This window comes from Siphonobacter sp. BAB-5405, assembly GCF_002872335.1.
In the GTDB taxonomy this organism is placed as follows: domain Bacteria; phylum Bacteroidota; class Bacteroidia; order Cytophagales; family Spirosomataceae; genus Siphonobacter.
In genome coordinates this window covers 1-115,343 of record NZ_NJAG01000014.1, presented here as the reverse complement: position 1 = coordinate 115,343, position 115,343 = coordinate 1, and the positions used below count along the sequence as shown (strand labels likewise).

General features: G+C 48.0%; 87 protein-coding genes and 2 tRNA genes. 52 read left to right on the top strand and 37 right to left on the bottom strand.

What is annotated here, in order from left to right:
• Positions 1–59: 59 nt before the first annotated feature.
• Positions 60–1,289 carry an NADP-dependent isocitrate dehydrogenase gene (locus BWI97_RS13775; RefSeq protein WP_094816291.1) on the bottom strand — a complete coding sequence of 410 codons (1,230 nt, stop codon included), beginning with the start codon at positions 1,287–1,289 and terminating at the stop codon, positions 60–62.
• A 232-nt stretch (positions 1,290–1,521) separates the two neighbouring features.
• On the opposite strand from BWI97_RS13775, the gene ffh reads away from it, so the two are divergent.
• Positions 1,522–2,847 (top strand): signal recognition particle protein, encoded by a 1,326-nt coding sequence (gene ffh, locus BWI97_RS13770; RefSeq protein WP_102201379.1) that lies wholly within the window; start codon positions 1,522–1,524, stop codon positions 2,845–2,847.
• A gap of 158 nt (positions 2,848–3,005) precedes the next feature.
• On the opposite strand, the gene BWI97_RS13765 is transcribed toward ffh, so the two are convergent.
• Positions 3,006–3,413 carry a sterol desaturase family protein gene (locus BWI97_RS13765; RefSeq protein ID WP_094816461.1) on the bottom strand — a complete coding sequence of 136 codons (408 nt, stop codon included), beginning with the start codon at positions 3,411–3,413 and terminating at the stop codon, positions 3,006–3,008.
• Positions 3,414–3,626: 213 nt separating this feature from the next.
• Here BWI97_RS13765 and BWI97_RS13760 point away from each other — a divergent pair, with 213 nt between their 5' ends.
• Positions 3,627–4,331, top strand: a complete 705-nt coding sequence (locus tag BWI97_RS13760) for a helix-turn-helix domain-containing protein (RefSeq protein ID WP_233207847.1) — start codon at positions 3,627–3,629, stop codon at positions 4,329–4,331.
• Positions 4,332–4,476: 145 nt separating this feature from the next.
• Complete coding sequence (locus tag BWI97_RS13755; RefSeq protein WP_102201378.1) at positions 4,477–4,968, top strand: dihydrofolate reductase; 492 nt, start codon at positions 4,477–4,479, stop codon at positions 4,966–4,968.
• A 422-nt stretch (positions 4,969–5,390) separates the two neighbouring features.
• On the opposite strand, the gene secDF is transcribed toward BWI97_RS13755, so the two are convergent.
• From secDF to BWI97_RS13735, 4 genes are all read right to left on the bottom strand, one after another.
• Entirely contained in the window at positions 5,391–8,468 is a 3,078-nt protein-coding gene (gene secDF / locus BWI97_RS13750; RefSeq protein ID WP_102201377.1) for a protein translocase subunit SecDF, read from the bottom strand.
• Between the two features lie 112 nt (positions 8,469–8,580).
• A complete protein-coding gene (locus tag BWI97_RS13745; protein ID WP_104709439.1) occupies positions 8,581–8,937 on the bottom strand; it encodes a hypothetical protein in 357 nt (118 codons plus the stop codon).
• A 154-nt stretch (positions 8,938–9,091) separates the two neighbouring features.
• Positions 9,092–10,114 (bottom strand): acyltransferase, encoded by a 1,023-nt coding sequence (locus BWI97_RS13740; protein ID WP_102201376.1) that lies wholly within the window; start codon positions 10,112–10,114, stop codon positions 9,092–9,094.
• 79 nt (positions 10,115–10,193) lie between these two features.
• On the bottom strand, positions 10,194–11,108 hold the full coding sequence (locus BWI97_RS13735) for a hypothetical protein (protein WP_158242756.1): 915 nt from the start codon (positions 11,106–11,108) through the stop codon (positions 10,194–10,196).
• Between the two features lie 233 nt (positions 11,109–11,341).
• On the opposite strand from BWI97_RS13735, the gene nadC reads away from it, so the two are divergent.
• Positions 11,342–12,193, top strand: a complete 852-nt coding sequence (nadC, locus tag BWI97_RS13730) for a carboxylating nicotinate-nucleotide diphosphorylase (RefSeq protein WP_102201374.1) — start codon at positions 11,342–11,344, stop codon at positions 12,191–12,193.
• Positions 12,194–12,296: 103 nt separating this feature from the next.
• Positions 12,297–13,301 (top strand): quinolinate synthase NadA, encoded by a 1,005-nt coding sequence (gene nadA / locus BWI97_RS13725; protein ID WP_369826591.1) that lies wholly within the window; start codon positions 12,297–12,299, stop codon positions 13,299–13,301.
• Between the two features lie 116 nt (positions 13,302–13,417).
• Here nadA and BWI97_RS13720 read toward each other — a convergent pair whose 3' ends face one another.
• The 4 genes from BWI97_RS13720 to BWI97_RS13705 form a co-directional block, all read right to left on the bottom strand.
• Positions 13,418–14,386, bottom strand: coding sequence for a MoxR family ATPase (locus BWI97_RS13720; RefSeq protein ID WP_176454322.1), 969 nt, complete (start codon positions 14,384–14,386; stop codon positions 13,418–13,420).
• A 126-nt stretch (positions 14,387–14,512) separates the two neighbouring features.
• The gene (gene prmC / locus BWI97_RS13715) at positions 14,513–15,352 is read right to left on the bottom strand and encodes a peptide chain release factor N(5)-glutamine methyltransferase (protein ID WP_094816283.1); all 840 of its coding nucleotides are present in this window, start codon (positions 15,350–15,352) and stop codon (positions 14,513–14,515) included.
• A 5-nt stretch (positions 15,353–15,357) separates the two neighbouring features.
• Positions 15,358–15,594 carry a DUF4834 domain-containing protein gene (locus BWI97_RS13710; protein WP_141217590.1) on the bottom strand — a complete coding sequence of 79 codons (237 nt, stop codon included), beginning with the start codon at positions 15,592–15,594 and terminating at the stop codon, positions 15,358–15,360.
• A gap of 13 nt (positions 15,595–15,607) precedes the next feature.
• Complete coding sequence (locus BWI97_RS13705; RefSeq protein WP_094816281.1) at positions 15,608–16,240, bottom strand: NUDIX hydrolase N-terminal domain-containing protein; 633 nt, start codon at positions 16,238–16,240, stop codon at positions 15,608–15,610.
• A 147-nt stretch (positions 16,241–16,387) separates the two neighbouring features.
• On the opposite strand from BWI97_RS13705, the gene BWI97_RS13700 reads away from it, so the two are divergent.
• The 3 genes from BWI97_RS13700 to BWI97_RS13690 all read left to right on the top strand — a co-directional run bounded on the left by BWI97_RS13700 (position 16,388) and on the right by BWI97_RS13690 (position 19,818).
• The gene (locus BWI97_RS13700; protein WP_102201373.1) at positions 16,388–17,911 is read left to right on the top strand and encodes a capsule assembly Wzi family protein; all 1,524 of its coding nucleotides are present in this window, start codon (positions 16,388–16,390) and stop codon (positions 17,909–17,911) included.
• Between the two features lie 377 nt (positions 17,912–18,288).
• The gene (locus tag BWI97_RS13695; protein ID WP_094816279.1) at positions 18,289–19,035 is read left to right on the top strand and encodes a ferritin-like domain-containing protein; all 747 of its coding nucleotides are present in this window, start codon (positions 18,289–18,291) and stop codon (positions 19,033–19,035) included.
• A 24-nt stretch (positions 19,036–19,059) separates the two neighbouring features.
• Positions 19,060–19,818, top strand: a complete 759-nt coding sequence (locus BWI97_RS13690) for a ferritin-like domain-containing protein (protein WP_094816278.1) — start codon at positions 19,060–19,062, stop codon at positions 19,816–19,818.
• A gap of 126 nt (positions 19,819–19,944) precedes the next feature.
• On the opposite strand, the gene BWI97_RS13685 is transcribed toward BWI97_RS13690, so the two are convergent.
• Together BWI97_RS13685 and carB are read right to left on the bottom strand one after the other, a co-directional pair.
• Positions 19,945–20,805, bottom strand: a complete 861-nt coding sequence (locus BWI97_RS13685; RefSeq protein ID WP_094816277.1) for an alpha/beta fold hydrolase — start codon at positions 20,803–20,805, stop codon at positions 19,945–19,947.
• Positions 20,806–21,041: 236 nt separating this feature from the next.
• Positions 21,042–23,870 (bottom strand): carbamoyl-phosphate synthase large subunit, encoded by a 2,829-nt coding sequence (gene carB, locus BWI97_RS13680; RefSeq protein WP_102201372.1) that lies wholly within the window; start codon positions 23,868–23,870, stop codon positions 21,042–21,044.
• Positions 23,871–24,151: 281 nt separating this feature from the next.
• Here carB and BWI97_RS13675 point away from each other — a divergent pair, with 281 nt between their 5' ends.
• Together BWI97_RS13675 and BWI97_RS13670 are read left to right on the top strand one after the other, a co-directional pair.
• Positions 24,152–25,036: a hypothetical protein gene (locus tag BWI97_RS13675; protein WP_094816275.1), complete on the top strand. Its 885-nt coding sequence runs from the start codon at positions 24,152–24,154 to the stop codon at positions 25,034–25,036.
• Between the two features lie 46 nt (positions 25,037–25,082).
• Positions 25,083–26,546: a hypothetical protein gene (locus tag BWI97_RS13670; RefSeq protein ID WP_094816273.1), complete on the top strand. Its 1,464-nt coding sequence runs from the start codon at positions 25,083–25,085 to the stop codon at positions 26,544–26,546.
• Between the two features lie 52 nt (positions 26,547–26,598).
• Here the strand turns inward: BWI97_RS13670 and BWI97_RS13665 are convergent, their stop codons facing one another.
• The 3 genes from BWI97_RS13665 to BWI97_RS13655 form a co-directional block, all read right to left on the bottom strand.
• Positions 26,599–27,591, bottom strand: coding sequence for a hypothetical protein (locus BWI97_RS13665; RefSeq protein ID WP_102201371.1), 993 nt, complete (start codon positions 27,589–27,591; stop codon positions 26,599–26,601).
• A complete protein-coding gene (locus BWI97_RS13660; RefSeq protein ID WP_102201370.1) occupies positions 27,579–28,199 on the bottom strand; it encodes a hypothetical protein in 621 nt (206 codons plus the stop codon). The genes BWI97_RS13665 and BWI97_RS13660 overlap by 13 nt, the downstream gene beginning before the upstream one ends.
• A 170-nt stretch (positions 28,200–28,369) precedes the next feature.
• Positions 28,370–29,380: an NAD(P)H-dependent glycerol-3-phosphate dehydrogenase gene (locus BWI97_RS13655; protein ID WP_102201369.1), complete on the bottom strand. Its 1,011-nt coding sequence runs from the start codon at positions 29,378–29,380 to the stop codon at positions 28,370–28,372.
• A 312-nt stretch (positions 29,381–29,692) separates the two neighbouring features.
• Between BWI97_RS13655 and BWI97_RS13650 the strand changes: the two genes are divergently transcribed.
• From BWI97_RS13650 to BWI97_RS13640, 3 genes are all read left to right on the top strand, one after another.
• Complete coding sequence (locus BWI97_RS13650; RefSeq protein ID WP_102201368.1) at positions 29,693–31,816, top strand: SurA N-terminal domain-containing protein; 2,124 nt, start codon at positions 29,693–29,695, stop codon at positions 31,814–31,816.
• Positions 31,817–31,957: 141 nt separating this feature from the next.
• Positions 31,958–33,050, top strand: a protein-coding gene (gene prfB / locus BWI97_RS13645; protein WP_141217589.1) for a peptide chain release factor 2 whose coding sequence is annotated in 2 segments (ribosomal slippage) — positions 31,958–32,017 and positions 32,019–33,050 — 1,092 coding nt in all. Because the reading frame shifts where the segments join, the coding sequence is not laid out codon by codon here.
• A 92-nt stretch (positions 33,051–33,142) separates the two neighbouring features.
• Positions 33,143–33,925: an alpha/beta fold hydrolase gene (locus BWI97_RS13640; protein WP_102201366.1), complete on the top strand. Its 783-nt coding sequence runs from the start codon at positions 33,143–33,145 to the stop codon at positions 33,923–33,925.
• A gap of 449 nt (positions 33,926–34,374) precedes the next feature.
• Here BWI97_RS13640 and ruvB read toward each other — a convergent pair whose 3' ends face one another.
• The 3 genes from ruvB to BWI97_RS13625 all read right to left on the bottom strand — a co-directional run bounded on the left by ruvB (position 34,375) and on the right by BWI97_RS13625 (position 37,066).
• On the bottom strand, positions 34,375–35,400 hold the full coding sequence (gene ruvB, locus BWI97_RS13635) for a Holliday junction branch migration DNA helicase RuvB (protein ID WP_094816263.1): 1,026 nt from the start codon (positions 35,398–35,400) through the stop codon (positions 34,375–34,377).
• A 114-nt stretch (positions 35,401–35,514) separates the two neighbouring features.
• Complete coding sequence (locus BWI97_RS13630) at positions 35,515–36,033, bottom strand: HNH endonuclease (protein WP_094816261.1); 519 nt, start codon at positions 36,031–36,033, stop codon at positions 35,515–35,517.
• Between the two features lie 103 nt (positions 36,034–36,136).
• A complete protein-coding gene (locus BWI97_RS13625) occupies positions 36,137–37,066 on the bottom strand; it encodes an ATP-binding protein (RefSeq protein WP_158242755.1) in 930 nt (309 codons plus the stop codon).
• A gap of 386 nt (positions 37,067–37,452) precedes the next feature.
• On the opposite strand from BWI97_RS13625, the gene BWI97_RS13620 reads away from it, so the two are divergent.
• Positions 37,453–39,681: an ATP-binding protein gene (locus BWI97_RS13620; RefSeq protein WP_102201364.1), complete on the top strand. Its 2,229-nt coding sequence runs from the start codon at positions 37,453–37,455 to the stop codon at positions 39,679–39,681.
• A gap of 11 nt (positions 39,682–39,692) precedes the next feature.
• On the top strand, positions 39,693–40,115 hold the full coding sequence (locus tag BWI97_RS13615) for a response regulator (RefSeq protein ID WP_094816255.1): 423 nt from the start codon (positions 39,693–39,695) through the stop codon (positions 40,113–40,115).
• A 419-nt stretch (positions 40,116–40,534) separates the two neighbouring features.
• On the opposite strand, the gene BWI97_RS13610 is transcribed toward BWI97_RS13615, so the two are convergent.
• Positions 40,535–40,619, bottom strand: a tRNA-Leu gene (locus tag BWI97_RS13610).
• A 41-nt stretch (positions 40,620–40,660) separates the two neighbouring features.
• A tRNA-Gly gene (locus BWI97_RS13605) sits at positions 40,661–40,733 on the bottom strand.
• A gap of 328 nt (positions 40,734–41,061) precedes the next feature.
• On the opposite strand from BWI97_RS13605, the gene BWI97_RS13600 reads away from it, so the two are divergent.
• The 6 genes from BWI97_RS13600 to BWI97_RS13575 all read left to right on the top strand — a co-directional run bounded on the left by BWI97_RS13600 (position 41,062) and on the right by BWI97_RS13575 (position 47,957).
• On the top strand, positions 41,062–41,532 hold the full coding sequence (locus BWI97_RS13600; protein WP_141217588.1) for a DUF4293 domain-containing protein: 471 nt from the start codon (positions 41,062–41,064) through the stop codon (positions 41,530–41,532).
• Positions 41,533–41,735: 203 nt separating this feature from the next.
• The gene (locus BWI97_RS13595) at positions 41,736–44,054 is read left to right on the top strand and encodes a RecQ family ATP-dependent DNA helicase (protein WP_369826590.1); all 2,319 of its coding nucleotides are present in this window, start codon (positions 41,736–41,738) and stop codon (positions 44,052–44,054) included.
• 137 nt (positions 44,055–44,191) lie between these two features.
• On the top strand, positions 44,192–45,469 hold the full coding sequence (purD, locus tag BWI97_RS13590; protein ID WP_102201363.1) for a phosphoribosylamine--glycine ligase: 1,278 nt from the start codon (positions 44,192–44,194) through the stop codon (positions 45,467–45,469).
• An 89-nt stretch (positions 45,470–45,558) separates the two neighbouring features.
• Positions 45,559–46,752, top strand: a complete 1,194-nt coding sequence (locus tag BWI97_RS13585) for a regulatory iron-sulfur-containing complex subunit RicT (RefSeq protein WP_094816247.1) — start codon at positions 45,559–45,561, stop codon at positions 46,750–46,752.
• Positions 46,753–46,795: 43 nt separating this feature from the next.
• A complete protein-coding gene (locus tag BWI97_RS13580; protein ID WP_094816245.1) occupies positions 46,796–47,257 on the top strand; it encodes a gliding motility lipoprotein GldH in 462 nt (153 codons plus the stop codon).
• 76 nt (positions 47,258–47,333) lie between these two features.
• A complete protein-coding gene (locus BWI97_RS13575) occupies positions 47,334–47,957 on the top strand; it encodes an LON peptidase substrate-binding domain-containing protein (RefSeq protein WP_102201362.1) in 624 nt (207 codons plus the stop codon).
• On the opposite strand, the gene BWI97_RS13570 is transcribed toward BWI97_RS13575, so the two are convergent.
• A complete protein-coding gene (locus BWI97_RS13570; protein WP_094816241.1) occupies positions 47,929–49,131 on the bottom strand; it encodes an AI-2E family transporter in 1,203 nt (400 codons plus the stop codon). The genes BWI97_RS13575 and BWI97_RS13570 overlap by 29 nt on opposite strands.
• A 146-nt stretch (positions 49,132–49,277) precedes the next feature.
• Here BWI97_RS13570 and BWI97_RS13565 point away from each other — a divergent pair, with 146 nt between their 5' ends.
• The 8 genes from BWI97_RS13565 (at position 49,278) to ftsZ (ending at position 59,453) form a co-directional block, all read left to right on the top strand.
• Positions 49,278–50,084, top strand: coding sequence for a hypothetical protein (locus BWI97_RS13565; protein ID WP_102201361.1), 807 nt, complete (start codon positions 49,278–49,280; stop codon positions 50,082–50,084).
• 110 nt (positions 50,085–50,194) lie between these two features.
• Positions 50,195–50,995: a serine O-acetyltransferase EpsC gene (gene epsC / locus BWI97_RS13560; protein ID WP_141217586.1), complete on the top strand. Its 801-nt coding sequence runs from the start codon at positions 50,195–50,197 to the stop codon at positions 50,993–50,995.
• Positions 50,996–51,125: 130 nt separating this feature from the next.
• Complete coding sequence (locus BWI97_RS13555; RefSeq protein ID WP_094816237.1) at positions 51,126–52,355, top strand: FtsW/RodA/SpoVE family cell cycle protein; 1,230 nt, start codon at positions 51,126–51,128, stop codon at positions 52,353–52,355.
• A gap of 112 nt (positions 52,356–52,467) precedes the next feature.
• Positions 52,468–53,568 carry an undecaprenyldiphospho-muramoylpentapeptide beta-N-acetylglucosaminyltransferase gene (gene murG / locus BWI97_RS13550; protein WP_102201383.1) on the top strand — a complete coding sequence of 367 codons (1,101 nt, stop codon included), beginning with the start codon at positions 52,468–52,470 and terminating at the stop codon, positions 53,566–53,568.
• 119 nt (positions 53,569–53,687) lie between these two features.
• Complete coding sequence (gene murC / locus BWI97_RS13545) at positions 53,688–55,097, top strand: UDP-N-acetylmuramate--L-alanine ligase (RefSeq protein WP_102201360.1); 1,410 nt, start codon at positions 53,688–53,690, stop codon at positions 55,095–55,097.
• Positions 55,098–55,183: 86 nt separating this feature from the next.
• A complete protein-coding gene (locus tag BWI97_RS13540) occupies positions 55,184–55,990 on the top strand; it encodes a cell division protein FtsQ/DivIB (protein WP_094816231.1) in 807 nt (268 codons plus the stop codon).
• Positions 55,991–56,244: 254 nt separating this feature from the next.
• Complete coding sequence (gene ftsA / locus BWI97_RS13535) at positions 56,245–57,801, top strand: cell division protein FtsA (protein ID WP_094816229.1); 1,557 nt, start codon at positions 56,245–56,247, stop codon at positions 57,799–57,801.
• A gap of 134 nt (positions 57,802–57,935) precedes the next feature.
• A complete protein-coding gene (ftsZ, locus tag BWI97_RS13530) occupies positions 57,936–59,453 on the top strand; it encodes a cell division protein FtsZ (RefSeq protein WP_094816227.1) in 1,518 nt (505 codons plus the stop codon).
• 80 nt (positions 59,454–59,533) lie between these two features.
• Here the strand turns inward: ftsZ and BWI97_RS13525 are convergent, their stop codons facing one another.
• The 4 genes from BWI97_RS13525 to mutL form a co-directional block, all read right to left on the bottom strand.
• Positions 59,534–60,313, bottom strand: coding sequence for a porin family protein (locus BWI97_RS13525; protein WP_233207845.1), 780 nt, complete (start codon positions 60,311–60,313; stop codon positions 59,534–59,536).
• Positions 60,314–60,319: 6 nt separating this feature from the next.
• Positions 60,320–61,042 (bottom strand): bifunctional demethylmenaquinone methyltransferase/2-methoxy-6-polyprenyl-1,4-benzoquinol methylase UbiE, encoded by a 723-nt coding sequence (gene ubiE / locus BWI97_RS13520; protein WP_255402859.1) that lies wholly within the window; start codon positions 61,040–61,042, stop codon positions 60,320–60,322.
• Between the two features lie 210 nt (positions 61,043–61,252).
• Positions 61,253–61,789 (bottom strand): hypothetical protein, encoded by a 537-nt coding sequence (locus BWI97_RS13515; RefSeq protein ID WP_094816225.1) that lies wholly within the window; start codon positions 61,787–61,789, stop codon positions 61,253–61,255.
• A 181-nt stretch (positions 61,790–61,970) separates the two neighbouring features.
• On the bottom strand, positions 61,971–64,037 hold the full coding sequence (mutL, locus tag BWI97_RS13510) for a DNA mismatch repair endonuclease MutL (protein ID WP_102201359.1): 2,067 nt from the start codon (positions 64,035–64,037) through the stop codon (positions 61,971–61,973).
• 345 nt (positions 64,038–64,382) lie between these two features.
• Here mutL and BWI97_RS13505 point away from each other — a divergent pair, with 345 nt between their 5' ends.
• Together BWI97_RS13505 and BWI97_RS13500 are read left to right on the top strand one after the other, a co-directional pair.
• Positions 64,383–67,277, top strand: a complete 2,895-nt coding sequence (locus BWI97_RS13505) for a glycoside hydrolase family 3 N-terminal domain-containing protein (protein WP_158242754.1) — start codon at positions 64,383–64,385, stop codon at positions 67,275–67,277.
• 4 nt (positions 67,278–67,281) lie between these two features.
• Entirely contained in the window at positions 67,282–68,001 is a 720-nt protein-coding gene (locus BWI97_RS13500; RefSeq protein WP_102201357.1) for a phytanoyl-CoA dioxygenase family protein, read from the top strand.
• A gap of 58 nt (positions 68,002–68,059) precedes the next feature.
• Here BWI97_RS13500 and BWI97_RS13495 read toward each other — a convergent pair whose 3' ends face one another.
• Positions 68,060–71,698, bottom strand: a complete 3,639-nt coding sequence (locus BWI97_RS13495) for a DUF4450 domain-containing protein (RefSeq protein ID WP_158242753.1) — start codon at positions 71,696–71,698, stop codon at positions 68,060–68,062.
• A gap of 324 nt (positions 71,699–72,022) precedes the next feature.
• Here BWI97_RS13495 and BWI97_RS13490 point away from each other — a divergent pair, with 324 nt between their 5' ends.
• Complete coding sequence (locus BWI97_RS13490) at positions 72,023–72,448, top strand: hypothetical protein (RefSeq protein ID WP_233207844.1); 426 nt, start codon at positions 72,023–72,025, stop codon at positions 72,446–72,448.
• 57 nt (positions 72,449–72,505) lie between these two features.
• Here BWI97_RS13490 and tnpA read toward each other — a convergent pair whose 3' ends face one another.
• The 3 genes from tnpA to BWI97_RS13475 all read right to left on the bottom strand — a co-directional run bounded on the left by tnpA (position 72,506) and on the right by BWI97_RS13475 (position 76,818).
• Positions 72,506–72,952 (bottom strand): IS200/IS605 family transposase, encoded by a 447-nt coding sequence (gene tnpA / locus BWI97_RS13485; RefSeq protein WP_102201355.1) that lies wholly within the window; start codon positions 72,950–72,952, stop codon positions 72,506–72,508.
• A 275-nt stretch (positions 72,953–73,227) separates the two neighbouring features.
• Entirely contained in the window at positions 73,228–74,643 is a 1,416-nt protein-coding gene (locus tag BWI97_RS13480) for a glycoside hydrolase family 125 protein (RefSeq protein WP_102201354.1), read from the bottom strand.
• A 96-nt stretch (positions 74,644–74,739) separates the two neighbouring features.
• Complete coding sequence (locus tag BWI97_RS13475) at positions 74,740–76,818, bottom strand: alpha-L-fucosidase (RefSeq protein ID WP_102201353.1); 2,079 nt, start codon at positions 76,816–76,818, stop codon at positions 74,740–74,742.
• A 205-nt stretch (positions 76,819–77,023) separates the two neighbouring features.
• On the opposite strand from BWI97_RS13475, the gene uvrA reads away from it, so the two are divergent.
• Entirely contained in the window at positions 77,024–79,873 is a 2,850-nt protein-coding gene (gene uvrA, locus BWI97_RS13470) for an excinuclease ABC subunit UvrA (RefSeq protein ID WP_102201352.1), read from the top strand.
• Between the two features lie 123 nt (positions 79,874–79,996).
• Here the strand turns inward: uvrA and BWI97_RS13465 are convergent, their stop codons facing one another.
• On the bottom strand, positions 79,997–80,386 hold the full coding sequence (locus tag BWI97_RS13465; RefSeq protein WP_146010934.1) for a hypothetical protein: 390 nt from the start codon (positions 80,384–80,386) through the stop codon (positions 79,997–79,999).
• 578 nt (positions 80,387–80,964) lie between these two features.
• Between BWI97_RS13465 and BWI97_RS13460 the strand changes: the two genes are divergently transcribed.
• Entirely contained in the window at positions 80,965–81,753 is a 789-nt protein-coding gene (locus tag BWI97_RS13460) for an SDR family NAD(P)-dependent oxidoreductase (protein WP_158242752.1), read from the top strand.
• Between the two features lie 338 nt (positions 81,754–82,091).
• On the opposite strand, the gene BWI97_RS13455 is transcribed toward BWI97_RS13460, so the two are convergent.
• Together BWI97_RS13455 and BWI97_RS13450 are read right to left on the bottom strand one after the other, a co-directional pair.
• Positions 82,092–82,619 carry a YfiT family bacillithiol transferase gene (locus BWI97_RS13455; protein WP_094816202.1) on the bottom strand — a complete coding sequence of 176 codons (528 nt, stop codon included), beginning with the start codon at positions 82,617–82,619 and terminating at the stop codon, positions 82,092–82,094.
• Between the two features lie 168 nt (positions 82,620–82,787).
• Positions 82,788–83,018 (bottom strand): hypothetical protein, encoded by a 231-nt coding sequence (locus BWI97_RS13450; protein WP_094816200.1) that lies wholly within the window; start codon positions 83,016–83,018, stop codon positions 82,788–82,790.
• Between the two features lie 254 nt (positions 83,019–83,272).
• On the opposite strand from BWI97_RS13450, the gene BWI97_RS13445 reads away from it, so the two are divergent.
• The 4 genes from BWI97_RS13445 (at position 83,273) to BWI97_RS13430 (ending at position 90,318) form a co-directional block, all read left to right on the top strand.
• Entirely contained in the window at positions 83,273–84,877 is a 1,605-nt protein-coding gene (locus BWI97_RS13445; RefSeq protein ID WP_102201349.1) for a tetratricopeptide repeat protein, read from the top strand.
• 281 nt (positions 84,878–85,158) lie between these two features.
• A complete protein-coding gene (locus tag BWI97_RS13440) occupies positions 85,159–87,900 on the top strand; it encodes a TonB-dependent receptor (RefSeq protein WP_102201381.1) in 2,742 nt (913 codons plus the stop codon).
• Positions 87,901–87,938: 38 nt separating this feature from the next.
• A complete protein-coding gene (locus BWI97_RS13435; RefSeq protein ID WP_102201348.1) occupies positions 87,939–89,195 on the top strand; it encodes a right-handed parallel beta-helix repeat-containing protein in 1,257 nt (418 codons plus the stop codon).
• A 64-nt stretch (positions 89,196–89,259) separates the two neighbouring features.
• Positions 89,260–90,318, top strand: coding sequence for a phytase (locus BWI97_RS13430; protein WP_102201347.1), 1,059 nt, complete (start codon positions 89,260–89,262; stop codon positions 90,316–90,318).
• A 45-nt stretch (positions 90,319–90,363) separates the two neighbouring features.
• Here BWI97_RS13430 and BWI97_RS13425 read toward each other — a convergent pair whose 3' ends face one another.
• Positions 90,364–91,236 carry an aldose 1-epimerase family protein gene (locus BWI97_RS13425; protein ID WP_102201346.1) on the bottom strand — a complete coding sequence of 291 codons (873 nt, stop codon included), beginning with the start codon at positions 91,234–91,236 and terminating at the stop codon, positions 90,364–90,366.
• A 306-nt stretch (positions 91,237–91,542) separates the two neighbouring features.
• Here BWI97_RS13425 and BWI97_RS13420 point away from each other — a divergent pair, with 306 nt between their 5' ends.
• The 3 genes from BWI97_RS13420 (at position 91,543) to rpsG (ending at position 94,785) form a co-directional block, all read left to right on the top strand.
• On the top strand, positions 91,543–93,648 hold the full coding sequence (locus BWI97_RS13420) for a PQQ-binding-like beta-propeller repeat protein (protein WP_102201345.1): 2,106 nt from the start codon (positions 91,543–91,545) through the stop codon (positions 93,646–93,648).
• A 138-nt stretch (positions 93,649–93,786) separates the two neighbouring features.
• On the top strand, positions 93,787–94,200 hold the full coding sequence (gene rpsL, locus BWI97_RS13415) for a 30S ribosomal protein S12 (protein ID WP_094816445.1): 414 nt from the start codon (positions 93,787–93,789) through the stop codon (positions 94,198–94,200).
• A 117-nt stretch (positions 94,201–94,317) separates the two neighbouring features.
• Positions 94,318–94,785 (top strand): 30S ribosomal protein S7, encoded by a 468-nt coding sequence (gene rpsG / locus BWI97_RS13410; protein WP_102201344.1) that lies wholly within the window; start codon positions 94,318–94,320, stop codon positions 94,783–94,785.
• Between the two features lie 405 nt (positions 94,786–95,190).
• Here rpsG and gldJ read toward each other — a convergent pair whose 3' ends face one another.
• Positions 95,191–96,444 (bottom strand): gliding motility lipoprotein GldJ, encoded by a 1,254-nt coding sequence (gldJ, locus tag BWI97_RS13405; RefSeq protein WP_102201343.1) that lies wholly within the window; start codon positions 96,442–96,444, stop codon positions 95,191–95,193.
• A gap of 200 nt (positions 96,445–96,644) precedes the next feature.
• Positions 96,645–100,049 (bottom strand): transcription-repair coupling factor, encoded by a 3,405-nt coding sequence (mfd, locus tag BWI97_RS13400; RefSeq protein WP_102201342.1) that lies wholly within the window; start codon positions 100,047–100,049, stop codon positions 96,645–96,647.
• Between the two features lie 265 nt (positions 100,050–100,314).
• On the opposite strand from mfd, the gene pnuC reads away from it, so the two are divergent.
• The 3 genes from pnuC to BWI97_RS13385 all read left to right on the top strand — a co-directional run bounded on the left by pnuC (position 100,315) and on the right by BWI97_RS13385 (position 103,569).
• Positions 100,315–100,911, top strand: coding sequence for a nicotinamide riboside transporter PnuC (pnuC, locus tag BWI97_RS13395; RefSeq protein ID WP_094811106.1), 597 nt, complete (start codon positions 100,315–100,317; stop codon positions 100,909–100,911).
• 115 nt (positions 100,912–101,026) lie between these two features.
• Positions 101,027–101,443, top strand: a complete 417-nt coding sequence (gene ruvX, locus BWI97_RS13390) for a Holliday junction resolvase RuvX (protein WP_094811103.1) — start codon at positions 101,027–101,029, stop codon at positions 101,441–101,443.
• A gap of 296 nt (positions 101,444–101,739) precedes the next feature.
• Positions 101,740–103,569 (top strand): glycogen synthase, encoded by a 1,830-nt coding sequence (locus BWI97_RS13385; RefSeq protein WP_102201380.1) that lies wholly within the window; start codon positions 101,740–101,742, stop codon positions 103,567–103,569.
• A 73-nt stretch (positions 103,570–103,642) separates the two neighbouring features.
• Here the strand turns inward: BWI97_RS13385 and BWI97_RS13380 are convergent, their stop codons facing one another.
• Both BWI97_RS13380 and BWI97_RS13370 read right to left on the bottom strand, forming a co-directional pair.
• Positions 103,643–105,490 carry a beta-N-acetylhexosaminidase gene (locus BWI97_RS13380; protein WP_102201341.1) on the bottom strand — a complete coding sequence of 616 codons (1,848 nt, stop codon included), beginning with the start codon at positions 105,488–105,490 and terminating at the stop codon, positions 103,643–103,645.
• A gap of 207 nt (positions 105,491–105,697) precedes the next feature.
• Positions 105,698–106,741 carry a N(4)-(beta-N-acetylglucosaminyl)-L-asparaginase gene (locus tag BWI97_RS13370; protein WP_102201339.1) on the bottom strand — a complete coding sequence of 348 codons (1,044 nt, stop codon included), beginning with the start codon at positions 106,739–106,741 and terminating at the stop codon, positions 105,698–105,700.
• A gap of 343 nt (positions 106,742–107,084) precedes the next feature.
• Between BWI97_RS13370 and BWI97_RS13365 the strand changes: the two genes are divergently transcribed.
• The 8 genes from BWI97_RS13365 to BWI97_RS13330 all read left to right on the top strand — a co-directional run bounded on the left by BWI97_RS13365 (position 107,085) and on the right by BWI97_RS13330 (position 115,207).
• The gene (locus BWI97_RS13365; RefSeq protein WP_094811097.1) at positions 107,085–108,314 is read left to right on the top strand and encodes an ROK family transcriptional regulator; all 1,230 of its coding nucleotides are present in this window, start codon (positions 107,085–107,087) and stop codon (positions 108,312–108,314) included.
• Positions 108,315–108,404: 90 nt separating this feature from the next.
• Positions 108,405–109,817 (top strand): alpha-L-fucosidase, encoded by a 1,413-nt coding sequence (locus BWI97_RS13360; protein WP_102201338.1) that lies wholly within the window; start codon positions 108,405–108,407, stop codon positions 109,815–109,817.
• An 82-nt stretch (positions 109,818–109,899) separates the two neighbouring features.
• Complete coding sequence (locus BWI97_RS13355; protein WP_102201337.1) at positions 109,900–110,781, top strand: alpha/beta fold hydrolase; 882 nt, start codon at positions 109,900–109,902, stop codon at positions 110,779–110,781.
• A 67-nt stretch (positions 110,782–110,848) separates the two neighbouring features.
• Entirely contained in the window at positions 110,849–111,250 is a 402-nt protein-coding gene (locus BWI97_RS13350; RefSeq protein ID WP_146010933.1) for a hypothetical protein, read from the top strand.
• An 85-nt stretch (positions 111,251–111,335) separates the two neighbouring features.
• Complete coding sequence (locus BWI97_RS13345; protein WP_102201335.1) at positions 111,336–112,427, top strand: cytochrome-c peroxidase; 1,092 nt, start codon at positions 111,336–111,338, stop codon at positions 112,425–112,427.
• Between the two features lie 23 nt (positions 112,428–112,450).
• Positions 112,451–113,260: an MbnP family protein gene (locus BWI97_RS13340; protein WP_102201334.1), complete on the top strand. Its 810-nt coding sequence runs from the start codon at positions 112,451–112,453 to the stop codon at positions 113,258–113,260.
• Complete coding sequence (locus tag BWI97_RS13335; protein ID WP_102201333.1) at positions 113,253–114,281, top strand: cytochrome-c peroxidase; 1,029 nt, start codon at positions 113,253–113,255, stop codon at positions 114,279–114,281. The genes BWI97_RS13340 and BWI97_RS13335 overlap by 8 nt, the downstream gene beginning before the upstream one ends.
• 26 nt (positions 114,282–114,307) lie before the next feature.
• Complete coding sequence (locus BWI97_RS13330) at positions 114,308–115,207, top strand: hypothetical protein (RefSeq protein ID WP_102201332.1); 900 nt, start codon at positions 114,308–114,310, stop codon at positions 115,205–115,207.
• The last annotated feature ends 136 nt before the right edge of the window (positions 115,208–115,343 follow it).

The following is a 115,343-nucleotide window of genomic DNA, read 5'->3' as shown; positions in this document are numbered from 1 at the left end:
AGCAAAAAGGCACTTACCCTCGCGGATAAGTGCCTTTTTGCTTGGGTCAGTCCCAACGATTACTTCGCCAGTTTCGCCTGTAAGCCTTTGTCGAGCTCGTCCAGGAATTCTTCCGTGTACAGGTAATGCTCGCCGTGGTTTACTTTGTTACCGTGGATAGTGATGGCCAAATCCTTGGTCATTTTACCCGCTTCTACGGTTTCTACGCAAACTTCTTCCAGAGCCGTAGCAAAACGGATCAGTTCTTCGTTACCGTCGAGCTTACCACGGAAGGCCAGACCACGCGTCCAGGCGTAGATCGAAGCAATCGGGTTCGTTGACGTACGGTTTCCTTTCTGGTGTTCGCGGTAGTGACGCGTTACGGTACCGTGAGCCGCCTCAGCTTCCATCACGGAGCCATCGGGCGTCAGCAGTACAGAAGTCATCAGACCGAGTGAGCCAAAGCCCTGAGCAACGGTATCCGACTGAACGTCGCCGTCGTAGTTCTTACAAGCCCATACGTAGCTGCCACTCCATTTCAGAGCTGCGGCTACCATGTCATCGATCAGACGGTGCTCGTACGTAATACCGGCTTCTTTGAATTTCTCGGCAAATTCTGCATCGAAAACCGCCTGGAATACGTCACGGAAACGACCATCATATTTCTTCAGGATCGTGTTCTTCGTAGACAGGTATACGGGCCAGCCTTTTTGCAGACCTACCTGGAAGCAGGAACGGGCGAAACCAGCGATGGATTCATCGAGGTTGTACATACCCATGGCTACGCCAGCTCCGGGGAAGTTGAAAACATCGTATTCCTGTACCGTTCCGTCTTCACCTTCGAATTTCATCGTCAGTTTACCTTTACCAGGTACGATGAAATCCGTTGCCCGGTACTGATCACCGAACGCGTGACGGCCAACGATAATGGGAGACGTCCAGGTGGTTACCAGGCGAGGAACGTTCTGCATTACGATCGGCTCCCGGAATACCGTACCATCGAGGATGTTACGGATCGTTCCGTTGGGCGACTTCCACATTTGCTTGAGGTTGAATTCCTTCACGCGGTCCTCGTCGGGCGTAATCGTGGCACATTTGATACCAACACCGTATTGTTTAATGGCGTTAGCGGCATCTACCGTCACTTGATCATTCGTTTCGTCACGGTATTCGATACCTAAATCGTAGTATTTAATATCGACATCAACGTAGGGAAGAATCAGCTTTTCTTTGATAAACTTCCAGATGATTCGGGTCATTTCGTCCCCGTCGAGTTCGACGACTGGGTTCGCTACTTTAATTTTCTGCATGATTAGACGTCGGAAAGAGTCAGGTAATGAATTGAACCCCAAAGGTAAGCAGGACGGTGAAATCAAGCCAAAAAAAAACCATTTATGGGATTTTATCTATTCAAATAGTCGTTTGTGAATGGTACCTTTGCCAAAAAAATTCGAAGTCATACGCTGAATATGAATTTTTTGAAGGTTTAGCCAAAGCCTTTTCCAATCTACAGACCTTACGCTTTAGTATTCTTTACTAACCATGTTTGATAATTTACAGGACAAGCTCAATAAAGCCATCCGTACCCTCAAAGGGAGCGGAAAGATTACCGATGTCAACGTAGCTTCGACGGTGAAAGAAATTCGCCGGGCCCTTACTGATGCCGACGTTAACTTTAAAGTAGCCAAAGATATTACGGATCAGATCCGGGAGGAAGCCATCGGTCAGAAGATCATGATTGCGGTGGAGCCCGGCCAGATGCTGGTAAAAATTGTACACGACAAGCTGACCGAACTCATGGGTGGTCAGGCGGAAAGTGTCAACCTCAAAGGTTCTCCTGCGATCGTCCTGATTGCCGGTCTGCAAGGATCGGGTAAAACGACGTTTACGGGTAAACTGGCCCATAACATTAAGAAGCAAGGTCGGCAGGTGATTGTAGCCGCCTGTGACATCTATCGCCCGGCCGCTATTGCCCAGCTTCAAACCCTGGGTGAGCAGATCGGCGTTGAAGTTTACGCGGAACCTGATAATAAGAACGCCGTTGAAATTGCCCGCAACGCCGTTGAGTACGCGAAGAAAAACTCCAAGAACGTAGTCATCATTGATACCGCGGGTCGTCTGGCGATTGATGAGGCCATGATGCAGGAAGTAGAAAACGTGAAGAAGGCCATTGAGCCGACGGAAACGCTTTTCGTCGTGGATTCGATGACGGGTCAGGATGCAGTAAATACGGCCAAGACGTTCAACGATCGTCTGAACTTCGACGGAGTTGTACTGACCAAACTCGACGGGGATTCTCGCGGGGGTGCAGCCCTTTCGATTCGTCAGGTGGTGAGCAAGCCCATCAAGTACATGTCGACGGGTGAGAAAATGGAAGATCTCGACATTTTCTACCCCGATCGGATGGCCAGCCGGATTCTCGGCATGGGTGACGTGCTGTCGCTGGTAGAACGGGCTCAGCAAGCCTTCGACGAAGAAGAAGCGAACCGCATCAACAAACAGATTCGTCAAAACCAGTTCAACTTCGAGGATTTTTACTCGCAGCTTCAGCAAATCAAGAAGATGGGTAACATCAAGGATTTGATGGGCATGATTCCCGGCCTGGGCGGTGCGATTAAAGACGTAGACATTAGCAATGACTCGTTTAAACCCATCGAAGCCATCATCAGCTCCATGACGCTGAAAGAACGCAAGAATCCCGATCTGATCGACGGTTCACGTCGCCGCCGGATTGCTACCGGTTCGGGTACGAGCATTCAGCAGGTAAACAACCTGATGAAGCAGTTCGAGGAAATGCGGAAGATGATGAAAACAATGAACAAAGTACAAGACGGCAAAATCAAACTGCCGAATATGTTGAAGAAATAAGTTGCGTTTTCAATTTGCGGTTTTCTGTTTTCAGTTGTTTGGAATCCATGTTAAACTGTAATTACAAAGCTTGTTTCAGTTAAAAAGCGAGGGCCTTCCAGATTTTGGAAGGCCCTCGCTTTTTAACTGAAAACAGAAAACCGCAAACTGTAAACTATCTACATTTTCTCCTGCTCAAACTTCTTCGGAGCGTATAGAAAGCCGAAGGCCTGGGCACCTTGTTTGGTGTGTACTTTATGGTGGATATAATGGGCCCGCATGATGCGTTTCATGTAGCGGGAACGGGCTACGAATTTGATCTTGACTCGCCGGTGCACGATGATGTCGTGGAAGATGAAATAGAAAAGTCCGTATGCCGTTACGCCAATGCCTACCCACAATAAAAACCGCACGGAAGGCACTTCGCTACCGATTAGAATTAAAGAAATAGCTACCGTGGCAAACACTACGGCGAAATAATCGTTCTTCTCAAAAAAGCCAGCATGGGGATGATGATGGTCCTCGTGCCAGGACCATAACCAGCCGTGCATAACGTACTTATGCGTCGACCAGGCTACTGCTTCCATTAGTAAAAATGTCCCTATAACAATCAGGATATTCCAAACCCATTCCATTGGATAAAAGAGTGATGCTGTGAGTGGTAACGGCAAAATAGAGTAAAATGTTTGGAATTTTCCCGGAAGGAAAAGCATTTTATACGTATAAAAATAATTTCCTCTGAACCCTTTTTTCTTTTAGAGGATTGGTTAAATTTGGGAAACCCTCTAACTACGATGGTCATGAAGGATGGCTGGTCGGGAATGGCGGAAAAAACTGCCACCCGCAGTGTACGAGGCACGATGGATCTTCGAGCCTTGAAAGAACTGGTGAAGAAAGGAGAAAATGAGCGGCTGGAATTTAAGCTAAAAGCGAACCATCCTGAGAAGATTATCCGCGAGGTGGTGGCTTTTGCGAATACCCAGGGTGGCATTCTGTTAGTAGGCGTCGGTGATGATAAGTCGATACCGGGTTTGAAGTTCGCCGACGATGATGAATTCATTTTGTGCCGGGCCCTCGAAAAATATTGCTTTCCTGCAATTGAATATACCCTTGAACGTGTCTACGTAGAAAATGAACGCGAAGTGCTTGTGTTCCGCATTCCGCGTAGCCAGCAACGCCCTCACTACGTTAGCCTGGATCCAGCTCAGCAGGAAAAGAAGACGTACGTACGCGTTAATGATCGTTCCATTCAGGCCAGCAAAGAAGTACGGCAAATTTTGAAATGGGAGGATCGGGTGCAGGACGTGAAATTCAAATATGGTCACAAAGAAGAAGTACTGATGAAATACCTCGGTGATCATCCGGGCATTACAGTACAGCTTTTCTCGCAAATCGCTCATATTCCCATGTGGATGGCTTCCAAAACCTTGATTACGCTGACCTTAGCCAATGTACTACGGATTCGTCCCGATGAAAATGCGGATCAGTTCATTATGGCGGCGTAAGTACCAAAGGAACGTCAATGCATATATCATTTAAACTGCCGACTCTTGTGAGTCGGCAGTTTCATTTTAGAGCGAAAAATAACAAGTATAGAGACTCTTGTTATTTTTGGCGATCAATCGTCTTTTCCAGTAACCAACTGCCCACATGAAAATTACCCTCGTAGCCGCCATGGATGAGCATCGCCTCATCGGTAATCATGGAATTCTCCCCTGGCCTTTTTTACCCAACGATCACGCCCACGTAGAACGACTGATTGCGGGTAAGAAAACCATCATGGGCAGGAAAAGCTACGACACGCCGGACCGCATTTGGTCGAAAACCGGGAATATCGTTGTAACCAGCCAGCCCAATTATCAGGTTGATCCTGGGTTTCTGGTGATGAACAGTATTGACGAAGCTCTGGACTATTACAAAAATGAAGAAGAAGTAATGGTACTGGGCGGGGCTCAGATTTACTCGGAAACGCTTCCCAAAGCCCATGTGCTGGAACTTACTCTCATTCATGGCCAATTCAAAGGAGACGCGTATTTTCCTGAATTTAGCACGGATGTCTTTGACCTAATCCACCGTCAAGATCATCCGCAAGACGATAAACATTCCGTTGCCTACTCTTTTCTTACCTATCAGCGTAGATAAGTCAATAAAAATTTTGACTTTTTCTGTAAAATCAAAATACTATTTGCCTTTTCAATAAACTTACCTAATATTTACAATCAATTCATGTCATTTGAACCAATGATTTCATTTGGCATGGATACCAATTCCTTCCGGTACCGCCCGTAATGGCTTTCTTGCCGCATCGCTATTACGCCCAATAGAGTAGTAAGAATCCCTGCATACGTACACGCTATTGACAAGTTCCTATTTGTCAGAGCGAATGGTTTTGTCTCTAATCAACCCGAGCTAAACAACCGTATTACCCGATTACGATTTGTTCATGTAAAGCAAACAGGCCTACCGATGTTCGGCAGGCCTGTTTTATGCATAACTCGTAAGATAGTCAATCGTTGATTGGAAGCATGGCTTCTGTTACGGCTTAACTACCCACAAATCGCTTCTTAAAGTTTCGGCTTGATGATCCGATCTTTCTTCTCTTTTTTAGCTTTTTCAGCCGCAGCTTGTGGTTCTTCACCTTCGATCAGGAAATCTTCGGGTGAAGGAACTGCAAATTTATCCGCAGGCTTATTCACTTTAGCTACTTCCAGAGCTGCTCCTTTTTGCTCCTGATCTTTCGTCAGGAAGTCAACCACGATTGGCGTAGCTACGAACAGCGAAGAGTACGTACCTACGATGACCCCGATCAACATGGCGAACGAGAAACCACGAATCGTTTCACCGCCGAAGAAGAACAGTACGATCAGTACCAGCATCGTTGAAAGACCCGTTACGGCCGTACGGCTTAGCGTCGAGTTCAAGGCGTTGTTGATAATCGTCGGAATACTTTCGTTTTTCGGACTACCCTCCCGCAGGTATTCCCGAACGCGGTCAAAGACGACGACCGTATCGTTCATCGAATAACCCATGATCGTCAGCAAGGCACCTACGAAGGACTGATCTACATCGAGTGAGAAGGGCAGAATGCCGTTGAAAATCGAGAAGATAGCCAGGATAATCAGTACGTCGTGCGATACCGCCACCATTGCTCCGTAACCGAACGCCAGTTTCTTAAAGCGAAGCAGGATGTAACCAAACACAACCGCAATACCCGCCAGAATGGAGTACAGCGACGAGAAAATCATGTCATTCGCGATCGTAGGTCCTACTTTCGACGAACTCAGAATTTCAGCTTTACCGATTTTGCTCACGCCCTGAATAATCTTGTTCTGAGCTTCGCGATCGGCTTCTACCGTCGTTTGGTCTACCAGGTAATCCGTCGTGATTTGTACCTGATCACCACCGATACCGCTACCACCGTAGGTTTTTACTTCAGGTGAGCCGTCCAAAGGTCCTTCCAGAGCCGTACGAACATCGTCGGTACTGATGCTCTTGTCAAAACGTACAACGTAGGTACGACCACCTTTGAAATCAACGCCCAATCCGAATCCTTTGATTACTACCGAAAGGATACCGGCCGCAATGATTACAGAAGAAATGGTATAGTACAGACGACGTTTTGATACGAAATCGAAGTCCGAATCTTTGAACCAGTTTTTGGTCAGACCCGAAACAAAGTTGATTTTCCAGCCTTTTTCTACCCAGATATCCATCAACGCCCGGCTTACGAAGAATACCGCGAAGAGCGAAGTGAAGATACCGATAACCAGCGTTACGGCGAAGCCCAGGATCAGACCCGTTCCGAAGAACAACAGGATCAGACCAGACAGCAGCGTAGTAGCATTGGAGTCAATGATCGAAGAAGTCGCATTTTTGAAACCGTCACTCACGGCCAGCTTCATCGGCTTTCCTAGAGCTAACTCTTCCTTGATCCGTTCAAAGACCAGTACGTTCGCATCCACAGCCATACCAATTGAAAGTACGATACCGGCGATACCAGGCAAGGTCAATACTGAACCTAGCGACGCCATGATACCCATCAGGAAGAACAAGTTGATCAGCAGGGCGATGTCAGCAATGAAACCAGAGCGGTTATAGTACGCCAGCATAAACATCAGTACGACGAACAGACCTACTACTGAAGACAGAATACCCGCGTTCACGGCTTCTGAACCCAGCGTTGAACCTACGACGGCTTCTTCTACGATCGTCGTCGGAGCGGGCAGTTTACCTGCTTTCAGTACCGTGGCTAAATCTTTGCCTTCTTCAAGCGTAAAGTTTCCAGAGATACTAGAGTTACCATTCGGGATTTCACCGTTTACTACCGGAGCTGATTGTACATAACCATCCAGCAAAATGGCAATCCGGCGACCAATGTTAGAAGCCGTCAGGTTTTTCCATTTACGGGCACCTTCGGGATTCATTTGCATGGAAACGTCCACGCGACCGCTCTGATCGTAATCTTGTGAAGCGTTTATGATTACTGAACCATCCAGGGGAACTTCACCGTTCGGACCGCGTTTTACCGCGATCAAAGCCATGATGTCTTTGTTATTGATCGTACGAGGCTTGGCTTCGTAGGCAAAGTTCAGGTCTGAAGGCAGTAAAGTACGAACGTCGTTACGAGCCAGCAGAGCATTTACCCGAGGCGTATCTTTTACGGCTACACCCAGTCCATCCTGCATCGGGATGAACAGTTTCGTCAGAGCAGCACCTGCGTTAGCCGATTGCGTAGTGTCGCTTTTTGCAGCACCTGAATCTTTTTTCGTCAGAGCAGAAGCCAGACCACCGTTTGCTTTAGCCGCTGTATCTACGGAAGCTTGTTGCGTAGCGGGGCTTTTCAAAGCCGCACTTTGTTCCCGTTCTTCTTCGAGCAGAATGTTACCAATACCATCCAGAGCCGGAGCGTATTCCTGCAATTCGTATACTTCGCAGAATTCCAGTTTCGCAGAACCCGTCAACAGTTTACGTACCCGAGCCGGATCATCCACACCCGCTAATTCCACCTGAATACGGCCAGAGTTCGGGATACGCTGAATGTTCGGGTTCGATACGCCGAATTTATCCACCCGCTGCTGAATAACGCGGAACGCACGCTCTACGGCACCGTCTACTTCGGTTTTGATCATTTTCACCACATCCGCATCGGAAGTCTGGAAGTTGATCGTAGCCCGGTTCGTAGCGTTCGCAAAAACATCCGCCAGTTTCTTATCGGGATTCAGGCTTTTGAAGTTACGAGCAAAGGCATCGACAAAGTTCGACTGTGAGTTACCCTGCTCTTTCTGCGTAACAGCTAGAGCTTCCAGGAACTTGGGATCGCGGCTGTTACCGGCCAGCGATTTGATGATATCTACCGGAGATACTTCCAGAATCACGTGCATACCACCCTGAAGGTCAAGACCCAGGTTCAGTTCACGCTCGGTTACCTGCTGAAGCGTACTTCCCAGCCATACATCTTCTTTCCACAAAGAATCCGTATACCGTTGTTTTTTAGCTTTGTCTACTTCGCCCGTGCGGGGATCTGTAGCGTATTCGATCGCTTTTTTCTTGTAATCCTGCGATACGAACGTGAAAGAGAGGTAGTAGAGGCACAACGCGGCAAAAATCCCCGTTAGAGCCACTATAACACCACGATTTTGCATGGATAAATTGGCTTTGGGCTACGAGCACTTACGCCCGCAACCAGAGTAAATAAGAAAACAATTGGAAAAGGATACTATTGAAACTAGGGATTGAGAATCCGGATAAAAACGACTAGGGAGCGTTCGGTGAAATCACATGCTCAAAGAGCACTTCATGATAAGGAAGTCGGAATTGAGGAATTCCAACCGACGTAGGTTGCTGCTTGCTGACTTCGAAGCAGTACACCGAGGGCGGTAGCAGGTAAAAGTCCTGCGTAAATGAAAAATCGGCCACCGAGACCGTCGCCATCGGGGAGAGTGCCTGAACGGTTGCTTTGGGCGTACCAGAAGTCTGATCTGACTTTTCAGTAGGAGCTTTAGGCAAGGGCAATGCTTTCGCCGATACGCCTTTCACTGCTACCGAAGCAATCAGCAACACACTTGCCAGAAACAAGCTGAATAACCGTGCTATGGAACGTGGACTTTTCATTTGCGGGGACGAAAATAGCAATTTTTTTGGAAAGACAAACACTCTTCAACGGATTACTTGGGAAAATGTTTGCCTTTCCAGAAAAAAGAATAGCTCGCTCAGCCATAGACCTTATTTTATTTTCAGAAGAAAGGAAAGACTATCGCTCACTATCCTATGGTACTACTCTTCTGGCTAACGCTATGGCCGGTTTTTCAATGCACTGATAAAACAAGGCAGCGAAAGCGAGGCAAACACCCAGAATACTTAGTCCAGCTAGACTTTTCAGTACCGGGCCAGAGGCAGGATACGTTAGTGTAAACCAGTTACGAAGAATTTCCACACCCAGCGTCCAGTGAATCAGATACAGAGAATAAGATAGTTGTCCTAATCGGTACAAGCTCTTCAAGGGTATCTGATAATTAGGTAAAATGACTAGTACCGCTAGAGTAGATGCTAGTGCATAGGCTTTCCCGTGAATCATTGCGATAAGAGCGAGAACTATACCCATCTGTATAGCGAAAGAAGAGCAAGAGATTAAGCCCCTATATCGTTTAAAACTTAAGATACCCGCCATAAACACATCAAAGTAGAAGGGCAGAAATCGTTCGGTTCCCTCATACACAGCGAAACGTAGACAAGTTAACAAGACCAGCCATAGAGTGAGGGTATGAATTACTTTGTTTCCCCGTATAAAAGGGACAATCAGACCGATTAGGGTATAAAACTGAATTTCAATAAATAGAGTCCATGCTACGGGGTTAATCCAAGGACTGTCCAGAAAAACATTGCCGTAAACCGCATTTAGTAACAAATTTTTGGAATTCAATGACGGCGTTTCCTTAGCTGAAACGACTGAATAGATATATAAGCTGCCCATGGCTATTACCAACGAAGCGATATACGGAATCTGGATTCGGATGATCCGACGAATCCAGAAAACCGGATACGCTTTTAAGGAATAACTTTTCTTATCCAGTGAATACGTGATAATGAACCCTGAGATGACAAAAAACATGGGTACCCAAAATCGTCCCATTTCCTGAAAATAACGGAAGTAGCGTTGGTAAAAAACGTCCTGGCTATCAAAGTAATTCAGCGTGAAAAAGATATGTACTATACATATACCTAAGGAGGCAATTCCCCGTAACCATTCGATGGATTCTATTCGAGTAGCATTTCTACTAGTATTGCTCATTAAGGATAGATAGACGTCAGTTTAGGTTAAGACACAAGGCTCGTTTAACTGCAAATAAAGTTAACCTTTCCATGGGTCTCTATTTTACTGTCTTACTAACGGCATTTTTTACCCGAATACCCAGTTCATTTCGTACCCGTAGATCTTTGGCCCGAAGTCGGTCGCGTAAGGCCAACCATTCCCGATTACTAAGGCCATCGGCAATGAAAGAATGGGTTTTAAAATCCTTCCGAATCACTTTCAGAGCGGGAAAACCTTTTCCCTTGGATTCATAAGCCACTTCACGTAGTTCCTCTAAAAGAAATACTTTTTGATACCCAGGCCACAGACGGTTTTTAATAATGAGTTCCGTTTCAGATAGACCTATATAATGTAAACTAGATGTCACTACACGCCAAAGCAAAATGGCTATAAAACCACAACTAAGGAAATACATAGGTTCCCGGTTAATTGGGTTGAGTAGTGGTACAAAAAACATAACGTTTATGAAGAGGAAGAAATAAAAGGGCATAGCCTGCCATACACTCCCTTGATAATAGATGGCCTTACTTGTGCTGTATTCCAGGACAGTTACTTGAGGCAAAGTAATGCGTGCTTGGCCCTGCAGTACAATCTGTTCCAGAAAGAGCTTCATCAACCAGCTATTCTGGTACATGTGATCAAAAAAGACGCGTTTGACATTTCCCTTGAATAACATCTGTACGCCCTCGCCCGTAGCCCATAGAAGTTTGGAGTGATGCTTGCCCGTCAATTCCAGTCGTTCCATATCTTTCCAGTAAAAGACTTCGGTACCGTTATAGATTAGCTTTTCAGTATCCAGAACGATCCTCGGAGCCTGCTCCCAGAATGACCAGGATCCGTAGAAGGAAGTAATAATTAAACCGATCCCAAACAGCATCGAGAACTGTTCACCCGTATTCGTTTTTTGCAGCCCGTAGTGACTAAAAAAAGAGTAAGAAAAGGCAATGCCTGCACCTAAACAGAACAATACCATAGCTACGAGATTCCCCCAGAAATAAAGCCAGTGACGCTTGGATTGAACAGTTAATAAAGGTCTTTTGTTAATCATATGTTTTCCGAAAAATGGTTTGAATAGAGGCTTTCCAATATACGCAATCCCATCAACAGGACCAACCCTTCTGGTAGGTTGCGTGAAGCTAAGGACCATTCACCCGAGGAAAAGTATTATTTTCGCTTACTAAACCAGCCTCTGGGAAGCTCTTTTATATGTACGGACAAGACATTCACGAATTCATACGCCTGGCTTTGCAGGAAGACGTAGGCGACGGCGATCACACTTCCCTGGCGACCATTCCACCTTTTGCCATGGGCCGGGCCCGCTTATTAGTAAAAGACACGGGCATCCTCGCCGGGGTCGAAGTGGCACAACTTATTTTCGCCGAAGTAGACCCGGAATTGAAGGTAGAGGTATTGCTTCAGGATGGTACGGCTATTCAAAAAGGAGACATCGCTCTGACCGTTGAAGGTAGTTCGCAATCGATTCTGAAAGCGGAACGCCTGGTACTGAACTGCATGCAGCGAATGAGTGGCATTGCGACCTACACGCGTAGTCTGGCCGATCTGATTACTGACTTGCCCTGTAAGCTGCTGGATACGCGGAAAACCACGCCCAATTTCCGCATTTGCGAAAAATGGGCCACGCGGATCGGCGGAGCCGTTAATCACCGCTATGCTTTGTACGACATGATTCTCATTAAGGACAATCACGTGGATTATGCCGGTGGAATCGAAGCTGCTCTTACGAAAGCGAACGCGTATCTGAAAGAAACCGGCAGAGACCTGCAAATTGAGATTGAAGTACGCAATCTGGCGGAACTGGACGAAGTACTGCGGGTCGGTGAAACGCAGTCACTCCACCGCATCATGCTGGATAATTTTAGCTTTGATGACATGCGGGAAGCCGTTCGCCGCGTGAATAAAAAATACCCTACGGAAGCCTCGGGTGGCATCAATGAGCAAACCATCCGTACCTACGCCGAATGTGGCGTTGATTTCGTATCGGTGGGTGCCCTAACCCATCAGGTAAAGAGTTTAGACCTTAGTTTAAAGGCCTGGTAACAACGAGAAAATAAGTTGAGTTTGGTGTTTGGGGTTTAGCGTTTTGAGTAAATGATCTTTGATGCTAAACCCAAAACGCTAAACTCCAAACCCAAAGAAATGTATGCCTGCTGTATTCCCCATGAGCACTGAAGAGGAAGTCAAACGTATTGGCTATATCAGTCGCTCTGTACCCAAGAATGTTGATTTAAAGGCCGAGATTCTTCGCATGAAAAAGGAGAAGAATGCGGTTATTCTGGCTCACTATTACGTGGATGGCGAAATTCAGGATCTAGCCGATTTCGTAGGCGACAGTCTGGGTCTAGCTCAGGCTGCCGAACAGACCACGGCGGATATGATCGTTTTTTGCGGCGTTCACTTCATGGGCGAAACCGCTAAAATTCTGAATCCAAACAAGAAGGTAGTCATTCCGGATTTTAATGCAGGCTGTTCGCTGGCTGATTCGGCTCCCAAAGAAGATTTTGCGGCGTTCAAAGCTCAGCATCCGGAGGCAGTCGTGGTGAGCTATATCAATTGCACGGCGGACATCAAGGCGATGACGGACATTATCTGTACTTCGTCAAATGCCCTGAAAGTCGTGGAATCCATCCCCGCCGATCGCCAGATCATCTTCGCTCCCGATGCCAACCTGGGTCGTTTCGTAGCCAAGAAAACGGGTCGGGATCTGATTTTATGGGATGGAGCCTGTATCGTTCACATTGACATTTCGCGGGAAAAACTGGCCAAACTACGGACCGAACACCCGAATGCCTTACTGGTAGCCCACCCCGAATGTAAGGAAGATATTTTGATGGAGGCCGACTATGTGGGTAGTACTACGGGTCTGCTGGCGTATGTGCAAACGTCTCCAAACAAGGAATTCATCGTAGCAACGGAAGCCGGAATTATGCACAAAATGAAGCTGGCTAATCCGGATAAATTGATCATTCCGGCTCCGGCCAATGAACAGAATTTCTGTGCCTGCTCCGAATGTCCGTACATGAAAATGAATACCGTTGAAAAACTGTACAACTGCATGTACTACGAAATGCCGGAAATCCACGTGCCGGAAGAAACGCGGGTGAAAGCATTGAAAGCCGTAAAAGCAATGCTGGAAATTAGTAAGTAGATATTTAGTTACTAGTTGTTGGTTGATCGTTGTTAGGGTTACCGTTTGGGATTTTCAGAGTGAATTTGACTCCCAGTAAAAACCAGTAACTAACAACCATTAACCAACAACCCCATCTATCGTCCGATTGCTACGCGTCGTAAGATAGAATCGATTACCTGTAGACTGGTAATGCCGTCGGCTTCGGCTTCGTAGTTGAGCAGTACCCGGTGATTCAGGACGTCGGGGGCTATTTCCTTGATGTCTTCGGGTAATACGTAATCCCGTTCGTCAAAATACGCCAGTACCTTGGCCCCAAGGTTCAGGGCGATACTGGCCCTTGGCGAGGCTCCAAACTGAATATAGCGGGCCTCTTCCTTCAAGCCGTACGTCAGCGGACGGCGTGTCGCAAATACCAGCTCGATGATGTAGTGTTCGAGCGTTTCAGAAATGGCAATCTGATTGATTTCTTTCCGAATTTCAAAGATTTCGTCCCGATTCAGGATCGGTTTCACTTCGTACACGGCCTCCATATTCGTCATCCGACGCATGACCTCCAGCTCATCCACCTTGTCTAGATAATCCACGAAAACTTTCATCATGAACCGGTCTACCTGAGCTTCCGGCAAGGGATAGGTTCCCTCCTGCTCGACCGGGTTTTGCGTAGCCATCACAAAAAAAGGCTTATCGAGTGGAAACGTCTGGTCACCAATCGTGACCTGTTTTTCCTGCATGGCTTCCAGTAAAGCCGATTGTACCTTGGCTGGGGCCCGGTTTACCTCATCGGCCAGAATCAGGTTAGCGAAGACGGGTCCTTTCCGTACCCGGAAATCGTCCATCTTCCGGTCAAAAATCATGGTTCCGACTAAATCTGCGGGAAGCAGATCCGGCGTAAACTGAATTCGGTGAAAGTCCAGATCCAGTACTTTTGCCAGCGTATTGATCGTAAGGGTTTTTGCCAGACCCGGAACCCCTTCCAGTAAGACATGCCCTCCCGTAAACAAGCCAATCAGTAAACGATTGAGCAGCCGTTCCTGTCCAACGACGACTTTGCTCATTTCGGTAAACATCTGTTTGATTTTTCGGGCGTGCTGTAGATCAGCCATAATATGCATGTTACGGAAACCGAGCTAGTTGCTAGTTCCGGAAAAACAGTTTTTTGTTCATAAGTGGTTCGTTAGAACCGGGGATCGAAAATAGGGCGGAATCCGTAGAAGGACAATCTTCATTCATTATTTACGGGCCAGAATCATCCGATCCCGTCCCGAAAGATCCGTTCTGATCTCCACGTGGTCAAATCCAGCTTTACTAAATTCTGCCGCTGTCTCTGGCCCCAGAGCCTGATTGATTTCAACCGCACAAAAGCCATTTTCCAGCAAATGCGTGCTGGCGTACTGAGCAATGGCCCGGTAAAAAATCAGGGGATCGTGGTCCGCTACAAACAGGGCCAGATGAGGCTCGTGGTCCAGTACATGGGGAAGCATGGTGGCGGCTTCGGCCTGTTTCACGTACGGCGGATTGGATACGATGGCGGCGTATCGCTGAGAGGGCAGGTCCTGAAGAATCAGGGCATTTTTCTGAATAAACTCGACGGTTACCCCCAAACGCTGGGCATTGTTTCGGGCTACGGTCAACGCTTCCGCTGAAACATCCAGAGCCGTTACCCGGGCATCCGGGCGTTCGGCAGCCAGCGTGAGGGCAATGCAGCCGCTTCCGGTACCGATGTCCAGTACTAGTGGAGCATCTGCTGCTTTTAATTCCTGTAACACCCATTGTACCAGTTCTTCGGTTTCGGGTCTGGGGATGAGTACCGCCGGGGTTACTGCAAACGTACGGCCGTAAAAATCAGCTTCTCCCAACACGTACTGTACGGGTTCCTGATTTTTCAATCGTTCCAGGAGAGGCGTTACCTCAGCCACCTCTGCGGGCAAGGGAGTATTGAGGGCGACAGCCGTTCGATTAAGCCCATACCGGTTTTCCAACACCAGGTACGCAATGGCTTTGGCTTCGTTGGAATCGTATACGCTGGCAAGAGTTTCGGAAATGTGTCGGAAGAGTACTTGGGCAGTCATGATTTTTACTCCTTCACTTCCTCATAATCAATATAATCGCCTCCCTTGTAGCCTTCTTTCTGGGGTGGAGCATAATCTACATTTACTTTCCCTTCACGTTGACGACTTTGGGCTTTCTCCTGACGGAACTCCCGCTCTACCCGCGAGAACTGATCTTTTAAAAACAGACGAAATACCCAGCGAACGATTCGTGGAAAAATAAAGCCAATGGCCATTACAATCAATAATATCTTGAAGATCATAGGGTTCTAAAGCTTAATCACACAACACAGGAGCGTCCGGATTTGTTGCAAAGTTAAACAGCATTTCGAGTTGCGAGGCTGTTACCCGGTCCTCTGATAACGGAAGCTCGGGGATTTCCGTTCGATGCACCCAGCGAACCTGCCCAATATCGTGACCATCGGCAGTAATCTCACCCCCAACGGCTTCACAGCGAATGAAAAACTTGTACACGTACCAGGGTTGGGGTGGATGCGGGTGCTGCCGCTTATCAAGTACCGCCAGCAAACGTACCGGTCGCACCAGTAATCCGGTTTCTTCCTGGGTTTCCTTCACGGCTACTTCTGTAGGGGTATACCCGATGTCGGCCCAGCCACCCGGCAACGTCCAGCGAAGATTATCGATTTTCTCCTGAACCATCAGTACTTCATCCTCACCCCGAAAAATTACGGCCCGGATGTCTACTTTGGGCGTTGGGTATTCACCCGTACCGCTAGCAAACAAAGGAGCAATTTTTTCGACAGGTTCGTCCGTGAGCGTGTGAAGCAATTCTATGCTAATCGTTCGTATTTCTTCGAAACGCTCCAAGTCGTAGGCATTGGGTGAATACGTTAAGCCCGCCTGAGCGAGGGCATTTAATCGTTTGGCAATTTCCAGAAGCTGACTCATGAAGGTCGATCAGTCGATGAATCACAAAAATAGCGGCCACTTCCCAAAGACTTCACGTAAAATTTATAAACAACTCATCTACGATCCTGGTTTGTACTGTTACTTTTACCGCTCCTGTCCAGTACCACACCTGTTTGTCGCTAATTCATGCCTCTTTGCCGGCCTACGTTACGGTTTTCTTTCGGAGCTTACGGTCTGATCCTGCTGGTGTGGCTGCTTTCCAGTACGGCCTGGGGTCAGCTTGCCAAGCCCTATACCCTGCAAGCCGAAGCCAGCGGACTCGTATCTGGTGCAGAGCAATCTCCTTTCTGGCTCCGGGCGAATCAATACGGACTGATTCCACTCGAAGCACCAGCGGGCCTGGTTCGGGCAGGCCTTTCGGTTGACTTCGCTACTCCACTTCCCGATTCCATCCAACGCAATCGTCGAAAGCTGGATTGGGGCCTGGGCGTCGAAGGAGCACTGGTCAGTGGTACCCAACAAAAATTTGTACTACCCGAAGCCTACCTGAAGCTCCGTTACGGAAAGATAGAACTCTGGGGAGGGCGTCGCCGGGAATTCATTGGTATTACGGATACTACACTCACTTCAGGTTCCATTGCCTGGTCCAATAATGCTCTGCCCATTCCCAAAATTCAGATCGGTACGGCGGGATTTATTCCACTAAAGTTTCTTCGCAATTTCGTTGCCTTACGCGGTACGCTGGCTCATGGCTGGTTTAATGTTCCGTATATCCAGGGAGCTTATCTCCATTACAAATCCCTGCATGGCCGTTTTGGAAAGCCTTCGGGCCGGGTTGCGGTGTACGTGGGAATCAATCACATGGTTCAGTGGGGAGGTCATGCCGATTATCTGCGTTCGTCACCTTTCGCAGTAAACGGTCATCTGACTACCAATCCGGGAGATTTTATTCGTGGTATTCTATTAGGTCAGCTTTCCAGCGAACGTAATAATGACCGCTTTACGGGTTTTGACGGCGAAAATCGCGTGGGTAATCACTTAGGGAACTATGACTTTGCCGTATCGATAAAAGGCAATGGCCAGTCCTTCCTGTGGTACCATCAACATCTATTTGAAGACCTGTCGGGCCTTTTATTCCTGAATGGATTTGATGGTCTGCATGGCTTTAGCTGGTCACTTCCCACCAGTTCCCGGCGTGTAAAACTTAACAAACTCCTTTTTGAATATCTGACTACTACCAATCAGGCGGGTTCAACCTTCGACATCACGGCCCGGTTTCAGGGAGGCGATAATTACTTCAACCATTCCCAATACATACAGGGCTGGTCGTATTATGACCGGGCGATTGGAACACCCTTACTGCCCGTTCGTTCCGAATTATTGAATGGAACGCTAACGAACGTACAGTTTTTCTTCCCGAATAATCGGGTCAATGCTTTTCATTTAGCGGGTCAGGGAAGTTTATTCGAAAAACTTAATTTTCAGGCTCGTCTCACGTACAGTCTCAACAGAGGGACTTTCTCATTACCTTTTCCGCGTACGCTTCCTCAATTCTCCTCGTTACTGGCTGTTTCTACGCATCCGGACTGGCTAAAAGGCTTCTCAGTAGCGACGCGAATTGCCTATGACGCAGGTGATTTATATCCGTCCACATTTGGGGCTTTTCTGTCCGTATCAAAAACCTGGTCGGGAATAAAGCAAGGAAAATAATTCCCAGTCCCCTAAAATTAGCGGTACGCGTTGTGGATTGATGTTTGGTATGATATTTTGTAAGGTTTGTTACCGTTAGATTTTGCCCAATCCCTTTAACCTGTTTGTATGTTATTAGCCGCCCCTATTAACTTCTCTAGCATCTTTTCGGATGTAAATTCATTGTACCTGTTCGCAGCTAATCACTACTTTCTTTCCGATTTATAAAAATATTGACAAAAATCAATTTTCTTTAAAACCGTAATCTGTGCTTTCGCGTACGTATCAATAACATTATCATTTGTTAATATATTTGCTTTCTTTACCGCTTTCATTGCATTGATCCGTTTTTCAACCCAAGCTGAACTTATTTACTAATCCTTTTTCAATAATAATTTATGAATCCTTCTTCTATTACCTCTGCTCAACCGGAAGGAAATCCTTCGGAGCGTAAAGCAGCTGTGGGTCGTCGTACGTTCCTCAAGTCGGCGGGCTTCACTTCTGCGGCAGCTGTTGGCTTATTCGCAGCGGCCTGTACGGATCACAACGGTGAACCTCCTGCTGGTGTCTTTGATTTGGGCCAGGGTGATTTAGGGGCCCTGAACTATGCCTATGCTTTGGAACAGCTGGAAGCAGCTTTCTATACTAAAGTAGTTGCCAGTGAAGCAGTTATGGGAAGATTTACGATGCAAGAGCGTACCATCTTCACGGATCTCAAGCTTCACGAAACAGCTCACCGCGACTTCTTCAAACTGGCCATCACGGCAGCGGTAAACGGTGATACGTCAAAAGTGTTACCAACGCTCGAAGTAAACCTTCCAGACGATCTGTTTGCCACGAAAGAGAAAGTACTGACGCTGGCGAAGACGTTTGAAGACCTCGGGGTTGCTGCTTACAACGGAGCTGGTAAATACATCGAAAACGTTGATTACTTACTCTTAGCAGGGAAAATTGTGTCGGTTGAAGCTCGTCACGCTGCCATCATCAGCAATTTGATAGCTCCTAAAACTGCCGCTTTTGCCAGCGATATGGAAGTAGATCCAGCATCTGGACTGGACAAGGCATTACTGCCTTCGCAGGTTTTGAAAATCGTTACGGACGGTGGCTTCATCAAAACTGCTTTTACTGCTAAATATCTTCCTTAGTAAGTTCTCAAACTTTCGATTGCTATGAATCTATTCGATATCTTTTCGAACATTGAAAAAGTTGACGCAGAAGCTGCAGATCGCTTTTCTTTCTATAATCGTCGCCACGTACTGAAATTTGGAGCAAAAGCTACGGCTCTGGCCGCTCTGCCTACTTTTTTCAGTTCAGTAGTTAATAAGGCATACGCTGCTTTGCCTAACGCGACGGAAGTACTCAAGTATGCCTTGACGCTGGAATACCTCGAAGACGCTTTTTACAAAAAGGGTCTGGCTACATCAGGTCTTATTCCGAGTATGGACCGGGCTATTTTTGCTCAGATCAGCAAACATGAAGACGCTCACGTGAAATTGTTGCAGGGTGCATTGGCACAACTCAACGTTACGGTTGCGATGCCTACGTTTGACTTCGGTCCTGCCTTCGATAACTACCAGAATTTCCTGGTGTACTCGCAGTCGTTTGAAGATTTAGGCGTTCGGGCTTACAAAGGTCAGGCTGGCGTTCTTAAACAAACGGATTACCTGACGGTAGCACTGCAAATTCACTCAGTTGAAGCTCGTCACGCGGCTATGGTACGTGCCCTTCGCGGTGACAAAGGCTGGATTCAGGGAAATAGCAGCGGTAATGCAGTGAAAGAAGTATACGCTGGTGAAGAGGTAGTGAAACAGGCGGGTGTATACATTGGCGGCTTACCCGGTCAAACGGATAATTCTGCTTCCGAAGCTTTCGACGAACCGCTCGATGAAAAAGCAGTATTAGCCCTGGCTGGACTGTTTATCAAGTAATAAAAGTTGTCCTGAAAAACTCCGGCTGGATCATCTGGCCGGAGTTTTTTCGTTTTTATAAATTAGTAGCGTAAACGAAAAGGGGACTCATTTTCATGAGTCCCCTTTTTTGGTTGATTGGTTTCCTTACCAGGTTGTACCACTGGGCACCGTACTGGAAGTTACCACTGGAACGGCCAGGAAGTCGAGCAAATCCTGATTCAGGCGAGGCCACTCCGTGTAGAAGAATCCGTGCGGAGCTCCTTCGTACGGAATCAGCTGCGATCCGGAAATATTTTCGGCCAGCAGTTGGCCCGAAATTTCGTAGGGTACCACCTGATCGCTGGTACCGTGAATGATCAGAGTTGGTACCTGGATACTAGCCAGATCAGCCCGTAAGTCGGCCTGGCTAAAGGTCAGAATATTGTCAACGGTTGCTTTGGGTGAAGCCTGCATGGCCAGTCCGTGGAACCAATCAGCCAGTTTGCTACTGACCGGATTGTTCAACAGACTTACACCAAAGAATTTCTTCGAGAAGTCTTCGATAAAGGCTGCCCGATCCTGTAAGGAGTTTTCGATCATTTCATCGAACATACTCTTATCGATTCCATCCGGAAAATCATCCGTCTTCATCATATGAGGAGCCGCGGCTCCGAGCAGTACCAGTTTCGATACCCGGGCTCCCTGATAGCGGGACATGTAGCGGATGGCTTCGCCACCACCCTGAGAAAAGCCTACGATGGTAACATCCTGCAGATCCAGAGCTTCAAATACAGCGTTCAGATCATCCGCCAGCGTATCATAATCGTAACCTTCCCAGGGCTTGTCGGACATGCCAAAGCCCCGGCGGTCGATCAGAATACAGCGATAATGATTTCCTAACTGATTTACCTGATACTCAAACATTTTGTGGTTTAGCGGCCAGCCGTGCAGGAATACAACGGGCTGTCCTTGTCCCCAATCTTCGAAAAAGATTTGAACGTCGGGGGCGGTTTCTACATAAGGCATACAAGTGAGCGTTTTAACCGATCAGACGGTTGTGGATAAAAAGGTATCACTCTATTGTATTAAAATCCCGTACCCGATTGACTAAAGGTAACATTGTAGCCGAACGGCCCCATTCCTAATCAATTCCTGCGTTTATGTGCTAGGTTTTTCCTCTTAATACCTTATAAATCAATAGGTTTATACGTAAAAAGCCCCGCTCAAAAGTGAGCGGGGCTGGATAAGTACTTCTGTAAAATCTAGCGACTCAAATACAGATTCCGTTCGCTGTAGATCTGCTGGAATACTTCGTCTGTAAGATCTTCGATGAAATAGATGGCTTCACCCGTCGATTTCATTTCAGGTCCCAGCTCCTTGTTTACACCGGGGAATTTGTTGAAAGAGAATACCGGGATTTTAATCGCGTATCCGTTTTTCACGGGGTTGAAATTAAAGTCCGTTACCTTCTTGTCACCCAGCATTACCTTGGTTGCGTAGTTTACGTAAGGCTCCTGGTACGCCTTACAGATGAACGGTACCGTACGGGAAGCCCGGGGGTTTGCCTCGATTACGTATACTTTTTCATCCTTGATGGCGAACTGAATATTGAGCAGACCTTTCGTGCGTAGAGCTACGGCAATTTTCTTGGTATACTCTTCAATCTGCTGGAGTACGTTTTCGCTCAAATCGAAGATCGGCAGTACTGCGTGCGAATCACCCGAGTGAATACCAGCCGGTTCGATGTGCTCCATAATACCAATGATGTGCACATTTTCTCCGTCACAGATCGAATCCGATTCCGCTTCGATGGCATTCTCCAGGAAGTGATCGAGCAGGATTTTGTTACCTGGAATATCGCGTAGTGTATTTACGACGTGTTGCTCCAGTTCTTCTTCGTTGATGACAATCTTCATCGATTGTCCACCCAGTACGTAGCTTGGGCGAACCAGCAAGGGATAACCCAGCGTACGGGCTACTTCCACGGCGTGATCGGCCGTTTCAACCGTATCAAATTTGGGATAGGGTACACCCAGATCACGTAACAGGCTGGAGAAAGCTCCGCGATCTTCGGCTAAATCCAGAGCTTCATAGCTGGTACCGATGATTTTGATACCGTACTTGGACAATTTCTCGGCCAGTTTCAGAGCCGTCTGACCCCCCAGTTGTACGATCACACCTTCCGGTTTTTCGTGCTGAATGATGTCGTATACGTGCTCCCAGAATACGGGTTCGAAGTACAGTTTATCGGCAATATCCGGGTCCGTCGAAACCGTTTCAGGATTCGAGTTGATCATGATCGTTTCGTAACCCGCTTCTTTCGCAGCCAGTACGCCATGGACGCAGGAGTAGTCGAACTCGATACCCTGACCGATCCGGTTGGGTCCTGAGCCCAGAATGACTACTTTTTTCTTCGGCGTTACGATCGACTCATCATCCGAAGTTTCTGAACCACTGGTAAATGTCGAGTAGAAATATGGTGTTTTCGCTTCAAATTCAGCCGCACACGTATCGACGCATTTGAATACGCGTTTGATACCCAGATCGTTCCGCTTCTCGTATACCTGGCTTTCCAGGCAGTCGAGCATGTGAGCAATCTGACGGTCGGCAAAGCCTTTGACTTTGGCTTCTTCCAGTAAATCTTTCGTAATGGAGTCGAGCGTATGTTTTTCGATCTCCTTTTCCAGACGAACCAAATCCTCAACCTGATACAGGAACCAACGATCGATTTTGGTGAGTTGCTGGATTTTCTTGAAAGAAATACCCAGGCGGAAGGCGTCATAAATGTGGAAGAGACGGTTCCAGGAAGGATTCGCCAGTGATTGCAGGATGGCTTCCTGATCGGTCAGTTCCTTGCCATCCGCTCCCATGCCATTCCGCTTGATTTCCAGCGATTGACAGGCTTTTTGCAGAGCTTCCTGGAAGTTACGGCCGATACCCATGGCCTCTCCTACGGATTTCATCTGCAGCCCCAGACGACGGTCCGAACCTTTGAATTTGTCGAAGTTCCAGCGGGGTACCTTTACAATAACGTAGTCAATGGCAGGCTCGAAGAAGGCCGACGTGCTGCCCGTAACCGGGTTGATCAGCTCGTGCAGACGGTAGCCAATGGCCATTTTCGCCGCAATTTTCGCAATCGGGTAACCCGTAGCTTTGGAAGCCAGAGCCGACGAACGCGATACGCGGGGGTTGATTTCAATGGCGATGATATCGTCGTTCGCAGGGTTTACGGAGAACTGTACGTTACAGCCACCCGCGAACTTACCGATGCCATTCATCATCATGATGGCCATATCCCGCATTTTCTGGTACAGGGTATCGGGCAACGTCATGGCAGGAGCCACCGTTACCGAGTCGCCCGTATGTACGCCCATCGGATCGAAGTTTTCGATCGAACATACGATGATGAAGTTTCCATCACCGTCGCGTAACAACTCCAGCTCGTATTCTTTCCAGCCCACAATTGACTGCTCGACGAGTACTTCGTGTACGGGCGACGCGTGCAGACCACGGTTGAGCATTTCGTCAAAATCCTTCGGATCATTCACGAAGCCACCGCCTGTACCACCCAGCGTATAAGAGGGACGGATTACCAGCGGGAAACCTACTTCCTGAGCAATTTCTTTTCCTTCCAGGAAAGAGCGAGCCGTGCGGCCTTTACAAACGCCCACACCCAGTTCCAGCATTTTCAGCCGGAATTTTTCCCGATCCTCCGTCGTCTCGATGGCGTTGATATCCACACCGATAATCTCCACGCCGTACTTCTTCCAGATACCGGCTTTGTCGCAGTCGATAGCTAAATTTAACGCCGTCTGGCCTCCCATAGTCGGCAAAACGGCGTCAACCTTGTGTTTCTGAAGAATCTCGATAATGGACTTTCGTTCCAATGGCTTGAGATACACATGATCAGCACTGAGGGGGTCTGTCATGATCGTAGCCGGATTGGAGTTGATCAGAATAACCTCGATACCCTCTTCGCGGAGGGAGCGAGCCGCCTGGGAGCCAGAATAATCGAACTCGCAGGCCTGACCGATGACAATGGGGCCGGAGCCAATAATCAGAACGGATTTGATGTCGGGATTTTTGGGCATTGTTTCAGGTATCAGTTAGCAGTTCGCTGATTTTGTAAAGCCTGAATTTCAAGGTCTTACTAAAACAGACAAACGAATAACGATCAAGGTCCCGGAAAGGGCCGGGCAAAATTCGTGCAAAATTAGGGGATCGGAAGCAAACGAAAGAACTTGCACCCAAAATTTCTAAAAAGTTTCTTGATTGCCGGAGGCTTTGGAGGGAATACCCTTTCTTTGTGATAGGGACTTTACAAACTTTTTCCGGTAAGGTTCGTTCTCGTATTAACCAGTTGCAGTTCTTTATGCCTTCTCGCCTACCCGTAGATGTCGCTATTAATGTATACGGCAAACCTTATCAAACCGCAGTTACGCTTCTTTCCCTGCTAAAGCATTCAGGGCAATGGATTGATAAGATTTATTTCATTGAAGAACGGAAACAACCTCAAGGCACTGACTTTTCCTTTTTGTACCCGCTCTTAGGTGATAAACTCATTCGGTATCGGCCCTGGTTCTGGTTATGGACCAATCCATTCAAGAAAGAATGGCTCATGAAACTTCCCTTCATTCGGCGTGCCATCCGGTATCAGTACGCCTGGGAAAAGTCTGATAAGAAATTTCTGTTGGTTACGCATAATGATGTGCTCTATGAAAAAGATCTGGTGGGCGTTTATCTCTCCGAAATCGGCGATCACATTGGCGTAGGTAAAGTAGGACAATGCTGGAATTGCCCCGCCTATTTTGCGAACAAGTGTAACAGTGAAAAATACTGGGATTACCGGCCTTCAAAAGAGGAGGTGCAGGAATTAGTTCGTCAGCACCCCGGAGCCCGGACGGTCCATTTTGACTATGAAATGAATCGTCGTAGCTCCTGGCCTATTCCCGAATGTCGCCTGAATGAATACACGGCTCTGTTGAATCTGGACCTGGCCCGTCCACTCACGACGCCCCAGGGTCCGGCGACTGCTTTCGGAAATATTGACGGACTGGATACCGCTACTGGCTGGTTCTGGTCGATCAGTAATGCGGGGTATCGTGTCAAGCACGTAGACTTTGATCCGTACGCCACTCACGACTGGACGGGTGGTATGAACAGTGGCCATGCAGCCCTGTTTGATCATCAATTGTACGAAAAAGGCGAACTCATTGCGAAAGAGTACCTGATTCAGGAGTACGGCCTTGATCTGTAGTTTCACTTCTCACTATATAAAACGATTTATTCCTCGGAACCCGCTTATGAAGACTTTTTCCTATGTTAAAACCGCACTGGTTTTAGTAGTCGCCAGCGGCCTCTTAACCAGTTGTAGCGATCTGGGTTTTCTACTCTCGCCTAAGAAAAACAATGCTGTTGATGAACGCGGACGTGGCGATGGAACCGGAGGTGGGAATCCCAATCCTCCCGTTATAAAGCCCGCATCCATGGTATACCTTACCAGCGAAAGCATGAAAGTAGGGTTTAGTATGGACTACGGTGGAGCCATCACTTATCTGTCGCCTGCCAATAGCTCTACCAGCATAATTAATAACTTTGACCTGGGTCGTCAATTACAGTATGCGTATTATTCGTATCCCCTGGAAACGTACAAACCTAATGGTGTTTCTCCACATCCCGCTTGGGCAGGTATGGGCTGGGATCCAATTCAGACTGGAGACGTTTATGGCAATGGTTCCCGGGTGATCGAGCGACGGGTAGAAGGTAACAAACTTTACTTTAAAACCATTCCCATGCAATGGGCCTTCAATAATGTCCCCTGTGAGTGTACCGTCGAGACGTATGTTGAGCTAAAAGGGAATGTACTGGAAATGCGGAATGTATTACAAATGAATCGGACGGACAGCTATTCGCTCGTAAGCCGAGGTCAGGATATAGCAGGTGGATTTCTAACTTCCGATTTCACTCGTGGCAAGGCCTACTGGGGTTTAGCACCTTTTACTAACGCACCGCTAACTGACATTGACTTAGCATCACCACCCTTTACCAATGGTACGACCAACAGTATTGAAATGTACTTACCCGAAAACTGGACGTATATTTATAATGACAAGGGTGTTGGACTTGGTATGTGGGTTCCATCGGTTACTTATTTTTCTACGGAGATGATCGGTCGGCCTAATGTAGGTGATGAATTCAGTGGCAACACAGGAAGGATCGGAGCTCACATGAACGAGGTCTTAGATCGTAATCTTCGCTATGAGAGCAAATTTGCGTATATCTTAGGTACTGTCGAACAAACGCGTCAATACGCCACCGAGCATAAGAGCGAACAGATCAAGCCTGACTTTAACTTTGCTAAAGACCGACAACACTGGAATTATTTCAATGAGATCGTCGAAGCTCCTTTTAATGGAGAATGGAATATTGATTTAGATAATAGCTTGGCTAGTTTGTGGAGCCCTGATTTTGTATGGGATACCCGAAAAGATAAGAAACTATATATCCAGATGGCTTATGACGGTAGTGGAGAAAAAATGACAATCGTAGGATTTCGTCAAAATTCTTCTCGCTTAGTCGATTATACTCACCTAGAAACAACTCTTAAACTGATTCCGGATGGGCAGTATCATACCTATGAATTGAACGCAGGAGATATACCGGAATGGCAAGGTATGATTCGTAAAATCATTGTCAGCGTACCGAAAGAAAATCAGAAAGGGAAGCGACTAAAGATTAAAACTATTTCGACAAATAAACCTTCCTAATTAAAAAAGGCTTCCTCAGAGGAAGCCTTTTTTAATTGCCTCGGACATACCTTTAAGGCTTTGTCCATTTTTGAGCAAGCCACTTTATAGTATCCTTGCGGAATAGACCTAATTCGTAGGTTCCTGCGGGCATGGTTTCTACTAATACAATCGCTTTCCCACCTTGAGCGAATACATGGCCTGTCGTTGCAAAATTACCGAATGCATTAGAAGTGGCCCGGAAGGGTGCTAAAAAGGTATGATTTACTGAATCTTTTATGACCAGATACGTACTTGCTTCATTTAAATTTATTCCAGACGTTTCTGCTACAAAAGCTTCCGTTCCACTATACATCTGGCCTGGATAATACTGGTACCGTATCGAATCTGGGGATGTTATTTGAGTAGCCTTTTTCAGTCTATTCCGTAGTTCAGCAGGGAAACGATACATACCGTTTTTAATAAGCTCGGGATAAAATCGTTTTGTAATCTTATTGTCACTTTCGTATACACTCATAAATTTATCGTTTTCCTGCCAGTTCACGGCTTCAGCTTCCATAAAGTGTTTACGATACATCAGGGTAGGCCAGTATGTATACCAAACTAAAGCCGAATAGATTACCGTCATGATAACCAGAGAAGCTATCAGGTATTTTTTCCAATGATAATTAGCAATCAAAAAGACAACTAAAACATAAGCTCCAACCACTGCGTACGTAGCATAAATCTGATACCTACCGATAACGGATAGTCCCAGCCAGGAACGTGACAAGGAAACTAATCCAGCCGTGAAAATTAGAAAAGCCACTAAAGCCCAGACTGGAAAAACGTTCATCTGACGGGTCCGTACAAAATAGATAAGTGCTCCTACGGCAATACCAACAATGAATAAGCCAACCAGCATTGCTTTCCCAGTATTGGTAACGGAAATATTGGCTCCCAGAAAAACAAATACGTACTGAATTAATCTTACTGGATTAGCTAAACTTTCTCCGTAATGCGAAGGACTAGTTTGGTTAAAACCAATAAAGTAACTGGCGGCGGCAATGCCTATCAAAAAAGCCATATAGCTACTTCCTTTTTACGTTGCTGCATCAATAAGAGTAGTATCCCTGGAAACCAGACAAGCAAACCATTTCCACTGGTAAAAATCGCCAGAATAGCACTTATACAAGCAGTAATAAAACAGGACTTTTTATCAAATTGTAAAAGATGCAGGGACAGTAGCACCCAGAAAATAACCAGCGTATGCTGTACTACACAAATCAGCCAAAGACTATCTTCCCAATAGACGGGCTGAAATAACAGGAATGTTACAGGAACGAAAAACCAGAGAGATAAAGATGACCGTCTGATGTATCTGTAAAGAATATAAGCCGAGCCCAGTATGCTTAAGTTTCCTATCAATAGAACCGTTTTGACGTTGATTTCCCCCTGGATTAAATAAGTAAGTAGCATTAATAACCGGGGCACGACAATTCGGTGTTCGGCATGTACGGAGAAAGCATCCTTCCAGAAGTGTAGCCAGCTGACTTCCGGTAATTTATACGTGTATAGAAAATACATCAGGATCGAATCATCGGCCCAGGGTAGATTGACGGCTACCTGATTAATTACTATATAAAAAAAGACAATGGGAATACAGGCAATGAAGAAGGGTAAAGCTTTACGCATTGATTCGGCGGTTTCATTGAATTCATGATCCTTCTTTGTTAAGTAAACGAATTGTTAAAAGAAGGATCAAGAGGGGAAGAATAAGCAGACCCAAAAATACAGCGGAAGAGGCAAAATATATATTCTTTTTAGAACTATACTTTGCCTCTTCCGCTGTATTTTTTAAACTACTACCGCAGCAGATTTTTCAGAATTTCAATTTCAACGGCCGGAGATGAACGTTCATATAAAATGGAATAGACCGCATTCACGATAGGCATGTCTACTTCAAATTGGCGATTAATTTCGTAGATGGACTTAACGGCATAGTACCCTTCAGCCACCATATTCATTTCCATCTGGGCAGATTTAACACTGTATCCCCGACCAATCATGCTTCCAAACGTACGGTTTCGGCTGAATTGGGAATAGGAGGTTACCAACAAGTCTCCCAGATACGCCGAACCCATCAAATCACGATAGTACGGATAAATGACGTCCAGAAAACGCTTGATTTCCTGCATGGCATTCGAGACCAGCACGGCCTGAAAATTGTCACCATATCCAATACCATGACAGATTCCGCAGGCCAGAGCAATAATGTTTTTCATGACCGCACAGTATTCAACCCCGTACAAATCCGTTAACGGGTGCGTACTGACGAAACGGCAATTCATCAAATCCGCAAAAGTCGTAGCCCGCTGCAGATCGGGTGAGGCAATCGTTAGATAGGACTGCTTTTCCAGAGCTACTTCCTCGGCATGACAGGGACCGGCAATCACGCAGAACTGATCCTGCGAAACGCCGTACGTTTTTTCCAGCCAGTCGGTGACCAGCAGATTTTCACCCGGAATCATCCCCTTGATTGCCGAGACAACCGTTTTACCCGTAAAATCTTCCGGTTTTAATTCGGACAAAGCTTCTACTATAAAAGCAGCAGGTACGGCCAGAATAATGACTTCACTTCCTTTCACGGCGTCATGCAACCGCGTAAACGGTTTGACCCGTTTAGGGTGCAGTACTACGCCACTCAGATAGCGGGGATTGCTGTGAAATTTACGGATGTGTTGAGCGTCTTCGCGGTTACGCAACCACCAACGAATTTTTACTTCGTTTTCGGAAAGAATACGAATGATGGCGGTTGCCCAGCTCCCTCCGCCAATGACTGCCACAGACGTAGGCGTTTTACTAGCTTCGTTCAAGGTGTAAAATCAAAAAAGTTGCCTAGAAGGTAGCGAAGCCGCTGCTTTAGTTCAGGTCACTCCCCCCCTATTTCAGGTAAGGAATGACTTGATTTTTTACGCCTTTTCTACGCAACGCTTCTCAGAAATATCGTTTCGGTCGGGTGAAAATACAGCATGTATGTTGAATCTCTCCCATTCATTCCTGAAAAACCCGATGGGTCTCCGGCCTTACTTCGTAAATACAGGAATTAGTTTCCTGAAAAGCAGTCAGGATACGTTTGGGAATCACTAGAAAAAAACGTTAATTTGCGGTTCTAATAAAATGGTCGTATGGCTTTAGTTAACAAAATCAGAGAACGTTCAGGAATTGCAATTACCATTATTGCCATTGCCCTCATTCTATTTATTGTGGGCGGTGACCTCCTCGGATCGCGGGGACTTTTTGGTGGGAAAACTCAAAAAGTAGGCGAAATTGCCGGAAACAGTATTCTGGCCCAGGATTTCCAGAAAAAATTGGACCAGGCCCGCGTCGAGTACGAAGCTCAGTCAGGTCAGTCAGCCAATGATCAGGTGCTGGCCCAGCTCCGCGAGAAAGTCTGGAATGATCTGTTAATCGATTATGCGTACCAAAAAGAATTTGATGCCTTAGGACTGACGCTTTCCGATGAGGAAAAAACGGATATGTTCTTCGGTAAATATATTGACCCCGCTGTACGGCAGAGTTTCACGGATCCTCAAACGGGTATCTTCGACAAAAACCGCGTTCGTCAGCAACGGGAGCAAATCATGAAAATGCCCGCTGGTTCGATTCAGCAACTGGGCTGGCAGGCTTTCGTACGCGACATTCAGCGTCAACACCTGATGTCACGGTACGTGAACCTGATCCGTATGTCGAGCTATGTTACGACGGCCGAAGCGAAGAAAGATTACGAAGGACAAACGGCGAAAGTGGACGCTAAATACCTGTACGTACCCTTCTACTCCATTGCGGACTCTACCATTAAAGTGACCGATTCAGAGTTGAAAGATTATCTGAATGCTCACAAGGACGAATATAAAGGAGCCAATACGCGGAGCCTCGATTACGTAGCTTTCGGTGTTGTACCGTCAAAAGCAGATAGCGTAGCTTTGAAAAACACGCTGACTCAGCTGGCGAAAGATATGGCCAAGTCACCTAACGACTCGTCTTTCGCCCGGATGAACTCCGATGTACCGCATCCGTTGTACTGGAGCCTGCGTGACATGGACGATCAATTGAAAGAAGCCGTAAAAGGATTTTTCCCCGGTCAGATTGCCGGTCCTTTCCGTACCGATAATACGTATACCATTTATAAGTATACGGGTATGAAACGCGATTCGCTGTATACGGTTAAAGCTAGCCATATCCTGATTCGTCCTACGAATGAATCGGATTCAGCGAAAGCTTCTGCTCGGGTACGGGCTGAAAACATCCTGAAAGAACTGAAAGGTGGAGCGGATTTTGCCGCTATGGCTGCCCAGAATGGTTCAGATGGTACGGCTCAACGCGGTGGCGATCTGGGTTATTTCCAGAACAATGGCTCTATGGTGAAACCGTTTGAAACGGCCGTGTTCGGCTTCAACGGTACGGGTCTGCTTCCGAACGTAGTTGAAACGGATTTTGGTTACCACATCATCAAAGTAACTGAAGCGAAGAACAACATGCAGTACCGCATTGTAGCTGTTTCGAAACAACTCGGGCCCAGCCAGGCTACCCGCGACGAGGTATACCGCAAAGCAGATGCGTTTGCTGCTGCTAATAAGTCGCTCGAAGATATAGAAGCGGCTACGAAGAAAGATAAATCGCTGGTATTGTTGAAAGCAAACCGTATTCCCGAAGGATCGACGAACCTGAACATGATGCAGAATGCTCAACCCGTCGTTCGTTGGGCGTTTGACGACAAAACGGACGTAGGTGATGTATCGCAGGTATTCGAAGTAAACGACGCCTACATTGTAGCTGCTCTGACGGGCAAAACTTCGGAAGATGAAGTGAAAGTAGATGATTTCCGCGATGAGCTGACGGCCAAAGTGCGAAACGAACGCAAAGCCGAAGAAATCATGAAGAAACTCGGTGGACTGGCTGGTGCCGGTACGCTGGAGTCTATCGCTCAGAAATACGGAGCCGGTGCCCTGGTAGAATCAGCCAACGATCTGACCCTGACCAGCGGTCTGCTGACTTCAGCAGGTGCCGATCCTACGGCTCTGGGTAAAGCATTTGGTATGAAACCCGGTCAGAAATCGAAGCCTTTCAAAGGTGAGGGTGGTGTATTCATCATGGAAACCCTGAAGAAAACGCCTGCTCCGGCAATCGCTGATTACGCTCAGTACAAAAACACCGCATTACAGATGGAGCTGCAACGTTCCGGTTACTTCGTGAACGAAGCCATTCGCGATAACGCGAAGGTGAAAGATTACCGGGCGAAATTCTTCTAGGAACAACCTTACGGATTTTAAAGTTAATAATCCGTATGTCGGATAACGAAAACCCGGCTTAGGCCGGGTTTTCGCTTTTATAAGAAAAACGATTATCATCAACCATAGCTTTTCGTCGGCAACGACGAACTTCCTAAGCATATGACACAAGACAAGTTGAAAGACTTGAAGGCCAGCATAGAGGCCTTGAGGGGGTACCTTTGACTACGATGGCAAAAAGTACCAAATTGAAGAATTAGAACAGAAAACACTCGATCCAGAATTCTGGAATGATCGCGACCGGGCGGAGAAAATCCTGCGGGAGATTCGGGGCCTTAAATTCTGGACGGAAGGTTTCGACCAGCTCAATCAACACTTGGGCGATACGGAAACCATGATGGAATTTCAGGAACTCGGCGAAGCCAGCGAAGCAGACGTGGAAGCCGAAGCAGCGAAGCTGGAAGCGAAGCTGGCCGAAATTGAATTCCGTAAAATGATGTCCGATGAAGGCGACAATATGGACGCTGTACTGGAAATCAACGCCGGAGCCGGTGGTACCGAATCGCAGGATTGGGCGAATATGTTGCTTCGCATGTATACAATGTGGGCTCAGAAAAACGGATTCAAGATCAATGTTGTTAACGTAGCCGATGGCGATGTTGCGGGTGTTAAATCAGCTACGCTCGAAATTCTGGGTGAATATGCCTACGGCAATTTGAAGGCCGAAATTGGTGTGCACCGACTCGTACGGATTTCACCCTTTGATTCCAACGCCCGTCGCCATACTTCTTTTGCATCGGTATTTGCGTACCCGCTGGTAGACGACACCATTGAAATTGAAATCAATCCGGCGGACATTGACTGGGATACCTTCCGAAGTGGTGGAGCGGGTGGACAGAACGTGAACAAGGTGGAAACGGCCGTTCGCCTGAAACACAAACCTTCGGGGATTATCATCGAATGTCAGCAGGAACGTAGCCAGTTGCAGAATAAAGAAGTTGCCTTACGATTACTGAAATCGCGACTGTACCAGATGGAGCTGGAAAAACGTCTGGCTGCCAAAGCTGAATTGGATGCTACCAAACGTAAGATTGAATGGGGCAGTCAGATTCGTAGTTATGTACTGGACGATCGCCGGGTGAAAGATCACCGTACGGGTCACCAGACTTCCAATACCGACGCCGTTCTGGATGGGGAAATCAACGACTTCATCAAGGCGTATCTCATGTCGGACGTAAGTGAAGAACAGAGTTAATGAAAAGGGTACCGACAGGGTACCCTTTTTTATGCATTGATCATGCTCTTTTTTCGGGAGAATGCTTAGCGGCTTTTTTATAGCCATCCACTATGTCACTGATTACCTATCATCGCTGGGGAAATGGGCCTGAGGTCTTGATTGCTTTTCATGGGATTGGGCAAAGTCATCAGGCTTACCAAAGCTGGGCCGAACAGCTGGGTACGCTTTATACCCTTTATGCTTTTGATCTTCCCTATCATGGAGCTAATGCAAGAACTTCTTCCGAAGCTTTTTCCAAAGCGGAATGGCAGGCTCAGTTCAACGATTTTCTGGATGATCAGTCGATCGAAAATTTCAGTGTAGTCGGTTTTAGTATGGGGGGACGTTTTGCCCTGGCTACGCTGGAAGGATTTGCCGCTCGTATACGTCACGTATTTTTGCTGGCTCCGGATGGCATTCGTGAAAACCCTTATTATAGATTAGCGGTGCATAACCCATTAAGTCGTTTGATTTTCAAATACACGGTCTTCCATGTTTCCTGGCTCATGAAGCTGGCCGAATGGTTAGGGAAAGTCAAGCTGATTCATCCCAGTACCATGCGATTCGCTTTGTGGATGCTGGATTCTCCGGAAAAACGGACGCGGGTGTATCATTCATGGATTGCCTTTCGTCACTTGCGTTTCTCGCAGGCATCGCTTGTGAATCTGCTCAATCAGCACGCGATACCGGTTCAATTTTTCATGGGTACGTTTGACCGCATGATGCCTCCTCCACTCGTTAGCCCTTTGTGCAAACAAGTGCCAACGGCAAGTCGGGTTGTATTACGATGCGGGCACAACCACCTGATTCAACATACAGCCGAATACTTACAACGCAAAAAGCTCCAGGCCTAGCCTGAAGCTTTGTATATATGCAAACAGAGTAGTTAACTTAAGAAGCGACGTCCGTCTTGATTTGATGAATAACTTTTCCAAACGTAGTCTGAATTCCTTCAATAGCTCCCATCACTAGGCACAGCGGAATCAGAATTGGTGAAAAAACTACCCATTGTAAGAGGCGGTAATGATTGAGCTTTTTCATTCTTGTATTGGTAGTTTTAGGTGGTTTCGGTGGTAAAAGCGATGCTTTATGCCTATAAATTTACAAAAAAACTTTTAGAAATTACGAGTAAATAATCTTCGTATTATCTAATTTTTTATGAATTATAGACAAGATGATCAAATTTAACTATTTATTGAATAAAACAAAAATTTCTTGAATTAATTCAATACACATTACTTTTTTCTTTTCCTACCACTTTCTTAGCTCAATACAATCTGTTTCTCACCACTTTAAATTCCTGTTAGAATAACTCCCCCGCCCGGTATTTAGGAATAATACCTAAATGGCTGTATGATTTTTCAGTAGCTTCTCTTCCACGAGACGTGCGTTTCAGATACCCTTCCTGAATCAAAAAGGGCTCATATACCTCCTCAATCGTCTCCGCTTCTTCGCCTACGGCTGTCGCAATGGTTGACAAACCTACGGGCCCGCCTTTGAACTTCTCGATAATGGTACTCAAAATTCGGTTATCCATATCATCGAGCCCGTTATGGTCAACGTCGAGGGCCGACAAAGCCATTTCGGCGATGGCTACCGTAATGGTTCCCCCCCCTTTTACCTGGGCAAAATCCCGCGTTCGACGTAACAGGTTATTGGCAATCCGTGGCGTCCCCCGACTCCGCCGGGCTATTTCGAAGGCAGCCGTGTCTTCTACGGGTGTCTTCAGAATAGCACACGAACGCTTGATAATTGAGGTCAGTAGTTTCGCATCGTAATACTCCAGCCGGGCGTTGATCCCAAATCGAGCCCGTAATGGTGAAGTCAGCAAACCCGCCCGCGTTGTGGCTCCAATCAAAGTAAAGGGGTTGAGTCCAATCTGAACGGTACGGGCGTTAGGCCCGGAATCCAGTAAAATGTCAATTTTATAATCTTCCATCGCCGAATACAGGTATTCTTCGACAATGGGATTCAGCCGGTGAATCTCATCAATAAACAGTACGTCGTGGGGCTGAAGATTAGTTAACAGCCCGGCCAGGTCGCTGGGCTTATCCAGAACAGGTCCGGATGTAATTTTAATACCGGCCCCTAACTCATTGGCAATAATGTTGGAAAGTGTTGTTTTCCCCAATCCCGGAGGACCGTGCAAGAGCACATGGTCAAGGGGTTCTGCCCGCATTTTAGCGGCAGAAACAAATATTTTCAGATTTTCAAGAATCTTCTCCTGCCCGGTGAAGTCACTAAAGCTCAAAGGCCGTAACGCCCGCTCCATCTCCCGGTCATCTCTCGTAAGCGTTTCTTTTTCGCCTTTCAAATAATCTTCCCGCATGCTCTGGTTCCTGTTTGATCGTCCACTTTCAAAAATACAAGTTTCGGCAACGAAAACCACCTACTACGACATACAGGAAGAAGGAAATACGGAATTTAAAAAAACGTAAGGCCTTTAGTCCGTCACCTTTCTTTCCTTACGGTTTAGAAAAGGCAGCCAGGTTTCATCAATCATACCCGAAAAATCCCGGATAAACATAATGAACGATGGCTTGAAGGGCCGCTGCCGCAGGGGCATTCCTGCTTCTTCGGGTGTAAAATCACCTTTCCGGGAATTACAGCGTTTGCAGGCCGTAGTGAGGTTGTCCCAGCTTGACTTACCACTTCTGGATTTCGGTAATACATGGTCGAGCGTCAGATCGTCGCTGGTTCCGCAGTATTGACAACGATGTCCATCCCGGCGGAAAATGTTTTGTCGCGTCAGCATTACGCCCCGATACGGCAAATACACGTACTTGTGCAGGCGAATGACCGTCGGCATGGGAAAAGACTGTGAAATGCTCCGTAGATTTTCCGTCTGAGATTCTGAAACCAGATCAGCCTTTTTGAGGTAGACGAGTAAAAAAGCTTTGGCGACTGAGCAAATCGTCAAGGCTGAGTAATCCTGATTCAGCACTAATACTTTTCTGCCCATGGTTTTGCGAGGGTTTTGACGCTAAGCAAGTTAGCTTTTTCTCAACAATAACGGAGCATTTGCAGAAAAATAATATACGCCTCTAAAAAGTAGTCTGGCGAGCCTAATTCAGCTGAACTTTCGAGGCTTCGGGCAGCGTAAGTGTAATGGTCGTACCCTCGCCTATCTGCGTTTGGGCCTGTATATTGCCCCGATGGCTTTCAACGATTTTCTGACTAATCGCCAGCCCTGCACCGCAGCCTGCTGTATTACGATTGAGTTGTTTGAAGAGTTGGAAAACGTCCGTTTGGTAAGCGGGGTCAAATCCCAGTCCGTTATCCTGCACGCGAATCTGTACCATGTTCTGTTCCGTTTCGGAAGTCTCTATCGCAATTTGCAGAGGCCGTTCCGGGCTGCTGAATTTGACGGCGTTATCCAGCAACTGGTAAAACAAAGCCTGTAACGTATCTGAGTGGCCCCAAACCACCGGTAATTTGGTAGCGGTCAGGATTTGGGACGAAAGCCCGTTTTCTTCCTGAACTTTATGCCAGGATTTATTTAACACTTCGTTCAGATTGACGGGCCGCAACGTACGTCGCGTAGCGTGAGCGAAAGAAATATACAGTTGAATGGCGTCAAGCAGTTGCATGGCTTGATAACTGAGATCGTTCGTGACCTGTAACAGCATCCGGCTATCGGGCGTAATCACATTTTGTGTATTTCCCCGAATCATATCAATATACAGTAAAATCTTCCGTAAAGGCTCTCGCAAATCGTGCGAGACGACTTTGCTCATCAGGGACCACTCTTCACTCAGTACGGATTTGGGAATTTCAACACGTTCGGCATACGTAAAGCGAATACTTTGCTCTTCCCGCGTGATTTCACACGTAATATCAATTTTTGCTCCGTTCTGCGTTATCAATAAACCCCTGGCCGTCGGAGCAGATTGCTCGATCGCCTGCTCAATCCATTGAGCCGTTTCGGGGGTAAAGACGTTACGAATCGATTTTCCTACTAACGAAGCAGCCGAATAAGTAGTAAACTGAAGCAAGTGAAAACTACAGTCTACAAACGTTCCGTCTAAGGATACACTAAAAAAGCCAAGTGGCTTCCTGATCTCTGAAGAGTATATACGGCTGGAATTCATGTATGTGGCCGAGCCAACTACGCGTTTATATAGAAGTGGGTGACGGATATGTAGCCCGCAATATATCCGTTTTTCTACTGAATTATCTACTGAATCAGTGTTTTTAATAGACAAGGCGTGTGATCTTTTCTCTGTACTTCATACTAAGCAGATTCGGGCAACTCATTCCCAAAGGCTTGCCTTCTTCGTAACATTTCTGTTAATTTTGAAAACTCTAGCTTGTCAAATTCGTTACTTAAAAAGCCTTCTTCCGTTTTTAGAAAAGTGATTTGTTTATCCATTCTGAATAGATGCAAGAAATAGATATTCAAGCTTGTGACCGCGAACCCATCCGGCATTTAGGCAAAATTCAGGCCCATGGGTATTTACTTGCGGTAGATACTCAAACGTTCCAAATTCGTCAGTGCAGCAGTAATCTTTCTGCTTTCTATCCAGATACGTTATCACACGTGATTGGTCTCCCCCTGGAAGAACTGCAACTGGGCGATTTGTCAGGACGAGAAGTAACTCAGCTGATTCAGTTTGCGTTGAAACAAAGTTCACTGGAAACGTTAAATCCGTTCAGCGTTCGGTTACAGGAACGCGACTATCACCTGATTATTCAGCGGCAGGACGATATTTATCTGCTGGAATTTGAACCAAAAGACGAAGCTCTTTTTCCAAGCACGTTGCAAAACCTGGTAAGCCGGGTCATGACTAATCTTCAGCAGAGCAAGACGATCCAGGAGTTGCTGGAAAAAGTTGCTGCCGAGATCAGACTCATCACCCGGTATGATCGCGTAATGATTTATCGTTTCGATGAAGAATGGAACGGTGAGGTTGTCGCCGAAGCCAAGGATGCAAGCCTGGATCCCTTTCTGGGACTTCATTACCCCGCCTCTGATATTCCAAGTCAGGCCCGCGAACTCTATAAAATCAATCTGGTTCGTACGATTGTTGACGCAACAGAGCGGGCTGTATCGATTTATCCCACTACGGATAATCAGAGCGGAAATCCGCTGGATCTGACGCATTCGGTACTGCGGGCCGTATCGCCCGTTCACATCGAATACCTGAAAAATATGGGTGTTCGGTCCAGTATGAGCTTTTCCCTGCTGTACAAAGGAGAACTGTGGGGGCTAATTTCCTGTCACCATTACCAGGGACCGCGACTGGTTGACTATACCGCTCGTATGTCGGGAAAAGTCATCAGCCAGCTTCTTTCTGCGGCATTGGAGTTTCGCAAGGATGAAGAAGATCTGACCCTCGTCAATAAACTCTGGCGAAGCGAACAGACCCTGTTTGAACAAATGCAACGGGACTGGAACGTCGTACAGGGCCTAACCAAGATGGAAACCACCGCAATGGACATTACCTCGGCGGCGGGAATGGCTCTGTTGTACGAAGGGAAGCTGTATACGCTGGGTACTACGCCCAACGAAGCTTTTATCCGGCAATTGATTGAATGGCTGAAACACACGAAGATTGATACCATTTTCCACACGCATCAGCTGCCCCGACTTTTTGGTCCAGCCGAAGCAAATCGGGCAGAAGCTTCGGGCGTGATGGCTGTTGTGATTTCCCGGCAATTGGAAGAATACGTCATCTGGTTCAAGCCGGAAGTCATTCAACAGGTATCCTGGGGAGGTAATCCGGACGAAAAACCCGTAGTAGCCGAACCTGGTGGTCAGCTCCGCCTGAGTCCCCGTAAGAGTTTTGCCAAGTGGACTCAGATTGTACGCAGTACTTCTGAACTTTGGCGGCCTGCGGAGATCAATATAGCCCTGAAATTACGGGAAGACATTTTACAGATTCTTTCCCAACGGGCGAATCAGATTCGTATCCTGAACGAACAGCTCAAGCTGGCTTATGAGGAATTGGATACATTCAGTTATACGGTGTCCCATGACCTGCGAACGCCCTTAGCTTCCATCAAGACCTACGCAGAAGTACTTTTGATTGATTACTCGGATCGACTGGATGAGGAAATGTTACCCCTCTTTGAGAAAATTGTGTCCGCCAGTAATCGGATGGGAGACTTGATTCGGGAAATTCTTCATTACGCCCGAAGTGGACGAACAGAATTATCCGCTGAGCCTATTGAAATGCAGGAATTGCTCCATTCATTGAAAGATGAATTGCTCGTTAGCGAAAAAGGCACCCCCATTACCATTGAAATTCAAGAAACACCTTCCTTAAAAGGTGATAAAACGATGATTACGCAGGTATTCAGCAATTTGCTGTCTAACGCTATCAAGTATACACGTCCGGTAGCGAAGCCTCATATTGTCGTAAAGGGAGTAAAAAATGCCGATGAAATTATCTATTCAGTAACGGATAATGGAATTGGCATTGATATGAAACAAGGTGGTAAGGTTTTTGATTTATTCAAGCGGTTGGATAACGCCAGAAACTTTGAAGGGCATGGAGTAGGATTAGCCATTGTCAAACGGATCATGCAGCGTCACCACGGCAGAGTATGGTTTTACAGCGAACCCTTTAAAGAAACAACTTTTTACATAGCAGTCCCCATTCATTAATTAGCCCGGCCATGATAGATGTATTATATGTAGAAGATAACCCGGACGACGTTGATATTTTCAAGCGTGTAGTCGGCAAGATCGAGCAGCCGCCCAGTTATAAAGTATTAAACACCGGTACCGAAGCCGTAGACTACGTACTTCGTAGAGGTACGTATCATAATAAAGATACGTCAACGCCTAAAATGTTGCTGTTGGATTTAAATTTACCTGGCAACAATGGTTTCGAGGTATTACAGCAAATTCGTTCGCATACGCAGGGGCGTACATTACCGATCGTAGTATATAGCACGTCAGATAATCCAAAAGATATGCGGGAAGCTTTTGATTTAGGAGCGAATGCTTACCTGATTAAACCCGGTGGTTATCGGGAAGTAAGCGAAATGCTTCGTCGAGCTATTGATTTCTGGGTAGCTCAACAAGGTCATCAATAGAAGAAGCCGGACGCTAGTGTTCGGCTTTTCTGTTACTACCTTAATTAATTGGATAGGCTTATACTGATCCCAGTGATACATGCGGTGTTTTTTATGAAGGCTCTGAACTACTTACCTATTGTAGCATCACTTTTCTTACTTACAGGTACTTTACTTGTAATGTCTACACTCCTGTACATTTTCATTAAATGATATCATCCTCTTGGCGTTAACATTACTTATGTGGTTAAAATAAAAGCAGACTGTTTGCTCTTGTAAAACTTTTCTCTTCCCAGTAAAAACGCACTAACAGAAATGTCTCTGTAATCTATTAATAGATGGTTTTGCGTGACCAATTTTCTATTGGCAAATTTAAAAATCATACGAGCATCTAAAAGAGAAAACCCCTTGTAAGTTAGATACTTACAAGGGGTTTATTGTACCCGAGACGGGACTCGAACCCGTACAGGCATCACTGCCCAAAGGATTTTAAGTCCTTCGTGTCTACCATTCCACCACCCGGGCCTCCTACAAAAAAGGCTCCGACTTGCGGAGCCTTTTTGTCGAGCGAAAGACGGGGTTCGAACCCGCGACCTCGACCTTGGCAAGGTCGCGCTCTACCAGCTGAGCTACTTTCGCTTGTTAATTTGCCGTTTCCCTTACCGTTGGGACTGCAAACATACGAGCTAAAAAGGGGGTTTGTCAAGAGACGAGTCAAAAAAATCTTAAAAATTTTGTCTAAGGAATCAATATTCTAATCCATTCAGCCAATAAGACTCTCTAAATCAAAACTTTATCTTTATCTACTTTTTTGAACATTTTTCTTATTTTTTTCTAGCTGCCTCCCTTGTGTGGTTTTCTATAGCCAGGCTTTACCTTTACATCTCGCTCCTGTAACTACCTGCCAGGATTGGTTACAGGGTTTTTGTCCGTTACTTTTGCTTTGTACATTTTATTTGATTTTTCTATGCTTCAGCGTCCTCAAACACTTTTTCTCGCATTAATCGTATTGTCGATGGCTTTGTATCTGGTCTTTCCTATCTGGCAAAAGTCAGTGGGCACCGAGACGGCCGTACTGGATGCCTATTCTCTCACATACACCAAAGGTGAAGCTACCACCGAAACAAGCACGCTGTACCTGGCGGGTTTAGCTCTGGTCTCTGCCGGATTAGCTCTGGTTTCTTTATTACAATATACCAACCGCCTGCGACAGATGATGTTGAACCTGATCAATACGCTCGTGATGGTGGCTTTACTGGGGTTATCTACGTACCTGTCCCACATACAGGCCAATGCTCAATTTGCACCACAGACTTCAGGTAGTTTCAAAGTAGGCTTTTTCGTTCTAGCCGTGGCTTTGCTGTCGAATGTAGCGGCAAACCGTTTCATCCGCATCGATGAAAAGAAAGTGAAAGATGCTTTTGAGCGGCTTCGGTAACGTAAAAAGTTCGCTTTTGCTTAGCGGAATAGCTACTTTTCGCGACGGTACAGCTTTTCCCGCAGGTGATTTGTATTTTTTGCCAGCAAATATTTTTGGTTCTGTACTGACTTTTTTTATTAATTTCAATTCTGATTCTGTCGCCAGACAAGATTTCCCCCTAATAGCATCTAACCATCGATTGATGTTGAAGAAAAGTATAAATGGCCATGCTCGCTGATCCGTCATTGAAGGATACCCTCAAGGCAAAATTGAAAGAGGTTTTCGGCTTCACTCAGTTTCGGGGTGAACAGGAAGACATTATCTGTAACCTTCTCGCAGGAAATCACACGTTCGTGATTATGCCTACCGGAGCCGGTAAGTCTATGTGCTACCAGCTTCCCGCCGTCGTAAGCGACGGCACAGCCGTGGTAATTTCCCCGTTGATTGCCCTGATGAAAAACCAGGTTGATCAACTGAATGCCGTTGGGGTGAATGCTCAGTTTTTAAACTCGACCCTTAGTAAATCGGAAATGACGCAAGTCAAGAAAGATGTACTGAATGGAGAAGTTAAATTATTATACGTCGCTCCTGAGTCGTTAACGAAAGAGGAAAACCTGGCATTCCTGCAAAAAGCAAAAATTTCATTCGTAGCCATTGATGAGGCCCACTGTATTTCGGAATGGGGCCATGATTTCCGTCCGGAATACCGTCGGATCCGTAGCATTGTGGAAACCATCAATCCGAGCTTACCACTGATTGCCCTTACCGCAACGGCCACACCGAAAGTACAGCAGGACATCATCAAGAACCTGCAAATGGAAGATGCGTCGGTTTACAAATCATCGTTTAACCGGAAGAACCTGTACTATGAGATTCGTCCGAAAACGAAAGATGTAAACCGTCAGTTGATTAAATACATCAAAAGTCAGACTGGCAAATCAGGCATTATCTATTGCCTGAGCCGTAAGACAGTTGAAGAAATAGCTGAGTTACTGAACGTAAATGGCGTTAAGGCCCTCCCCTATCACGCGGGTCTGGATCCGGCGACGCGTATGGGTAATCAGGACGCTTTTCTGAATGAAGAAGCCGAAGTGATCGTTGCAACGATTGCTTTTGGAATGGGTATCGATAAGCCCGACGTTCGTTTTGTACTTCACTACGACGCTCCCAAATCACTGGAAGGGTATTATCAGGAAACGGGCCGGGCGGGCCGGGATGGTCTGGAAGGCAATTGTGTGATGTTTTACAGCTACGATGATATTGTCAAGCTGGATAAATTCAACAAGGACAAGCCCGTAACCGAACGCGATAATGCCAAGGCTTTGTTGATGGAGATGGTTAGCTATTCTAACCTGGGCGTATGTCGCCGTCGTCAGTTGCTGGGTTATTTCGGTGAGTACTTCGCCAAGGACTGCGGTTTTTGCGATAACTGTCTTAAGCCTACGCAGAAATTCAAAATGCAGGAGGAGGCCGAATGGATCCTCAAGGCTGTTCAGCAAACCGGAAACCGTTTCGATTGCCACCACATCGCAGACATTCTGTTAGGCATAGAAAATCCCTATGTACTGAGTCACAGCCACAACAAACTTGATGTATTCGGAAAGGGCAAGTACAAGGTGGGCTACGAAGCTGATACCGACGACGACGAACCCGAAGAGGAGGAAGACGAGGACGGTAATGTTATCACAAAGCCCAAGCCCAAGACCGTCGATAAAAAAGACGATGGCCTGCAGACGCCTGAATTCTGGCACTCGGTCATTAAACAGCTAACGATTTACGGTTTCCTGGATAAGGATATTGAGAATTACGGCACCCTGAAGCTGTCTGAAAAAGGGGCTCAGTTTCTGGAAGCACCCTTCTCTTCTTCGTTTTCCAAGGATCACGATTATACCCAGCAGGGCGAAGACAAAGAAGAAGAAAAGGACGAGGTAAGCACGTCGGCCAAAGCTTACGACGAAGCCTTGTTTGAAATGCTGAAGAACCTTCGGAAGAAAATTGCGAAGGAAAAGAATATTCCCCCCTACGTTATCTTCCAGGACCCATCCATGGAAGAAATGGCAACCACTTATCCTTCCACCATTCAGGAGCTGGCTCAAATTACCGGCGTTGGAATGGGTAAGGCGGTCAAATTCGGGAAACAGTTCATTGAGCTGATCACCCGTTACGTAGAGGAAAATGAAATCGAAACGGCGACGGAAGTAGTCGTAAAAACGACGACGAACAAGTCGAAAGTTAAGATTTTTATTATTCAGCAAATTGATCGTAAGATTGATCTGGAGGAAATTGCCGAAGCCAAAAGTCTCGGCATGACGGAGCTCATCGAAGAAATTGAGCACATCTGTTATTCCGGTACCAAACTCAATCTGGATTATTACATCAATCAGGTGCTGGATGATGATCGTCAGGATGAAATCTACGAATATTTCATGCGAGCGGAAACTGATTCCATGGCCGTTGCCTTAAAAGAACTGGGCAACGAGTACTCGGAAGAAGAGCTTCGGCTGATGCGGATCAAGTTCCATAGTGAATTAGGTCACTAAGCCACGAGTCAGGGTAACTGTACCAGGGTTGGTGCAGTTACCCGCTTTTTTATTCGTACCTTTTTTCAATTATTTTCACTGTATACGCCCGTAAGGAGTTTAGGCTTCAGCCTGAGTGGGTATTTAAGAATTATCCGATGAATATTCTCATCGTAGGGTCTGGCGGCCGGGAACATGCGTTTGCCTGGAAAATTGCTCAGAGCCCTCTATGTCAACAGTTATTTGTAGCTCCCGGTAATGCCGGCACCGCTCAGCTGGCAACGAATTTACCGATTGGAGTCAATGACTTTGACGCAATTGCTACCGCTGTTCTTGAAAACCATATTTCACTCGTCATCGTCGGACCGGAGGAACCGCTGGTTCGTGGTATTCGGGATTATTTCGAAAGTCGCGAAGACCTGAAGAAAGTCTTGTTACTGGGACCGGATAGCCGTGGAGCTCAGTTAGAAGGATCGAAAGATTTTTCTAAAAACTTTATGGTTAAGCACCAAATTCCTACGGCTGCTTCGCGTACGTTCGTGAAAGAAACCCTGGAGGAAGGCCTGGAGTACATTACGCAGCAAGCCTTTCCGCTGGTATTGAAAGCCGACGGTCTGGCCGCAGGTAAGGGTGTAATCATTGCCGCTGACGTAGCCGAAGCTCAGCAAACCCTCCGGGAAATGCTGGTAGACGCGAAATTCGGGGACGCTTCTCAAAAAGTAGTAATTGAAGAGTACTTACACGGAATCGAATTATCGGTATTTGTGTTAACCGACGGGGTGAATTACCACATTTTGCCCGAAGCCAAAGATTACAAACGTATTGGTGAAGGCGATAGCGGACCCAATACGGGCGGCATGGGAGCGGTTTCGCCCGTACCTTTTGCCGACGATGCTTTTCAAAAGAAAGTAGAAGAGCGAATTGTACGCCCAACACTTAACGGTTTGAAAGCGGAAGGTATTCGCTACGTTGGTTTTATTTTCATTGGCTTGATGAACGTAAAGGGCGATCCTTACGTCATTGAGTACAACTGCCGGATGGGTGACCCGGAAACAGAAGTTGTACTGCCCCGTATTGATTCAGACTTGCTGATGCTGCTCAAAGCCGCGGCTGAAGGCAAACTGAAATACGTAAATTTTGCTGTATCCAATAAGATGGCCGTTACTACCGTTGTGGTAGCCGGTGGCTATCCGGGAGAGTATGCCAAGGGTGACGTAATTCAATTGCCCGGTAAGCAGAATTATACGACCATTTTCCACGCCGGAACAAAACATTCCGAGTCCGGAGAAGTGGTCACCAATGGAGGACGCGTCCTGGCCGTTACGGCTCTGGGAACGTCCATCCAAGAAGCCCGCCAGCGTTCACAAACGGCGGCAGCCGCTGTCCAGTACGAAGGCAAGTACTTCCGACGGGACATCGGCCTGGACCTTTTATAATTTTGGATGGTAGAATCATCGAATGAGTGACAGGCTCGTTATGAGCTGCGTTCAGGCTTCTATCATTCAAAAATTCTACATACAAAAAAATGGGATGTGCATCATGTGCAACGGGTGGCTGTGGAAGCATTCGTTCGAAAGATAAAGCAGGTGCCTCCGTATCCGGTTGTAAGAACAACGGAGCCTGCGGTACGGGTGGCTGTAATAAAATGAATGTGTTCGACTGGTTGTCGGATATGGAAGCTCCGGGATTAGGAATCCCGGTTCACCAGCGGAGTAATCTGGTGGAGGTAAAATTCAAAGGAGGCCGGAAGGAATATTTCCGTAATACGGCTCAACTTGAACTCTATACGGGCGATCCAGTAGTGGTAGAAATGCAGAGTGGTCATCACCTGGGTTTTGTCTCCTTACAAGGTGAGCTGGTACGGTTGCAAGTCGTGAAACGCGGAGTGAAAGATCCCGAAATTCGGCAGGTATACCGGAAAGCGACGGCCAAGGATCTCGAGAAACACGAGCAAACCATTGCCCGGGATTTACCGACGATGTACCGGGCTCGGGAAATCGTGAAGGAGTTGAAACTCAACATGAAACTATCAGACGTTGAGTTTCAGTCTGACGGCACCAAGGCAACCTTTTATTACTCTTCGGATGAACGCGTAGATTTCCGGGAGCTGATTAAGGTGCTGGCCAGCGAGTTTAAGGTCCGTATTGAGATGAAGCAGATCAGTCTGCGGCAGGAAGCAGCCCGTATCGGTGGTATTGGCGTCTGTGGTCGCGAATTGTGCTGCTCCACCTGGTTGACGGATTTCAAGAACGTAACTACTTCAGCAGCCCGTTACCAGAATCTTTCGCTGAATCCGGTGAAGCTATCCGGTCAGTGTGGTCGCTTGAAGTGTTGCCTGAATTACGAGCTGGAAACGTATATCGATGCCTTACGGGATATTCCAAGTCTGGAAGGGCCGCTGAAAGTACAGAAAGGTGATGCGAACCTGATTAAAACGGATATTTTCCGTAAGATCATGTGGTTTAGTTTCCGTGGCGATGACAACTGGTATCCGGTTGCCATTCCGCAGGTACTGAAAATTGTGGAAATGAATAAGCGGGGTGTCATTCCTCCTTCGTTCGAAGAACTGGAGATCATGCCCGTCATCGAAGCAAAAAACTCAGGCATTAATAGTGACCTGGTACGTATGGATAAGAAGTTTCAATCGCAAAATCGTCCTGCGTCAAAGAATAAGAAAAAACGGTCGGGCGGAGGCTCAAACCGTCCCCCTTCTAAATGATTTCGTTCCCGGAGGTCTCAATACCTCCGGGATTTTCATTCCTATGCGACTCTTTCTCTTTCTATGTTTTCTGGTTAGCCTAACGGCCTGTGATACGAATGCGGTATTCAAGGATAATATGGAACTGCCGGATGCCAAATGGCCGGTCAAAACCGTTCCTAGCTTTTCCTTTGAAATCAGCGATACTACCCGAACGTACAATCTGTATTATAACCTGCGAAATACGAAGTCGTACCCGTATTACAACCTTTACGTTACCCGTACGCTGTTAGGGCCGGATGGCAAAACCATTGAACGAAAACTGGATGAGCTCATTTTAGCCAATGCTACCACGGGTAAACCAACCGGTAACGGCCTGGGCGACATCTACGATCATAAATTTCTGGTCGTAAAAAATTACCGTTTTGCCAAAGCAGGTACTTACACCTTCAAAGTGGAACAGTACATGCGTCAGGATCCATTACCGGAAATTCAGACGGTAGGTCTTACCGTTGAACGGAATTAGCTCTTCCCCAAAGCGGAGCTAGCGTTGTATTTGGATAGTTCAGGCGAGTCTTTCCACCCCACTTCGATACAGATCTATGGTTTTCCTGCCTTTGTTTCCGCTCAACCTGGTAGCTTTTCCGGGGGAAAAATTGAACCTCCACATTTTCGAGCCCCGCTATATTCAGCTGATTACGGAGTGTTTGGAAGCAGATACACCCTTTGGTATTCCTGTATATATGCCAAATCAGCAGATGGATTTTGGTACTTCCCTACGCGTACGTGAAGTATCCCAACGTTACGATGATGGCCGGATGGACATACGGACGGAAGGGCTGCAAATTTTTCGTCTGCTGAGTTTTATCAACCCCGTAGAAAGAAAGTTATACGCCGGCGGCCAGATAGCCTACCAGGAGCATGAATCCAGTACCGAACTGCTGCCGGGCTTACTGGACCATCTCAAAAAACTGTATCAGCATTTACAAACAAACGTAGAGTTTAACGAGCGATCCGAGAACTTTTCGTACCAGATCGCTCATAAAATTGGCTTGTCGCTTGAGGAGGAATACGAGTTATTACAAATTCCACAAGAACTGGAACGGCAACGTTTCATCTCCCGCCATTTGAATCGAATTATGCCCGTTATTCAGGAACTGGAAAAAACGAAAGAGCGAATTCGTCTCAACGGGCATTTCAGGAATTTTGATCCCTTAAACTTCTAGCTTCGGTCTGATTCTGAGGCTGCTCTTCGTTAGCCAAAGCTTCTTCCACTTTCCGTTTTCGTTTGGTTAACGTATCAAGCTTGGGCAACTTACTACTTGATTTTACAACCGCTCCCTTACTGTACTCGGGATCGCCGAGCAGGAACCCGTACGGTTTAAGTCCATCGACATTATCACAAATCACTTTCACAATAGCAGTCACGGGCAGGGCCAGTACCAGTCCTGATATTCCCCACAACTGTCCACCCAGAATCAACACAACCATCGCCGCTAGCGGGTTAACGCTTACCTTTGAGCCGACAACATAAGGTGTAATGAAGTTCCCTTCCAGAATCTGAACGAAACTGAATACGCCGATTACTCCGACGGCATACATGGGTGAATCTTTCGTAACCAGAGCGTAAATGGTAGGTAACAGCGACCCAATCAGAATACCGATGTAGGGTACCAGTAGTAAGACTGCTGCCAGCGTTCCGAAAAACCAGGCGTAGTCGATACCCAGAATCAGTAATCCGGTTGTATTCAAGCAGGCTACAATGCCAATTACCAATACCAACCCCGCCAAATAACCCTGTACAACGACGTAAATTTTACTCAGCACGTCATCCAGACGCGAACGTTTGGTTTTCGAAAACAGCTTATAAACAAAGCTTCGGAAAAAGTCCCGGTACAAGAGGATGAAGAATACAAATAAGGGAATCAACGACAAGTCAGCCAGTGTAGACGTGGTAGACGACAGGAAAGTAGTAATGTAACTGCCGCTATTGTGTAAAACGTCGTTGGTAATGCGTTTGATTTCCGTGTTCTGACGGGTTTTATCCAGGCCCAACTGATCATTGGCCATTTCCTGAGCCCGATCCAGAACGGCATTCATTTTATTCTGAAATTTGGGAAAATCGTCGGAGAAATTAGCCATTTGCATGGATACAACCCAGCCAATGCCTACCAAAACGCCGATCAGAACGACCAGACAAACGAAGATGGCAGCTACTCGCGGAAATTTCCACCGCTCCAGTTTCCGGCATAGGGGAAATAGTAACATCGCCAGTAAAAGCGAAAAAAGTAGCAAGGTTACCACTCCCTGCAGAGCGTATAAGCCGTAAATGATGAGCAATACGCAGATGAGTATCGCGGCCAGTCGGACGGGATAGGGCAAAGTAGGTTCTGGAGTCATGGGGCGGGGATTTCCTTGTAAATAAATGGTTGACGCAATGACGATGGATTCAGTGACTTTTGGGGTGTACTATTCAACTTGATTAGAACGAATTTTACGGAATGCTTACTAAACTATTCCTTTTGCTATTTGAAATACAAACCAGTTTGTGTTCTTGCCAGCCCGACATCTACCGTCAGGGCTTTCACCGGGCCAAACCTCAGTACCGGATTGAGAAAACGGGACAAATGCCTACCGTAGCCAATGAAAATTCGGGTTTGGCGACGGCTTTGGCAACACCTACCTTCTGGACGCACAATGACTCGGGTGGCAGACCTGAACTCTACGAAATCGACGTCTCCGGCCATTTGCTTACTACCTGGTCGCTGCCACAACTTATGAACAAGGACTGGGAGGAACTTAGTCGGGACGATCGGGGTCATCTGTACATTGGCGATATCGGCAATAATACGAACACCCGGCAGGATTTATGCATCTATCAGGTCTCGCTATCCAGCGATTCATCGGCTTCTTTACCTAAGAAAATAACATACCATTACGAGGATCAGCGAGCGTTTCCTCCTGAACGTTCACGCAAGAATTTTGACTGTGAAGCGTTCTTCTATGCTCAGGACAGTCTCTTTTTGTTTTCAAAAAACTGGGGTCATAAAACAGCCACTTTGTATACTATTCCGGCCCGGGAAGGACACCATACGGCCATTCGAAAAGATAGTATTCGTTTGAACGGCATGATTACCGCTGCTGACATCAGTCCAGACCGGCAAAGCTTTGCCCTATTGACGTACGGAAAAGTCTTTTTCTTTGGGATTGAGCACGGGCAGATTAACTTTAAGCACCCAATTTCTTGCCTGAAAGTGGGTCGTGGACAGGTAGAAGGGCTCGTTTTTATCAGCAATACGGAGCTACTGCTCACCAATGAAAAAGGAAAAATATATAAAATAAGCAGACGCTAGGGAACCTATTCCTCCGTTTGGGCAATAGTAGAGACAGCTCTAAACGTATTGTTGAGTATACGTTTGCCTGAACTACGGATTGCATACCGATCTTATAAACCACTCGTTGCATGTTGCCACGCCCCTTTCTGGAAAGTTTGTATGAAGCCCATACGACTACGGAATATTTTCCAGCGACTTCTTCCGTAGCTCGTTTGGTTACTAGACTGGTTCTGCTTTTATTTCCGGAACAAACCAAGAAACACTACGATTCCGTAGAGAAACTCGGAGCCGCATTCGATCGGATTGAACAGGATTTAGGTGAGCTTTTACAGTCCATGCAAAGGCATCTACCTCAGGACGCTACGCAGATTGCCTCGCAGTTTGTCAACCAGATTCCTGAGATCTATCACTTACTCCGTAGCGATGTAGCGGCCATCATGGCGGGCGACCCGGCTGCTACTTCCGAGTACGAAGTGGTACGAGCCTACCCGGGTTTCTATGCAGTTGCTTTTTATCGGATTGCTCACGCTTTTTATGATCTGGGTATTCCGCTGTTACCCCGGGTACTGACGGAGTTTGCTCATTCCCGTACGGGCATTGATATTCATCCCGCCGCTGAAATTGACGAACATCTTTTCATCGACCACGGCACGGGTATTGTTATTGGAGAAACCACCAGTATTGGCAAACACGTAAAACTTTATCAGGGCGTCACCTTGGGAGCTTTAAGTGTGAATAAAGAACTGGCTTCGCAAAAGCGGCATCCAACGGTAGAAGATCACGTCGTCATTTATTCCGGAGCGACTATTCTAGGGGGTGAAACCGTCATTGGTCATCATAGCATTGTCGGCGGGAACGTGTGGCTCGTACACAGCATTCGGCCTTATACCAAGATCTATCATCAGGAGCAGGTTTTAATTAAAGAATAGCCGAAGTCCTGATAATGACGATGCTCCGAAAAAAAGTCGGAGCATTTTTTATTGATTTTATTTTGTATTTCCAAATGTAAATAATTTACATTTGTAAACGTAATTATCGTTCATCCTTCCTTTTTTCTTTATGACCCTCGAACGACTCCGTACCTTTTTTCGTCTGGAAGGTGATCGTACCATCTGGAATATTGTCTTAGCTCTGCTTGCCATTGGTTTGATTGTGGTTTTTTCGGCTCGAGGTACGTATCAATTCCACGATTTGCCTGATACAGGGTCGTTCTTGTTTAAACACATTCGGGACTTAACTTTTTGTCTCTTCATCATCATCGTTTGTCACCGACTGCCTTTTAAGAGTTATGCCAGTTTATCCCGGTATTTGCTCATGCTGTCGGTACTGCTGCTGATTCTGGTTCAGGTACTAGGCGTAGAAAGTGGCGGAGCGAAACGGGCTTTACCGATTCCATTCTTTTCCGGTTTTATGCCTTCTGATTTGGCCAAGTTTGCATTGATTGCGAACCTGGCTGCCATGTTGGCGAAACGGCTCAAGGCTAATTACAGTGATCCACTGGTTTTCGTACCGCCCATTTTCTGGTGCGGTTTTCTGGGTTTTCTGCTGGCTTTAAACTCCGGAAGTGCGGCTTTACTACTAATGGCTCCGTGCTGGTTACTGATGTTTATTGGTCAGGTGCCCATTCGCTATCTGGTATATCTGACGCTGGCAGGCTCGCTGGCCTTTGCGATTGCGTATGCCTTTGGGTCACGGGGAACCACTTGGGAAGGTCGCTTTAGCCGTCCGACCAATGTTATCTCACAAGTCATTCAGAAAGTACGTCCCCCCGAGCGTCTGACGCCGGAAGATCGTCGGATTGATTCGCAGGAAGAGTACAGTTTAGTAGCCGTAGCTTCCGGCGACTGGATTGGTCGGGGCCCCGGAAATAGTTTACAGCGAAATTTCATGACCCAAGCTTATTCCGATTTTGCCTACGCTATTCTGATTGAAGAGTGGGGTTTCGTTGGAGGCGTCTTTACCCTGGTTCTATACCTTTGGTTGCTGTACCGTAGCGTTCGTTTCGTAGCCTTCCGGCGACTGAAAAAGGCTGAAATTCAGAGTGGTCAGGCTTTTGGTTATTTCCTGGCAGCAGGACTGGCTTTTAGTCTGGTACTGCAAGCCTTGGTTCACATGGCGGTTTCGGTACAACTCATTCCCGTAACGGGTCAGACGCTTCCGCTCATCAGTTGGGGTGGTTCTTCACTCCTCTTTACGGGAGTTTCGATTGGAGCCATTTTAAGCGTTAGTCGGGAAGCCGCTGAAACTCAACCTGCTGAACCACGGGAAGAAGCTGCCATGGCTGCATAATTTTTATTGACTTCTCAGCCGCCACGTTGTTTTTTTGCGAAATTATTTTCCAGAATCTGGGAAAGAAATCGCTGAATACGGATTCTATTACGTTAAAAAGCTTTTAAACGACGTGTCAAAACGCATTATCATAAGCGGCGGTGGAACAGGCGGACATATTTTTCCGGCTATTGCCATTGCCAATGCTCTCAAGGCGAAAGATCCTCAAACGGAGATTCTTTTTGTCGGGGCAAACGGCCGTATGGAAATGGAAAAAGTCCCTCAGGCGGGTTATCCCATTTTCGGACTCGATATTGCGGGGATCAATCGATCTAATCTTTTAGCGAATCTTAGTTTTCCCGTCAAACTAACGAAAAGCCTCTGGGCCGCTCGGAAAGTAATTCGGGATTTCAAACCCGACGCAGCCGTCGGTGTCGGTGGATACGCCAGCGGTCCACTGTTACTTATGGCCGGGATGAACGGCGTACCGTATCTCATTCAGGAACAAAATTCCTACGCTGGCATTACCAATAAGTTTTTAGCTCAGAATGCCCGGAAAATCTGCGTAGCCTATCCGGATATGCAGGCGTTTTTTCCCACCGAAAAAGTAGTCATGACGGGCAATCCCGTCCGGAGTGACATCGGAAGTGTTTCAGCAACTGATCCCAACGTTTGGGAATATTTTAAAGGCTTATCGCCCGATGTACCTACGTTACTCGTTATTGGAGGTAGTCAGGGAGCCCGTACCATCAACGAAAGTATCGATGCCGGACTCGAACAACTGCTTGCATCGGGTTATCAGATTATCTGGCAAACCGGTAAGCTATACATCGACAAGGCTCGTCAACGGGTAGCTGCCCTGCATTCGAATCGGATCTGGGTATCGGATTTCATCAACCAGATGCCTTATGCGTACGCAGCAGCCACTGTGGTGATTTCCCGAGCCGGTGCTTTATCGATTTCAGAACTGTGTCTGGTGGGTAAGCCCTCCATCTTTGTACCGCTACCTACGGCGGCTGAAGACCATCAAACCAAAAATGCATTGGCTCTGGTACGCGAAGAGGCCGGATTACTGGTAAAAGATACCGAAGCCCGGGAAAAGCTGATCCCGACTACGCTGGAATTATTCAAGAGTAAGGAAGTACAGCATAGCATGGGCCAACAAATCAGGCAACTCGCTAAGCCTCAGGCCGCTCAACAGATTGCCGAGGAAGTATGGAAGCTGACGCAATAATCATATTTATTATTTTTTTCTTTTGATTATCAGTAGTTTATACGTTTAGTCACGGATTTCCGAAAACAAAACGCAACGCTTGTAGTCTCTTTTTAAAAGCTTTCTATTCTGTTTATTGCATGGTACCAGTCAAACCCATTCGTTCGTATAAGTCTGTTTATTTCCTGGGTATTGGAGGAATAGGAATGAGTGCCATTGCTCGTTGGTTTCACGTCAACGGGTACGCAGTGGCGGGTTATGATAAAACGGCTACCACGCTAACCAATGCGTTACAGGCCGAAGGAATTGCGATTCATTTTACCGATGCTCTGGAAGAGATTCCAGAAGCCTATCAGAACCCTGAAGAAACATTAGTCGTACTGACTCCAGCTATTCCGAAAGACCATACGGAATGGGCTTATTTTCGGGAAAAAGGGTTTCGCATTCTGAAACGCTCGCAGGTACTGGGTTTACTCACGGAAGAAATGTTTCTGATTGCCGTAGCGGGTACGCACGGCAAAACGACCACTTCGTCTATGGTTGCTCATATCCTTAAACACAGTGGACGGAATGTAGCGGCCTTTCTGGGTGGTATCACGCAGAACTATCAAACGAATTTTCTGCTCAATGAACCTGCTGAAAACCTGCACGAAGTATTATGTGTGGTAGAAGCCGACGAATTTGACCGTAGTTTTCTGACTCTGCATCCCGACCTGGCTATTGTCACTTCGACCGATGCCGATCACCTGGATATCTATGGTTCGGGCGACGAAGTACTCAAGTCATTCGGGGATTTTGTTAGTCAGATTAGGACGGAAGGCGTACTGTTTCTTAAAAATGGTTTGTCTTTAAACAATCAGACCAGAGCTGAAGTTCGTACGTATGGTTTTGAGTCAGGGATGTATCACGTTGAAAACTGCCGCATTGCTGACGCCCGTTTTAAATTTGATCTGGTTTATCCGAGTGGATTTTGCGAGGATATTACGCTGGTAGTCCCTGGTTTTCATAATGCTGAAAATGCGGTTGCGGCCTTTGCAGTTTGTCTGCAGGCAGGTCTTTCACCGCAGGAAATTCGGGCCGGATTGAATTCGTATCGAGGCGTAAAACGTCGGTTTGAATATCATCTGGAACTTCCGGAAACGGTCTATATTGATGACTATGCCCATCACCCAACGGAGATCGAGGCTTTTCTCAAATCGGTAAAAGCGTTGTATCCGAATCGGCATGTAACGGCTATTTTCCAGCCTCACCTGTTCACGCGAACCCGCGATTTTCAGGAAGGTTTTGCCGAATCGCTGTCGCTGGCAGATCGGGCTATTGTACTTGATATTTATCCAGCCCGCGAGTTACCGATTCCCGGTATTACTGCTGCTGTGATTTTTGATAAGGTCACTAGTGAAGACAAAATTCAGTGTACCAAGGATGAAGTACTGAATTTGGTGAACGGCCTGCCACTCGATATCGTCGTAACCATTGGAGCCGGTGACATTGATACGTTGATCACTCCATTGCGGGAGTTAGTCCAAGTGAAAGTAGGAAGGAAACTATAGTTTTCTTTGTGAAATAGATTAGGAAAAATCAGTATAGACTTTCCTAATTACCATAGAATAAATTTTGAAACTCAGGCCCTAAGGACTTGGAGAAGTTTTCTATCTTTCGGTTAAGAAACTGGGTAAAGGTCGTCCTGGGAGTCCTGGTAGTCGGCCTTTTGGTAGCTTTTGCCGAGAACTGGTACGCTTCCCAGCCCTGTGAAAAAGTAACGATTACGCTCAATGAAGGCAGCAAGGAAACGCCTTTGTTGTCGTCACAGGACATTAAGAATCTGCTATCGGAATTCGGCAGAAAGCCTCTGGAAGGAAAGTCGTTTGAAACGATTGATCTGAGCTTTCTGGAAAGTCGGGTGAAGTCGAGTCCCCTGGTAAAAGATTGTCAGATTGCCCGGAATTTACGGGGTTGGCTGGAAGTACATGTACAGACCCATCGTCCCATTGCCCGGCTTATTCAAACCGATTTACCTGATAACGGGTTAGATCGATATTTAAACGAAGAAGGCCGGTTTATGCCGCTTTCGGAGCGGTATACGGCTCGGGTAATGCTGCTTTCGGGCCCGTATTTTGAACGGAAAAATCATCTGAGAGCCCGACAGGATACGTCTTTATTTCATTTAATTGAGGCGATTCAAACGGACTCGCTCTGGCGGGCTCAGCTCGAATGGATGGAAGTAGATGCGGCGGGAAATATTATCCTCTGGCCTCAGGTAGGCGATACGGCTATTGAATACGGTCCGGCCATTGCCCGCGATGTAAAGTTTCAGAAGATAAACTTATTCTTCCGGGAAATTTTACCCTTGAGGGGTTGGAAAAGTTTTTCGAAAGTAAGCGTTCGTTATAAAAACCAGTTGGTTTGCACGAAAACGGATACCTTACTGGCTCTTCGTCCGTAAAGGTTTTTTTAAAAGGAAGAATGTCAGCTTACAAGACATCCTATACTCAAGTTTTACATGAACGAGCTAGAGCTTAAATTATCCGGAAAGCAGTCATACTGAGAATTTTAAGTGAAAAACACAAAAAAATATCCTAGTCAAAATCCTATTTTTTTCATTACTTTAAACCACAATAGGATTCCTGTAATTAACCGCCATAATTACTAGACTAAATTGATGAGCAATAACACCAATCAACCCTAAAGCTGTGCCGTATGGAGAAAAAGATTGTTTGCGGGATTGATGTAGGAACGACCAAAGTCTGCGTCGTGATCGGTCAACAGGATCACGACGAAAAACTGGACGTGCGTGGCGTTAGTCGGGTTGAATTTAAAGATAAGAAATTTAAAAATCTTGTCACCAAAGGAGCTATTCTCAACCCTGATTTTGTCAGCAAATTCATTAAAAAAGCATTGGCAGAAGCCATTGAACAGGCAGGCGTTACCCCAAATCAGTATTTTATCAGTGTAGCCAGTCATCAGGTTGCCTGTATACCAAAAATTAGTGACATCTCGCGGGATTACGTATCTGAGGGTGATGAAGTACGTCACGATGACTTACAACGCTTATTAGGTAGCGTAGGCCGTACGAAAATTGACGGTTCTGCCATATTACACGTATTACCTCAGGAGTATAGCGTTGACGGAGATTCTGAAGAACATTATCATATAGTGGGCGTTACCGGAACTCACCTACGGGGGAAGTTTCAGGTAATAACCATGCCTTTGAAGCCTTTAAGTACTCTTCTGAAAAGCTTGGATTGGGCTGGTCTTAGTAACATTCCACCCAAGCATGTGTATTTGGCTTCATTAGCTTCAACAATGGCCGTACTAAGTGACGAAGAAAAAGAGCACGGAGCCATACTGGTTGATATTGGAGCAGGAAAAACGGATGTGGTAATCGTACAGGGTGAGCTGGTACGCTACGTAGCTTCATTCCCCGTGGGCGGAAAAGCCATCACCAAGGACATTGAAATTGGTTGTGACGTATCCGAAAACGTAGCTGAAGACCTGAAACTCCGTTTTGGTACGGCTACGCACAAGGAAGTTCGCCTGAATGAAGTAGTAGCCGTACCGAACGTACTGGAAAGTCTACCCCCGAAAAATGTATCACTGAAAAACGTAGCCGTTATTATTGAGGCTCGTGTGAAAGATATTGCTACGTTCGTAGCAGCTGTGGTACGCCACGCCGGGTATGAGCGGAAAATCAAGACGGGTATTGTACTGACGGGTGGTGGAGCTCGCCTGGATAGCATTCAGGAGGTATTCCGATCCGTAACGGGCATGCACGTGCAGGTAGGTCGTCCGAATCAGGGTTTCAATAAACAGAAACCGGAAACGACGAACAACCTTTCGTACGCAACGGCGTTGGGCCTGGTCCGTTTAGGCTTCCGTTCACTCGATCCCCGCGATGAGCTGTACGAATCGCTCGTATCGGTACCTTCGCCTATTCAGGCACCCGTACCCACGCGTCCGCATACGTATACGACCAGTCAACATCACAGTCCGATGCCGAGCAATGGATCGAACGGTAGTAATGGTAGCTATACCAATGGCAACAACGGCCATACCCCCCGACCACCCGAACCTCCCCGGAATCCGGAAACGAAAGAGCCAACCAAAGAACCTGAACCACAGACTGAGCCTGAGCAGGAATGGAAATGGTGGCGATTACGCATGGATTTAAACTCCTGGTACAAAGCCATCTTCCGAGATGAATTTGAATCACGAAATGGTCAACGTCCCGACGGTTGGGAACCCAAAACTGTATAATGGAAATCAAACGGTCTCGGCCGTTTGATTTTCTGTTTATCCCCCGAATTGACTAACTTGTCTTTTTAGTTTTACCTCCGGACTAAACTCATTGCGTGAAGGCAACAAGCCTTTATGTAACCAACCTCAATAGTATGCTTCTTGATCATAATTATTCCTTTAGCTCCGTCAAGCACTTCCGCTCGTACATTAAAGTATTCGGTGTAGGCGGTGGAGGTTGTAATGCCGTCCGTCACATGTTTAACCAAACCATTGAGGACGTAGACTTCATCGTTTGTAACACGGATCGCCAGTCCCTTGACGAAAGCCCCATTGATTACAAGATTCAGTTAGGCAACCAGACCGTCAACCAGAAAGGGATTGGAGCAGGAATGGACGCGGCTCAGGGTCGGGCTGCTGCCGAAGAAAGTGAAGCAGAAATCCGGAAAGTCCTTGAAGACAATACGGAAATGCTGTTCATCACGGCCGGTATGGGCGGAGGAACGGGTACGGGTGCGGCTCCAGTTATCGCCCGTATTGCCAATGACCTGAACATTCTGACCGTAGCAATTGTCACGGCTCCTTTTGATGACGAAGGCGAAGATAAAATTGCACAGGCCCGCGAAGGGATCCGGGAATTACAGAAATACTGCGATACGGTTGTCGTTATTCTAAACGAAAAACTGCTGGAGCTTTATCCGGACATGACCGTCGACGAGGCTTACGCCAAAGCCGACGATGTCCTGGCCAATGCCGCCCGCTGTATTTCCGAGATCGTTACCAAGTCCGGTAAGATCAACTCCGATATGAATGACGTCAAGACCATCCTGAAAGGTGCTGGACAGGCCGTAATTGGCTTGTACACGGCTGAAGGCGATGATCGTGCCGTCACCTGCGTTGAAGAAGCTTTGAGCTCACCCTTGCTCGATAATCGTGATATTAAAGGTGCCAAGCGTATCCTGATTACCATCTCGTACAGCAAGGATTGCCCGATGCGAATGATGGAACAGAAAGCCATCACCAAGTTCATCGAAGACCGGATCGGTGGCAAGGCTCGCTTACTCAAAATTAGCCCCATCCCAGACGATAGCCTGGGCAAAGCCATGCGATTTACGATTATTGCCGCAGGTTTTGATCTGCCCGGTAACTCCGTATATCAACGTCCGATGGATGAGCCCGTAAGTCAGGCTCCGAAGTTGCCCTCGTATCAGAACCAGCCGGTTGCGGCTCCCGTAGTAGCCCCTCCCGTTCCCGTGGTTGAAGCGGCCCCTTCGCCAGTAGCTAATTACGGATTCAACGAATATCGTCGCGATACCCCAGAGCCTTCGGCTTCATTTACACCGGAAACTTCATTTACGCCCGAAGTTTCGTCCGTAATACCGGAAGCAGTGGTAGAAACGCCGATCATGGCTCCTTCGTTTACGGCTCCTGCTCCTACGCTGAATGAGGAAGATAAGGTTAAACACATTGAGCAGGAAATCTGGCGGGAAGAAGATCTCAGTTCGTCCAATGCCCGAATGATTCAGGAGTTTGTCCATAAGCTCAACCACCCCGATCAGGGTTGGGAAGCGGATCTGGAAACGCCCGCGTATATTCGTCAGAATATTCCTTTAGCTGATTTAATGGTCATTCTGAATGGCGAAAAAGTCAATCATTACAATCTGAACGACTAAACTTGCTATACCATAAAAAGCCCGGCAGATAGAAGTCTGCCGGGCTTTTTACTGTATAGACAATAGATAGACAGTTCCTTTTATTCAAACATCAGATAAATGGTTACCGTGTGTGAAGTCAATCGACTGATTCCCCGGTTCGCTACCGAGTTATTAGGTTGGATCATATTTGCGATTCCGTGCGAAAAGTGCAACTCTGGGGTAAACTTGAAGTACTCGAAAAACCGTTCAAGACCGACCCCGTATTCCACACTAAAATCGGCCGAGCGGGTCGCCAGCTGTCCTACGCCCCGGTTAATGTTCTGTTTTCTCCGTACGTTCGCTTCTAGTCCGGCCCGGAAACCAGCCACGGCGTACATCCGCGTATTACCCCGCCGCTCGGATTTATACTTGAGCATGAAGGGAAATTCTACCCAGGTCGACTCGCGAGTCAATCGTTGTTCAGTACCGTTGGTGTACGTTAAATCTACGGGACGACTGTAAATCGAAAGCGTTAGCGGTGAAAATCGGAAATCCAGCCGTGGACTCAGGTACACGTTCATCAAAAAACCCATCCGGAAACCCATGGAATTCGGTGAATGCATCGAACGGACCGAATCCTGCGTATTGTATTGGTCAGAGTGTTTGACCTGAAAACGCGTATTGGGTAGGCCAAAGAAAAACCCGTAATGAACCGTTTTATCATCGTAAAACTCCAGGTGTTTTCGCTGATAAATCGTATTCTGAGCTTTTACGGCGGGTATACCCAACACCATAAAAATAAAAATCAGGCCCGTAAGCGTTGAGCGTTGAAAAGAAGAAGAGCCGGAAATACGATCCGCGGAAGTCTGTACTTTAATAGCTCGAAACGCAATCGCCATAAATGATTATTTCTTTCCTATATAAATAGAACTGATACCAAAGGTCAAAGAGATAGCCCGGGTTTGGCGAAAACCAGATTGTTCGTATATCGCCAGAAAATCCTTACCATCCGGAAATGCCTGAACGGATTCGGGCAAATAACTATACGCTGCCCGATCTTTTGAAAAGAACTCTCCAATCGTTGGCGTAATGTACTTAAAATAAAAGTTGTACAGATGCTTGAAAAGAAAACCTTTCGGCTTGGAAAACTCTAGTACAACACAGGTTCCGCCCGGCTTCAGGACCCGGTTCATGTCGGCCAGACCTTTACCCAGATTCTCGAAATTCCGTACGCCGAAAGAAACGATCACTGCATCAAAAGAATTGTCCGGGAAGGGCAGCTTTTCTGAATCCCCCAGTTGTAATTCGATGATGTCGTCATGACCCAGCTTTTTGATTTTCTCCCGACCGTGAGCCAGCATACCCGCTGAAATATCTACGCCTACGATTTTCTTCGGCTTCAGAGCAAGAGCTTCCAAAGCAAAATCGCCCGTACCCGTAGCAATATCAAGAATGGTCTGGGGCTTTTCGGGCTTGAGTAAACGAATGGCTTTTTTCCGCCAGAGAATGTCAATCCCCAGGCTCAGAAAGTGATTCAGGAAGTCATATCGGTGCGAAATGTTATCGAACATTTTTGCAACCTGCTCCTTTTTGCTGCTGTCCTGCTCTTCTTTATAAGGTACGACCACGTCTGCTAGAATTTAAATGACCTGAAAATCACAGGCTTGCTGTATACTGTTATACGCTGGTTTGCCCGGGAAAGTTCGGCAAAGGTACGCGACTTCGCACGAATCATTTTTACGGAAAACAAAAAAACAGCGACTCCAAAGAAGCCGCTGTTTCCGAGCAAACGTTTTCGGAAGACCATCGTACAAAACGATCAGCCGTACCGAAACGTTTTATTTGATTTCCACATCAAAATCGACATTCGCGTCGTCATCGCCGGGAATGGGAGAGCCATCCTTCACGCCAGGCTGATGCCGAAGCTGTACTTTCAATTTGCCCTTCACTGCCGTAGCCGAAGTTTTAATCTCTCCGACTAAACCAATGGGTCGGTTATTGCGATCTTTATCCGTAGTAGTAACGGTTAGCGAGCCAGTCGGACTAGGCGTCATCACGACCAGGTGCTCGTCACTTTCTTCCCGAATTTCTTCTGTTACATCCTCCACGGGCGATTTGGATTCGTCCAGAAAGCGAACTGAATACGTATACGCCTGATTTTTAGCCAGCACGATGGAATCAATTACCGGAGCTTGTCCGCCTTCTCCATCGACATCTTTCCAGGTATACACTTTTGAGCTACCATTAGCCGTCAGCGTTAATTGCACTGTTGTGATTAATTCATTCTCGTCCGGTTCCGGATCATTTTCTTTCTTACAGGAGGAGAGAGCAACTAGAGCAAGGAGCGGCACATACAGCCAGAATTTCTTTTGCATAAAACGTTGAAGTTTGCGAATGGAAATACTTTCCTTTCGTTAAACGTGGAACAAATTCTTCACAAAAGTAACATACTTTGCAACATTGTTGCATAAACGGTATAAACTTTTGTTGCTGATTATAAAAAAAGCTCAGGCCATCAACAGACCTGAGCTACGAATGACTGGTACCAATGTATGATTACCGTAATAAACCCGCAAGTTTTTCGAGTCCCAGAATAGTGAAGGTCGGATCGCCTCCGGGTGTGTACGAAGGGTTACTTGAAGCAAATAACTGATCGACCAGGGCACTCATTTCCTCCGCAGATAAACGCGTCAGGTAGCGAGCCGCCGAACGCTTGGCAAACGAACGGGCCAAAGCCTCAGGCCGATCCAGTTTTAGCTCGGCGTAATGTTGCCGAAACTGAGCCAGTAAGCCTTCGAACAAATCCTCTTCATTTTCGTCCATCACTTCGGCGGGTATACCGTACAGGATGAACGCATCTTTTCCAATTTCAGCGAAATCGAAGCCTAAAGCCCGTATTTCCTGTTGAATTTCGATCACCAACTGAAAATCAATCGGGTTCAGGGAAACCGTTTTCGGAAATAATAATTGCTGGGAAGCGGCATTACGCTTTTCCAGGGAACCCCGGTATTTATCGTAAAGAATGCGTTCGTAAGCCGCCTTTTGATCAATCACCATAAGCCCCGATTTCACCTGCGAGAGTACATAGCGATTATGCACCTGAAACAGCATCCGTTCATAATCCAGTAAGGGAGCTTTAGCCGCTGGGCGGGGGGTCGCTTTCGAACTGAACGTTTGCTCGTGGGCAGGCTCTTGCGGAATTTCTCCAATAGGTTCCGTAGGTGACTCCTCCATCGGCAACCGGTTGGCCTTACTTTGAAAGGTAATACTGGCCCCAACCGAAATCGATTCTTCTTCCGGACCGACTTCAGGCATGGGTGGCGTGAAAGGCTTTACGCTGGGAATAATATCGGGAGGAATGGCAAAGATACTGTGACGCTCCTCCTGGGCCGGACCTTCCAGTCCCTCGAACAACTTTTCCCAGCTACTGATATTTCGTTTAGGGACCGAAGACCGGGAAGCTTGCGAAGCATAGGATTCGCGACTGGGAGTAGCAGATTCCTCGTCGGTAACTTTTCGGTTTTCGTGAACGGAGGCGTCGAAGTGACTGGCGTAGTCTTTCTGCTGAAACGACAGCGATTGAGCGGGATTGAGCAGATTGACGTCCATCTCAAAGTCGATGGCCGGAGCTAGTCCGTATACACCCGTCGCCCGTTTCACTGCCGCCCGTACAATGGCGTATACGGAGCGTTCGTCATCAAACTTAATTTCCGTTTTGGTCGGATGGACGTTGATGTCGATATGAGCCGGATCGATCTCAATATTGAGTACGTAAAAGGGATGATTGCCTTCGGGAATAAGCCCTTCAAAACCACTCAGTACGGCGTGATGCAGGTACGGATGGCGAATGAATCGCTGATTGACGAAAAAGAATTGCTCCCCCCGTACTTTCTTGGCGAATTCCGGTTTCCCAATGAAACCTGATACTTTCACAAATGGGGTTTCCTCCCGCGTATCCGCGAGTTGCTCCCGGTAATTTTTCCCGAATAAATCGACAATCCGGCGGGACATTTTGCCCCCCGGCAAATTATATACTTCCGTTTCGCCGTGGTGTAATGTAAAGCCCACTTCGGGATACGAGAGAGCAACCCGCTGAAATTCGTCCAGAATATGACGCATTTCTACGGGATTGGATTTCAGAAAGTTCCGACGAGCCGGAACGTTGAAAAATAAGTTTTTTACGCAGATGTTCGTGCCAACGGGCGTCTGGCAAGGCTCGTGCGTTTTCAGTTCGGAAGCGTCAATTTTCAGGTGCGTACCCAGTTCATCTGATTCCCGGCGGGTCCGTAATTCAACCTGAGCTACCGCCGCAATGGAAGCCATCGCCTCACCCCGGAAACCCATGGTACGGATTTTAAACAAATCTTCTGCCGTACGGATTTTAGAGGTAGCATGACGTTCAAAACACATTCGGGCGTCAGTTTCAGACATGCCGATGCCATTGTCAATGACCTGAATCAGCGTACGACCTGCGTCTTTGACCAGCAACTGAATTTGCGTAGCCCGTGCATCGATGGAATTTTCAAGCAACTCCTTCACTACCGATGCGGGTCGTTGTACGACCTCGCCCGCCGCAATCTGGTTCGCAATAGAATCGGGCAGGAGTTGAATTATATCTTGCATGAAAAAAATCGGCTTATAATGGGTCTTCCGAATGAATGTATGATTCCGAAAAAGACTCTGAATGAATTCCTAATCGGGTGTGTTGGATACTGTAGAAACGCGAATTTCGTCCAAATCCCTCGTAAAAGCGAACCGAATTTTTGAAATATGTATGTTTTGAACTCATACTTTAGAGATATTTTCGCGTTCTCGTAGTACGTATTGATGATCAGGATGTTGAAGAATAAGTTAGTTTATCTGGGATTAAGTGTTCTGTGGGCTCTGACGGCTTGGAAATCCCCGAAATCTATTGAACGTGTAAGTACGGAAAGTCAACCGGTTTCTTCCCTTGTACTGACGAACCCGATGCTGGATTCTACCAGAGTTTCGGCCGCTCAGCTATGGGTAGACAGTACCCTTTCGAGCATGACACTGGACGAGAAGATCGGCCAGTTTTTTGTCATTGGCACGTACTCCAATCGGTATGAATCGTACTACGCGACCATTGATCGACTCATCAAAGCGTATCATGTTGGAGGGGTAATCTTTTTTCAGGGAGACCCGTATTCACAGGCTGAACTGAGCAATCGCTATCAGCGGCAGTCGCGGATTCCCCTCATCGTTTCATTGGATGCTGAAAACGGTTTAGGGATGCGGCTGGCGTTGGGTACGTCCTTTCCGCATCAGATGACCCTGGGAGCCATTCAAAACAATCAGTTGATTTACGAAATGGGGCGGGAAATTGGTCGTCAGTGTAAACGCATTGGTGTACAGATGAATTTTGCCCCGGTCGTAGATGTTAACTCCAATCCGCTCAATCCGATTATTGGGTACCGTTCGTTCGGCGAAGATCCCGTAAACGTAGCCGAAAAAGGAAAGGCCTACGCCCGAGGCTTACAGGAAGCGGGCGTACTAGCCTGTGCCAAGCATTTTCCCGGCCACGGCGATACCCATACCGATTCACACCGTACCTTACCCAAAATCACGCACGATCTGGCCCGTCTCAATCAGTTTGAGCTGCCGCCCTTTCGGGCCTTAATCGAAGACAGTGTGGCGAGTATTCTGGTCGCTCACCTGGAAGTACCGGCCTACGAATCCCGACCCATTGCGTCTACCCTTTCGGCCCCCATCGTTACGGATTTGCTAAAGAATCAGCTCAAGTTCAATGGACTGGTGGTGACGGATGCCATGAATATGCGGGGCGTGACGAAGGGAAAACTCGCTCCGGAAGCCAACTTACAGGCCTTACTGGCGGGTAATGATCTATTACTGCAACCCGAAAGCGTGGGAGCTTCCGTACAAAAAATCAAGCAGGCCATCGAAAGCGGCCAGATTAGCGAAGAGGAAATTAACCGCCGCGTCCAGAAAATTCTGTATGCGAAACATCGGGTCGGACTGGTGCCGTATCAGGCGGTTCCGGTGAGTAAGACGCTGGTTAAAGAATTGAAAACGCCGCAGTCGGAAGCCTTGCGGCAGCAACTGTACGAAAATGCGGTAACGGTCGTCAAGAATGACCAGTCACTAATTCCATTCGTCCAACTAGATACCCTGAAACTGAGTGCCATTGCCATTGGCGAGAGCGATGGTAACGTTTTCCAGAACACCTTACGCAAATACGCCAACGTAACGTGTTACGCCAACGGTACCAAAACCGACGAGCGTTTTTTTGCGGAAATGCTGGGCAAGGTTGATTCCAGTCAGGTGGTTATTGTGAGTCTGCACGAAATGCGGCAGAAGGTAGCTCAGAACTACGGGGTTTCCTGGGCGTCGGTAGAATTCATCAAGCAGTTGGTGAAGCGGGGTAACCGCGTGGTAGTTTGTGCCTTTGGCAATCCGTATAGCCTCAAATATTTCCCGACAGTACCGACGTTAGTATGCGGTTACGAAGGCGATCCCTATGCTCAAACGGCCGTGGCGGAAGTACTCTTCGGAGCCATTCCGGCTCTGGGTAAATTGCCCGTATCCGTCGAAGGTTTGTTTCCAGTAGGACACGGCTTGCCTACCCAAGCCATTGGCCGACTGAGTTACGGTCAGCCCGAAACGGTGGGGATGAATTCAGGCAAGCTGCAACGCATTGATGCCATTATGGACGAGTCGATCCGGAAGGGAGCTTTCCCCGGTGGACAGGTACTCGTCGCTCACAAAGGCCGCGTAGTCTGGCAGAAAAATTACGGAAAACTTACGTACAACCTCACTCCGTTCGAACCCGTTCGGGACACCACCCTGTACGACCTGGCCTCGGTAACGAAAGTAGCCGCTACGCTACAGGCCGTAATGTTACTCAACGAAAACGGGCTTCTGGATCTCAATCAGAAAGTATCGTATTACCTGCCTGAACTGATAGGAACGTCGAAAGAACACCTGGTCATTCGCGACGTATTGATGCACCAGTCGGGTCTGCTGGCATATCAACCCTTCTGGGAACGTACCAAACCCCAAGGCATTTTCAGTCCCGATTTCGATTTACGGGTAGATACCCTGAACTATACGTTACTGGTGGCCCGCGACCTGTGGACCAAACCTGCTACCATTGATTCCGTCTGGAAATGGGTGGTGAATAGTCCGATGACCGGGCAACGTGATCGTCGGGGTCAGTACAAGTTTATCTATTCCGATCTGGGCCTGATTATGTTGCGTCGCCTCGTCGAGCAGGTTTCCAATCAGCCCTTGGAAGAGTTGGTACAGGATGCCTTTTACGAACCACTGGGCATGTACAATACGCTCTTCAGTCCACTCTGGAATGGGGTAAGCGACTGGAAAATTGCTCCAACGGAAGACGACCGGGTCTTTCGGGAAGTCCTGCTTCGCGGCACCGTTCACGACCAGAATGCGGCTATTCAGGGCGGTGTATCGGGTCACGCGGGTTTGTTCAGTACAGCCAACGATCTGGCGATTCTGATGCAGATGAATCTACAGAACGGGTATTACGGCGGACGGCGGTATTTCTTGCCCTCTACCGTTCCTATGTTTTCACACAATTATACGCTCCGTAGCCATCGGGGACTGGGCTGGGATCGGCAACCCGATGCCAATGGCAATGCGTACATCTCTTCTTTTGCTTCGCCCCGGGCTTTTGGACATTCGGGCTTCACGGGAACGCTGGTCTGGGCTGATCCGGCTACTGATCTAGTACTCATCTTTCTTTCCAACCGCGTCCATCCGAACGCGAACAATAACCTGATTACCAGCCTGCGAATCAGGCGTCGAGTGATGGATGCGGCGTATGAGGCGATTGAAACGTCTATTATTTCGCAGAAGTAAACCAATGGAATACACCTCGCTGAAACAGCAACTGGCAAATAAGGGATACGCCATTACCAAGCCTCTTTTCAACGCCGCGGAAATCGATGCGATTCTGCGGCACGTATCGGAAGTAGATCCGGCGAAACCAACCTTCCGCAAAACGGCTGATCTGTTTGCCATCCGGCAGTTTCTAAAGGAAATACCTGACTTACAGCCTCTGTTGTTCAAGCCCGCTTTCAATGCTTTAGTACAGGAACTATTGGGCAAAAATGCTTTCCTCGTCAAGTCCATCTATTTTGATAAACCCGAACAGTCGAACTGGTTTGTTGCCTATCATCAGGACTTAACCATTTCTGTGGATCAGAAAATAGATCGGGAAGGCTTCGGTCCCTGGACGGTGAAGCAAAATCAGTTTGCCGTACAGCCTCCGCTGACAATCCTGGAAAATAACCTAACGATTCGTATTCACCTGGATGATACGACTGAATCGAATGGAGCCCTGAAAGTAATTCCGGGATCGCATCGCAGAGGTGTGTACCGACCCGAAGCCATTGACTGGCAGCAGGAAATGGAAGAAATCTGTCCGGTAACATCGGGGGCCGTGATGCTTATGAAACCGCTCTTACTGCACGCGTCCAATCGTACTACCAATCAGCAGCGACGCCGGGTGATTCATCTGGAATTCAGTAATGAACCCTTACCCGAACCTCTGCAATGGTCGGAACAGTGTTTCCCGTTCTGATTCAACTACTCTTCGAACGGTTATAAACGTTTGAGAAACGAACCGTACGCTGCACCTATCAGGGCCGTACCAAAGTTACACTCATCAATCCAATCACTACATCGTTAGCTAAGGCCGTAAGTTTGAGTTCTTTCAACGTTTTGGAAGGATTGAGCGGCAAGTCCAGTACCGTAGCCGCTCCGCCTTCGATTTCCTTGCCGTTGTACTTGTCGAGTTTTTCACCGTAGACGACTTCGCCCGTTTTCAGGTGTACGCGGGGTGGATGTACGGCCCCGGTTGAGAAGGCAAAGCCATCGTCCAGATAGTCTTTTTCGATGGGCCACCAGTTTTCAGGATTGCGTAGTACTAGTCGCTCCGCAGTACCGTCCGTATAACTGATTTCCAGCAAACCATTTTCAATCCGGCTCTGCATGGGATTGGTCGAACCCGCCAGAAGCAGGTACGCATGCGAAGCCCGGCCGGTGACAGGCAGTCGAGCCTCCGTTGGGTAATTGTCCCAGCGGGAAACGAAAAGTATGTTTTTCCCCTCCCCCGGCGACTGAAACCGAATTCCCTGCGGCAAGGTAAGCGTGTGTTGGTGCTGAGCGAGGTGCTGACGTAAACCCGAGTCGTCGATCTCTGCCATCAACAGCGGGTGCGTCCATTCGCCAATGCCCTGCGTGGGCAGTTGCAGCGTAGGCGTTTGCGGTCGGGGCGACAGGTACTGATTCCTGAAAATCTGCGTTACCCGGTCGTTGAAGTACGGTGTGAGCGATACCGGTTCCTGAGAAGATTCCGGCAAGGCTGCCTCCCAGTTAGTTAGTGTCAGGGAGAAACGCTCGCCTGAATTGGTTTGAATCGTTATCGGATTGGTACCGGGACGAAGCTGGCCTATCGGAATCCGGATTGGTTCAGACAATCCTCTGGGTTCCAGTTTTACTTCCGCGGATATACCCCGAACGGTGTACTGCAGCTCCATGGCTTGATCCGTGTGATTTTTTAGCTGAAAGGCTGTCTGTGCCGACTGAGTCACGAGTAATAGCCGTTCCTGTACCTCAAAACAAACCGGATGCCACCAGGTCAGCTGTCCCTGTTTTAACTGGACAAAGGCCGTTCGCGAACCGGATTTGGAAGTAATCGTTGCACGCAGGGTATGTCCCTTCGTTTGTACATTCTGCCAGACTCCCTGCGGGTCAAAAATCTTTTGAATGAGAGTTCCGGGAAATAGAATGGTCTGGGCGGTACCCTGAGCGTAGGTATCGCGTAATGGAATGGACTTAAAATCATTTCCCGTCCACTCTATGCGTATTTCATACGAGTCCTGTGCAGGACTGTTGATTTCGATTACGGGCTGACCAATGGCGTCGGGTACCATCTTCCAGGTTACTTTCTTTCCGTTGATGGTGATTTGTTTGATCCCGTCCCGTAAGGCGTTTACCCGTACACACAAATCCAGTTTTTTCGAAAACCGGGGTTTCAGGGTGTATACGTCCGTCAGGCCGTTTCGCTTGAAGTCGTACGATAAATCCGGGATTTCCAGGGATGCGTACGGCCAGGCTTTGGGTAAGCCCGGACGAATCAGGAGCCGGTTATTCAAGGCATCCGGTACGATACCGAACAAGCCTTCCACAAGTGTTCGGGAATTGATACCGACCGGGTCCCCAAAATCCCGATAGGCTTCCCCACGATTGGCATCGTAATGGGAAATCTGAACAAAGTTTCCGGGACTTCCCCCCAGATACATCGATGCCAGCAATTCGCTTTTCCAGAGTTTGAAGGCTTCTTCCGTACGCCCCGCCTCCCAGTTTGCCAGAGCCGTATGAGCCGATTCGGCTAAAGCTACATTATTAATGGACCACTCATACGGCATCCAGTTGCTGGTTGAAATCGTATAGAAGCCTTCGTCGCTGAGCCCTTTGGCCCGTACTGGAATGTGCGGAATCTGGGTATCGATGTAGCGTAAGTTCTGGTAGGCCTGAAAAGCATCGGGCACGTCGGAATCGATGGTGTGGTAGATCGTCCATAAGGCCGGAACATCGTGGCGTTTCTTCAGGCCCATGGCATCCTGGAATTCAGCGTATACACCCTTTTCGGGAATCCACAGAACGTGGTTAATGGCCCGATGAATGGTTTCAGCTTCCCGTTCGTAGGGTTTCGCATCTTCGCCCAATAGCTTCGCCAGCGTGGCGGCCATCCGATTCGCCCGGTAGTTGTACGCCGAGGTATGCGTAACGGCTCCACCGCTGTATTGCAGGGCATCACTGGCCCAAATGGCCGCGTAGGCATCGTAGAGACCGTCACCATCGGGATCGAAGTTGCGTTTTTCCCAGGCCAGATGCCGCTGGATGACGGGCCATAACTCCCGGGCGAGGGTTAGATCACCCGTCCAGTTCAGGTGCCAGAGCAGAGCGTCGATGTACACCAGATTCATGTCGTAATGGTGCGGACGAATGGATTTCCCCTCCGGATCACGACTGATATAGCCGCTTGTAAACACCGCATTCCCCAGTTTCTCCTGCTGGCGAGCCAGATGATTGGCCGTATCCGGTACGCTCGGTCCGGAAGCGGGTGCAGTCATTTGCGATTGAGCGTAGGCCCGAAAATGCGTTCGTGCCCGGTCATGCCAGCCCAGGGGGTCGGCCGTATACGCTCCCCGCCAGCCATTCAGGCGAATCCGCCAGCCGATGGCTCCGTGCAAATACGAAGGCGTTTCCCAGAGGGCATCCGAAGCGATACTGAGGGCACCGCCAACGGTATTGAGGTAATGATCAGGCGTTTTGACCTGAATGCGATTCGCTACTTTTTTTCGGGCGATCTCGGCTTCGGCAAAAAGAGTCGCGGCATTTGCATATACCAGTTCTGCTTTACTTTCCGGATTCTGCAAAGCAAAGTACAGCGGCTCATTTCCTTTCACTCGACCCGTCAGTACGGGTGAGGCCGCCGCCTGGGATTTAGCCAGTTGCAACGGAGACTCTTGTTGCGTAGCATCGGATAGTTGAACCGTAGAAGCCGCCGGCACGAAGCCGAGTAGAGTCTGTTCTTTTTTGAGTTTGGCTGTTTCAGTAGAAGTAGATTGTACGGGCAGTCCGGAACCGTACCGGAGGGCGAAGGTATTTTTCTGAATGGTGAAGCGATTATCGGTACAATATTCCGGCTTCAGGTAAAAGCTTGATTCCGGATCGGGACCCATATCGCCGTTGCGACTGAATTTTTTCCCGCTGGCTCCGCCGAAAGTCCAGCCTAGTTCCAGATCATCCGATACGTTCTTGAACTGAGCCTTGACGATGATTCCTTCTGCGTCGGCTAAGGGCAAGATGGTTAGTTCGAGCGTTCCCGGTCCTAAAAGTGCATCCTTGATTTCATACAACATCGAGCCGGGTCGGTACCGGGCCGTGATGGTGTCTGCGTCATTCATCCATTTACTGACTGAGCCTTTCACCAGGCCAAATTTCAGATTCCCGCCCATCCCTGGCATATACAGAGCAAACTCGGGCAGATCGCCCGCTTCGGCCCGAAAAGCCGTGTTGGTTCCGTATAGGGCTCGGGTAAACCTTCGCTTGCCATTGACTATGACGAAATCTTTACCGTCGGGGCGGTACCGTAAAGCCCGTTGCTCGCCGTGCCAAGAACGATCGGGCAGGGAAACGGGATACAATTCCTGAGCCTGAAGCTCATATACGAAGATGAAATGGGTTAAGAAAAAAAATCCCCCTATCAAAAGTATATGGGGGATTGACTTACTTTGCTGAGTCATTCTACGTACGTTTTCGTTTCGAATGATCGCTTTCCTCCGAATTATTGCCTGTACTGTATACCAACTTTGTAACCCCATACCGTTAAGCTTTTACAAATTATCCCGTATGCTTCTTCGTTCGTACGCCAGTCGTTTCTTCTGTTACGTGAGCCTGTTATGGGTAGGACTGTTTTTTCAGGGTTGTGTCCCCGACTTTCTGTTTTCTGATCCGGAGTGGGTGGTGATTGAAGCGTTTAGTCATGAACCGATTTTTAAACGCAAAACGGGCATTTTGATCAGCCTCGGGAAGTGGCGGCCACCGTTACTTTCGACAGTACCTGTATTTATGATTTACAGAGTGTCGATCAGCATGACTGGAATAAGGTGATTGGGCTGGGCTTTGTCGGATCCAAAAATCAGGATTTAGGTTCAGCACCGCATCAGGTAGACGGGGCTCGGGTAGCCTGGCGGTGGAATCCGGAAACGCAGAAAATTGATCTGGGTTGTTATGCGTACGTGGACGGCCAACGCACGGCCTTCAAAGTCGGCGAAACGTCCATTAATCAACCCACTCGACTGAGTATTAAAATTGATTACGGTCGAAAGGAATATCGGGTCATGGACGGTGAGCCCGTACGATTCAATCACAACAAGAAGTTTGCTTACAAAACGGGATTGTACTTTGGTGGGAATCAGCCCGCTCCGCATACGATTCGGGTGCGGATTAAGTATTAAATCTTGCCCGATTCCCCGGGTTGTACCCGGGGCTAAGGATGTTGAACTCCTCCGGAGTTATAACAAGTATCTTTCGTCGAATGCAATGCCGTGTTCCTGGAGTAAGTCCCGGAGTTCATCGGGAAAGGTCTTCAAGCGGTGGTGCTCCTCCTGATTCTTCACGTAGGCGATCAACACCTCTTTCTCTTTTTGCGAATACGTAAATGCTCCGTATCCAACCTGCCAGCCCCGGAAGTCTCTAAACAGGTTTTGCTCTTTGATGTACTCCGAACTAGCCAGCTTGAGACTTTTAACCAAATCGGCCAGAGCTACGGAAGGATGAATATGCGTCAGGATATGCACATGATCCTCTACTCCGTTGATTCGGTATAAACGACAATTCTTCCGTTGAAGAACGCCCCAGAAATAGCGGAATAGCAACGGTCGATTCTCCCGCGTCAGCGTCGGTTCACGATGTTTGGTACTGAAGACAATCTGATATAAAATCTGGGTAAAGGTGCTCATATACAGAAGAATGATCCATAAGAGCAATGTTAAGAGGATTCTTATCCGTCTTGACCACCGTTGAATAACTAGAAAAAACTCCGAAGGAGTTCAATATAAATAGCCCCGGGTGCAACCCGGGGAGGAGTGCCCCAACGAAACCGGGTTAATTCCCCGCATTTCATACGGGGCTATTCGTAGTAAACCCCTTCGGGGTTGGGGATTCCCAACCCACGAAGGGGTTTACTGTGATTAACTATGGGTGCAACCCATGGCCCGGCCCTACCCACAAAAGCCTACAAAGCCCCCTTCAAAATCGCGGGACGTTCATTCGCCACCTTCAGTACCAATTCACCGAAGAGCGTATTTGACCAGGCAAACCATTTACGGGTGAAGTTATTCGCGTCGTCTTTGTTGAACGATTCGTGCATGAAGCCCGTACCCGCGTGCGTCATTTTCTGCTGCTTCAGCTGAGCCCGGATTTCCGCGTCGCTTTGGGAAGTCAACGCCCGCATGGTAACCGCAATCGGCCAGATACTGTCCACCAGCGTGTGCGGACTACCGATTCCCTCGCCCGCTTTTCCTTTCGAGAAATACGGGTTGGAATCGCTTAAAATCAGTTTTCGCGTATTCTGATAAATCGGATCTTTCACCGATACAGAATCCAGGTACGGCAGAGCCAGCAGACTCGGTACATTGGCATCGTCCATAAACAGAGCATTGCCAAAGCCGTCTACTTCAAACGGAAATACTTTGCCAAACTTCGGGTGCTCTACAATGGCGTATTTCTTCAACGCCTGCTCGACTTCCGTCGCCAGCGTTTTACACTCCGTTGCCAAAGCCGAGTCACCAATTTTCTGACTGATTTCCGCTGCCTGTTTCAAAATCGCTACGGCAAAGAAATTCGACGGTACCAGAAACGGATAAATCGTGGCATCATCCGAAGGACGGAAAATACTCGTGATCAAACCTACGGGTTTGGTCGGGTTGCCATAGCCATTGCCGGGAACGGTATCCGTAGCCCAGGCCGTTTTACGGGTAAAAGTATACGGACCGCGATTTTCTTTCCGCTGCTGTTCACGGAACGTCTGGATAATCATGCGGATGGACTGTTTCCAATCTGCATCAAACGGACTCGTATCCCCCGTCGTTTTCCAGTAGCCATACGCCAGACGAACCGGGTAGCACAGGGAATCGATTTCCCACTTCCGTTCGTGCAGTTCAGGCTTCATCTTCGTATTATCCGAATACCACTCGCTGTGGCCAGGGCCGTTGTAGAAGGCATTCGCATACGGATCAATCAGGATACATTTGGTCTGACGACGAACCACTCCTTCAATCAGTTTCCGCAGCGGCTCATCGTCTTTCACCAGCGAGAGATACGGCCATACCTGAGCCGTACTGTCGCGTAACCACATGGCGTCGATGTCGCCCGTAATCACGAAGGTATCGGGTTTGCCGCCTTTTTCGCTGTAATGAACCGTGGTATCGAGGGTATTGGGGAAGCAGTTGCCAAACAGCCAGGCCAGCTCCTCATCCCCGATCATTTTCTGTACTCGCTGGATAGTAGCTTCTACGGCTTTGCTGGTAAAATTGCGTTTGTTGGCCGCAATCCGTACTTCCGGGAAAGCCGCCGCCGCCTTACCCGTAAACGGAAGCATCATTCCCGCACCCGCCAGGGCCGACTGTTGAATAAAATCTCTACGATTCATGTGTTTCTTGACTATTTTTCAGTGTAGCGTTTTCAGTTGATATAGTGCGGAAACTTCGATTTTAACTCGAAGCCGCAACGGATTTGTCCGGATGACTTATTTGGTAATCACGCCCAGCTCGGCCACGCGAGCCCAGGTTTCCTTTCCGTTCGTAGACTCTACCGCTACAAACCGCAGGAATTGTCCCGGCACTGTTTGCTTAAAGCGTACGCGTTGTTCGAGCGGGTTATTCTGAATGTTGTCGAATTGTCCCTCCGCAACGGGCTGGCCCCAGTTTTCACCATCGGTCGATACGTACACCCGGTATTTGTAAACCGTGCCACTGCGGTGATCCGAAGCGTCGGGAGTGTACGTAAAGCCTTTCAGTCCGAGCGTTTCACCTAAATCAAGCGTGAGCGTATGCGGGTAAGAAGCATCCTTGGCCGAAGTCCATACGGTCGTTGGATCCCCATCGATAGCCTTATCCGCTTTCTGATCAATGTTCCATTTGGTGGAAGGCATATCAAAATCTACCGTCGTTACCGGACCGCTCTGGGCCTCGCCGAACGCCCGTGCTTTCACCGTAGCTGCCTGGGGTAACGCAAACGCTTCACTATACAAGGGCGAAGTCGCTTTCGGCTCCGACCCATCCAGCGTATACCGAATTTCCCGAACGGATACGGGCGAACTGATCGTCACGGTTCCTTTCTGATCCCGGCGAACCGTCGGAGCGAGTAATTGCTCGGGTTCCGTATAGACACCCAACTCGCTGATGGTTACTGCTACGGGCGATTTCGTAATCCGAACGCGGATTTTTTCCGTGGTATGATACTTCGGCAAGCGTACCAGCCGCAAGGCTCCTACGCTGGTGCCCCGGTGGATTTCTTTCCAATCCCCGTTTTCCCAGACGTCCAGAGCAAACTCCTCGATTCGCTGGCCTAAAGCGATGGCCTCCCGAATACTCAGCACATTGAATGAAACGGGCTTCGACCAGCTCAGGACCAGTTCCGGCGTCGTTACGTCGTCTTTGCTGGCCCAATAGGTTTGGCGGTTGTTGTCGAGCATGGTTTTTACCGCAAAGCCCCGGCCACCCGTAGCCGTTACCTGAGCCGTATTGGCCCAGTTTTTGCTAAAAGTCTTCTTCAGAATTTCACCGAAACTTTTCAGAATGGCCACGTCGTCTCCGTGTAACTGACCGCGTTTATCAGGCGAGAGACCCAGATCAAACGCGGCTCCGCGACCCACACTTTTATAGTACAGTTCCAGCAACTGCTGCGGAGATTTAGACTTCCCATCCTGACTCGCGTGATAAAACCAGCCCGGTCGCAGGGGTACGTCACACTCCGCCGGAATCCATTTCTCTCCGTTTCGTGTACCCGTCGGAGCGTCGTAGTCATTGGCGTTGCCGGGTACGCCTTTGCTTTTCCCATCCGCCGCCGTAGGCGTAAAAGTTGCCCAGGACGTTTCGTTAGCAAAACCCTTTTCATTGCCTACCCAGCGGACGTCCCAGCCTATATCACTGAAAATGTTGGCATTGGGTTGTAGTTTCCGGGTAATCTGCCAGGTGTTGTCCCAGTCGTAATACGTCAGATTATTGATTTTCCGGGATTCGCGGGCCCCACCGTAGTAGCCATCGCCGCCGTTGGCACCATCATGCCAGGACATAAACAACTCACCGTATTGCGTGTACAATTCCTTGAGCTGGGCCTGATAAATGGGCAGGTATTTATCGGTTCCATAGGCTGCACTGTTACGGTCCCAGGGCGAGCAGTACAGGCCAATTTTCATACCGTTTTTCCGGCAGGCGTCCACCATTTCCTTCACCATATCGCCTTTTCCGTTGCGGAAGGGACTTTTACTGATGTTGTAGTCAGTGGTTTTGGTCGGCCAGAGGCAGAAACCATCGTGGTGTTTGGCGACGAATACAATGCCCCGAAATCCGCCTGCTTTGGCCGATTTTACGATTTGTTCCGCACTAAAATTCGAGGGATTAAACGTCTTCGGATCGGCATCACCGTACCCCCACTCCTTGTCTTCAAACGTTGTAGGCGTAAAGTGTACAATGCAGTACATTTCTGTATCGTGCCACTTCAACTGGCGAGCGGAAGGTAAGGCTCCGTAGGGCTTGGGGGCTTGTTGAGCAAGACTAGACAGACTTAAAAAGCAGCCCAAAATGGGTACAAAGAGGTGTTTCATAGTAGCCTATAGATGCAGCGGTTCTGTTCGTTAACGGCTTATCCTTACGTAGCTAAGCGAAAAAACAGCGACTTAGACTCGTTTAGATAATAAAAAATTTTAAGAACCTACGAAGGTATTCGTTTCATGGCATCGGTTTCTTTTTATCCACTGAAAAAAAAGTCAAAAGCGGTAACTTTACTTGTTTTTACGTTGTTACAAACTCATGGCAGAAACTAAGCTTCCCACCATATCCACCGAGCCCGCCGGTCAGGAACTCATTGAAATTTTAGGTGCCCGTGAGCACAATCTCAAAAACGTTGATTTAACCATTCCCCGCAACAAGCTGGTCGTCATTACTGGCATCAGCGGTTCGGGAAAATCGTCGCTGGCGTTTGATACCATTTATGCTGAAGGGCAGCGACGCTACATGGAAAGCTTTTCGGCCTACGCCCGGGGCTTCATTGGTTCAATGGAACGGCCGGATGTCGATAAAATTGAAGGTCTTTCGCCCGTCATTTCCATTGAGCAGAAAACGACGTCCAAGAACCCCCGTTCTACGGTAGGAACCACTACCGAAATCTATGACTTTTTGCGTTTGCTTTACGCCCGGGCGAGTGAGGCCTACAGCTACGTAACGGGTGATAAAATGGTTCAGTTTTCGCAGGATCAGGTCATTGATCAGATTCTGAAGGATTACGACAACCGGAAAACGATTTTATTGGCTCCCATTGTACGGGGCCGGAAAGGACATTACCGCGAACTCTTCGTACAGATCGCCAAACAGGGCTATACGAAAGTTCGGGTCGATGGTGAGATTCAGGACATTGTTCCGAAGATGCAGCTCGACCGCTTCAAAATTCACGACATCGAAGTAGTAATCGATCGGCTCATTCCTAAAAACGACGATCGTTTCCGCCTGAGTCAGTCCGTCGGGAAAGCCCTGCAAATGGGTAAAGGCCTAATGCTGTTGCAGGACGATCAGGACCAGACCCGCTGGTTTTCCAAAAACCTGATGGACCCCGTGTCAGGAATCAGTTACGACGAGCCCGCCCCCAATGCGTTTTCGTTCAACTCGCCCTACGGCTGGTGCCCCACCTGTCAAGGTTTGGGTGTCATTGAAGAGATTACGATTGATTCTATCATTCCGGATAAGAAATTGAGTATCAGCCGGGGGGCTATTGCACCCATTGGCGAGTACCGCGAACTCTGGATTTTCAAGCAACTGGAAGTTCTGCTCAAACCCTTCAAGGTGAGTCTGACGACGCCGATTGAAAAGTTTCCGCCCGAAGCGATGGAAATGATGATGTACGGCTCGGACGAACCCGTTCCAGTACCGTCGAAAAAATACGAGGGTACGGAGTGGAATACCAAGTACGAAGGCATCATCAACTTCCTGAAACGTCAACAGGAAAGCGGATCGGATAAGATTCAGGACTGGCTGAAGGATTTCATGGTCATCAAAGCCTGTCCGGAATGTCAGGGAGCCCGTCTGAAAAAAGAAGCCCTCTGGTTCAAGATTGATGATAAAAATATTGCCGAGCTGGCGAACATGCAGATTTCGGAGCTGGCTTCCTGGACGATGGGTCTGGAAGATCGCCTGAGCGATCGGCAACGGGTGATTGGAAAAGAAGTACTGAAAGAAATCCGGAAGCGGATTGGCTTTCTGCTCAATATTGGTCTGGATTATCTGACGCTCAATCGGCCCCTGCGGAGTCTGTCGGGTGGTGAAGCCCAGCGGATTCGTCTGGCCACCCAGATTGGTACGCAGCTGGTCGGCGTTCTGTATATCATGGACGAACCGAGCATCGGTCTGCACCAGCGTGATAACGTCAAACTGATTCAGTCGCTCAAAGATTTACGGGATTTGGGTAATACGGTTCTGGTCGTTGAGCACGATAAAGACATGATGCTCGAATCGGATTTTCTGGTGGACATTGGTCCGGGAGCGGGTCGTCACGGCGGTTCGGTCGTGGGTCACGGGACACCCCAGCAATTTCTCGAAAACCGATCGACGACTTCCGATTACCTCAGCGGTCGTCGTACCATTCAGATTCCCGCCGAACGTCGCAAAGGCAATGGCAAAACGCTGAAAATTGCGGGAGCCAATGGCAACAACCTGAAAAACGTAACCCTGAAGCTGCCGCTCGGCACCATGGTTTCGATTACGGGGGTATCGGGTTCGGGCAAGAGCACGCTCATTCATGAAACCTTGTTCCCGATTCTGAATCACCACTTTTATCGCTCCAAACGCGAGCCGATGCCTTACAAGGCCGTCGAAGGTCTGGAGCATCTGGATAAAGTGATTGAAGTCGATCAGTCACCGATTGGTCGGACGCCGCGTTCGAACCCGGCAACTTACACGGGGATGTTCAGCGACATCCGTACCCTGTTTTCAGAATTACCCGAAGCAAAAATTCGCGGGTACAAGGCGGGTCGCTTCAGCTTCAACGTCAAGGGCGGTCGCTGCGAAGGGTGCGAAGGGGCCGGGATGAAGAAAATTGAAATGGAATTTTTGCCGGATGTGTACGTCCCCTGCGAAGTGTGTAAGGGCAAACGCTTCAACCGCGAAACGCTGGAGGTACGCTTCAAGGGAAAATCCATTTCGGACGTGCTGGATATGACCGTCGAGCAGGCCGTTGATTTTTTTGAAAATCAGCCTAAAATTCTACGCAAAGTACAGACGTTGAAAGAAGTAGGCCTGGGTTACTTGACGCTCGGCCAGCAGGCGACGACGCTGTCGGGTGGCGAAGCCCAGCGAGTGAAACTGGCCGAAGAGCTCTCGAAAAAAGATACGGGCAAGACGCTGTATATCCTCGACGAACCAACCACGGGTTTGCATTTCCAGGATATTGAACACCTGTTGAACGTTCTGCAAAAGCTCGTGGACAAGGGTAATACGGTACTCATCATCGAGCATAATCTTGACGTGATTAAAGTCTCCGACTGGGTAATTGACCTGGGTCCTGAAGGCGGTAACGGCGGTGGCAAGATCATTGCCGAAGGTACACCCGAAGTGGTTGCCCAGGTAAAAGGCAGCCACACGGCGAAGTTTTTGAAGATGGAGTTGGCTTAATCACTTCTATTGCATCAAAAAAAAGCTCTTCATACCGAAGAGCTTTTTTTGATAATGCTTTGCTCACTTTCTGAAAAAGTTAAGAAGCATCTGCGTGGATAAAATCGTATTTCCTGAACGTTATTAGGATCGTTTTCTCTCCACCCGTAACCCATCAAACAGACGGATGAACTCCTGACAGGCTTGTTTGGAAGACAACTTCACTTCGCCATAAGCCCGGCGAAAGCTTGGGTCGTGTTGCGAGGTAATGGCTGTTCCTTTTTGCAGAAAAAACTGTACGGCATACACTCCATCCTGCTTTTTCCAGTCCATTAACGTCGTTTCATCCAGAGGAATGATCCACTGGTTAATCTGCACCGCATACTGCTTTTCGGGCAATTGGATATTTGCCGTATCGGAGGCTTGCCTGAGCAAGGTTTGCATACGAATCACGCTTTCCGGGGTTTTACTCTGAGCCAGGCTTTCAACCGTTGCCAGACTCACCATAAGTAAGAGACAGGTGAGGAGTTTCATGTTTGTTAAGTCGTTCGTTTGTTCGCAGATGCCAGACTCTCTGACAGGGTTGCATGAGGGATTTCTTTACGTATTTATTTCAAGTGACTAACGAAATAGACCAAATTCTTCCCAGCCAGTAAATCTGTTTAACCTTATCCTTCATTAACTAGGGTACTCTCTTCCTGTAGTTTACAAAAGGATTCCATAATTTAAAAACATCCTACCTTCATTCTCATCCGGAAGTGTATCACAAGCGAATACGTCTAATCGACTTTTCAAAAGGTTTATTCTAGTTCCGCTACTTTTAAATAACTTCTTTGCGGTTAAACTCAAACCCAATTGATCCCTTTTAAACCACTAATGCATTTGCCGGGATATATTTTAGTATAACCTGCTCACTAAACCTGCCGTTTAAAGAGAGAAATAAAACACTTATCAATAATCAATTTTAATTCATAAAAACAAGCCATGTTCATTACTAATATCCCAATACTCAACGGTATATACGCTGTCTTTTATTTTATCTTATTGTCTTTCATTGTATTCCCTATGTCGAGTTATTTTTTATGTTTGCTACTGAAAACAATCATAAAATTATGAACAAAAAAGTAGCGATTATCACTGGAGGTACCGCCGGCATAGGCAGAGAAGTTTGCCTGTTAGTAGCAAGCAAAGGCGTAAAAGTCGTGGTGGCGGGTCGTAATACGGAACGCGGAGCTGAGGTAGTAAAACAAATCCATAGCTCTGGAGGCGAGGCACTCTTTGTGTCAACCGATGTAGGTCTGGAAAAAGATGTAAAAAATCTAGTCGACAGCACGTTGCAGGCCTACGGAAGAGTCGATTTCCTGTTCAACAATGCCGGTACAGAAGGAGTATTAGGTCCGTTGGAAATCAATACCGAGGAAGTAATTGACGAAGTTCTTTCAGCGAATATAAAAGGCGTCATCCTGTGTATCAAGCATGTTTTGCCTGAAATGGTAAAGCAGGGAAGCGGTGTAGTGGTAAACACCGCCTCGTTTGTAGGCACTACCATGCCTTTACCCGTGGCAGTGGTTTACGGAGCCAGTAAATCGGCGGTGTTGAGTATTACACAATCCGTTGCAGCCTCGTGTGCAGACAAGAACGTTCAGGTGTATGCGGTATGTCCCTGGGTGACGGATACGCCTATGGCTGATCGTCTTAATGGCCATGACGCCGAAGCTAAAGCCGCCTTTGGAGCAAGTATTAATCCAAGCGGTGCGATCGTACCTGCTTCGGAAATTGCAGATGCGGTACTGGGACTTTTCACGGGAGCGAATGGTATTAAAAGCGGTGAAGCAATTCTGGTAGATAAGGGTGGCGTTACTAACCAGATTATACCTATATCAATTGCCGATCGTATCTAATCCCTTATACTACCTCTCGGTTTGCTGATAAAAACTTTATTTATAGCTAAAAGCGTATTGAACTAAGGTTTCCTTTATTTATTTAAAACAAATTATTTCCTACAACCAGAGCGTATTAAAAGCAAGAATTTGAATTCGTATTAAATCTACTTTTTTTATGAATATTAAAGGGACAAATTTGATATGAATATATACCATCATTGATCTCAGGTATCAAAACACCATACGTCACCTAACGTATGGTGTTCTTAACCGTTCACATGCGATCCTGGTAGGGAATTCTTCAATACTCTTCCTATACGATACAAAGGTTTTTAATGTTGAAAAGTTTTTGTATTTCACCAACCCATCCGCTCCCGCAGACTTGTAATATGAGCCAGATGATGCCGACTATGCCAGTCGTAGTTACCTAACTGGTAGTCCAGCGTCACGGATTGTTGTGAACCCGGATGGAAAAAAGTTTTCTGGTAATCGGCTTCCTGCATGGCCCGGAAGACATTCGTCCAGCGAACGTGTAGATGTTGTAGTAAATTCAGCGATTCCTGAATGGGCGTATGAAAGGTATCGCCCAGCTCCGCCCAGCGGGCTTCTTCGTAAGGTTTAATCGTCGGATTAGCTTCCGTCAGGGCAAGTTTCGTACGGATATACCCGTTCATGTGACTATCGGCTACGTGATGTACGACCTGACGGATGGTCCATCCCCCTTCACGATAGGGAATCTCCAGTAAATCTTCGGATAATCCTTCGACGGCTTGTTGATATTGACCCGGAATCAGAGCCAGATTGTTGATCAGTTGCGTACGCTGTTCGGGCGTGTAGGGGCCTTCGTAAGTAAAAGGACCGATGGGATAACGTAATTCGTCCATGGAAGTCAGATGGATTACTAGGTTTCAGGGGTAAACCTACGGGCTTCCGGCTCATTCTTCCTACTCCTGGGGGTAAAAAAGTAAAACGTACCGATGCTTCCGGGGCAAATCAGTACGTTTCGTTTTCATGGCATCCCAACGAGAAACACTCAGGTAATTGTTCATCCATCAGTTTTGATGTAAAAAATCCGTAAAATAAATCAGCTCTACTTCAAAGAACAGAGCCGTACCCTCCCGTACCGGATCAGACGTAATGGCGATGCACGGGTAATGTTCCGGCTTGGGAATGGGCAGCCATTCCGGGACCGAACACCCTGGGCTTTCTTCCTCGTGCTGAAGACTGGTCGCTAAGATGTGGCGGAGGTAATCTTCCTTGGTACGAACCAAAATCTTTTGCATACGCGTTCGTGTTTGGATAAAGGCGGAACCAGATGTTTTGTTTTTTTATTCAAATCCTGAACCAAAAGTGAGCAATATTCCAATATAAAACAAATTAAATAGACAAATTCTTTATTATTTATTCAAAAATCCTGAGTTGCTCTCTTTTCATTACCAGCTTCCTGATTTACCTGTTACTAGGTTGTTAACAATTTCATAATACGATCAACGTTTGAAAAAGTCCTAACTTCCAGGTTCAAACGAGCTGAAATCTGATGATTCTGACTGTATTTCGAGCCTGCCTGCTGCTGATTTTCTGGACTTTACTTCCCCATACGGGCGAAAGCCTTCCGCCGCCAGCCAGTGATTCCGCTTCGCTGGTTTACCGTACCAAACAACAATACGCCTTGGCACTCGAGTCCAATCAGCCCCTGCTTGCGGCCCAGGCTTTGCAGACGCTTGGTCGTCTGTTTTTTCACGCCGGACAGTATCCGCAAGCCCTGGAATATTACTCGGAAGCGGCTAAGAAATTTGAACAACTCGGCGAGCAAACCCTACTGGCAGAAACGCACAACGCCCTGGGCGAGCTGTACTATTACAGCAAGCAGCCCAATCAGGCCCGGCAGGAGTACGAACAGGCTCTGGCTCTATTCCGAAAGACCTCGCACGCTTCGGGAGTAGCCCAAACCTACGGCAACATCGGCCATCTGTACGAAAAACGGCAACGGTATGACAGTGCCTTTTACTTTCAGCGAAAAGCTTTGCAGCAGTACGTAGCCGCCAACAATCAGGAAGGAACAGCGAAAATCTACGAAAACATGGGTAGCATTTTTGAAGATCTGGCCCGGTACGATTCGGCCCAGGTATACTTCCAGCGAGCCCTGAAGGTTAATCTGCAAACGAAAGATTCGCTACTGCGTATTGAAATTCTTAATAATCTGGGTGATGTGTTACGAAAAACCGGTCACCCGAAAGCAAGCCTCATGTACAGTCGGCAGGCGTACGAGCTAGCCCTGACAACCCACGAACGGCATTTCCTCAGCGGCACCAGCAACGACATCGGTAAGGCCTATCAACTGATGGGGCAGCATGACAGTGCCTACCACTACGTCGCTCTGAGCCGGGCGTTTGAAGCGGAGATTTATTCGCAGGAAAGCAGTCAGCAACTGGTACTGACGCAGGCCCTTTTCGATACGGAAAAAAAGAACCGGGAAATCGAGAAGCTGACCGACGAACGGCAATTCAACCAGCTCGTAACGGCAGCAGCTGTACTGGTACTACTCCTGCTGGTGGGCATCGTTACACTCGCTTATAACCGGCAGAAGCTAAAGGTTCGCAATGAACAAACCCTGAGCCGACAGAATCAGCTGGTCTACGAAACCCAGCACGAACTCATGCTTTCGGAACTACGCAATAAGCAACTGGAAGAAGAACAATTAAAGCATGAATTAGCGACGCGTTCGAAAGAATTATCGACTCATATTCTACACATTATTCAGAAAAATGAATCTTTAGAACAGCTAAAAACCAGTCTTGAAAAATTAATCAAAGACGATAAACGAGATCATAAAAAGCAAATCAAGAAAATTGTTCAGCAGATCAATGACAGTTTTAGTCATGATCAATACTGGCTGGAATTTAGCAGTACGTTTGAACAGGTTCATCACTCCTTTTTTGAAAAATTACGAACGTATTCGGATCAATTATCGACCTCGGATCTACGATTGATTGCATTATTAAAAATGAATTTGACCTCCGCCGACATTTCAACCTTACTGGGCATTTCGCCGGATAGCCTTCGGGTGACGCGGTATCGGTTACGCAAAAAACTCAATCTGGAGGCGGGCGAGAGCCTGACGGCCTTCGTTCAGTCTCTTTAAGTGGCTTAACAGTTTGGTAATATTGGCGTAATAGAAACTTAATGGCGGTTTTGTAACGCATTAAACCATTGAATTTCAATAAATTATGATCACTTTGTTAACACTGTTGCTTTTGTGCTAACGGCCTGATATTCTGCCTTGACTTCAGCCCTTGCTCCATTGCTTGACTATGGATTTTTCATCGTCCACCTTCGTATCGCCAACCGAAAAACGGGTCTTTCAGGCTTCGTATTCTCCGGTTGGTTTTCGCTTCGTTATTCAGCAGGCATTCGATGGGACAGATGTATCGTTTTCTATTTTTTATTACGCTTTGTTCGTTTTCTTCCTGGGCAGGAACGATTCGGGGAAAGGTTACGGAACTGGCTTCCGGCGAACCCGTAACCGGAGCCGTTGTTCGCTTAGTAAATACTTCTTTTCATGACGTATCGGGCCTGGATGGAAGTTATACGCTTAAAAATATTCCCGCCGGAACGTATCAGATTACTATTAGTTTTATCACCTATCAAACCATTACCAAAGAAATTCGTATTTCCGAAAACGAAACCATCACTTTTGATACCGTTTTAACACCTTCGGAAAAACAGAATTTACAGGAAGTAATTGTTCGAACGGGACGCGAAGGAGCGAGCGACCAAACGGCCCGTCATCTCGAACGCTCCGCGGATCAGGTGATGAATATCGTCTCCGGGCGAGCCATTCAGCTCTCCCCCGACCTCACGGTTGCGAACGTCATCCAGCGGGTTTCGGGCGTATCGGTGGAGCGGAACAGCAACGGCGACGGGCAATACGCCATTGTCCGGGGCATGGACAAGCGGTATAACTATACGCTGGTGAATGGCGTGAAGATTCCGAGTCCGGATAACCGCTACCGCTACGTACCCCTGGATATTTTTCCTTCAGATCTGCTTGACCGTCTGGAAGTCTACAAAGCCCTTACACCGAGTATGGAAGGTGATGCGATTGGCGGGGCGGTTAATCTGGTCATGAAAGACGCTCCCAGCCAGCGGGTGCTGACGGCCCATGTTTCGACGGGTTACAGCGAGTTATTCATGAATCGACCCTTCCTGAGTTACGACTGGAAATCGGTAAACCTGAAATCGCCCTATGAATTAAAAGGCAATCAGTACAACGCCACTGCCGCAGACTTTTCAAAAGTGACCTCGACGTATACCAGGCAGTCACCGCCGCCGAATTTGCTCGGCGGGTTCTCCTGGGGCGATCGGTTTCTGAATCAAAAGCTGGGTATCATCATCGCCGGAAGTTACCAGAATACGTATCGGGGTAGTAACAGCTTGTTCTTCGATTCCGAAACGGTGGATACGCAACGCGGCGTGACGCTCACCAAGCTGAACGAGCGGCAGTATTCCGAACAACAGCAGCGGTACGGTTTGCATACCAAGGTGGACTATCGCCTGAATGGGCGGAATAAGGTTTCGCTTTATACGGCCCTGATTCATTTAACAAACAGTCAGATTCGGGATGTAAAATCCACGCAGCTCACCATTGGCGGTTACGATCCGGAAGCGGGTAATGCCACGCTTGGCTATTCGACCCGAAGCCGGGTTACGCGTCAACAGATTTTCACAAATACCCTACAGGGAAAACATCAGTTAAGTGACTCGTTCGACATCGACTGGTCCGCCGTATACTCCACCGCCCAAAATCAACAGCCCGATCAAACGCAGATTCCTTTACTGGGTGAACGGAAAAATTTTACGGAAAGACGCACGACCGTGCAGGATGCCTACCGCCGCTGGGAACATAACTCGGATACGGATCTGGCGGGGTATCTCAACCTTACGTATCGCTCCCGTTTCGGAAATACGCCCGTCGAGTGGAAAGCGGGCGGTTTATACCGCACGAAAGACCGTAGTAATTTTTACAATAACTACCAGCTTCGTCCCAGCAACTTGCTGGGCGTGTACGGAGAAGATTTCACATCCTACGACCAGATCAACTGGACCATTCAGAACCCCCGCGGTTCCGTAGGCAGTGCCCTGACGTATGATGCTTCCGAAAATACCTCTTCCGGTTATGTACAGGCTAAAGTAACACCCCTGAACTGGGAAATTCTGGGCGGAGTACGGGTGGAACATACCAATCAGGGCTACGAGCTGAAAAACCAGATCGGCGAAGATCGTCCAACGGGAAATCAGGTGTACACGGACGTACTTCCCAGTCTGCATGTGAAGTACAAATCGAACGCCCAAACGAACTGGCGGGCTTCGTACTTCCGCTCCCTCAACCGTCCGGGCTATTTCGAAATTGTTCCCTATAACGTGGTTCTGGAAGAATATCAGGAACGCGGAAATCCGGATTTGAAACGGGCCATTGCCGACAACATCGACGTGCGGTACGAGCATTTCCCGAATGCAACGGATCAGTTCATGGTGGGCCTGTTTTACAAGTACATCCAAAACCCTATTGAATACACCCTTCAGCGGGATCCGGTTCGTGGCCAGTCGATCATTTATACGCCGGGTAACTTTGGCAATGCTCATAATACCGGACTTGAACTCGATTACATCCGGTATTTCCGCCAGTTTGGTATTAAAGCGAACTATACCTACACGCTTTCCCAGATTACCTCGGCCAAATTCATGCGTATTCGAAATGAAAGCGGCGATTTAGAACCTCGGTACGTCGATCAGACGCGTCCCCTCTACGGCCAGTCGGCTCACATTGCTAACCTGACCGTCCTGTACAAAAATCGCGGCTGGGATGCTCAGCTGGCAGGAAGCTACACGGGTGAGCGAATCAATACCGTTTCGCAATTCCTGGATAATGATCTCTGGCAAAAGGGCTTTCTGCAAATGGATGCTTCGCTCGAAAAAGCCATCGGATCGAAACTGGTCCTGTTCGCTAAAGCGAATAACCTGCTCAACACGCCGCTGGAAGTATATATCAAAAACGCCGAAGCAGTTAATCAGGGCTTGCCGCATCAAACCGAAGCGGGTAAAACCCTCATCCGGCGGGATTACTATCAACGCAGCTATTTACTCGGATTACGCTTCAAACTCTAGCATTCAGTCTTTCCAAAATCTTTCAAATCAAAACCATCATGAACAAACTGTGTATGGCCGCTGGCCTCGCCATGGCTCTGTTAACCAGTTGTAGTAAAAATTCAGAAGACACGCAGGTTACGCCCGCTCCTACTGAAACCAGCGTAACGGGTAACGTAGAAGGAATCTGGAAAAAAGGGAACACCTATAAAGTGACGGGTCACCTGCAAGTTCCCGAAGGCAAATCCCTGACGATTGAAGAAGGCGTTACCGTTCTGATGAGCGATTCCATCGTGAAACCCGAGATTCTGATTCGCGGCAATCTGTACAGCTTAGGTACTGCCGAAAACCCGGTAAAATTCACCGTTCCCGATGCCTGGAAAACCTCCGCCAATCTGTTCGGTAACCTCTGGGGCGGACTGATCGCTGGCCCTGCGAATACGGAACTGGTACTGAAAAATACAATTCTGGAATACGGTGGAGCCGTGACTACCGAAGAGTCGCCTTCGGTGAAAGCCCAGTTGTACAAAGCGGCAGCGGGCGAACACGTCCCCGTACTGTACACGTCGAACACGGCCTCCAAAGTGGTCGTCACGAATAGCATCATTCGTAACTTCAACGAAGACGGCTTTTACCTGGAAGGTGGTAAGGTACTCATCACCAACAACACGTTCCACACGACGGGCGTTTCGGGCGGCGAAGCCATCAACATCAAATCGGGTGTACAGGCAGAAATCGCGTTTAACCTGATTTACAGTCCCAACACCAATGCCCTGAAACTTTCCAACGGGGGCGATAAAACACCGCAAGCATACGTAATCGCCTACAACAACACCATCGTGAACGCGGGCTGGAGACGACCCACGATTAAAGGCGGTTCAATCTGGCTGGAAAAAACGGTTCGGGCCGACGTGTACAATAACCTGCTTGTGAATGACCGTTTCGGCATCAAACGCGACAAAGGGGCTCCGGAAGATACGCGTTCGGTGATTGCCAACAATTACTACTACGGCTACACGCAAACGGGTGTCGATCAATTCCAGCCTTCGACGGAAATTGTAAAAGGTACGAACGACATTCTGGGTACCAAAGCGGGGGATAACGATCCGAAGCTCGTGAACTATCCGCTCTCCACGGCTAGCCTGAATGCTACCTACAGTACCTCCTGGGATTTCCACCTGCAGGCAGGTTCTCCGGCCCTGGGCAAAGGCAAAACGGACTTTACTCGGCTGTACAAAAGCGGTCTAAGCGTCAACGGCGTTACCTACACATCTCCCGAACCGGCTTCTTACATCGGAGCCTTCGGTACGAAGTAAGTTTTTACCAGTCCCCAGGTTAGCCTCGTCTTTTCTGGGGACTTTTTGTATCCATTCATCGCGTATGTTTCTGAAAACGAGTAGTCTACTAGTGGCGAGCCTGGCCTTGCTGGCGAGCTGTCAACGGCCCAAAACCTCCCGTCAGGCGGTAAAGCCCTTATATGTAACGGAAAAAGTAGCCCACGATTCCGATGATCCGGCGGTATGGATTAACCCGCAGGACCCGGCGAAAAGTCTGATCATTGGTACGGACAAAGACGCCGATGGTGGCCTGTACGTATTCAATCTTCAGGGAAAAATTCAGCAGAAAGTTGGCGGTCTGCAACGTCCCAATAACGTTGATATCGAGTATGGACTAATGCTGAACGGAAAGGCTACGGATATTGCCGTCACCACCGAACGCATGACGCACAAACTGCGGATTTTTTCCTTACCGGAAATGAAACCCTTAGACAACGGCGGCATTCCCGTTTTCGAAGGCGAAATGCAACCGGATTACCGCGATTTGATGGGTATTTCGATGTACAAAAACAAGCAGGGCGTAATTTATGCCATTGTAGGCCGAAAAACGGGTCCGACGACGGGCGGTTACCTCTGGCAATATCGCCTCGACGACGATGGAACGGGGCACATCAAAGCCACCCTGGTCCGAAAATTCGGAACATACAGTGGATTGAAAGAAATTGAATCCATTGCCGTAGATGATAAGCTGGGCTACGTGTACTATTCCGACGAAGGCAAGGGCGTTCGCCAGTACTACGCCGATCCGGAAAAAGGGAACGAAGAACTGGCGTTGTTCGCCACCGAGAACTTCAAACAGGATCACGAAGGTATTTCGATTTATGAGTTAACGGACAGTACGGGCTACATTCTCGTGTCCGATCAGGGAGCGAATCGTTTCCAGATTTTCAGCCGGGAAGGAACGCCGGAACGCCCCTTCGAGCACAAACTCCTGAAAACCGTTGACGTGCGGGCCATGGAAAGCGATGGGTCGGACATGGTTTCGGTTCCACTCAACCAGGATTTCAAACACGGTCTGTTCGTGGTCATGAGTACAGATCGAACGTTTCACCTGTACCGCTGGGAGGACATCGCGGGACCAGAGTTGAAGCTTCGTCCGTAATAAACAAGATGCCGACCTCAGGGTCGGCATCTTTTGGTTTCTGCTTTAGGAAACGGTTACGCTCCAGGTTCGTTTGCATTCTTCCCCCGCCGCCAGTCGGGTAATCCCTTCTTTCGTAGCCAGTTGCTGATCGTGATCGACGCTGTCGGCAATACCGCACCAGGGTTCGATACAGACAAAAGGAGCCTGCGGAGCTGCCCAGATGCCCAGGTACGGAAACTCGCCAAAGTCAAACGACAACTGATAGGGCGTATGATCAGACTTCAAGATTACCGACGTCGATTTCAGATGTTTGAAAACCAGAGCATCCTGAGCAAACAGTTCGTGCGATAAGGCAATCCGATTGGTGTTCTCGGCCACTGGCGTGGGTTCCTGATCGATCAGTCCACCCTCAGCCAGCGGCCAGCGGTTGAAATCTTCGATTTCGTTGAATTCCAGATAGTAGTCCGTATACTGCGTTTCGGGCGTGAGTGGTACGCGGAAAGCCGGGTGTCCTCCTACTGAAAACAGCATTTCTTTTGAGTCGTGATTACTCACCTGATACTGTACGCTGAGTTCATTCTCCAGCAACGTATACTTGATTCGTAAACGAAACTCAAAGGGATAAACGGCCTGGGTATCAGCGTTGCTTTTCAGCAGAAAGGTTAGCGAATGTTCGCTTTCCTGTTCCAGTTCAAAATCCATGTCCCGGGCAAATCCGTGCCGACTTAGCGTATACGACTTTCCGTCGTAGAGATACTGATTGTCTTTCAACGCTCCTACAATCGGGAACAGGATGGGCGAATGCTTGGCCCAGTACGCCGGATCGCCGCTCCACAGATATTCCAGATGCGTAGACTTATTATATATGCTTACCAGCTCGGCCCCTTTCTGCCGAACGGATACTTTCACTGATTCATTTTCCAGGAAAAAAGTCATCGATTTTATGTTTAGATCCGTAGTCGCGTTAAACTTCCGAAGTTTACAGGCAAAAATCCTTTCCACAAGCGGTAAGGGCTTTTTATTCGGGGAATGGTAGTCTTTGTGAGGGGATGATTCCACTTGGGTTTAGGATGAAATGAGCGTTTGCGATGTCCCACTTGCTTTCTACCAGATTATGGGTGAACGCATCTATACACCCTCGTTTTTTAATAGAGGCTCTCAAACTTTAAATCATCAAACTATTTTTCAAAATACGCGTATCTTCGAAGTCACTTATCAAATTATCACCGCCTCTACACGCGTATGAATCGCTTTCCTCGCTGGTTGCTGTTGCTCGGCCTGGCTATTCCTTTTTTTAACCATACCGACCCTGGTACTGACTATTCGGAATGGAACACCTACGGCGGTCACGCTGACGCTTCCCGGTATTCGTCCCTCACCCAGATTACGCCCGAAAACGTCTCCAAGCTTCAATTAGCCTGGGAATACCATACGGGACAGCCCGGACAGATGCAATGCCAGCCCATTGCCATTAACGGTACGCTTTACTTCACCACAGCGAATATCAATGTCGTGGCGGTAGCTGGGGCGACGGGTAAAGAACGTTGGCGAACCGATCTTTCGGACTACTGGAAGGGAGAAAATGCCTGGGCGGGAACCAACCGGGGTGTTACGTATTGGAAAGAGGGTGAGGAACAACGCATTTTTGTTTCTGCCGGACCGAATCTGTTTTGTCTGGATGCCCGTACTGGCAAACCCGTAGAAAGCTTTGGCTCGCAGGGCAAGATTGACTTGCAGGAAGATCTGGACTACGATCAAAAATCATTCTTTATCGTTTCCAATACACCCGGTATTATTTACAAGGATGTGATCATCATGGGGATGCGGCTGTCGGAAGGATTAGACGCGGCTCCTGGTCACGTACGGGCGTATGATGTACGTACGGGCAAACGTCGCTGGATTTTCCATACCATTCCTAAACCCGGTGAATTCGGCTACGATACCTGGCAGGACAAGCGAAAACTTCCCTTCATCGGGGGCGTTAACAACTGGGCGGGCATGAGTCTGGACGAAAAGCGGGGCATCGTTTACGTCCCTACCGGCTCGGCTACGTATGATTTTTACGGCGGCTACCGGAAAGGGAAAAACCTCTTTGCCAACTGCATCCTTGCTTTGGATGCCGCAACGGGTAAACGCATCTGGCATTACCAAACGGTACACCATGATCTCTGGGATCGGGACTTGCCAGCCAATCCAAACTTGGTAACCTTCCAGAAGGACGGTCAGCTCGTAGAGGCCGTAGCTCAGATTACCAAGCACGGGTTTGTGTTTGTACTGGATCGGGCTACGGGAAAACCCGTTTATCCCATTCCGGAGAAGTCGGTACCAATGGCCTCCGAACTGGCGGGTGAACAGACCTGGCCTACGCAGCCCATGCCCAGCTGGCCCGAACCCTTCATGCGACAGGCGTTTCACGAAAAAGACATCATCGATCTTTCGAACGAACACCATACGGAAATTCTGCAACGTTTTCGTACGCTGAAAAACGGAGCGAATACGATGTGGGAGCCGCCGAGTCGGCAGGGGGGAATCTTGTTCCCCGGCTTCGATGGCGGGGGTGAATGGGGCGGAGCGGCTTTCGATCCGGAAAGTCAGTATCTCTACGTGAATGCCAACGAAATGCCCTGGACGGTCACCATGGTGGAAAATAAACCCACGGGCAACGCCGGACAACAACTCTACGCCAGCAACTGTGCCAACTGCCACGGGCTGGATCGTAAGGGCAATGGCTCGATTCCAGCGATTGATCAGGTCGAGGCGAAGTACAAACCCAGCGACCTGGCGACTTTACTAAAAACGGGACGGGGCAGTATGCCTTCGTTTAATCACCTCTCCGAAAGCAATCGAAGCGAATTAGTGGCTTTCCTTCTGAAGAAAGGCTCCGAGAAGAAGGAAGTGGAAGCAAAAACCTCGGCTTTGACCCCACCTTATCTAATGACGGGATACAGTCGCTTTACTACGAAAGACGGTTATCCGGGCATCAAACCGCCCTGGGGAACCCTGAATGCCATTGATCTCAATACGGGAAAGATTGCCTGGAAAGTACCACTGGGTGAGTACGCGGCCTTGAAAGTGAAGGGTATACCTGCTACGGGGACGGAAAACTACGGAGGCCCTGCGGTTACGGCGGGTGGCGTACTCTTCATTGCGGCTACGAAAGACGAGAAATTCCGGGCCTTCGACAAAAAGACAGGCCGACTGCTGTGGGAAACCTCCCTTCCCGCTGCCGGTTATGCGACGCCCTGCGTCTATCAGGTCGATGGCAAACAGTATGTAGTCATTGCGGCAGGCGGCAATAAAGTGGGTACTAAACCCGGTGACAGTTATCTGGCTTTTGCCTTACCTTGATGGAGTAATCGCTTGGTACTCTGGCTACTTTATGCCTGATTGGAACTAAAAAAACGTGTTTTGGTTTGTCTTTGTTCTGAAAAGTGGCTACTTTTGCAGTCCGTTTTTCAAGACGAACCATTTTTTATTTTTTATATCATGCCTACTATTTCACAATTAGTACGTAAGGGTCGTGAGCGAGTGACTTGGAAATCAAAGTCTCCTGCTTTGGACGCTTGCCCTCAAAAACGCGGTGTGTGTACGCGGGTGTACACCACGACGCCGAAGAAGCCTAACTCTGCTCTTCGTAAAGTAGCTCGTGTACGTTTGTCACATGGTAAAGAGGTGAACGCCTATATCCCAGGTGAAGGACACAACCTTCAGGAACACTCGATCGTATTGATCCGTGGTGGCCGGGTGAAAGATCTTCCAGGGGTACGTTACCACATCATCCGTGGTGCATTGGATACGGCTGGTGTTAAAGGTCGTATGCAAGCTCGTTCGAAATACGGTGCCAAACGCCCGAAACCCGGACAAGCAGCTGCCGCTCCCGCAAAAGGTAAGAAGAAGTAATTTTCTTCGCATCATTCAGTCGGAACGGCTGAGTGCTTAAATTCATCGAGAATGCAGTAAGCCACTGTTACGGGCAGAAGCGACGCGTTCTCACCACCATTCAAACGTAACTTAGTCATGCGTAAGGCAAAACCAAAAAAACGCTACGTATTACCGGATCCTAAATTCAAGGAGACGCTCGTAACGAAATTTGTTAACAACCTCATGTACGAGGGCAAGAAATCTACCGCGTATTCCATCTTCTACGGTGCTCTGGAATTAGTAGAGAACCGTACCAAAGAAAGTGGTCTGGAGATTTTCAAAAAAGCGTTGAACAACGTAATGCCTACAGTAGAAGTGAAAAGCCGCCGGGTTGGTGGTGCTACCTTCCAGGTTCCTACTGAAGTTCGTCCCGATCGTAAACAGTCCGTAGGCATGAAATGGCTGATTAAATACGCTCGTGGCCGTAACGAAAAGACCATGGTAGAACGTCTGGCTGGCGAAATCGTTGCTGCTTCCAAAGGCGAAGGTGCCGCTGTGAAGAAGAAAGACGATACGCACCGGATGGCAGAAGCCAACAAGGCTTTCTCTCACTTCCGCGTTTAGTACGGAGGAAATATATTTCCAGAAAAGAGCTGCAAACTCCGGTTTGCGGCTCTTTTTGGTTTCAGGAGGTTGGAGAGTGAGTTTAAGGTGTGAAGTTGGAGGAGTCTTTCGTAGACTTATAGGTTTGATTAGAGGCTAAAGGTCTATTGAAGGCTTGGCTACATAAAGCAAAAGCTTCTTTATGCAGTATGTAACTCCGAAGGAGTTCACTTTGAATAGCCCAGGGTACAACCCTGGGAAGATTGCGGCGAACACACCCGACTCTTACTCCACGCTATCCCCCCTTTAAACCCTCAACCCAATTCAAACCTTAAACACTTTTCAAAATCCCTCTCCCCAAACCCCACAAAAAAAAAGCCACCCAGGCGGGCAGCTTCTTTTCAACTAAACTGGAAATTAAACTTATTATCGTTTGCGACCCGAAGCGATCATCGAGCAACGGAAACCAATGGTAGCCGTAGCCGAATCCTGATCCATGTAGCGACGGGTACCCGGAGCCAGCCAGTAAGCGATGTCCGCCCAGGAGCCTCCTTTGTACACCCGCGTACGGTTATCGAGCAGCGAGTTGTTATCTTTTTTACCGTAGTTCTTTTCGTCATCCAGATAGCCATCGCGACGAACAGGGTTCAGGTCATTAAACGTCTGGAACGTGGTTGGACGGTACACATCCCATACCCATTCGTTGACGTTACCGGCCATATTATACAAACCAAAGTCATTCGGAGGATACGAGTAGACTTCATCCGTAATGATAGCACCGTCATTGGTTTTACCCGCAATACCAGCATAATCCCCGCGACCGCGTTTGTAGTTTGCTAGCATCGTTCCTTTCTTCTTGCCTGAGCTTTTCCGCATCGAAGAACCATCCCAGGGGTAAATCCGCTGATTCGATTGGTTTTCGTCCAGATACTGCGTTCCGATCAAAGCTTTAGCCGCATACTCCCATTCGGCTTCCGTTGGCAGACGATAGTTGGGTAGTACGTAACCCGTTTCGATAGCGGCACGACCCCCTGAGTATTGTTTAGAAGCTGCTTCTGCCGTAGCATCCGTTGCCGCTTCTTCACCTTTTTTCTTTCGTCCGGCTTTTTTACCACCGCTGGTTGCTTTGCGAGCCAGATCGTTATTAACAGCTCCCGTACGCCAGGCCGAGTAATCCTGAGCCTGTACCCACGATACGCCTACGACTGGATACATCCGGAAACCGGGGTACCGTAGGTATTGATCTACGTAGGTATCATTGAATGCCATTTCACCGGCCCAAACCGTGGTATCAGGCAGAGCCGATTCGTAAAACTCCTGCGAAGAATCTTTCTGAACCGCGTAAAGGTATTCCAAGTAGTGAACGTTGGCAATTTCGGTTTCATCCATAAAAAAGGATTGTACCGTTACCGTACGCTCTACGTTATCGTGCACCCCCGCAACATCCTCTTCCAGCGAGCCCATCACAAAACGACCGCCTTCGATATACACCAGGTTCGGTCCGGTAGGCTGACCTTTAAAGCTTTTCGGCGTCGAGAATCCTTCTTTTGCGTTGTAAGCAATGCCTGTGGCCGTACTATTTTTCCCAATGTGACCACTATCGGGTCTCTTATTCTTCTTACAGGCTGTTGTTAGTAACACTAAGGCCCCTAACAAATAAACTGACGCAATTCTCATCATTGCAGGTATATGGTTTGGAATATCGCTTTTTACGTGTTTAGTATTTCAGGGCGTTGTTTCCTAATTTCCAAAAACAACGCCTTGAAAGCTCATTCAGTATCTCACAAAAATAGAAGATTAGCGGGAATTACTTGATAACCGTTCGTTCATTCCTAAAGGCTTTCTCCTTAAAATACGCATTACTAGATGAATCTCATTCGTTACGCTACTGAAACTTTCTCGCCCGAACTTACCATTTGACCCAGTAATTGATCTAACTCGGTAACCTGACGTAAGTTTTCAGCCAGTAGCTGAAGTTTGCCTTTGACGTCCTTGAGCACCACTTTGCGTGGGTTAGCTTTCACAAAATCAAGAACTTTGCCAAAACGCTCAGACTGGAAATACGCCTCATTCTCACCAGAAACGAACGTTCCTTTCAATGTATTTTGTTTGAGCGTTAATTTTTCAAAACCAATTTGTTCCGCTTTCCAACGAACCCGTACCAGATCAACCAAATCGCGTACTTCTTCGGGGGCTGGACCAAATCGGTCGGTTACTTCCGAAAGAAAAGCCTGCAATTCGGCCTCGTTTTTCATGTGGTCGAGGCGGTTGTATAAACTGAGTCGCTCCGAGATGTTAGATACGTAATTCTCGGGAATCAGGACAGGTAAATCCGTCTCAATCTGGCACTCTACCCGCAGATTGTTCGCGGCTCGGGCCAATTCATCGGCAAACAGGTCTTTAAATTGCGTTTCTTTCAGCTCCCGAACGGTTTCGTCCAGAATTTTATGATACGTCTCAAAGCCTAAATCGTTAATGAAGCCACTTTGTTCAGCTCCCAATAAATTTCCTGCTCCGCGAATGTCCAAATCCCGCATGGCAACCTTGAATCCGTCCCCCAATTCGGTGAATTCTTCCAGGGCCTGTAACCGCTTCCGGGAATCCGTACTCAGCAACGACAAAGCAGGCGTCAACAAATAACAGTACGCCTTTTTATTGGAACGCCCGACGCGACCCCGCATCTGGTGCAAATCGCTCAAACCGAACAACTGAGCCTGATTAATCAGGATGGTATTGGCATTCGGAATGTCCAGACCCGCTTCAATGATGTTCGTTGAAATCAGAACGTCGTATTCGCCTTCAATGAATTTCATCATGACTTTCTCCAGCCGGTCCCCGTCCATCTGCCCGTGAGCAATACCGATTTTCGCGTCGGGTACGAGCTTCAGAATCATATTACCCAGCGACTCCAGATCGCCAATGCGGTTGTGAACGAAGAAGACCTGTCCACCCCGCTTCATTTCCCGCATCACCGCATCCCGGATTTTAAGTTCGTCGAACACCATCAATTCCGTCGTAACCGGCTGGCGGTTCGGCGGCGGCGTAGCGATCACTGACAAATCGCGGGCTCCCATTAACGAGAAATGAAGGGTACGCGGAATGGGTGTCGCCGTTAACGTAAGTACATCGACGTTAAGCTTGAATTCCTTGAGCCGATCCTTCACTTTCACGCCAAATTTCTGCTCCTCATCCACAATCAGTAAGCCTAAATCCTTGAATTTGACGTCTTTGCCCACAATCCGGTGCGTACCGATGAGAATACTCGTTTCCCCCGACTCCACACGTTTGAGCGTTTCCTTGATCTGCTGCGTCGTTTTGAATCGGTTGATGTACTCCACTTTTACTGGAAAACGCTCGAAGCGATCCCGGAAGGTGCGGTAATGTTGCATGGCCAGTACCGTTGTAGGCACCAGTACGGCCACCTGTTTGTTATCCGAAGCGGCTTTAAAGGCGGCCCGCATGGCCACTTCCGTCTTTCCAAAACCTACGTCCCCACAGACCAGACGGTCCATCGGGTGGGGTTTTTCCATATCCTCTTTCACCGCCGACGTAGCCTTAGCCTGATCGGGCGTATCTTCGTAGAGGAAGGACGATTCCAGTTCTACCTGTAAAAATGTATCGCGGGAATAGGGGTAGCCGGGAGCTAGTCGGCGTTTGGCATACAGCTCAATCAACTCGGCAGCGATGTCTTTCACCTGCCGTCTGACTTTTGCTTTCTTGTTCTCCCACTCCGGCGAACCCAGCTTGCTCAACGAAGGTTGCGTACCTTCCTTCCCCGTGTATTTGGCGATTTTGTGCAAGCTCTGTACGTTGACCACCACCGTATCGTTATCGCGGAACACCAGCCGGATTCCCTCCTGCTGGTGATCGCCTATGTCAATCTTTACCAATCCGGCGAAGCGGCCAATGCCGTGGTCAATATGCGTTACGTAATCACCGGGAGCCAGCGTTTTGAGTTCCCGTAAGGTAAGAGCCTTGGATTTACTAAACTTGTCTTTGATCCGATAGCGATAAAAGCGATCAAAAATCTGGTGATCCGTAAAGCAGGCAATCTTGAGCGTATCGTCAATGAAGCCTTCCCGCAAGGATACGTTCACGCCCTGAAAACGGACGGTATCATTGGCTTCTCCCACAATCGAAGACAGTCGCTCCAGTTGCTTCTGTGTTTCTGAAACCACCACATTGGTATAGCCCCGGTATTGCTGTTCGTGCAGGGTTTCGATCAGTCGGTTGAAATCTTTATTGAAACTGGGTTGGGGTTTCGAAGCGTAATTGATGCGAAGTTCGCTGGCCGGAAGCGTACTTCCGTCGGCGGGTTTGAAGTAAAATCGCTTCCCAAATTCAACGCTCGGAAATTCCTTGATCTGGTTCAGGAAACCCCGCCGGGTTTCAAACAATTGCGAGGGTTCGTGAATGACTTTGATTCCCCCACTCCGTTCGAGAATCGACTGAAAACTCTTCTCTACGTTTTCAAAACAGATGCCGATCAGCTCCAGCGTTAATTCTACGTCTTTGAACCAGATACGGGTCGTCTCTGGAAAGAAGCTCAGAAACGAATCCCGGCTTTCCTGAATCAGTTTTGTCTGTACATCCGGGATAATATTAATCCGGGAAACGGATTCCTTGGACAGCTGCGTATCGGGATCGAAGGTACGGATGGATTCAACTTCATCACCAAAGAGGTCGATCCGGTACGGAAATTCATTGGCATAACTGTATACGTCGATAATTCCCCCCCGAACGGCAAACTGCCCGGCTTCGTATACGAAATCGGTTCCCTCGAAATCCTGACTCAGCAGAAATTCGGTTAGGAATTCCGTATCCAGTTTTTCTCCCACTGAAATGGTAAAGGTATTCTTCACCAGCGAGCGGCGATTGATTACTTTCTCGCTCAGAGCTTCGGGATACGTAACAATTAGAGTTTTATTACTTTTATCGTTAATTCGGTTCAGTACTTCCGACCGCATCAGTACGTTGGCGTTGTCGATCTCCTCGTACTCATACGGCTTTTTGTACGACATGGGGAAGAGCAACACGTGATCTTCGCCCAGTAGATTTTGCAGGTCATTGTAGAAGTAAGCCGCTTCTTCCTTATCGGACAAGACCACCAGCGAAGCCGCCGGATGATTTTGATAGTGGGCCGCTACAAGTACGGCATCCAGGCTACCCGTAATTCCTTTAATCTGTAAGTGATAATCGTCGGGTTGTTTACTTTGCAGTCGTTCGCCCATGAGCCGGATAAAAGCGTCATTCCGATACAACGTCAACAAATCTTTAATCAGCATACGGTTTATTTTGTAGCTTTCGCTCTGGGCTATTCGCTTTTCGATGAAATTTGTTCGTAAAAACCAAAGGGCTTTACCTACGAATTCTAGCTAATTCTGTACCAGCAAAACCAGGCCTTTAGTCGCGTTCCTGCAAGGTTGATCTGATTGCACCGAACGCAGTAATCCCCGCCGTATGCCGACTATTTCGGTACCGACGAGGGGCTTTATAAAAACGACCAGAACCGGGGCAAAGTTCAGTATTTTATCAATTTAACCACTCTAAATGAACGTATTTCTGAGCTACCTCCAAAGCAACTGGCTCGAGTTAAGCGGCGTTAGTACGGGGATCATCTGCGTCTGGCTCAATACGCGGCAAAACGTCTGGGGTTTCTTCTGGGGACTGATCAGCGTGGGGCTGTACACCGTCATTTTCTGGGAAGCCCGCCTCTACGGAGATATGGGATTACAAATTGTCTTTGCTCTGTTAAGCATCTATGGTCTGTATCAATGGCTCTATGGTGGGGTCGGACATACCCAGCTTCACGTCCGAAAACTTCCCCGGCATTTCATTGGCTGGTTACTGGCTCTGACATTAACCGGAACGGCTCTGCTAAACTGGATCTTAACCCGTCTAACGGATGCCAGCCTACCCTTGCTGGATTCGTTCACGACTACGGTGAGTCTGATCGCCCAGTGGATGCTTGGACGCAAGTTTATTGAGAACTGGTACCTCTGGCTTTTCGTCGATCTGATTTATGTCGGCATATACGTTTATAAAAATTTGTATTGGACGGCCTTTCTTTATGGCGTTTATCTAATACTTTGCGTAGTAGGTTATCGGGACTGGAAAAAAGATTTATCCCCCGTTTCACTGGCCTAGTGTAAACTTGTATGGGTTAAGTTCCTAGTGGTGAATGGGTTTCGGGTGAAAGCTTCTTTTGCTTTTTTCTGCAGACCTTACGTCTGGGAAATTAATCTTCTAATTATTTAAACCATTGGCACGAATTCTTGCTATAGATTATGGTACCAAACGCGTGGGACTCGCAGTAACGGATCCTTTGCAGTTGATTGCAACGGCTTTGGAAACGGTTCACTCCAAAGACGTAATGAACTTTTTGAAAGCATACTGTCAGCGGGAATCCGTAGAAGCCTTTGTGGTAGGCATGCCCACAAACCTCGACGGCACGGATACATCCAATACGCCGCACGTCAGGGGGTTTGTTCGCCTGCTCCGCAAGAACTTCCCGGACACGCCCGTACACGAACACGATGAGCGGTTTACTTCCGTCATGGCATTGCAGGCGTTGATTTCAATGGGTACAACCAAGAAAGACCGCCGCGATAAGGGCGTAGTAGATCGGGTATCAGCAACGATTATTTTACAATCCTATTTAGAAACTCGCCGGGTATAAACAACTATACATTAAGACACGAAAGGCCGCCAGCTTTAAGCGTCTATAACATTCTAAGGTGGAAACAGGTTTTCTTTTCACTACACATTAAAATTCGCTAAGGATTCCCGCATAGGGTAGGTGAACGTAGTGGAAAAGTCGGTCAATTGTAGAAAGATTGGCCGAGCTTGGCATAAAACTTTAGAATTATTTTAGACGAATAATTCCCTTGAAAAATACCATTCTATATTTGGCAGTTCAAGAAGATTTAGGAAAAACGCGGTTTACATTCACAACATTTACATTTATGCTTGGCTATGGCTTTCGAAGTAGAACCCATTAAGCCCAAAATACGGCCTCGACTCCTGATTGAAATTGCCTGGGAAGTATGCAATCAGGTAGGGGGTATTTATACGGTAATCCGCTCTAAGGTTCCGGCAATGGTCGAAAAATGGGGCGACGATTATTTCCTGCTTGGGCCTTACTTCCCAGACAAAGCCTTGGCTGAGTTTGAACCGATTACCGATCTGGATGATTCGATCCTGGGTAAAACCGTACGAAAAATGCGGGAAATGGGCTTCGACGTACAGTATGGATACTGGCTCGTGACGGGTAAACCCCGCCTGGTGCTGTTCAATTTCAATACGCTGTATGATCGGCTCGACCAGCTCAAGTACGACCTCTGGAATCATCACCAGCTCTCCACGCTTAATGCGGAGGATCTGGTGAATCAGGTAGTGGCTTTTGGTGAATGTGTTCGGGTTTTCCTGAACGAATTGTCAAAAGATCATAGTGGACGTTACGATATTACGGCTCACTTTCACGAGTGGATGGCCGCTACGGCTCTGCCCGATCTGGCTCAAGAGGCTCCTAAACTGGCAACCGTTTTTACCACCCACGCCACCATGCTGGGTCGGTATATGGCTCCAAACGTGCCTAATTTTTACGAGAATTTACCCTCGTTTAACTGGCTCGAACAGGCCAAGCACTTTGGCATTGAAACCCAGGCAACGATTGAATACCTGGCTGCTCAGAATTGCCACGTCATGACGACGGTTTCTGACGTTACAGCCCGGGAATGCGAATTTCTGCTGGGTCGTAAGTGTGACCTGACTCTGCCCAATGGTCTTAATGTTACCCGTTTTACAGCTACGCACGAGTTTCAGAACCTGCACGTTCAGTACAAACAGAAGATTCATCAGTTTGTGATGGGTCACTTCTTCCAGAACTATTCTTTTGATCTGGACCGTACCCTGTACTTCTTTACCTCGGGTCGTTTTGAGTATTCCAACAAAGGCTACGACCTGACGCTGGAAGCCCTGCACCGACTTAATGCCAAGCTACAGGCCAGCAATTCGGATATGACGGTGGTGATGTTTATTGTCACGAAAAATCCGGTATACTCAATGGACGCGGATGTGCTGCAAACCCGGGCCGTAATGGCCGAAATCCGGCAAACCTGTGAAGCGATCGAGCGGCAGATCGGCGAGCAATTGTTCATGGCTTCAGCTACGAGCAACGATCTAAAAATGCCGGATCTCAATCAGTTTGTGGATGAATACTGGCAGCTTCGCCTTCGCCGTACCATTCAATCCTGGAAGACGCATCAGCTACCTAAAACGGTTACGCACTACCTCAAGCAGGAGGATGCTATCGTGGACTTTCTGCGGAAGTCCAACATGCAGAACCACGAGACCGACCGCGTGAAGATTGTGTATCACCCGGATTTCATCGCGTCAACGAACCCGCTGTTCGGTATGGATTACAGTCATTTCGTACGGGGTTGTCACCTGGGTATTTTCCCGAGTTACTACGAGCCTTGGGGCTATACGCCGCTGGAATGCGTGGTTCGGGGTGTACCGACCGTGACGAGCGACCTTTCGGGTTTCGGTGATTACATGAATCAGATCATGGCTGATCCGGAAAACTGGGGTGTTTACGTACTGAATCGCAGCGAGCAGGACTTCCATCAGGCCGCCGAGACGCTTTCGGAGCTGCTGTTTAAATTCGTACGGGCTTCCCGCCGGGATCGGATCATGCAGCGGAACCGTACTGAGAGTATTTCCGAAGTGTTCGACTGGAAAAACCTTCGTAGCTATTACGACACGGCCCATGATCTGGCTCTGAAGCGTCGGAAATACAGTTAAGTGCTTTATACCCATAAAAAAGCCCGTCGTACCACTTGCTACGAAGGGCTTTTTTATACCAGTATGTTTCCGTTTAATTTTTCTTTCTGGGCTGTTTATCGGGCATTGGTGTGCCGTTCACCAGCGTAGTCGTAGCCACCACACTCCGTAAACCCTCGGGCGTAATTACAATGGTTTTTAAATCCACGCGACGATTCTCGGGAATGGTTAACGCAATGGGTTTGGCGTACAGATGCGTCGTTTCATTGGGAACGTATCCGTCGATGCTGTAATAAATTTTAGCCCCTTCAACGGGTGATTTCAAATGAATCGTAAACTGATTTCCCCGTAGCGTATCTTCCTTAGGCATACCAATGGCGGTCGGTACGCGGTACACCCAGTTACGCTTTTCCATACTCCGTAAATAATCGGGTACCCGTTTCTCCGAAAACTCGGTATACTCCTTCCGGTTCACCGGCGACCAGGCTACTTCCGCCAGAGCCAACGCCCGGGGAAACAACATGAAGGAAGCTTTCGCCGGGGTGGGAATATACTCCGTCCACAAGTTGGCCTGTACTCCTTTGATATGTTTTTGCTGTTCGGCCGTCAGCTCTTTCGGCGTTGGGTCGTAAGAATAAACTTTCTCCAGCGTCAAGAATCCGCCGATGGCCAGCGGCTCCTGTTTGCGGTCTTTTCCCTGGTAATGGTCGATGTACAGGTGACTGTTGGGCGTCATGATGACGTCATGATTTTCCTTCGCCGCAGCAATCCCCCCTTGTTCACCCCGCCAGCTCATCACGGTAGCGTTGGGAGCCAGGCCACCTTCCAGAATTTCGTCCCAGCCAATGATGTTACGGCCTTTTGAGTTCAGGAATTTTTCGATGCGTCGAATAAAATAGCTTTGCAGGCCGTGCTCGTCTTTCAGGTTTTCCTTTTTGATTAGATTCTGACAAAATTCTGATTCCTTCCAGCGATCCTTCGGGCATTCATCGCCTCCAATGTGGATGTATGGCGAGGGGAAAATGGCCATTACTTCCGTCAATACGTTTTCCAGAAAAGTAAAGGTTTCTTCTTTCGGACAGAATACGTCTTTATGCACGCCCCAGGTGGTTTGCACTTTGAAAGGTCCTGGCGTACAGCCCAGCTCCGGGTATGCTGCCAACGCCGCCGAGGAATGGCCGGGGAGTTCAATTTCAGGAATAACGACAATGTGCCGGTCGGCCGCGTACTTAACAATATCACGGGCTTCATCCTGCGTGTAAAACCCGCCGTATTTGATGCCATCGAACTGTTGTGGCATCCGGTCACCGTACCCTCCGATTAGCGTTTCATCACGAAAAGCCCCTACCTGGGTTAGTTTGGGATACTTTTTAATTTCCAGCCGCCAGCCCTGATCTTCGGTTAAATGCCAGTGGAAACGATTGAATTTCAACCGGGCCATTTCGTCAATCATCTGTTTGATGAACGATATAGGCATGTAATGCCGACCTACATCCAGCATTAGGCCCCGATAACCAAACCGCGGATGATCTTCGATGGTAACAGCGGCGATTTCCGCTTTTCCTTCCGGAAACAATTGCAATAACGACTGTAAGCCGTAGAACAAGCCCGCGTCTTTGCCCGCAATTTGAATACTTTGAGCGGTGGCTTTTAGCTCGTAGCCTTCAGCGGGTAAACCCGTTTTTTCGTTAAAAGCAACAAAATTCGAGGCGGGAGCTTTGGCTACTACTTTCAATTCATAACCCGCCTGTTTTTTCAGGTACTGGTTGAGTAAAGCCGCCAGTCGCTTTGCTTCGGGCGTAGACCCCACCAGTTGGGTCTGAGCATTAAAACGGAAAGCTCCGGAACCCTGTTGCATGGATACCGGCTGAGGAATGAGCGACTGCCCGAAAACGGATAAGCTGGCCGCCGCCAGAAAAGCGGAAAGTACGAAACGTTTCATGTACAATAGGTTTCAAAAATGAGCGGTCAGACTTCATTTTTGGCGTAAACGGAATTAAATAAAGCGAGTCTTATCAGGTAGAAACTCGCTTCGGAGTACGGCAAGATACGAGCCTTTACTTTTGCGATGGCAGTAGACTTGTTGTACCGGAGATGAACAAACGTGTGCACAGAGGCCTGCAAACGAATGCACAATTTTGAATCCATTTTATTTGTAGTAACTCTCAGCCATGAAGACTTTTCCACCATCGTCGCCCTGGGTAACGGAGTAGCTAAAGCCTTTATTAACGGAGTAAGCTCCCACTTCACCCTTTAGGTTGATGGCAATGAAGCCCACCTGAAATTCTTTCGCTTTTGTAGGATTGATTTTTACCAGCCGCTCCACGGCTTTTTTGCAGGCTTCCATCGGCGTAGCTCCATTTCGCATAAACTCAACGACGAGGTGTGTTCCGCCCAAACGAATCACTTCTTCTCCTTGGCCCGATGAGGTGGCTGCTCCAATTTCGCCGTCTACATATAAACCAGAGCCGATTAAAGGAGAGTCGCCAATACGGCCCCGCATTTTGAAAGCCATACCGCTGGTGGTGCAGGCTCCGGCCAGACGACCTTTGCCATCCAGAGCAATCGTACCCATGGTATCGTGGTTAAACGAACCGTCCTCGAACTGATTGGGAGCAAACGGTCCGCCCGCTGCCCGCTTAGGCGTTTTACCCTGCTGCTGTTCGATGTTCATCAGGGGTTTGTACTCAGATTTTTTAAGCCACTCCTTGTACGCTTTGGCGGCGTCAGCGGAAAGCTCGGCAGATTCCAGTTTAAAGCCATTGGCCACGGCAAACTGCTGGGCTCCTTCGCCGACCAGCATAACGTGAGGCGTGGTTTCCATTACTTTACGAGCTACGGAAATGGGATGCAAAATGCGTTCAAGCCCCGCTACCGAGCCACAATCGTATTTTTCATTCATGATACACGCATCCAGCGATACGTGGCCTTCGCGGTCGGGATAGCCACCCAAACCTACGCAGCAGCTAATTTCTTTTTCAATGGATTTAGCGGCTTCCTCGACCGCATCCAAAGCATACCCACCGGGTTTGAGTACTTTCCAGGCGGCTGCATTTACGGCCAGGCCGCTATCCCAGGTGGAAACGACCAGTGGTTTGGCCACCGCAGCCTGCGGGCCAGCGATTAGTGAGCGTACCGGAGCGAAGGTTACTGCCAGTGTGGACCAGCGAAGGAAGGATCGACGCGTTGTCATGTGTGAAGTGTGATCAATAAATGAAAGGGTCTTACTGACGTTATCAACGAATTACTGAAGTAGTAACTCATTTTCGACGTTGTTTTTTATTTTTGATACGAGCGTGCCTGCGAACAGGGTAGTTTTCCTGATTTTACCAAAATCGCTCAATTTAATGGTGAAGATGCCAAATCATTGGCGTACCTTCTTTATAAAACAGACTGGATTTTTAAATAATTTGTTAATATTTTTAAGAAACAGGTGTTTATTTACAATAAAATTTCAAAAGTACAATCATCTATCGATATAATACCTTCCAACCAAATAATCTGATTTTTATTGCATACGCCTAACCCTCTTGATAATGCATTCAGCTCCAGCCGACGAAGAAGTACTACCCAAGAAAAGTGTTGTTGACTACAAAAAGAGCGTCTCCCGCAGGGGCGTTTTGGCTGAGTTATACCAGGCCGAAGTGGGTACACTCGCTCAACTGGCGAAGAATTTACACAGTAGCGTTCCATCGATTACTAATATTGTTGAAGAGCTGGTCGAAGAGAAATGGGTGACCACTTTTGGTACAGCGGTTGGTAATCACGGACGCCGTCCGGTTTTATTTGGCCTGAATCCGCAGGATAAATACATCCTCGCCCTCGATATTAGTACGCACGACACGAAAGTACTGATCATGAACATGCAACGGGAAGTGATTTTCCGCCGGGATGTTCTGCTGGGCCTGGAAGACAGTGCGGAGTTTACGAAATCATTACTGACAACTACGCAGGAAGTACTGAGTGAATCAGGCATGCAAACCGCTGATCTGGTGGCGATCGGAATTTCCATGCCGGGTCTGATTCATTACCAGAACGGTACGAACATGACCTATCGGCGAATCAATCAGGAAGATAAATCACTCAGTACCCTTATCTCTGAACAATTTGGTTTACCTGTTTACGTCATCAACGATACCAAAGCCACGGTACTCGGCGAGCATCGGTTTGGACTGGCTCGCGGAAAAAAACACGTACTGGCCATCAATATTGACTGGGGCGTAGGTCTCGGTATCATCCTGAACGGCGAAATCTTTCAGGGAGCCGCCGGTTTTGCCGGGGAGCTGGGTCACATTCAGATTGATCCCGACGGCGAATTATGCCATTGCGGCAAAGTAGGCTGCCTCGATACCATTACCTCTGCCCGTTCACTGGGTCGACGGGTACAGCGGGGACTGAAAGAAGGTCGTGCTTCGAAACTATCCGTTTATCTCGACCATATCGAAGAAATCGATATTGAAAAAGTAATCGAAGCCGCTTTGGAAGGCGACGCTTTCGCCATTGATATTCTTTTTGACGTAGGTACGGAATTGGGCAAAGGGCTTTCGATGGCAGTACACCTATTCAATCCGGAAATTGTGATTGTGGATGGTATTGTCGTAAAAGCCGATGCCTTTATCACCAATCCCATCGGACAGGCCATCAATAAATATTGTTTGAGCGACTTCCGGAACGAACTCAGCATTGAAATCTCTCAATTGGGCGAGCGGGCCAAATGGGTCGGCATTCACATTTACGTGATGGACCAGCTCTTTGCCACCGTTTAGAATTCTTTTTTGAACCGTGCCCTGCCACCAAAATCCGCGTACCGGATCAGGTCGCTGAACACGGTTTTTCGTTTCTTTCTTTCTCCTGTTATGAAGTCATTTTTTATTAGTGTTCTCGTTTTGACGAGTCTTTTCGTTCGGGCTCAGCAACATTCCGAACAACACCACGTAGGGTACGTAACGCCCAAAGATCCCGCGGTTAAAGCAAAACTGGATCAGTGGCAGGGCATCAAGTTTGGCCTGCTGATGCACTGGGGAACCTACAGCCAGTGGGGCATCGTTGAATCCTGGTCCTTGTGCCCCGAGGATGAAGGCTGGTGTGAGCGGAAAGGTCCTTACGCGGCGAACTGGTACGAGTATAGACAAGCCTACGAAAAAATTCCCCAAACGTTCAATCCCGTCAAATTCAACCCCGACCGCTGGGCGAAAGCCGCCAAAGAAGCGGGGATGAAGTATGTAGTTTTTACGACGAAGCACCACGACGGTTTCTGTATGTTTGATACCAAGCAGACGGATTATAAAATCACCAATACGCCTTTTAAAACCAATCCAAAGGCCAACGTAGCCAAGGAAGTATTCAAGTCGTTTCGGGATCAGGGTTTTATGGTTGGAGCGTATTTCTCCAAGCCCGACTGGCACACCGATAGTTACTGGTGGTCGTACTTCCCCCCTAAGGACCGAAATTCCAGTTACGTACCGAGCAAGTACCCCGAAAAGTGGAATCAGTTCAAGCAGTTTACCTACAACCAGATTCAGGAATTGATGACGGATTACGGTAAAATGGATATCCTCTGGCTCGACGGCGGTTGGGTTCGTCCGTTCAGTACCATCGACTCAACGGTGAGCTGGCAGAAAGCCATTCCGTTCGATCAGGACATTGACATGCCGAAGATTGCCAAAATGGCCCGCGAGCATCAGCCCGGTTTACTCGTGGTGGATCGCACGGTGGCGGGCGAGTACGAAAACTATGTTACCCCCGAACAATCGGTACCCAGCGAAGCCCTTCCCTTCCCCTGGGAAAGCTGCATGACCATGGGTGATTCCTGGAGCTACATTCCCAAGGAAAACTTCAAATCCACGCGGAAGCTGATTCATATGCTGGCGGACATTGTGTCGAAAGGCGGTAACCTGTTGCTGAACGTGGCTCCCGGTCCCGACGGCGAATGGCACGAAGAAGCTTACCAGCGACTGGCTGACATTGGTAAATGGATGAACGTAAACGGGGAAGCCATTTACGAAACGACCGCCGTAGCTCCGTACCAGTCCGGCAAATGGGCGTATACGAAGAAAGGAAATACGCTCTACGCTCTGTACCGGGCAGCAGAAGGTGAAACGTTACCCACTTCACTGGAAATTCCGATTCTGGAAAAAGGACAGAATGTCCAGTTGTTGGGGACGAAAGGAGCAGTAAAAGCTCAGGATAAAACCGTAAAACTGTCGGAATATCTTCGTAAACAAGCGGGTGATTCGCCCGTGTATGTCTTTAAATTAACTAAAAAGTAATTGATTTCGGACAACCGAAACTTGCTTTTTGGCGTTAAAAAAGGTGATACAACAAACGTGTCACCTTTTTTAATGCCAGCCCATGCCTATACGATTGACTTTTATTGGCCTGCTACTAACCACGCTACTTTCGGGCTGTTTCGAGCACCGGCGGTATTCCCGACGGGAAATCCGTAAAGATCTGATTGACAAAGGCATTCCGGTTAAAATTGTTTATTACGATACACTGGGTCGTACCATTCGATACCTGAAAATCGGTTCCGATACACTGCCTAGAAAAATGGTACTGCTGCACGGATCGCCGAGTTCGCTGGAAGGTTTACGCTTTTACCTGAACGATCCGGATTTACAAAAACAGGCTCAGCTTATTGCTCCCGACCGACCGGGGTACGGCGAGTCGGATTACGGTTGGGGAGAAAAGTTCATTTCCCGGCAATCGGCAGTACTGACGAAAATGCTCTGGCAAACGCGGGATCATCGCCCGACCCTACTTTTCGGCACTTCCTACGGAGCTACGGTAGCTTCCCGGCTGGCGATGGACAATCCGGATGCCTTTGACCGACTGCTCCTCGTGTGCGGCTCTTACAAACCCGGAGCCGAGAAAATCTACCCCATTTCAAAACTCGTACCGATATTTTCCGCCTGGATTCCGGGGTTTATACACGTGGCCGACGATGAAAAACAGAATCACTACCCGCACCTGATCGCGATGGTACCACTCTGGAAAAACATTCACATGCCCGTGACGATGGTGCATGGTCTGGAAGATCGACTATTGTATCCAGTCAATCCACTTTGGGCAGCGAAACAACTCGTAAATGCTCCGAGCGTTGATGTCATTTACCTCGCCCGTCAGCGACATGGTATCATGTGGACGGCCCGTCCCATCATCAAACCGCTGATGATCCAGGAATTACGTAAGCTTCCCAAACAGCATGTTTTGACTTCCTCGCGACTGGATTAATTGTTCTCCCCGGATTTTTGTGAAATAAATGGTCCGTGATTTCCTTTCCGGCTTTAGCTTTGCACCCATGAATGCAACTCTGCGGACTTTCGGCGTGTATGTGCTGACATCGCTTCTGATGTTACGCACGCTCGTAGTCCCGGTCATTCTGGTTGACTTCGAGCTTCGGCACGATTACATTGCTCAGTACCTTTGCGAAAATCGTTTGCATCCCGAGCTGCACTGCGACGGAAAATGTTACCTGGCGAAAAAACTCAAAGCCGCTCAGGAACACGATGAACGCGAGGCCAGTCAGCGTCTGGTAACGCAGCTGCTGGAACTGCCGCATGAACATCTGCTGACGACCTTTACGTTTGGCCTTTTTTCATGGGCCGAACGTGAGCTGGAGCCCACGCCTTTCCTGGCTCCAGTCTATGTGCATGACTCCTTAAGTGACTGTTTTCGCCCGCCCCAGGTGATCTTTTCCTAGTTTTTAGGTACTAACAGACACTTTTACACCTTTCTCGACGTATAAATGAATTGTACGGCTGTGTGCCGCCGGCAAGGCTTTGCTTATGAGAAAAGTATACCCATTCCTGATTTTTCTGATCAGTCTGGCGTGCTCGAAAGACCCCGCTCCCTCGGCACCCGTGCCCTTGTTCAGTGTACCTAAGAACTTTCCACAACCCGATTACCCCGTCGCCCAAAAGCCGGTGACTGAAGCGGGTTTTGCCCTGGGTAAACAGTTGTTTTACGACGGCATCCTCTCGCGGGACAGTACCATTGCCTGCGGCGAATGCCACCGTCAATACTATGCTTTTACCCACCACATGCACGATTTGAGTCACGGTATTGAGAACCGGACGGGCCTTCGTAACTCGCTGGCCCTTCAGAATCTGGCCTGGCAAAAACATTACATGTGGGACGGTGCCGTAGAAAACCTTGATCTACAATCCATTGTACCGATTACTCATCCCGATGAGATGGATGATACGATGGAAAACGTAGTGAAGAAACTCCAGCGGACGAAGGGCTACCCGCCCCTGTTCAAAGCCGCGTACGGTACGGAAGACATTACGGCAGACCGGACGCTTCATGCCCTCACCCAGTTTATGCTGACGCTGGTTTCAGCCAATTCACGGTACGACAAATACGTCCGTAAGGAAGGCGAAACCCTATCGGCGGATGAGCTGGAAGGAATGAAACTCTTCGAATCGAAAGGTTGTAAAAGCTGTCACGCCGGAGAATTATTCACGGACGGTAGCTTCCGCAATAACGGCTTGCCGAAGTTTGAGCGTACCAAAGTGGTATACGTCAATGGGAAACCTACCCTACAAGTGGTGGTGGACGAAGGCCGCTATAACGTGACCAAACAGGAATCGGACCGCTTTAAGTTTAAGGTCCCCAGTCTGCGGAATATTGCCGAAAGTCTGCCCTATACGCACGACGGCCGCTTTACCAAGTTGCAGGAAATGCTTGATCATTACGCTTCAGGCGTACAGGATACGCCCAACCTTGATCCGCTGCTGAAGCAAAACGGACGCTTGGGCATACCCATGACCGCCGACGAAAAACGGAAGATCATCGCTTTTCTGAATACGCTGACGGATACTGAATTTTTAAAAGACCAACGCTTTGCCGAACCGGCAGGATTCCCCGTCCGGTAGGCAAATTCAAGATACTTTTTTCAATGAAAATCAATCCCTTTTTCTTACTTCTATTTGCTTTTTGCACCACCGTTTTCACGTCCTGTAAAAACGAAGAACCCGAACCTGCTGGCGACGGCGATACCAACAATCTGACGCTTGAGTTTGATAACCGGGTAGGTGCACAAAAACTGGTACTCGGCACTACGCCGTACAAAAATGACTTCGGCGAGGAGTTTTCAGTAACCACGCTGAATTACTTCATCAGCAATGTTTCGCTGAAAAAAACGGATGGTACTGTCGTAAAATTTCCGGATCAGTACTTCCTCATTCGTCAGGTTGACTCCAACACCTGGGAACCCGAACTGAAAAATGTCCCGGCTGGTGATTACAGCGAAGTCTCATTTATGGTTGGTGTGGATAGCCTGAGAAGTGCCTCGCCCATTGCTGGACGGACGGGAGTACTGGATACTTATGCGTACGGGGAGGACAATATGTGGTGGGGATGGAATTCCGGCTATATCTTCTTCAAATTTGAAGGAACCTCCCCAGTCGTGCCGGCTAATGGAGCGGGGTTACGACCCTTTCAGTACCACGTAGGCGGATATGGTGGCTATACGAACCGAGCCCCCAATAACATCCGTACCGTAACCTTGCCCCTGAACGGAACGGCTACCGTACGTAAATCCATCAGTCCGACGATTCATTTTGTAGTCAATCTTCAGAAGTTCTTCAACAGTACGACGGCCCTGAAACTTCAGGAAACAAAATCGGTACATGATCCTTCCGCAGCGGCTCCGCTGGCCAACAACTACGTGAATATGTTTACGGTTGACCACATTCACAATGACTAGGCTCTGGGCTGGTGTGTGGGTAGTACTGCTGGTCTGGTCCTGTTCGTCACCCGAACGGACCGGGCCGGAAGTCTCATTTACCGTACCCGCCAACTTTCCGAAGCCGCTGTATGCGTTCGAACGGAATCCGCTGACGACCTCTGGCGTAGAACTGGGAAAAGCTCTCTTCAATGAAACCTTGCTTTCGAAGGATAACACCATTTCCTGTGCCGAATGTCATTCGCAACCGTACGGATTTACGCACCACGGGCACGACGTCAGTCACGGTATCCACAACCTGAAAGGAACCCGGAATTCCCTGCCGCTACAGAATCTGGCCTGGGAATCGGAGTTTTTCTGGGATGGTGGTGTACCGGATCTGGATCTGGTACCGATTGCTCCAATCATCAGTGAGGTAGAAATGGGTGAAACCATGACGAATGTGATTGATAAACTGCGGGCTACCAAAAAGTATCCATTGCTCTTCAAAAAGGCTTTTGGTACGGAAGAAATTACAACGGCCCGGTTTCTGCAATCACTGTCTCAGTTTATGCTGACACTGGTTTCCGCGAACGCCCGTTACGATCATTTTGTGCGTAAAGAAGGCATTACGCTGACGAACGACGAACAAACTGGTCTTCAACTCTTTCGTCAGAAATGCTCCTCCTGCCATACGGGCGAATTGTTTACGGATCGTAGCTATCGCAACAACGGACTTTTTCTCACCAGCGATGCCGATGAAGGTCGGTTTCGGATCACGAATCAGGAGAAAGATCGCTATACCTTCCGCGTACCCAGCTTACGGAATGTCGCGGTTACGGGCCCGTACATGCACGATGGTCGGTTCTATACCCTGGAAGCGGTACTGGATCATTACGCCGAAAACGTACACGATACGCCCAATCTGGACCCAATTCTGAAAGCCAGTACCGGCCAACGAGGCATCGCTCTTACGCAACAGGAACGACAGCAAATCATTGCCTTCCTGAAAACACTGACCGACGAAGAATTTCTTACGAACAAGCAACTGGCGGTTCCCTGATCCACCAGTTTTCCGCTTTACTTTTCATGAAAAAAATACTACTGCTTCTATTCTGGAGCCTGTCGCTGCCCGCATGGGCCTGCGATATCTGCGGCTGTGGCGTAGGCAATGCCTATTACGGCATCATGCCGCAGTCGTACCGCAATTTTGTAGGAGTTCGGTATCGCTACCGTACCTACGATTCGCACCTGAATTCCCAGCTCCTGCGTACAAAAGAGACCTTTCAAACGACGGAGCTTTGGGGGCGTTTTTATCCGACCCAGCGAATCCAGATGCTGGCCTTTGTACCCTATAATTTCAATTACCAGTCCGACGCCGCGACTTCTTCACGGCTGAATGGACTGGGTGATATTACAGTACTGGCCAATTACAACGTTTTCAATACAAACATGGACACAATAGACCGTGCCGTGAACCATACCCTGCTTCTGGGTGGTGGCGTGAAGCTGGCTACAGGTCGCTCGAATTTCGTAAATGATGGATCTTTGGGAGCCAATGCTAATTTTCAACTGGGCACGGGCAGTACGGATTTCCTGCTGAATGCAATTTACACGCTTCGGTACCGTTCCTGGGGCTGGAACTCGGACGTTAGTTATCGAATGACGACGACTAACGCTCAGCACTATCGCTTTGGGAATCGGCTCAGTGGCTCAACGTCGGTCTTTTACGTAACCAGTGCCGGAAAGAAACTGACGCTGATGCCCAATGCAGGTATTACGGCTGAGTATTCCAGTCGCGACCTGAAAGATGGCGTGCGTAACTCCCAGACGGGTGGCTACGCGACGCTTGCTACAGCAGGTGTGGAGGCTTACTTCGGTCGTTTTGTAGCAGGTGCGAATGTTCAGCAACCGCTGGTTCAAGAGCTTTCCGGAGGTGACAGTCGGGCTAAACAGCGGCTACAACTGCACGTTACGGTACTTCTGTGACCTATTAAAAATAACTAAACCCTGAGCGAAGGACTTCCTGCTCAGGGTTTATTTTTTAATAGAACGCTATATCACTTAAAATACTTCTGAAATGGTATAATGTTGATCAGCAAATTCAAAGCGATCGCCTGCTTTC

Coding starts and splice junctions, on each gene's coding strand:
- BWI97_RS13620 (WP_102201364.1), top strand. CDS start 37,453: ATGCAAGAAATAGATATTCAAGCTTGTGACCGCGAACCCATCCGGCAT.
- rpsG (WP_102201344.1), top strand. CDS start 94,318: ATGCGTAAGGCAAAACCAAAAAAACGCTACGTATTACCGGATCCTAAA.
- BWI97_RS13615 (WP_094816255.1), top strand. CDS start 39,693: ATGATAGATGTATTATATGTAGAAGATAACCCGGACGACGTTGATATT.
- BWI97_RS13745 (WP_104709439.1), bottom strand. CDS start 8,937: ATGAAAAGTCCACGTTCCATAGCACGGTTATTCAGCTTGTTTCTGGCA.
- BWI97_RS13640 (WP_102201366.1), top strand. CDS start 33,143: ATGTCACTGATTACCTATCATCGCTGGGGAAATGGGCCTGAGGTCTTG.
- BWI97_RS13355 (WP_102201337.1), top strand. CDS start 109,900: ATGCCTATACGATTGACTTTTATTGGCCTGCTACTAACCACGCTACTT.
- BWI97_RS13380 (WP_102201341.1), bottom strand. CDS start 105,490: ATGAAACGTTTCGTACTTTCCGCTTTTCTGGCGGCGGCCAGCTTATCC.
- tnpA (WP_102201355.1), bottom strand. CDS start 72,952: ATGAGCACCTTTACCCAGATTTTATATCAGATTGTCTTCAGTACCAAA.
- BWI97_RS13685 (WP_094816277.1), bottom strand. CDS start 20,805: ATGCCTTATGTAGAAACCGCCCCCGACGTTCAAATCTTTTTCGAAGAT.
- carB (WP_102201372.1), bottom strand. CDS start 23,870: ATGCCCAAAAATCCCGACATCAAATCCGTTCTGATTATTGGCTCCGGC.
- BWI97_RS13385 (WP_102201380.1), top strand. CDS start 101,740: ATGGCTTTCGAAGTAGAACCCATTAAGCCCAAAATACGGCCTCGACTC.
- epsC (WP_141217586.1), top strand. CDS start 50,195: ATGTTGCCACGCCCCTTTCTGGAAAGTTTGTATGAAGCCCATACGACT.
- BWI97_RS13515 (WP_094816225.1), bottom strand. CDS start 61,789: ATGCAAAAGAAATTCTGGCTGTATGTGCCGCTCCTTGCTCTAGTTGCT.
- BWI97_RS13480 (WP_102201354.1), bottom strand. CDS start 74,643: ATGAATCGTAGAGATTTTATTCAACAGTCGGCCCTGGCGGGTGCGGGA.
- BWI97_RS13360 (WP_102201338.1), top strand. CDS start 108,405: ATGAAGTCATTTTTTATTAGTGTTCTCGTTTTGACGAGTCTTTTCGTT.
- pnuC (WP_094811106.1), top strand. CDS start 100,315: ATGAACGTATTTCTGAGCTACCTCCAAAGCAACTGGCTCGAGTTAAGC.
- nadC (WP_102201374.1), top strand. CDS start 11,342: ATGTACGGACAAGACATTCACGAATTCATACGCCTGGCTTTGCAGGAA.
- BWI97_RS13765 (WP_094816461.1), bottom strand. CDS start 3,413: ATGGAAGCAGTAGCCTGGTCGACGCATAAGTACGTTATGCACGGCTGG.
- BWI97_RS13430 (WP_102201347.1), top strand. CDS start 89,260: ATGTTTCTGAAAACGAGTAGTCTACTAGTGGCGAGCCTGGCCTTGCTG.
- BWI97_RS13330 (WP_102201332.1), top strand. CDS start 114,308: ATGAAAAAAATACTACTGCTTCTATTCTGGAGCCTGTCGCTGCCCGCA.
- BWI97_RS13575 (WP_102201362.1), top strand. CDS start 47,334: ATGGTTTTCCTGCCTTTGTTTCCGCTCAACCTGGTAGCTTTTCCGGGG.
- nadA (WP_369826591.1), top strand. CDS start 12,297: ATGCCTGCTGTATTCCCCATGAGCACTGAAGAGGAAGTCAAACGTATT.
- ruvB (WP_094816263.1), bottom strand. CDS start 35,400: ATGCGGGAAGATTATTTGAAAGGCGAAAAAGAAACGCTTACGAGAGAT.
- mfd (WP_102201342.1), bottom strand. CDS start 100,049: ATGCTGATTAAAGATTTGTTGACGTTGTATCGGAATGACGCTTTTATC.
- BWI97_RS13350 (WP_146010933.1), top strand. CDS start 110,849: ATGAATGCAACTCTGCGGACTTTCGGCGTGTATGTGCTGACATCGCTT.
- BWI97_RS13570 (WP_094816241.1), bottom strand. CDS start 49,131: ATGACTCCAGAACCTACTTTGCCCTATCCCGTCCGACTGGCCGCGATA.
- BWI97_RS13600 (WP_141217588.1), top strand. CDS start 41,062: ATGCTTCAGCGTCCTCAAACACTTTTTCTCGCATTAATCGTATTGTCG.
- prmC (WP_094816283.1), bottom strand. CDS start 15,352: ATGACTGCCCAAGTACTCTTCCGACACATTTCCGAAACTCTTGCCAGC.
- BWI97_RS13340 (WP_102201334.1), top strand. CDS start 112,451: ATGAAAATCAATCCCTTTTTCTTACTTCTATTTGCTTTTTGCACCACC.
- BWI97_RS13475 (WP_102201353.1), bottom strand. CDS start 76,818: ATGAAACACCTCTTTGTACCCATTTTGGGCTGCTTTTTAAGTCTGTCT.
- BWI97_RS13425 (WP_102201346.1), bottom strand. CDS start 91,236: ATGACTTTTTTCCTGGAAAATGAATCAGTGAAAGTATCCGTTCGGCAG.
- BWI97_RS13335 (WP_102201333.1), top strand. CDS start 113,253: ATGACTAGGCTCTGGGCTGGTGTGTGGGTAGTACTGCTGGTCTGGTCC.
- BWI97_RS13450 (WP_094816200.1), bottom strand. CDS start 83,018: ATGCAAAAGATTTTGGTTCGTACCAAGGAAGATTACCTCCGCCACATC.
- BWI97_RS13700 (WP_102201373.1), top strand. CDS start 16,388: ATGCCTCTTTGCCGGCCTACGTTACGGTTTTCTTTCGGAGCTTACGGT.
- BWI97_RS13345 (WP_102201335.1), top strand. CDS start 111,336: ATGAGAAAAGTATACCCATTCCTGATTTTTCTGATCAGTCTGGCGTGC.
- BWI97_RS13445 (WP_102201349.1), top strand. CDS start 83,273: ATGATTCTGACTGTATTTCGAGCCTGCCTGCTGCTGATTTTCTGGACT.
- BWI97_RS13695 (WP_094816279.1), top strand. CDS start 18,289: ATGAATCCTTCTTCTATTACCTCTGCTCAACCGGAAGGAAATCCTTCG.
- BWI97_RS13660 (WP_102201370.1), bottom strand. CDS start 28,199: ATGCGTAAAGCTTTACCCTTCTTCATTGCCTGTATTCCCATTGTCTTT.
- BWI97_RS13670 (WP_094816273.1), top strand. CDS start 25,083: ATGAAGACTTTTTCCTATGTTAAAACCGCACTGGTTTTAGTAGTCGCC.
- BWI97_RS13585 (WP_094816247.1), top strand. CDS start 45,559: ATGGGATGTGCATCATGTGCAACGGGTGGCTGTGGAAGCATTCGTTCG.
- BWI97_RS13555 (WP_094816237.1), top strand. CDS start 51,126: ATGACCCTCGAACGACTCCGTACCTTTTTTCGTCTGGAAGGTGATCGT.
- BWI97_RS13420 (WP_102201345.1), top strand. CDS start 91,543: ATGAATCGCTTTCCTCGCTGGTTGCTGTTGCTCGGCCTGGCTATTCCT.
- BWI97_RS13675 (WP_094816275.1), top strand. CDS start 24,152: ATGCCTTCTCGCCTACCCGTAGATGTCGCTATTAATGTATACGGCAAA.
- BWI97_RS13760 (WP_233207847.1), top strand. CDS start 3,627: ATGAAGGATGGCTGGTCGGGAATGGCGGAAAAAACTGCCACCCGCAGT.
- BWI97_RS13735 (WP_158242756.1), bottom strand. CDS start 11,108: ATGGTATTGTTCTGTTTAGGTGCAGGCATTGCCTTTTCTTACTCTTTT.
- BWI97_RS13595 (WP_369826590.1), top strand. CDS start 41,736: ATGGCCATGCTCGCTGATCCGTCATTGAAGGATACCCTCAAGGCAAAA.
- BWI97_RS13665 (WP_102201371.1), bottom strand. CDS start 27,591: ATGGCTTTTTTGATAGGCATTGCCGCCGCCAGTTACTTTATTGGTTTT.
- BWI97_RS13465 (WP_146010934.1), bottom strand. CDS start 80,386: ATGAAACTCCTCACCTGTCTCTTACTTATGGTGAGTCTGGCAACGGTT.
- purD (WP_102201363.1), top strand. CDS start 44,192: ATGAATATTCTCATCGTAGGGTCTGGCGGCCGGGAACATGCGTTTGCC.
- BWI97_RS13650 (WP_102201368.1), top strand. CDS start 29,693: ATGGCTTTAGTTAACAAAATCAGAGAACGTTCAGGAATTGCAATTACC.
- murC (WP_102201360.1), top strand. CDS start 53,688: ATGGTACCAGTCAAACCCATTCGTTCGTATAAGTCTGTTTATTTCCTG.
- ftsA (WP_094816229.1), top strand. CDS start 56,245: ATGGAGAAAAAGATTGTTTGCGGGATTGATGTAGGAACGACCAAAGTC.
- BWI97_RS13500 (WP_102201357.1), top strand. CDS start 67,282: ATGGAATACACCTCGCTGAAACAGCAACTGGCAAATAAGGGATACGCC.
- BWI97_RS13740 (WP_102201376.1), bottom strand. CDS start 10,114: ATGAGCAATACTAGTAGAAATGCTACTCGAATAGAATCCATCGAATGG.
- BWI97_RS13755 (WP_102201378.1), top strand. CDS start 4,477: ATGAAAATTACCCTCGTAGCCGCCATGGATGAGCATCGCCTCATCGGT.
- BWI97_RS13460 (WP_158242752.1), top strand. CDS start 80,965: ATGAACAAAAAAGTAGCGATTATCACTGGAGGTACCGCCGGCATAGGC.
- gldJ (WP_102201343.1), bottom strand. CDS start 96,444: ATGATGAGAATTGCGTCAGTTTATTTGTTAGGGGCCTTAGTGTTACTA.
- secDF (WP_102201377.1), bottom strand. CDS start 8,468: ATGCAAAATCGTGGTGTTATAGTGGCTCTAACGGGGATTTTTGCCGCG.
- BWI97_RS13370 (WP_102201339.1), bottom strand. CDS start 106,741: ATGACAACGCGTCGATCCTTCCTTCGCTGGTCCACACTGGCAGTAACC.
- BWI97_RS13435 (WP_102201348.1), top strand. CDS start 87,939: ATGAACAAACTGTGTATGGCCGCTGGCCTCGCCATGGCTCTGTTAACC.
- BWI97_RS13455 (WP_094816202.1), bottom strand. CDS start 82,619: ATGGACGAATTACGTTATCCCATCGGTCCTTTTACTTACGAAGGCCCC.
- BWI97_RS13365 (WP_094811097.1), top strand. CDS start 107,085: ATGCATTCAGCTCCAGCCGACGAAGAAGTACTACCCAAGAAAAGTGTT.
- ffh (WP_102201379.1), top strand. CDS start 1,522: ATGTTTGATAATTTACAGGACAAGCTCAATAAAGCCATCCGTACCCTC.
- BWI97_RS13440 (WP_102201381.1), top strand. CDS start 85,159: ATGTATCGTTTTCTATTTTTTATTACGCTTTGTTCGTTTTCTTCCTGG.
- ftsZ (WP_094816227.1), top strand. CDS start 57,936: ATGCTTCTTGATCATAATTATTCCTTTAGCTCCGTCAAGCACTTCCGC.
- uvrA (WP_102201352.1), top strand. CDS start 77,024: ATGGCAGAAACTAAGCTTCCCACCATATCCACCGAGCCCGCCGGTCAG.
- BWI97_RS13580 (WP_094816245.1), top strand. CDS start 46,796: ATGCGACTCTTTCTCTTTCTATGTTTTCTGGTTAGCCTAACGGCCTGT.
- mutL (WP_102201359.1), bottom strand. CDS start 64,037: ATGCAAGATATAATTCAACTCCTGCCCGATTCTATTGCGAACCAGATT.
- BWI97_RS13525 (WP_233207845.1), bottom strand. CDS start 60,313: ATGGCGATTGCGTTTCGAGCTATTAAAGTACAGACTTCCGCGGATCGT.
- BWI97_RS13505 (WP_158242754.1), top strand. CDS start 64,383: ATGCTGGATTCTACCAGAGTTTCGGCCGCTCAGCTATGGGTAGACAGT.
- BWI97_RS13710 (WP_141217590.1), bottom strand. CDS start 15,594: ATGATCTTCAAGATATTATTGATTGTAATGGCCATTGGCTTTATTTTT.
- BWI97_RS13775 (WP_094816291.1), bottom strand. CDS start 1,289: ATGCAGAAAATTAAAGTAGCGAACCCAGTCGTCGAACTCGACGGGGAC.
- rpsL (WP_094816445.1), top strand. CDS start 93,787: ATGCCTACTATTTCACAATTAGTACGTAAGGGTCGTGAGCGAGTGACT.
- BWI97_RS13690 (WP_094816278.1), top strand. CDS start 19,060: ATGAATCTATTCGATATCTTTTCGAACATTGAAAAAGTTGACGCAGAA.
- BWI97_RS13630 (WP_094816261.1), bottom strand. CDS start 36,033: ATGGGCAGAAAAGTATTAGTGCTGAATCAGGATTACTCAGCCTTGACG.
- BWI97_RS13720 (WP_176454322.1), bottom strand. CDS start 14,386: ATGGCTGATCTACAGCACGCCCGAAAAATCAAACAGATGTTTACCGAA.
- BWI97_RS13705 (WP_094816281.1), bottom strand. CDS start 16,240: ATGAGTCAGCTTCTGGAAATTGCCAAACGATTAAATGCCCTCGCTCAG.